A 115343-nucleotide genomic window follows, 5' to 3' on the forward strand; every position below is an offset into this window, starting at 1 on the left:
AAATTCCGTTAAAAAACTTTCATAGCCATGTTTTGTATTGACCAAACAATATATAGAGTTGGGAATCATATAGGCGAACGTTCGAATTTCATCCGTCGGATACATCGGATCGTGTGTAAACGCAAACGCCACCACTTTTGCAGATATCAGGCGGGAAGCTAGTTCAAAGCCTCCTCGACCACGGCCGATGTCATGCGTATTCATGGCACGGATTAAGGGGTAGAAGCTCTCCATGTCATTTCTGCTATTCCCAAAAGGAGATTCCATGTTCCCAATTTTAGTTGATTGTGGTGTCACCGCCATCGGGAAAAGAATATCCATACCCTCGGGATACATAATGCCCCATTCCAGTACACGCATGCCACCGAGCGAACCCCCGATGACCGCCCTTAATCGATTGACACCTAATACCGTCAGCGCTCTCCGTTCTGCATGCACCATATCTCGAATCGTTACTTCTGGAAATAAATTTCTATACAGCTCGCCTGTGTCCGGATTTACAGTTAACGGTCCTGTTGATCCGTCACTTCCGCCAAGTGCGTTAAAAGAGATAACGGATAATTCATTTGTATCGATACTTTTTCCTTTGCCGACAAGACCGCTCCACCAACCCGGATAGTCATCCGTTCCAACTGTCACGTGACTTCCTGTCAAGGCATGACAAACAAGTACATGGGGTGCATCCAACCTGCCCGTTCTTTCATAGGCAAGCTGTACATTTACCAAGACGACTCCTGATTCCAATACCAGATGCCCGATTTCCACTATCCCCGTCTCCACGATTGTCACGCCCTTTCTTGTCACCAAAAAATTATACTGTTACTGGTACCGCTAGTTCGATTGCTTGTGCAAGGTCTGCAATAATATCTTCCGCGGATTCAAGGCCCACCGATAGTCTAATCAATTCTTCAGTCACACCTGATTTTTTCAAGTCCTCAGGCCCAAGCTGCTGATGCGTCGTTGAAGCTGGATGGATAATTAGTGATTTTGCATCCCCAACATTCGCAACATGCGACCAGATTTTGACGTTATCAATCACGTTCCGGCCTGCATCCCGTCCACCTTTAATACCAAATACAATAATGGAACCGAAGCCGTTTTTCAAGTACTTTTTCGCAAGGTCATAAGATGGGTGATCTTCGTTGCCTGTATATGTTACCCATTCGACAGATGGATGTTTTTTCAAGAACTCCGCTACTTTAACGGCATTTTCATTATGTCTTGTCACACGCAAATGCAGTGTTTCAAGTCCTTGGAGGAAATTAAATGCACTATCTGGATCTAAGCAAGGTCCGAAGTCACGCAATAGTTGAACGCGTAGTTTAGTCGCAAATGCCGCCGCTGCTGTATCAATTCCGTAACGGAGACCATGATATGACGCATCAGGCTCTGTGAAGCCAGGAAACCTCCCTTGCGTCCAGTCAAATGTACCCGCATCAACAGCAACTCCACCGATCGTGGTACCGTGTCCGCCAATCCATTTTGTAGCGGAATGGATGACAACATCCGCACCAAATTCGATAGGATTCGAACCATATGGCGAAGCAAATGTACTATCAATAAGAAGCGGTAGACCGTTTTCATGCGCAATGTCCGCAACCGCTTCAATATCGAGTACATGAAGACTCGGGTTACCGATTGTTTCTGCGAATATTGCTTTTGTTTTATCTGTAATTGCTGCACGGAAGTTTTCAGGATCTGTTGCATCGACAAACTTTACATTGATACCGTAGCGCGGAAGTGTAGCGGCGAATAAATTATAAGTACCGCCATATAAGTTGCTTGCTGCGACAATTTCATCTCCAGCACCAGCTACGTTCAAGATAGAGAAAGCGATAGCTGCCATACCTGAGGAGAATGCAACTGCCGCCGTACCACCTTCAAGAAGCGCAATACGCTCTTCAAAAACTGCAACAGTTGGATTTGTAATTCGTGTATAGATGTTGCCTGCTTCTTGTAGTGCAAATAGTTTTTGAGCATGTTCTGTATCACGGAATACAAAAGATGAGGTTCTATGAATTGGAACTGCGCGTGAACCTGTTACAGGATCCGGTTTTTGTCCACCGTGCAGAAGAAGTGTTTCGGGTTGAAGTTTTGTCATCGTCATTACCTCCAGAGTTTTTTAGATGGATGTGATTGTAATGGGCGGAGACGTTAGGGGTATTTTTGGAATGAAAAATAACCCCCTTCGCTTAAGAAGAGGGTTACGCTTTCGCTTATTCCTCCCCTTATCTTTCAGACCGTTCGCACGAATCTGTAGGAAGTAGCACCTTTGCAAGTTAGTCACTTGCTGGTTGCCGGGCATCGCAGGGCCTATTCCCTCCGCCGCTCTTGATAAGAGTTTGTGATATTCAGTTTTCCATCTTGTGACATAGTATAGTAGATATCTCAATACTTTGTCAATAGTTTACCGAATAATATTTCTGAAACTTGTGTCTATGTGGAATGTTACACTTAGACTACCGTTATTTTAGGAGGAACTTGATATGTGGTTATGGACTGTAGGCGTGCTCTTATGGGGATATGCAGTTGGTTGCCTGCATGGATCAGTTGTTGCGCAGAAAATATCCGGCGTTAACTTGAAAGAAACCGGTGTGAAAAATGCCGGTGCCTCGAATGCGACCATTGTTCTCGGGAAGAAGTTCGGCGCATTAGTTGCAGTAATCGATATCAGTAAAGGTGCAGGAGCTGTCTTACTTGTGCACTATTTCGCAGAAAACGCAGGATTTTCAGAAGCCTTTGTGGCTTTACTTTTATTTCTTACAGCCGCCGCAGCCGTTATTGGGCATAACTTTCCATTTTATATGAACTTTAACGGCGGAAAAGGAACAGCGACAATAATTGGTGTACTGCTTGCAATCGACTGGCAGATCGGGCTCATTGGTTTTGCATTATTTGTCGTCGTAGCGCTAGTAACAGACTTTCTCGTGTTTGGTGTGCTGATGCTCTACGTCACGCTCATCGCGATGGCAGTATTGGCAGACGGATACTGGCCAGTCGTAATAGCAACTTTGTTATTTGCAATCGCCATTTGGAAACATCTCGAGAATTTTCAGCGTATGAAAGAGCGTAGCGAGAAGCGCGTTTCAATGGTCTTTAGAAAAAATAAAACCAAAAACTGAGGACCCCTATAATTGGAGGTTCTCCGTTTTTGGTTTAGCAAGATTAAAAATCTCATCCTAACTCATGCATTTTCATTGAACACTTTCTTCATAACCGCAATAATAAAGTCCACGTCTTCATCGGTACAAGACAGCGGTGGGCTTAGCGCTAGAATATTGTTATAGCCAGCAACTGTATCGCCGTTCCTTCCAATAATAAGTCCATTCGCCTTACATTCGCCAATGATTTTCGCAACACGGGCGTTTGCAGCAGGTTCTTTCGTTTCTTTGTTCTCTACAAGTTCAATGCCTAACAAGAATCCGAGCCCGCGAATATCGCCAACAAAAGGATGATCCAATAAGCAAGCCAACTCTTTTAGAAGGCGCTCGCCAAGCTCAGCCGACCGTTCAACAAGATTTTCTCTCTCAATGATTTCAAGATTCTTCAACGCGACTGCACAAGCCGCAGGATTCCCGCCAAATGTATTAACATGGCGGAAATGACTGTTATCTTCTCCTGTATCGAACTTTTCATAAATATCTTTTCGAATAGCCGTAACCGAAAGTGGCAAGTAAGCGCTCGTTAGTCCCTTTGCCATCGTAATAATGTCCGGTTTCAACTTAAAATGCTGATGACCAAAGTCTTTCCCAGTTCTGCCGAATCCACAAATGACTTCATCAACAATTAGCAGTACACCGTGGCGTGTACAGATTTCCTGAACCTTTTCCAAGTAGATTGGATGTGGGATGAGTATACCGCCTCCTGTAATAAGCGGTTCCATAATAATCCCAGCGATTGTTTCCTTCTGTTCCCAAATGATTTTCTCTTCAAACTCTTGGGCACGTTGTATGTTGTACTCCTCAATTGACTGTCCCGCAGGTCTGCGGTAATTGTCCGGAGGGGCGATGTGCAAGAACCCCGGTGCAAGTGCCTCATACTTGTATTTCCGCAGTGCTTGCCCTGTTGCTGCCAGTGCCCCCATGGAGCTCCCATGATACGCACGATAGCGGGAAATGAATTTGTAGCGTGACGGTTCCCCATTTTGCTGATGGTATTGACGCGCAAGTTTAAACGCTACTTCGTTCGCATCGGATCCGCTGTTTGAGTAAAATATTTTATAGTCACCACCAAGCATTTCATTCAACTTTTCTGCAAGCAGAATAGCAGGCTCATGACTTTGGGTCATCGGTGCATAGGCCATCTTTTTCATCTGATCATAGGCAGCTTGCGCTAGCTCCTCACGACCATAACCGACATTCACACACCATAGTCCAGACATTCCATCTAGATAACGATTGCCATTATGATCTGTAATCCAAGCACCTTCCCCACTCTCCACTACCATTGGTGGGTTCTTTTCATTATAGGAAGAAATATGGTGCCAAACGTTCTCCCGGTCCTTTTCAACTAATGACCCTGTAGTCTCTTTTGCTGTAGTCATCTTCTCTACCCCCTCCTAATTTCACGATTAATTTCTGGTATTAGTGACGCGCAGTCAACATTTTCTTACGTGTGTAAAACTCAATTCCGTCGCGACCATTCGCATGCAAGTCACCATAGAATGATTTTTTATAACCAGAAAACGGGAAGAACGCCATCGGAGCTGGAACACCAAGATTCACACCAAGCATCCCCGCATCAATTTCTTCTCTAAACTTCCGGATTGCACTTGCACTATCTGTAAATAAACAAGCCCCGTTTGCAAACTCTGATTTATTCGCAAGTTCGATTGCTTCATCCAATGTATCCACTCTTACAATAGATAGCACAGGAGCAAAAATCTCTTCTTTCCAAATTTTCATTTCCTGAGTGACATTATCAAAAATTGTCGGACCGACGAAATAACCGCCTTCGGAAGTAGACTTGTCTTCACGGCCATCCCGTAATAGTTTGGCGCCTTCCTCAATACCTGATTCGATGTAACTCAGTGTCTTGTCTTTATGGGAATTCCTAATAACAGGTCCAAGGAAAATCCCTTCTTCTAGACCATTACCAATCGTCAGTTTATTCGACTCGTCTACTAATCTCTCGACAAGTTCATCTGCAATATCACCAACTGCAACGACAACCGCACAAGCCATACATCTTTCTCCAGCGGATCCGAAAGCTGCGTTAATAATATTTGTGATCGTCAAATCCATATCCGCGTCCGGCATAACGATTGTATGGTTTTTCGCGCCCGCAAATGCTTGGACACGCTTACCATTTGAAGTTCCTGTTTTATACACATACTCAGCAACCGGCTGTGAACCTACGAACGACACGGCCGGAATATCTGGATGATTGAGAATGCCATTTACGACTTCATGCGCACCATGGACGATATTGAAAACACCGTCAGGCAGACCCGCTTCATGCAATAATTCTGCAAGACGGTTCGCCAAAAGTGGCGTACGCTCTGATGGTTTTAGGATGAATGTATTTCCACTAGCGATTGCAAGTGGGAACATCCAGCAAGGGACCATCATCGGAAAGTTGAACGGTGTAATTCCACCAATTACGCCTATTGGATAACGATACATACCCGATTCAATGTTCGTTGCGATATCAGGAAGCTGATACCCCATCATTAACGTCGGGGCTCCTGCAGCAAATTCAACACACTCAATCCCGCGCTGTACTTCGCCATACGCTTCAGCATAGTTTTTACCGTTTTCAATCGTAATGATTTTCGCTAGTGCTTCCCAGTTCTCTATTAACAATTGCTGGTATTTAAATAAGATCCTTGACCGTTGAGGAACAGCAACCTTCTTCCACTTCGCAAATGCTGTTTTCGCCGCCTCTACCGCTTTATTCAAATCTTCAAGTGTGGAGATAGGAACTTCGGCCAATATTTCTCCTGTCGCTGGATTTGGTACCTCTTCATATTTATCTGTCGTTGATTTTACCCATTGTCCATTGATGAAGTTTGTAAGCGTCTTCTTTTCTACCTGCGTTAAAATCATTTTCATTCCCCCGTTCTATTGTTCTTGCTACTTTACGCTATCTTCGCTAGACTTCATATTATACTTTACAAATAATTTAGATTACTTTCAATTTACACTTTGTCTAATCATTAGGCGATTATTTTAACGTTATGGAGGTCTACACCTATAATGAATACCTTAAAACTTACTGTCCGCGATGTTCTTTCACGAAGCTCATTCAAACACGCCAAAGTCGTTGCAGGAAAAGAAGGATTGGACCGTCAAGTAAAATGGTCTCATGTATTAGAGGTAAAAGAATTCGATGCCTTAATAAATGGAGGAGAGATGATTCTTACGACAGGCGTTGGCTTACAACTCGATCTTCCAAGCCAGCTAATGTATGTATCGAGGCTGATAGAAAAAGATGTGGCATGTATATGTATAGAAGTAGGACCTTACTTTAAGCTAATTCCACCTGAAATTATTGAACTCGCAGACAAACACGCATTTCCATTCATCGTCTTCGAAAAAACTGTGAAATTTGTCGATATAACTCAAGACCTTCATACATTTATCATTAATCAACATCATCAGATGCTTTCACAACTCGATATCTTATCAAGGAAATTCATTACACTTTCTCTTGCACCCAACGGTATTTTAAAAATCCTACAAGAACTAAATCAATTTTTCCGACATAATATCCTGTTCATTAGTGATGATACGAAGCCTTATTACTATCCGTCTGAGATCAAAGAGTTGGAAATAACCATCCGAGTCCATCTTGAAAGATCCCCATCGATCAATACAGGACAGAAATTCCTCATGCTGAAGGATCAGAAATTTGCACAAATGCCTGTTAGTGGGCTAGGACAAATTTGGGGGTATCTATTCCTCGAGGTGACAGAACAACTGTCGGATGAATTTCCATTTCTCATATTAGACCGCGCTGCACTTGCAATCGCTCAAATTTTGTTACGTAACCGAACAATAGAAGAGCGCAAACAGAATAACGAAGATGAATTCGTTCGGAATTTATTGAGCGGCAGATCCTTTGAACAGGAAGACCTTCATGCCTATTTGCCCTCCAAAAGCCGCAATACATACTTCAGAGTGTTCATCATACAAATGAAGACATTCGAAACGAATCTTGGTGAAGAAGAATGGGAAGAGATTAAACTGCAACGCTCGATGATGATACGGTCACTCTTTAAACGTAATGGGTTCTTCCCCGCAGTTGCATCCAGCAAAAGTGAGATTGTCATCATTGCATCCTTCATCGCTGCAGATCACTTGATAGATGAGACTAATCGTTTTTCTCAAATTATTGAACATATTGTTAACATAAAAGACAACACTTTCATTGACGGAACCAGATGTACATTTGGAGTAAGTACAGTCTACAAAGAAATTACGGAGGCAAAAAAAGGATACAAAGAAGCTGAAGATGTTTTAAAAATGCGCGAGTCTGGCATTACAAAATCATATTTCTATGAAGACTTAGGCATTTATAGGCTTCTTCTATTAGTGGAGAACAACGGTTACCTTGAAACATATGTCCAAGATTACTTATCAACAGTTTTCGACTACGATCTGAAGATGGAAAGCAACCTCTTTGAAACACTTTGTGTTTATCTCGAATGCGGTGGATCGAAAAAAGAGACTGCAGACCGTCTTTTCATAGTTAGACAAACACTGTACCACCGTCTTGAAAAGTTGGAATTACTTCTAGGCGAAGACTTTATGGAGCCATCTAAGCGTCTAGCGCTTGAGGGTGCTATCATGACCTCTCGATTGTTAGGTAATAAGTAAGTTAAACCGGTTGCGCTACTAAACGCAAACCGGTTTTCATGTTCAATGACCGGACCAAAATAGTGCAGCAAGTCCTTATTTTACACTCCGTAAAATTTAAATTCATTTCATCTTACAACTTGTCTACAAATTTTCAGATTTATTTCTGTATGATTGACTTAACAACTTAAAAGAATATTATAACAAATGATTGGAAACGCTTACATCTTAAAAAATTCACTATTTACACAAGGGGGAATGTATATGTCTAATCAACAGGGACAGTTAAATCCAGATTTAAAGATCCGACACATTAGTATGATTTCAATTGCAGGTGTTATCGGAGCAGGTTTGTTTATCGGAAGTGGAGCAGTTATTAATGCGTCTGGACCAGGTGCGATTCTATCCTACGCTTTTGCAGGAACAATTGTCGTCTTGGTTATGCGCATGCTTGGTGAAATGGCGGCCGCCCATCCGACAAGCGGATCCTTCTCTACATATGCAACCGAGTCGATTGGACCATGGGCAGGTTTTACAATCGGATGGTTATATTGGTTCTTCTGGGTTGTCGTTATAGCAATTGAAGCAATTGCCGGTGCTGCTATTATGCAATACTGGATTCCAGAATTCCCACTTTGGTTAATGGCATTAATCTTAACCATTTTGTTAACACTGACAAATCTTTTTTCAGTAAAATCTTTCGGGGAATTTGAATATTGGTTTTCACTCATAAAAGTTGTAAGTATTGGTTTATTCCTTGTCCTCGGTCTTTGCGTGATTTTCGGATGGTATCCAGGTGTTGTTGCACCTGGAACAGTAAACCTCTTAGGGACAGGTGGATTCATGCCAACAGGATTCGGTTCCGTCTTGTTAGGAATTACAGTAGTCATTTTCTCATTCATGGGTACCGAGATTGTTACGATTGCTGCTGGCGAATCAGATCATCCGGCGAAAGCGGTCCGAATTGCGACAAACAGTGTCATTTGGCGGATTCTTATCTTCTATATCGGTTCTATTGCGATCGTGGTCACTTTGTTGCCATGGAACTCTGCAAATCTGCTGGTCAGTCCATTTGTTGCCGTTCTCGATTATATCGGAATACCTGCCGCAGCCCAGATCATGAACTTTGTTGTATTAACGGCGGTTCTCTCTTGTTTAAATTCAGCATTATATGCCAACTCACGCATGTTATTTGGAATGGCACAGAAAGGCGAAGCGCCAAAAGCCTTTTTAAAATTGAGTAAGAAGGGCGTTCCTGTTCGAGCAATCTTATTCAGCACGGTTTTTTCCTATATAGCGGTCATATTCAGTTACGTATCACCCGATAAACTATTTTTATTTCTCATCAATTCATCAGGGGCTGTCGCACTTTTAGTGTATCTTGTCATCGCCTTCACACATCTAAGAATGCGCAGAAGATTAGAACGTGAAAACCCTGAAGCACTTCAAATTAGAATGTGGTTGTTCCCTTATCTAACGTATGCGACTATTTTCGTTATTACAGGAATCTTTATCGCAATGCTCGTCATTGAATCGTTACGTGTGCAGGCAGTACTTACCTTGCTCATTGCTGGGTTAACCATCGCTTGTTATTTCATCTTTGTTCGAAAGAAAGAAGGTATCAAGGAATTGAAGAAGGGAATTATACAAGCTTCTTCAAGAACGCTTCGCTAATAAATCTAAAAGCCCGGTATCGCCCATTCCATGAGCGATACCGGATGTTTTTATTCCGCTACATACCTATCCATTTCTTAATTGCTAAGCCAACGCATTCATCTTCATTTATTATTTATTAACGATTATATTTCTTCATCACTTCCATCAGTCGTTCATGATCAATAGCTTCAACTACTTTCCCGCTTGGTTTAAGAGCGGACATACTTTCCGCTGCAATCATAGCGTTAATAATCGCCTCATCAATCGCATGACAAGCTTGCTCATAAATCGGGTCAAACTGTTGATCATTTGTGACTTTCATAGTTAGGATTGGGTCTTCCTTTTGATGAATAGACATTTCATTTGCGGTTGAAAATGCAAGAAATATATCACCGGAATCATTTCCCCCCGGACTACCACTCCGTCCAATCCCAATGGATGCACGTTTCGCAAGTCTTTTTAGTTGATGAGGTAACATTGGAATATCAGTCCCGATAATTACAATGATTGAGCCCATTTCCTTTGTGTGTACTATATTCTCAGTCAAGTGTTCTCCAACTGGGACACCTGAAACTTTTAGCCATTCCCTTTTACCGTAGTTTGCTTGCACAAGTACTCCGATGTGGTATTCCTCTCCATCGATATCTAGTTTACGAGAAGAAGTACCAGTTCCCCCTTTAAACCCGTAACAAATCATCCCAGTTCCTCCGCCAACATTGCCCTCCTTCAATTCGCCTGATTGGGCAGATTGTATTGCAGCCAAAACATGCTCTTCTTTAACATGAAGCCCATTAATATCATTTAAAACACCGTCATATGTTTCAGCAACGACAGGCATAGCCCATAAATGTTCATTTAAGAATTGATCTTGATAATTATCTATCATCCATTTGACTACCGCCTGGTGGACAGTACCAACTGAATGCGTATTTGTAATACATATCGGGCTTAAAAAGTATCCGCCGTCGTTTATCCAATGTGTACCTGTCATTTCACCATTGCCATTAAACGAAAATGTTCCAGCCCAGATCGGCTTCATTTCATTTTGTTTACCACGTGGCAATATGGCAGTTACTCCGGTGCGAATTGGACCCTTTCCCACCTCTAATGGACCTTCCCCTTCAATGATTGTTGAATACCCAACGGTAACCCCTGGAACGTCAGTAATTGCGTTATGTAATCCCGTTTCTCCTTCAAATTTCAACCCTAAATCTCGTGCTCGCATCTAAGTCACCCCTTAAATTATATTATTTAAGCCCTTTTTAAAAAATATCGCTTTCACATTCACTATACTTCATTTTTTTCAATACTCATTAAACAAATGGTGCATGTAAAGACTTGAATCCCTTACATATTGTCCACCTTGTATCCAATTACAAATAAAATCCGTTATCGCCCACGTAATGAGTGATAACGGATTTTATTGCTTGCTAAAAGTCCAACCATATTTTAATAGCAGTTCCTAAAATAAGAAGTGCCAATAACCATTGAAGTACTTTCGTGTTCATTTTTTGACCAATTTTCGCCCCAATCGGTGCCGCTATAATACTTGCAACAATCATAACCGTCGCAGGACCGTACAGCACTTGATCCGTTGTGATCTTACCTATTGTCGAGCCGATTGAGGATATGAATGTAATCGCAAGGGAAGTTGCAATCGTCATTCGCGTTGGTATCTTCAAAACAACTAACATGATTGGTACAAGAATAAAGGCTCCTGCAGCCCCTACAATTCCTGCCGCAATCCCCACAATGAACGCGAATCCCGTTGCTAGCCACTTATTGAACGTGACTTGATCGACAGGAATATCATCCAAACCCTTTTTCGGAATGAACATCATAATTGCGGCGGTTGTCGCCAATATACCGTAGACCAGGTTGATGGCACCTTCAGATAACAGATTCGAGCCGTATCCGCCGATAAAACTACCGACTAAAATACTCGATCCCATGTAAATAACCAATGTTTTATTAATATAACCACTTTTACGGTACGCCCATACACCTGAAATTGTTGCGAAAAAGACTTGAATTGCACTTATTCCGGATACTTCGTGAGCGGTGAAGACTGCAACACCAAGTAGGGGCGGGATATACAACAACATCGGATATTTTATAATTGATCCGCCTATACCAACCATTCCTGAAATAAAGGAACCAACAAATCCAATTAAAAATATTGTCACAATAAACGCGAAATCCACCACATTTTCCTCCTTTCAATAGGAGAAAGGGTATCTACTTAACAGATACCCTTCCGTTTCAAATTAACCTTTTCGGATCCAAAATGTAAATACACCAGCCTCTTCAGTATGTTTCACTAAATCATGACCACCCGATTTCGACCACGCAGCTAAGTCTGCGACGGAACCTTTATCTGTTGCAAGAATTTCCAATACTTCCCCCACTTCCATTTCCTTCATCACTTTTCTTGCACGTACAACCGGCATTGGACAAGCCAACCCTTTAGCGTCTAATACTTTGTTTGATTCCATCACTAATCTCTCCTTAGTTTTCAATAAATTATCTAACCGCACAACGATTTGGTCCGATTTCCATTTCACGCTGGGTTTCTTCATCAGGTGATATTTTCCCCATATTTGTTTCACGTATTTGCTGGTAGGCATTCGGTTGTGGAGGTAAATTCCCAGTCACCATGTCCCTGAATTCCGCTTCGTCTTGAATATTCAAACCGTGATTTTCAGCAAACAATGTACCAAGTTTCTCAGATACACTACCGTCCCTATTCAATTCTTCAATAATCATGAAGTGCGCAGGAAGAACAATCAATTCCTCTGACAACTCTTTATATCGTTTGTACAACGACTCCCGTAAATCTCCAACCCAATCTTCAGCCAAACCAGCAAGGTCAGGGCGTCCGATTGAATCGATGAATAAGATGTCGCCTGAAAGTAAATACGTGTCATCTACTATGAATGATGTAGAACCAATCGTATGCCCAGGTGAGTACAAAGGTTGAATGGCAATCGTCGTATCACCGATTATAATCGTTCGCCCCTCTTCTAATGACTCATAGGCAAACGTTACTTCACTAGCGTCTTTTGGTGGCAACCAGTACGTTCCATTGACGGCTTCTGCAATTTTGCGTCCCCCGGAAATATGATCTGCATGGAGATGTGTATCTAAAATATGCGTAATTTTAACATCCAACGTTTTCGCGAAATCAAGAAATACATCAGTCATTCGTGTCGCATCGACAATTGCCGCTTCTCCATTTGAAACGATCATGTATGACAAACAACCTTTGCCAATTCGTACGAACTGATACAGCTCTCCGCCGTCTTTCAAGTCACCAATTTTCACTGGCTCCAAATGTTCACTCCAGGCCTTCATGCCACCTTGTAAGTAATGAACTGCACGCCCTTCTTCCGCAATCATTTCCGCAATCATAATGGAAGATCCTTCTTTCGCGCAGACAACGACGATATCTTGACCCGCAGGAAGCTGATGCAGGATTTCTTCAACCCCATCGAGTAAATCGAAATAAGGGATATTAAGATACTGAATGTTCTCTCCTTCAATTTTCCAATCCACAAATGCATCTTCATTACGAACGTCTAGAATGAAAAAGGGTTCTTGATTCACTACTTTTTTCGCTATTGTACTTGCAGTCATTAGTTGAACTGTCATTTGTATACCCCCCTAGTAATTTCATTTATTAATTACACAATCTTTTCTGTTGGTCCATTCCATTCACTCATACCAGGCACAACGTTTTTCACTTTTAAAAATCCGGCTTCAGCAAGTTTCTGAGAAGCTACATCACTACGGCTACCTGTACGGCATACGACGTAAATTTCCGCTTCTTTATCAAGATTCCCGAGTTCACTTTCAAGGTCCCCAAGCGGCAAAGACTTAGCCCCTGGAATATGATTGAATGCATATTCTGCCGATTCACGAACATCGAGCACAAGTACTTCACGGTTCTCCTCTAAAACAGCTTGTAGTTGTTCATTCAACACAATATGCGGATGTTTTTTCTCAACTTGTTCTTCTCCACTCGACTTACGTACATAATGCGTCAGAATTCCTGCATCTTCAGTCGTGCCTAAGTAGTCATGCCCGGAACCCTCAGCCCATGCTTTTAAATCCGCCGTAGATCCTTTATCAGTTGCCTGTACTTCCAACACATTTCCTGGTTCCATTTCTTTCATGATCTTTCTCGTTTTGACGATTGGCATTGGACAAGCCAGCCCCTTTGCATCGAGTACGAAATCCGTTTCTATCATGTCATCTTCTCCCTCTACCAATGCCCGTATGGGTATCTTTAAATGTAAAAAAATAATGTTATTCCACTGGACCTTCCCAGTCATTCATACCGCCAACCATGTTTACCACTTTAAAACCGTGCGCCTCAAGCAATTGCACCGCTCTTCCACTACGTCCACCTGAGCGGCATACCATTGTGTACTCAATATCTTTATCCAATTCATGCATACGGAATTCCAATAATCCGAGCGGAATATGAATTGCTTGTGCTATTTTCCTTTCTTTCACTTCATCTACTTCACGCACGTCAATTAGGTGAATCGTTTTGTTCATTTTTAACTTTTCTTGAATCTCTAATGGTGTAATTTCAATCATCTAAAACCCTCCCGCTTTTTGTATTGAATTAAATTTAAATAAACAAGTTTACATTGCCTTCCTGAGCATCTCCGAGATAAGCAGCAACTCCACCGTACTGAATACCATCCATCAATTCTTTCTGCTGCAAACCAAGAAGATCCATCGTCATCGTACAAGCAACAAGCTTTATATCTTGTTCTTCAGCTAGTTCAATCAGTTGCGGAAGTGTCATCGCATTGTGCTTTTTAATAACATGTTTAATCATTTTAGGACCCATTCCAGCAAAGTTCATTTTGGAAATACCCATCTTATCTGCACCTCGCGGCATCATTTTGCCAAATACTTTTTCTAGCAAGCCTTTTTTTACTGGGACTAGTTCTTCTTTTCGTAGTGCATTCAATCCCCAAAATGTATGGAAAATCGTTACTTGGTGATCATAAGCTGCAGCACCATTTGCAATGATGTATGCCGCCATTGCTTTATCATAATCTCCACTGAATAATACAATGGTAGTTCTTTTCGTCTCAGACAATCAAATCTTCCTTTCTAGTGGTACCCTGCGGGGTATGATATGCGTTAAAAAGAAAAGAGTCCACTGTTTCATCGACTCTTTACTAGTAGTTCTACTGCTTCTTTTACAATATCCTCTTGTGTTCTTGGATCGCTGTCATCCATTTGTTGTATACATTCAATTAGATTGGAGCTGACAATAACGCCAATCGTTCTATCTATAGCTGAACGTGAGGCTGACAATTGTGTAATTACTTCTTTACAGTCTTTATTGTCATCCATCATTTTTAAAATCCCTTTGATTTGACCCTCAATTCGTTTTAACCTGTTTTTTACTTTGTCATCGTATTCCATACCTATCACTTCCTTTTATTTAAGCTATACCCACACATTATACCCCTACAGGTATAATGTCAACCCCTTTGCTTTTATTAAGATAAAAGTTTCTGAACTTAAGCATAGCTATTAAAGTCTGCATTCCTGCAAATTTCGTTGAAATATGGTATACTAATAGTAGACAGCATGTGTGTTATCGTTTACGATTAGTTGTTTTCCATCTTCATCTACTTGTTGCTGCGGGTTTCCCCGAAGCACTCTTTAATTAGATGGCAAGATGAGAATGGATAATAGGGGGAATTCGAATGGCTTTTCCACGTAGGGAAAAAGAAGTGTCGGATTTTGTCGCAGCGCGCAAAATCGATGAAGAAATTTCATTTGTCCGTAATGAACATGAAGTAAATGGTACTATTTTTAAAATACTTGAGAATTCCGTCATCGTTGAAATCTCATCGAAGGACGCCGAACTTATTGGCGCCGCGTCAAATCTGACTGTTGTTTCACATAAGAATTACTCAATTGTTTAATAAATATAAGAAAAAGGCATCTGCTTCAATAGCGATGCCTTTTTTCTATGCCTCTATATTGTTTAAAATACAAAACGTGCATACATATAACCGACAAGTACAAGAATAACCGTTCCTCCTAGTCCTGCAACAAATGGCTTCATCCCCGCACTACGGAATGCCTCGAACTTCACATTCAGACCTAACCCAGCCATTGACATCGCCATTAATAGATAAGCGAGTGTGACAAATACTGATGCGACCGCTTCCGGTACAATCCCCGTGGTATACAGCGCACTCACTGCAAGGAAACCGAAAATGAACCATGGAATTGGAAGTGTCTTCAATTTGAATTTTTCTGCCGACTGTTTATTCTTCCGTGACATCCAGATTCCTACTCCTCCTGCAACAAAGACGAGTAACATGACACGAGTCAATTTCACGACAAGCGCAAAATCAAGTGCTTCAGTCCCCCCAACATCCCCTGCTGCAACAACATGTGCAATCTCATGAAGTGTCCCACCTGCAAACATGCCAAATGCCTCACTTGAAAGTTCTAACACTGGATATACTAAAGTATAGACAAATGTGAATAACGTTCCAAGAATAGCGATGATGGCAACACTAATTGCGGTCTGCTCGGGTTTTGCCTTTACTTGTGAAGCCACTGCAACAATGGCAGCTGCACCGCAGATCCCCGTTCCGCAAGCAGTTAGAAAACTGATTGTTTTATCAGCCCCAATTGCACGAGCTATACCGTATACAGCTCCAATACCGATTAGAACACTGCCCACTGCCCATAAAAATGCTGGCCATCCTGCAGATGCAATATTGCCCAGATTCAATCGCATGCCGAGAAGGATAATACCAGCACGCAATAATTTTTTTGACGCGAACTCAATACCACCTTCCCACTCTGCGCGAACAGGAAAAAACGTATTCCATAACATTCCGATTAGTATTGCAAAAACAAGTGGACCAATTAACGAAATATAAGGGAGTAGTGTTGCCAATTTTGCGATGACTGCGATGAAAAACGTCAGTCCAATTCCAAGCCAGAATCCTTTTTTCATAGCCATACCTTCTTCCATTTCTTTAAGTATAATCTCATCTTATCGATCAGTAAAATGAGGATATATGATAAAATCGATTAAGATTACTAATAGAAGGGAGCTTATCATCATGCTACTTGAAGAATTGAAAACGTTTGTTGCGGTAATTGAAAAAAAGAATTTCACCAGGGCCGGTGAATCACTAAACATATCTCAACCAACTGTCAGTCTCCATATCAAACATTTGGAAGACGAACTAAAAGCCTCATTGCTCGTACGTGCAAATAAAACATTTCACATTACACCCGCCGGAGTGGTTTTGTATGAACGTGCGATACAATTACTTCATCTCGCAGAGCAAACAAAAGAAGAAATTTTATGGCAACATAATGAGGTTAGCGGAATTCTTCGCATCGCTGCAAGTTACACAATTGGGGAGTCCGTATTGCCGGAGATACTAACGAGGCTACATTATAAATATCCTGATTTGCATGTAGAAGTTGCAATTGCAAATACCGAGGACGTCGAAATTGCGGTCCGCGAATTCCGGTCGGATATCGGTTGTATCGAAGGTAGTGTGCAAACAAAAGGGCTTATCATCCAGCCATTCATGGAAGACGAACTCATCCTTGTCGCAGCAAGCGGACATCCTTTGACAAATATTCGCCACCCTAAAGGAGCTGACCTCCAAACTTCTCACTGGGTCATGCGAGAAGTTGGTTCTGGTACACGGGAGTATACAGATTATTTACTTCAGTCAATCGGTAATGTCAAGCCCTCGAAAACAGTTATCAGTTCGAATGAAGGTGTGAAAAAAGCGATTCTATGTGGGCTCGGTATCGCGGCCGTTTCCATTCATACAGTGAAAGCTGAACTTGATAGTGGAAAGCTTGTACAATTGAAGGTCGATGTCCCTTTACAAAAGCGTATTTTCTCAACCTTGTACTCCCCCCTGATGGCTGCCAAAAAGCATGTCACCGTTTTTTTAGAAGAGCTTCGGTCCAAGTAAAAAAGGGTAAAGACGCTCGACCTAACCCAAAAACTGCATGACCGAAAAAGGGTTTCTCCTGTCATTCCTAGAAAAGTAGTAGAAAAGGGGGTTTTCCTTGTGGTTCGAAATCTAGTGCTCACTGCAATTATTGTAATGGGTATCGTTTATATTTTCTTTATCCCAGCGGATCCGGTCGGCTTCAAAATTTTAATGAAACTGATTCCGATGGCACTTATTATCCTATTTGCATTAATGACAAGACCTCTATTTTCCCGTACATACAAACGGATTATAATCGGTGGACTGTTCGTTTGCATGATTGCGGATGGCGTCATCTATTGGTTCTTACCCGGACTTATCACCTTCTTCATTGGTCATATTTTTTATATTTTTGCTTTTCGTCATGGCGCGAAGAAACCCATGCCAATCTGGGTTGCCGCCCCTCTCCTCCTTTACGGTGCAGGTATGGCTATTTGGGTTGCCGGTTCACAATTTTCTGCTGGCCAAACCGTGCTTGGTATCGCCATCATCGCCTACATCGGCGTTATTTTAACGATGGGCTGGATGGCTATTCGCACACGAATGACGCTCGCAATTATCGGCGCACTGCTGTTCATTTTCTCTGATTCAGTTCTTGCAATCGATCGATTCGTTCTGGAAATCCCATACCGGGATGCATTCGTTATGGTGACATATTATGCGGCGCAAGTTTTCATAGCAGCTAGCATTGGAAGTCGGGTTGTAAAGTATTCCGTAAACCGGAACAATCTGATAAGATAGATGAATCAGTACTTCATTATTAGGAGGAATTTTTAAAAATGAAAGAAAAATTAATCGAACGTCTTGTACGTTATGCAAAAATCGATACACAATCAGATGCAGGAAGCAATTTTACGCCGACTACACCAGGCCAATGGGACCTTCTGCACGAATTACAAAAAGAACTAGCGAATATCGGTCTAGAAGACATTACTCTCGACGATAACGGGTATTTATTTGCAACGCTTCCCGCCAATACGGACCGGGATGTGCCAATCATCGGCTTTCTTGCACACGTCGACACGACCACGGATTTTACCGGGAAAAACGTTAAGCCACAGCGTATCGACAACTATGATGGCAAAGACATACAACTGAACGACAGCATCGTCATGACAGTGAACGCTTTTCCCGAGCTGAAAAATTATGCCGGCCATACCCTTATTACGACTGACGGGACAACACTTCTTGGAGCGGACGATAAAGCGGGGATTGCTGAAATCGTAACAGCGATGGAGTATTTGATTGCGAATCCAGACTTAAAACATGGTAAACTGCGAATTGCCTTCACACCTGACGAAGAAATTGGGCGTGGACCACAAAAGTTTGATGTCGAAAAATTCGGAGCAAAATTTGCCTATACAATGGACGGTGGCCCTCTTGGGGAACTACAATATGAAAGCTTCAATGCCGCAAGTGCAAAAGTAACATTCCACGGGACTAGTGTTCACCCAGGTACCGCGAAAGGTAAAATGGTCAACTCAATTTTAATAGCCAACCAATTTCAGGCTAAAATGCCGGTAGATGAGATACCTGAGAAAACGGATGGTTACGGGGGATTTGTTCATCTCATGCAGTCCAACGGGTCCATTGAAGAATCAACTCTCGGCTATATTATCCGTTATTTCGACCGCGAAACATTCGAAGCAAGAAAACAGCTAATGATTGAAACAGCTGACAATCTAAGAAACGACTATGGCGAAAATGCGGTCACACTCGAAATCCAAGACCAATACTTCAATATGGGTGAAAAAATTGAACCCGTCATGGAAATAGTTGAGATCATGTCCGATGCATTTAAAAATCTCAATATCGAACCAAATATCGTACCTGTACGCGGCGGTACAGATGGGTCCCAATTGTCGTACATGGGCTTACCAACGCCTAACATTTTCACAGGTGGAGAAAATTATCACGGGAAATACGAGTATGTTTCAGTCGATAACATGGTAAAAGCGACTAAAGTCATCATCGAAGCAGTGAAACTTTTTGAAGAACGTGCATAAGTAAGAGGGAGGTAGCTTATGAAAGAAATTTGGATTGGTGTCCTTTCCTCCGTTTTTTTCGCAGTGACCTTCATTTTGAACAGATCTATGGAACTGTCGGGGGGAAGTTGGCTATGGAGTGCTTCCTTACGCTATTTATTTATGGTACCTTTTTTATTCGCTATCGTCGCTTACCGCAAAGGACTTGGTGACGTGAAGAAGGAATTCGTCCATAAACCCGCCCCGTTTTTCATTTGGAGCGTAACGGCCTTTGTCTTATTCTACGCACCACTTACATACGCGGCAGCTTACAGTCCGGGATGGCTTCTTGCCGGCACTTGGCAATTGACAATCGTGGCGGGCGTCCTGCTCGCCCCTTTCTTTACGTTGATTGTGAAAACCTCGGATGGCGAAAAAAAGATTCGACAAAAGATCCCGCTTGTTTCACTTGGAATTACACTTATTATTTTTGCCGGTGTCGTACTTATCCAAATTCCGCACGCACAAAGTGTTGAACCACGTACGTTGCTGCTCGGTATCATTCCAGTTGTTTTAGCAGCATTTGCCTACCCGCTTGGTAACCGCAAAATGATGGAGCTTCTTGGCGGCAGGCTTGATACGTTTCAACGTGTGCTCGGTATGACGCTTATGACAATTCCAGTCTGGATTGGGTTTTCCATCTATGCGTTATGGACGGTCGGTCCCCCTTCTATGAGCCAGTTAGGCCAGTCTTTCATCGTTGGTGTCAGTTCTGGCGTCATTGCTACAACTTTGTTTTTCATGGCCACTGACCGCGTAAGGGGAGATCAGGGAAAACTCGCCGCTGTAGAAGCAACACAGTCCACACAGCTTATTTTTGTTATGCTGGGCGAAATGCTGATTCTCGGCATTGCACTCCCTGGTGCCCTTTCACTCTTTGGGATCGCAGTAATTATTGTTGGTATGGGATTACATAGTTTCCAAACTGCACTTGGTAGAAAGAAACAATTAAAAGTACACTGATAATAAGTTAAGATGACCTCCATTTGGATTGGAGGTCATTTTTCTTTCATAAATAATCAAACTATTCTAATATCCAGTTGACTCTCGTTTCCCAAAGTGATATATTGGTTTACAAGTTCACTTTACTATGAAAAGGGAGGATTTTGAGTATGAACACAACTACACCTATTAAACAAGATTTCCAAGTCCATGACGTCACCGCATTGAATAAGGCAAAAAGTATCATTGAAAATAATACTTCCGCTCAAATACAACAAGAAGTTATAGACGCAGTGGAAAGAAATGCTGTTTGGCGGGGAGAGGAGTGCTTGAATTTATTAGCCCCCGAAGCTCCTACAAGTCAAACCGTACGTGATTTACTAGCGTCTGAAGTCGGTACCCGTGCAGCAGAAGGTCATATCGGACCCGAACAAAGATGGTTTGCCGGTACGAAGCATATTGACGAAATTGAAGCTCTTTGCGTAGAGTTATTGAAAAAAGTATTCAAATCGAATTATGCGGATCATCGTCTAGTTGCAAGTATGATTGGTAATATGGCCGTTTATGCAGCTCTGACCGAACCTGGGGATCAAATCATGACGATTGCACAGCCATTAGGCGGACATTCTAGCAACAGACATGATGGACCTGCCGGAATTCGTGGATTGAAGATCGCTGATATTCCTATGAATACAGAAGAACTCACCGTTAATTTAAAAGAATTCGAACGAGTTGCAAAGGAATTAAAACCAAAGCTTGTAACACTTGGAGCGTCAATGACACTATTCCCATTTCCGATTAAAGAAATGTCCGAAATCGTGAAAGAGTGGGGTGGGAAGATATTCTTTGACGGCGCCCACCAACTCGGATTAATCGGCGGAGGACAATTCCAAGATCCTTTAAAAGAAGGAGCAAGCGTGATGACTGGGTCAGCGGGGAAAACATTCAGCGGACCTCAAAGTGGAATTATCGTTTGGAATGATCCTGAACTGACAAAACCACTAACAGATGCTATATTCCCTACCCTTGCCGCGACTCATCAAGTGAATCGTGTAGCTGCTCTTGCTGCATCTGCAGCCGAGTTCTTGGAGTTTGGAGAAGCATACATGGAACAAATCGTTAAAAACGCAAAAGCGCTAGGTCAAGCATTCCACGACCGTGGAATCACTGTACTTGGTGCACATAAAGGATTCACTGAAACGCATCAAGTGATTCTGGATGTGAAAGAATTTGGTGGGGGTCTTCATGTTGGGCATGAACTTGCGAAGGCAAACATCATTACGAATAAGAACTTAATTCCAAGTGATCGTACTGAAGATTGGGATCGGCCGAGCGGACTCAGAATCGGAACAATCGAAGTGACACGATTAGGCATGAAAGAAAAGGACATGGCGACGATTGCAAATCTGATCGCCGATATTCTCATATCGAATAAAGACTTGGACGTTGCCAAGAAAGAAGCACTTGAAATGCGTAAATCATTCAAAAAACTTCATTACTGCTTCGAATGAATCAATATAAAAAAGCGTTACAACAATGCTTGAATTGTTGTAACGCCTTTTTTATATTATATAATTAACTTTCAACTTCGGAAAGTAGTCGACCAAGGGTAAGCCAATTATCTTCAACAAGATGTGCGGCTTTTTCTTTGTCGGCCTTTTTACAAGCAGTAATAATTTCTTCATGCTGATTGATTGAAGTCCAACTATCCACCGAATCAAACTTTTTTAACGTTAGCCGATGAATTTTCGGCACAATTCTTTCAAGAGCTTTGTCAATTTCAATATTGCCCGCAACCGCAAGAAAAACTTGGTGGAAATGCTCATCAGCATTAATTGCTCGGTTACTATCTTTACTGTCAAGCGCTTCGGCTAATGAGTGGTTAATTTCCTCCAACTTTGCAAAGTCTATATCCGTCATCTTCGGCACTGCCAATTTTGTAGCTAAAGCATGAAGCGCAGCTACAACGGTAAATGCGTGTTTTGCTTCCTCTTCAACCAATTCCGTCACACGCGTCGAAGAGCCCGGGAATGCTTCGACGAGTCCTTCATCTTCCAGTCGTTTCAATGCCTCTCTCACCGGAGTCCTACTTACTGCAAATTGTTCCGCAAGTTTATTGTCATTCAATCGCTGTCCTGGTTGCAATTCTAAATTGACAATTGCATTTTTGAGCGACTCGTATATTTGGTCTTTTAATGTCGGTCGAATAATTTGTTTTATATTATTTTTTTCCATAAAACCAGTATATCGCATTTTAAATTAACTGACAAACTAAGGTTGCGTTTACGCCCTCCCAAGCATCTATAAAAACCACATCGTTTCAAGACTTACATTCGTGAAAAAGAAATAGCCCGCAACCAATGAAGTTGTGAGCTATTCCATATTTGCTAACGATTCAGCAAACCTAATTACCGTACATATTCTCCAATCGTCTCGACCGCTTTTTCCGTTACCGAGGTATCTATCGCTTTATCAAAATCAATATCACCGCGGATAGCACCATTTGCTTTGTACGCATCATATTGCTTTTTAATATCATCGATGAACATCTTGCCATCAGGATCAAGGCCAGTGACGTTCACTTTCTCCCAAAGAGCCGGGTCTTTTAATGCTGTATGCTTCGTCATGATGTCGATAATTTCATCTTTTCCCTCATTTTTGATAAACGCATCGTTGTAATCGCGGACGCCTTTCAAATAAGCCGCCATGAAGCGTAACGAAACATCTTGTTCTTTATTCATGAAGTCTGGTGATCCAAGAACCAATGCAATTTGAGATTCCGGCGCATAATCAGTTGCATCCCCAAATCGGACGTGGAACCCTTTTTCAACACCTTGTGTGATAAGCGGTTCGATATTTACGGCAGCATCGATTGTTCCACTGCTAATTGCGCCAAGCATACTACCAAAATCACCCATAAGGACAAATTCAACGTCATCTTCGGTTAATCCAGCGTATTTAAGCATTTCATCGTAGATATACCAATCAATTGAGTTAAGTGATGACACTGCAATTTTCTTGCCTTTTAAATCTTTATAGTCTTTTATTACGTCAACCATATGATTACCTATGACGAGAGTAAAATACGACTTCCCTGGCACGTTATGTCCTTTATCTGCAATAATTTTCACGTCAATTCCCTGTGCAATCGCGTTGAAGAAAGATGCAGTCGAAACGCCTCCCGCAATATCCACCTCGCCAGCCGCTAATGCCGGAAGCATGTCATCACTGTTTGCAAACTGAGCAAATTCTACTTCGATATTATAGTCTTCAAAGTATCCTCTCTCTTTTGCAATATAAAAACCTGCACCAGAGGCCGCCCCATCTTCCGCTATGACAACTTTTTCACGTTTTTCAAGCGGTGCCAAATCACCAGAAGGATTAACTGTAGCTACTTCTTCAGGTTTTTCATCTTCTACTACCGGTTTCGCCGTCTCTTTAGGAGAACAGGCACCAACGATTAGCGCTATCGCGAATAACGACAACAACCATCCGTTTTTCATCCACTTTGCCATCGAACCTCTCCCTTTCTATCCATCTTCTCGTCTTGAACGCTGTACTTCTTCCTGCAAGTGCTTCCATATTTCCACGAATTGCCCTGCCATAACTGGGTTTTCTCGTATGTCTTCAATTTTGCGCGGACGTGGCATATCGACAATAATTTCTTGAATAATTTTACCCGGCTGCGAACTCATCAGTAAAATACGATCACTTAGCAATAACGCTTCATCAATACTATGGGTAATGAATAGAATCGTCTTCCCCGTTTCCGACCAAATCGACAGCAACTCTTCCTGCAAGATAAATTTATTTTGCTCATCAAGTGCACCAAACGGTTCATCCATCAACAGGATCTCCGGATCATTGGCAAATGCACGCGCAATACTCACCCGTTGTTTCATGCCCCCTGATAGCTCTTTCGGATAAAGGGTTGAAAATTTTTCTAGACCGGTCTTTTTCAAATAATACGTAGTACGCTCTTTTATAAGTTTTTTCGGCAAATGACGCATTTTGAGTCCGAACGCTACATTCTTCTCGACAGTGAGCCATGGAATGATACCCTTTTCCTGAAACACCATCGATTGCAATGGTCGATCCTCTCCATCCGTCGCGGTTGCAATCGTAAACTCACCAATACTCGGGGTTTCAAGCCCTGCCAAGATTCGAAGTAACGTTGATTTACCGCAACCACTCGGTCCAACAATACAAACGAATTCCCCATCATTGATTGTTACATTAATATCGTCTAGCGCCGTAACACTGCCTTGTTTTTTATAAAATGCCTTTGTTAAATTACGAATGATGATTTTTGCTTTCCTACTCATCTACTCACCTCCACGGTAACATCTTTTTCTGAATTCCTCGTAGCAATAGCGAGAACAGATAACCGAAAAACGAAATGAGGATGAGCCCAACGTACATTTCTTGCAGTAAGAACGCTTTGTACGAAACCCAGATTAGATAGCCAATCCCTGATGTAGCACCCATCATTTCCGCAGCGACAATTGTCAGAAGCGCAATCGCCTGCCCCATCTGAATCCCTTCCAACATAACCGGCATCGCACCGGGCAAAGCAATTTTCGTAAAAAAGTCTAGTTTACTAGCTCCATAATTTTTTGCCACATCCAAATAGATTGAATCGATATTAATGACTCCAGCTGCCGTATTAATGACAACAGGAAAAAAAACACTCCCAGCAATTGTTACAACTTTCGATAAATCACCAATTCCAAAAATAATAATAATGATTGGAAGCAAAGCAAGTGTAGGAATCGGCATGAGCGCCATGACAATTGGCGAAACAAAATGTCGAATTGGCGTATAAAGCCCCATTAACAAACCGATGATGATTCCGGGTATGACGCCTAGCAAAAATCCGACAAGAATCCTGTACAATGAAACGCCGATATGACCCGCCATTTCACCACTTGAAATCATTCCGAAAAATGTCCCCACAATTGCAGATGGAGGCGGAAAGAAGCGGATATCAATCATTCCCGTTCTCGACAAGAATTCCCACATAAAGAGCAGGAATAGGGGCGAGGCAATCGTCAACAGCTGTTTTAACCGTTCTTTCGTTTGTCTTTGTTTCCATTCACGCTGTTCGATTTCAAACGGATCGTATCGGACAGCCTTATCATCTCTCTTCAACGTCCACCACCTCTTCATTCAAATAGTATGTATCTGCCTAAAAATGTGTGTTGGGCATATGCTGATAAACGAGCATCTTTCCATAAGAAAAGCGCTGGAGTCAAGACGTAAATTCTCAACTTCACAACTTATCCTAAGTACGAGATTTTATAATTTCCTAGACAACAAAAAATCCATGGAGCAATAATCCCCCATGGATGATATCCAACCCTATTTATCCACGCCAAGCACTCATACCGCCTGTAACGTTAGAAACATCCTTGAAACTGGCTTTCTTCAAGATTTTCGCTGCTTGTCCACTCCTCATGCCACTTTGACAAATAACGACGATTTCTTTCGATTTGTCTAGGCTAGCCAACTGCGATTTCAATGTATTCAACGGGATATTTTTAAATTCTTTAATATGCCGTCCTTTATATTCCCCCGGTGTCCGTACATCAATGAACTGCACCGATTTATTTTTCAGCATCCCCATTAAGTCCTCCGTCGAAACGGAACGTACACCTTTAGCGGGCATCATTCGCCAGACAAAAAATCCAACGATTAGTAAAATAAAAAGCCATTCCATACGATTTTCCTCCTAGTCTTCCTATAACTTCAATTCCAAATATACTACCAGGGGTATTAATAAGGCAATAAATCCGCTTCGTCTACCCCTTGTAAGGTCCCTTCGCCCAATTAATATAGGTATTCATTTGTTCAACTTATATACAATAAAAAAACAGCGCTCCCTGTAAAGGACGCTGCTTCACTATTAATAAAGTATGCCGTTTTTCTTCGCCTCAAACACTAACTCTTCTCGGAACGCCGGGTGGGCAATGTCGATAAGCGCTTTTGCACGTTCAGATAACGATTTGCCATACAGACTAGCGATGCCGTATTCCGTGACGATGTTATCGACGTCATTTTTCGACGTCGTTACGACAGAACCTGGCGACAATTGCAGTTTAATGCGCGAAATGGTGTCGTTTTTCACTGTTGAATGCATGCAGATGAACCCTTTACCATGCTTTGCAAAACGTGCTCCGCGTGCAAAATCTGCTTGTCCACCGGTTGAAGAATAATAGCGTCCTCCAATTGTTTCGGAAGCACATTGTCCATAAAGGTCAACTTCCGTCGTCGCATTAATGGATACAATTCTTTCTTCTTTCGCAATCTCACGTGGATCATTCACCATACTCACAGGTAAAAATTCAACCGCAGGGTTTTCATGGAGGAAATCGTACAAACGCTGTGATCCGAATGCAAATGTCGCGACAATCTTCCCTTTATGAGTGAACTTCCGTGTCCCATCGATAGCTCCCGCTTGCACAAGGTTAACGATTCCGTCTGTCAGCATTTCAGTGTGGATACCAAGATGACGGTGGTCTTTCAACATGCTCATAACCGCATTCGGAATGGCTCCAATACCAATTTGGAGTGAATCCCCATTTTCAATAACATTCGTTACAAATTCAGCAATTTTAAGATCTTTCTCACCAATTAATGGAGAGCTTTCTTCTGATAAAGGCGCATCATTTTCAATGTATCCCGCAACTTGGCTAATATGAATTTGGTTTTCACCGTATGTACGTGGCATATGCTTATTCACTTCCAAGACAAACGGAACATGACCAATGAATTCGGAAATATAGTCTGCCTGTGTGCCCAATGAAAAATAACCGTGTTCATCCATTGGAGAAGCAACTGTGATTATCATCGACATGTTCGTAACTTTTTTCAACATGCGCGGGACTTCATGGAAAACGTTGGGAACTAATTCTATTTTGCCCTCTTGATAAGCCTTCCGTGTTGCACCACTTAAAAAGTAGGAGACATGTGAAAGATGACCTTTCATTTTACCTATTATATAATCCCGCTCCCGAAGAGCCAGCATTTGATGAATCTTAACGTTCTGTAATTCCGAATGGTTCTCTTCCAATATATCAAGTAGACGATGAGGTTCCCCATTGGCAATCGGGATAATAATATCAGCCTCTACGTCAATCAAATCAATAAACTGTTCTGCACTCAATCGTTTTTCCACGTCGTTTTTTCACTCCTATAAAAGTCCGCCTATTCAATTAGTATACAGCAGACTGAGCGCTTGCTCAACTTGATGATTGACTAGTAAGAACGCTATAATCGATCTATGACAAACTTAACCACGGACCAGCTCAGACAACTGAATATGTACAGCATTTATGTAGATTCGTCCGAACGGAATTTATTCACATTGAAAATGCTACTCGATAGTCAAAAAACGGAAGATATACTAAATGTCGTCCAAGCAGTGAGCGGAAGCCCCAACCGAACTGTAGCAGCATCGTATTTCATGCGCCGTTTCGGTATGTTTACCGCGATGCAATTTTATAACCTGGCGGCATACGATGAAGTATGGGATGGAAACAATGAACAACTTCATTTTGGTGCAAAAGAAGAATACGGAAAACTGGCTGTTAGTACGTTTGCATCCGCGAAGGATTGGCGATATGTAGAAGACGCGGAACGGCGAGATGTCATTAAGCGGATTCTGCAGGATGAATGCGGAGCTGTCATCCGACAAATCCGCACCGTCACATCTATTTCTCCATTGACGTTATGGGAAAATATCTTTGGTTTTCTCCTTTGGCAGTACCATGTTCTTTTGGCAAACCCAGGTACCTCCGTAGAAGCACGCGCGGACCTCAACATATTGAAAGACGACACGCTTTGGGAAGGAATCGCACCTCGTTCTTTATTTGCCACCTACTTAAAAGGATGCGAGCCGTCCGCACTTTTGAATACAGAAGTCCGTACCACATGTTGTTTCTCAAAGGATGTACCCGGTCTCATGCAGTGTGGATTTTGTCCATTGAAATAACATGATTCAGTTACTTTTTGCGATAGCTATTGTACCAGATCTTCATCGAATAAATAGTTCCACTGACCGCTCCACCATAGAAAAAACCCATGAAGATACCCGCGGGTAAGTTACCTGGATGACTGATGAAAATAGACAAGATAAGTCCAATAATTGTTGCCGCGGTTGAAAACCAACTTTCAGGGAGTTTAAATAAAAGTTTCAACAGGAATATTCCTAGAAGAATAGCGGGTATTGCCCAAAAAGCATCCCAGACGTTTGTATGGATAATCGGGAACTCATTCCACATGAAATCAATCCTTTTTCACATTAGCCTTCCCACAACACTTATAATTCAATACACTTTTTGAAGATGAAGGGCAGGAATTGAACATGCAAATCAAAGGCCATACAGTTCGAGGAAAAGTTCTTGATGAAGAAACTCGGTGTGCACATTATCATTCCGAAATCGACCGGATTGCGATAAAGTTTTATTGTTGTGGCACCTACTATCCCTGCTATGAATGTCATGAAGAAGACGGTTGTGGCAATCCTGACGTTTGGCCAACTGAGATGTTTGGTGAAAAAGCAGTTCTTTGTGGAGCATGTGGTTATGAACTAACTGTTTCGGAGTATTTGACCTGTGGATCGAAGTGCCTTACTTGTTCAGCACTGTTTAATCCCGGATGTAGTTTACATAAAAATCTTTATTTCCAAACTTAAAACAGGAAAAAAGCAGCATTTGCAACATGCTGCTTTTGTTATATTTGATAACCTATTTAGGTTTTTTCATTCTATTAACGCCAAAATAAATCCCTATACCTACGAGTAGTAGAAGTAGAAGTACTGGTAAGTTTCCGATGAAAAAGACAATCAGGCCCGAACCCGTCGCAAAGATAAAATTTGTACTTGTAGCAAGTTGTTTTTTAGTTTTATCCCACGTGTCTAAATTTTTACTGTCTAGTCCTGGAACAATAACACTATTTTCATACATTGTTATTTCAATAGTAGAAAATGACGTCTGATTTTCTAGATACTTCATCTTTCCTACAATTAATTCAATTTCCTCTTGGACTTTGGATAAATCAGACGATATTTTCAATAAATCCTCTGTTTTTTCTGCCTTCCCCATAAACTCGAGCAGCCTTTCCTCTACTGTTCGTTTTGATTTCACCCTGGACTCTAGATCAATATATTGTTCGGTTACATCTTCCCCCGTCACATTACGATTCAAAACTTCAGCCGCTTCCCCTTCGGCATCCGTTAAAAACTTTTGAAAGTGCTGCTCTGGGATTCGAACAGTGAGCCGAGCACTTATACTTTCCTCGCTTTCCCGATGCACATTCGATTCAACGATATAACCTCCATAGTCACTCACCTTTTTCTCTATTATAAGCTGAGTATTTTCAAGTTTTTTCAAATTGAGCTGTAATTCCGCCCTGTGGATGATTTTCCTATTCGTTGGGATCACTTTAGATTGTTCGTTGGCTAACTCTTCTGTTTCAGCTTTATTCTCTTGCTCTGTAGTTGCCATATCTTGCGATGTTAATGAGCTCTCCATCTGAATGTCTTTCTTTGATTCACTTGAACTGCAGGACGCCATAAATACAAGTAAGCCTGATAATAGTAGAGCCAAAACCACATTTCGCTTCATAGAATCCCCCCTATCTATTTAATCAATGAGACGGTGTAATCCAAAAAAGGTTACATCTTCCAATTAAACGGTATGAAAAAACGCTAGATTTTATCTAGCGTTTTTTTAGTCTTCTATTTCTTTTTTAAACAGTCTTCGTCGCAGCGCTTTTGATTTCCTTCCGCCTTGCATAAATATTCTTAACGATGGCTTTACCAACTGCATACGCCGGAACAGCAACGATGATACCGAGAAAACCTGCAATATTACCTGCTGCCAATATAACAGTAATGACTGTAAGTGGATGAATATCCAGTGATTTACCCATTACATTTGGTGTAATAAGATTACTTTCAACTTGCTGGGCGATCACCATTACGACTGCAGCTAAAATACCAATCTTCGGATCCTGTATAAAACCGATGATGATTGCAGGAACAGCTGAAATCCATGGGCCAATGAAAGGAATGAGGTTCATGAACAATCCAAAAATGGCTAATAACAGTGCATACTCCAGTCCAATAATCATATAACCTGCAAACAACAGAATTGCTAATAGAAAACTGATTAACAACTGCCCTTGGATATAAGAACGGAGTACAGTATCGATATCATGTAAGGTCTTTTTGATCCATTCCCGACGTTTTCCCGAAAAGAAATTGTATATGAACGGAGCAAACTTTTCATGATCTTTCAGGATGAAAATGAAGAAAAACGGGACTAATATAAGCAGGAACATTGCTTGAAAGAAGGATTGTAAAAATTGAACAACCCATTTCCCAAAATTAACCGCTATGGATTGAAGTGATTCAACCGCACTATCAATTGAATCTTCAAGTTTTGGTGGTAAATCACTTTTTTGTTGAAGTAATGTGTATGTCAAGTCATTTATTTCTTGGGCGATAGTAGGCGTATTTTCGACTAATTTATTAATTTGATTCGTTACTGGAGGAGCAATAATTGCTACGAATATCCAAACGACTGCTACGAGAATCGCTATAACCGAAAGAATGCTTCCCCACCTTGGTACTTTACGTTTTTCCAGAAAACGTTGAACCGGTTCCGTAATATAATATAGAACTCCGCCAAGTAATAATGGTATGAATATTGCCTTTGCTATGATTACTAAAGGCGAAAAAATCCCTTGAATCTCTATAAAGTATTTAATAATTAGCATAGCAAGCAGTATTCCAACACCTACTTGAAACCATAACTTTTTCGTCACATATCCCACTTCCTTTTCAATTATGTATTGTTATTTTAAGTATACGTTGTTATACGCTTGGCGTCGAAGAAAGTTTCAACTTTTCCTTACGAAATGATAAACATATGGTCCTTCAAAAAAAGTCCAAGCTTTTAAACCAGTACCGCCACTTATACTACCATACTACAATTTGGATACTATCTGTTTCACCTATACCCAAAGACCCACAAGTGAAAAAAGACTGCCCAATTCGGACAGCCCATTTACACACTGGTGATGGAAAAAATCACCCGACTCTAAGATTAATTTGAATACCGGAAGGATCCACCGTTACAAATCCACTACCATTCAATTCCACTTTTCCATCTAATGCTTCCACTTTCGTAATCGCTTCTTTCAATGTAGCCTCATTCGGATAAATAAGCGTGTAAGATTGAAGTCCGACACTTCCCACAGTTGGACGTGATACACCTTCGCCATTCCATGTATTCAAGCCAATATGATGATGATACTTCCCGTTAGACATGAATAATGCTTGCGGATAGTCCGTAACGACTTCGAAGCCGAGTGCATTGTAGAATGTTTCCGATTCAGGCAAATTGGCTACATGTAAATGTACATGGCCCATAACCGTTCCGACAGGAAGTCCATCCCACGTCTGCTCCCCACTTTCTGCAATAATACTTTCTCCGTCAAGCGCATCTGTACTCATTGCAACTTTTCCATTGTCCCAACTCCAAACAGCAGGATCACGATCTATATAAATTTCAATTCCGTTGCCATCCGGATCTGACAAATAGAGCGCCTCGCTCACAAGGTGATCCGCAGCCCCAATTCGTACATTCTGTTGGATGAAATGTTTAATAATTGCCCCTAAATCGGCTCTCTTCGGCAACAATAATGCAAAATGATACAATCCAGATTTATGCGCCTCTTTCGGCATAACATTTTCCGGTTGTTCAATAATCAGTAAAGGCGTCTTGCCATCTGCTGTCAGGACAACTTTAGCCGCGGCTTCTTCAAGTACTTTAAATCCAATTACCTCTTTATAAAATTGGACAGCTCTATTTATGTCCAAAACGTTGAGATGTACTTCCCCTGTATACGTATGCGGTACTGTATGAAAATTCATTTTTATTCCTCCCCCTAAATAACAGTAAGTTAATTACTTTATGTAACTAACTTTATATGTTATAATGACAGTTGTCAACACATTATGTTCGGCGAAAGGAGCTTCAATGATATGAATGAATTTGAACTTTGCCCGCGTTTCGAGAAGGCCGTATCTATTCTAAGCCAACGCTGGACCGCCCTTATTTTGTATCAATTAATGGCAGGACCACAGCGCTTTTGCACAATGACTGACAAACTTGGTGTCAGTGGAAAAACACTTTCAGAACGTTTAAAAGATCTTGATCAGCAAGGCTTTGTCATCCGCCACGTTTACCCTGAAACACCTGTGCGAATTGAGTATTCATTAACTGAAAAAGGAATGTCTCTTACGCCTATTATGAAAGAAATTGAGAATTGGTCACAGAAGTGGATTGAGCGTGAAGCAGTTTCTCCTAATGAAAAAGCATAAGAATTCACATGTTTTTCACACTCATCCGACTTTCGTATTCCTAAACCCCTCGATTATAGAAAGAGTAGTTTCAACTAAATGAAAATGTATACTCTATAAATAGATGTTCTATTGTACTAGAAGGAGTGGGAGTTATGAGGACGCTGCTAATCGACAACTACGATTCATATACATTCAATCTTTATCAACTCATTGCCTCTATAAACGAAGAACTACCCATAGTAGTTCGGAATGATCAATATTCATGGAACGAATTACAATCCATTTCGTTTGATAATGTGATTATTTCTCCAGGACCAGGAACACCAACGAAAGAAAAAGATTTTGGTGTTTGTCGAGATGTTTTACGCCTATCAGAAGTGCCAATTTTAGGGGTCTGCTTAGGTCATCAGGGATTCGCCCATACTTTTGGCGCAAAAGTTGTGAAAGCACCTACGCCAATGCATGGAAGAATAAGTAAAGTCTTTCATAACGATTCTGAGTTATTTAAGGGAGTACCCCAAGAATTCGAAGTAGTTCGCTATCATTCACTTATTGTCGAGGATGATTTACCTACTTGTTTACAAAAAACAGCATGGACTGCTGATGGAATTATAATGGGCTTGCAGCATACTGAAAAACCAATATGCGGTGTACAGTTCCACCCTGAATCCATTTGCACTGAGTTCGGACATCAAATACTAGAAAATTTTTCGTTAATGAATAAAAAAACTACTATTTATGGATAAATCAGTATTTCCAAGGAGATGTTCTTGTTGACAAATATCCCAGAGATTTCGATAGTCCCACGGGGCATGTCTCGTGAAATGTCTACTGCATTACCCACTGTAAAGGTTTTGAGTAGAAAACTATTAAATTTTGTAGAACCAGAAGAAGTTTTTCAGCATTTTTTTGCTGAAGAAGCATATGCTTTTTGGCTTGATAGTAGTCGTGTCGAATCTGACCTATCTCGTTTTTCTTTTATGGGAGCAACTAATGGACCATTAAGTAAAGTGATTAAGTACGACTCAAAAACACAGCTTGTTCAAATTAGTGACGCACAGGGACAAACTGAGCTTACAGAAGATATTTTCAACTATATTGATTCTGAGATCCATAAAATGCAACAACATTCTAATGAATTACCGTTTGATTTTAATGGCGGATTTGTAGGTTATTTTGGATATGAATTGAAAGCTGAATGCGGTGCCAATGAACACCATGTATCCTCAAATCCTGATGCCTTGTTTATTCTAGCCGACCGATTAATTGCCTTTGACCACAAAGAGCGCTGCATATATTTAGTTAGTATTGTTCCATATAATGCCCCTACATCCGCTTCTGAATGGTTTGACGCTACGGAACAGCAACTACAAAACGTTCCATCTATAGCACCCGTGGAAGTAACAAACAATGATACCCGCACACCACTTAACTTTGAATTAAGTCAATCGTACGCTCAGTATGTAAAAAAGATAGAAAAATGTAAAAAGTATATTACTGAAGGTGAAACTTATGAGGTTTGCTTAACGAATAGAATTAATATTAATGAACATTTCAATCCATTAGTTACATATCGTATTCTTAGAAATATTAATCCAGCTCCATACTCGTCCTTTCTTAAGTTCGGGGAATTGAGTGTTCTATGTTCTTCTCCTGAACGTTTCCTAAAAATTGATCAAGATCGAGTGGTCGAAGCTAAACCAATTAAAGGGACGATTGCTCGTGGGAAAAATATCGAGGACGATCTCAGATTGGCTGAAATATTGCGTACTAGTGAAAAGGATAGAGCAGAAAATTTGATGATTGTTGATCTTCTTCGAAATGACTTGGGTTTAGTTTGTGATATTGGAAGTGTTCACGTACCGAAATTGATGGCTATTGAATCTTATCAAACAGTGCATCAACTCGTTTCAACAATTAAAGGGACGTTAAGAGCGGAATTAACAGCAATTGATTGTATACGATCAGCATTTCCTGGAGGATCGATGACTGGAGCTCCCAAAATACGAACCATGGATTATATTGACGAATTAGAGACGAATGCTCGTGGCATTTACTCGGGAGCAATTGGATTTTTGAGCTTAAATGGTACTACAGATTTAAATATTGTCATTCGAACGATTATAATGACTCCCGAACAGGCTACTGTAGGTGTGGGTGGAGCAATCACAATTTTATCTGATCCTGAACGAGAATTTGAAGAAACTCTTTTGAAAGGTCGCGCTTTAGTCAAAGCACTTACGATTTCTCAGTTTGGAAAATTCGATAAAAAATTATATACATTTAATGATCCCCATATGGATAGTTTGTTTAATAAGCTATTATAGTGAAACAGTTCGTATACAAATTCCCAAAGTTTCTAACCTTAATCAATTTCATAACTCTGAGCTGTTTATAACACGAGGGTTTTTGAACATTAAGAAAAGCGCAGGCGCCCTCTAAGATGCGACAGACATAAGACGGGACAGTGGAGCGACGTTCCTTTGCCCCAGAAGGATACAGTTCATTCTTTCCTAGCTAGATCGACTTTTGACTCCGAGCGCCTGGCGCCCGGAGCTAGACATTGTTCCGGGTCGAAAACTTATACTTTCTTATTTGTTGTTTTACTTTTTTATATACGTTTTTAAAAACCCTTCAATCTGCGCAGGTGTTTTCAAATAATGTACGTTCTTCCCTTCACCTGCATAGCGTTGTATTCGCTCTAGCATTTTCCTTTTTCGTGCCCCATATGTTGTGAGGATGAATTTCAGAAACGCCTTATCAATCTTCTCTTTACAACCTTCACCAATATCATTCCTCGTTTTCCCATGGAATTGTACTCTTCGCTTTAATACACGGTACAAACAGACACGGAGAGGGAGCTCCAAATAAATAACGGTATCTGCATGCGGCTCTCGAATATCGAATGTCCCTGAATAATTCCCCTCTACTATCCATTGCTCATTTTGGACAACTTGTTGTTGAGCTGCTGAAAATACTTCAGGCGGGGCTTCCACCCAATTCGGTTTCCAATACAAACAATCTAAATGTGTTACTTCGATTCCAGTCAATTCGCCCAATCGACGTGCAAACGTTGATTTTCCAGCACCCGCTGACACCCCGATGACCATAATTTTATTCATTCCGTAACTCCTCCTCATTGTCTGGGACTTGGTGAATCCCCTCCTACATATAAACTTCCATCCCCATGACCAAATAACCCAAAATATGTATTTAAACCTCTCAAAATCATTATACAGTATATATAGCTGAACTATTCCAAATTTACATCAGCCCAAAAAAGACGAACAATTGGTATTGAATTTTACCTAATGATAGGATATATTCTAACTAACGCAATAAAATCATATAAAATATAATGAAATATTTATATTTATTCACAAAACCCGAACAATGAACTTGATTCACTTTGGTTATCATAACGATTTAATTATACTATTATTAAATTGTGTCCATATTTTGAATCATTTTATCCATTCCCATATTTCAAGATTTGCGACATCATCAGGGATTATCTTTGTTTTACTTATGGTAAACGACTACTCAAGAGGTTGAAATATTGATACTACCTACAAGTCGCACAATTGGCAATCATTTTAAAATAAAAAAACCACGTTTTTCTTCTTCACCCCGCCGCTTTACTATGCTAAAGTAGTAAAACATTAAATTTTGATAGACGAGATAAAACTCTCACGAAAGCTGCTTTCTATTTTGAGGAGGAAGATCATGACCACAAGCTATCAAGGTACGAATAAAATGATTACAGGAATCGTGTTTGGTGTCATAACGTTTTGGCTTTTCGCGCAATCCATGGTCAATGTTGTTCCCGCAATCCAATCGGATCTAGGAATTTCACTGGGTGTACTTAATATTGCAATCAGTTTGACCGCTTTATTCTCAGGTATTTTCGTCGTGGCAGCAGGCGGGCTTGCTGATAAATTTGGTCGCAAGAAAATGACCTATTTCGGACTCATATTAAGTATCATTGGCTCACTTTGCCTCGTATTTACGAATGGGGCCGCGCTGTTAATTATCGGACGGATCATCCAAGGATTATCGGCTGCTTGTATTATGCCAGCAACGATTGCATTGATGAGAACGTACTATGAAGGGGCTGAAAGGCAACGTGCACTTAGTTATTGGTCTATCGGGTCTTGGGGTGGTTCGGGTGTTTGTTCATTTGCAGGAGGAGCTATCGCAACTTCTATGGGTTGGAGATGGATCTTTGTTTTCTCAATTATTTTCGCCATCTTGGCTATGATTTTGATCAAAGATACCCCCGAAAGCAAAGTTGAACAGCAAGGCTCTTCCCGTTTCGACTTTACCGGCTTAGTTGTATTTGTTTTAACGATGATTGCATTAAACGTGGTTATTACGCGCGGTGCAGATTTCGGATGGACAAGCCCGCTCACATTAAGTTTAATTGTCGCTACGCTAGTTGGAATGCTATTCTTCATCAAAATAGAAATAGGTAAATTACATGCTTTGATTGATTTTAAATTATTTAAAAACAAACCGTATACGGGTGCTACCATCTCCAACTTCTTATTAAACGCGGTTGCTGGTACGCTCGTTGTAGCAAATACATATGTGCAAGTCGGAAGAGGCTTCACGGCGTTTCAATCAGGTATGCTATCAATTGGCTATTTAGTGGCAGTCCTTGTCATGATCCGTGTCGGTGAAAAAGTACTGCAACGAACCGGTGCTAGATTACCAATGATGGCAGGCTCTATCTTGGCGGCAATTGGCATCGGGTTAATGGCTTTGACATTTTTACCGGACACAGCTTATATCATCGTTGTCTTTTTCGGATTTATCCTGTTCGGTGTAGGACTTGGGCTGTATGCAACACCGTCCACTGACACAGCTGTATCAAGTGCCCCTGAAGATAAAGTCGGTTCAGCGTCAGGTATTTACAAAATGGCGAGTTCTCTCGGCAGCTCCTTTGGCGTTGCCATATCTGCCACCGTGTACGGTACAATGACGATGACGGGCAATATTGAAAAGGCAGCCTCTGCCGGAATTATTACCAACGTTATATTCGCAGTACTTGCGTTAATAGCAATCATGTTTTTGGTCCCTAAAGCGAGACAAGATGCTCCAAAACAAGTAGTCAGCAGACAAAATGAAAAATTTACAAATCCCGTTAATAATAGCGGTAGAATAGGATAGTATTTATATTAATACGCATAAAAACAGCCTTAAATCATAATCGATTTAAGGCTGTTTTATAAATTACTGTGTTTATTTCATAATTGTCTTGGTGACCGTCATCCACTAAAATTCAAACCTCCTGCTTTGCAGGTTTGTGCTGAATTGCCACTTGAAAGGTAGTCAGTTGTGAACTTATGATTGGATTATCCGCTGATTTTTGTTCATTTTTCTTATCATGCGTTTTTTGAGATGCTCTGCTACCCAACCATTCATCAAAAAACTTTCTTTCTTCCCATGTAGTGCAGATTTTCAACTCATCATATTCCGGACTATTTTCTTTTTTCAATACTTCCATTAAAACAAATCCCTCAAATGTATGAACAGATTTCGGTGTTTGAAAACGTGCAAGAACCTCTTCTACGTTTCCTTTTTTGATACGGATTGTATTTACTGCTTTCATCATAATTCAACTTCCTCCCTCAGTGTTAAAGACTCTAGATACTGATATACAGTCCGTGCAGGTTCTCCACCCATTTGCGCATGTCGAAGCAGTGCAATACCATGCGGACCTGGAGCCGCAATGACATTAGGCTGTATAGCAACAATTGCTTTCACGATACTTAGTTCGCCAAGCATCGCTGCCGCGAAGATATCCATTCGTGCACCACGTTCGAGTAGCCATTCTGCAATTTCACGATTACCTGTATGGGCTGCTGCCCCAAGCCCACTTTCCCAATCGTCACCTCCCCAGTTCGTAATGGAATGAAGAAGCGCTGGCTCTTGCTTTACTAATCTCTTTACCTCTTCAAAATCTCCATGTGCAGCAATAATAAACGCCCTTACCAACTCATTGCTAAGTGGCCCTTTTCTCATATAACTTCTTCCTTTCGTAACCTTATTGGTGTGAAAAATGGTTTTCCGTTGTCCTTATAGATATCTGCATCTATTTCAAAAATAGATTGAAACATTTCCCTACATAACACGCATTGCGGAATACCATCGTACTGAACCTTCCCATCCTTTAAAACGACAAGGCGATCACTATAACGTGCTGCTTGGTTGATGTCATGCAAGACCATTACAACAGTCATGCCAAACTTTGTATTTAACTCTTCGACAAGCTCCATCACTTCTAATTGGTGTGATATATCAAGAAATGTTGTTGGTTCATCTAACAGTAAAATCTTTGGGCGCTGGGCAACAGCCAGTGCAATCCACGCCCGTTGCCTTTCTCCACCAGAAAGTGATTGTAACGTCCGGTTTTTAAATCGAGTTAACCTGGTAACCTCCATCGCCCATTGAACGATTTCATCATCTTCTTTTGTCAACTTACCGTAAGCCCCCCGATGTGGATACCTTCCAAATTCGATGAGTTCGCCTACCGTCAAATCGAGTTGATGATCTTGCATTTGTGGTAGCATGGCAAGTTTTTTTGCGACATCCAGACTTTTCATTGAACCAATCATTTGTCCATCTAGGATTACTTCACCACTTTTCGGAGTTATAAGACGTGAAACAAGTCGGAGCAATGTCGATTTACCAGACCCATTTGGACCTATTAAGCTGACGATTTCACCTTCCTTTATGTGTAAGTCAATCGCTTGTAACTGAAAGGAAGGAGAATGTTCGAATGCGACATCTTTAGTTAGAAGCAAATGAGTCCCTCCTTCTCTGAATCATATATAAGAAAAATGGGCCACCTAAGAATGCCAACAAAATCCCAACTGGCAACTCGATTGGATTAAAAGCACTCCGTGCAACTGTATCAGCCAATACAACGAGCAACCCTCCGCCAAGTGCGGATGCAGGCAGTAAATAGCGATAATCTCCACCAATCATAATTCTTAATATATGTGGCACAACAAGCCCAACAAAGCCTATTAAACCGGCTACACTTACAGCTATTCCCGCAAGAAGTGTACTAAGAACAATTAGGAAAAAACGACTTTTTTCAACATTGTGGCCAAGCAGTTTTGCAACTTCATCACCAAGTCTTAAAATGCGAATATGCCTGATTGCAAACAAAGATAATACAAGCGCTCCAACCGCGTAATAAATAATCATTTCGAATTGAATCCACCCCACGCCCCCAATGCCACCGGCTAGCCATGGAAGAACTGATTGCACGCGGTCACTATATAACAGCATGAGTGCACTCATGAACGCACCAATTACGGCATTAATGGCTACACCGACTAATATAATACGTACAGGTGAAGTGCCACCTTTCCAAGAGAATGCATAAATAATGAGCGCAGTGATGAGAGCCCCTATAAAAGCCGCTAAAGGCAAGAATAGGATATACGCCGGAAAGATAATCATAATAGTCGTTGCGGCGAGACCAGCTCCAGACGACACCCCTATAATTCCCGGATCAGCTAGTGGATTTTTCATTACGCCTTGTAAAATAGCACCAGATACCGCGAGACACATTCCGACAATCATTCCGATTAAAACCCGTGGGAAACGTAACTCCCATATAATTCGTCTAGCCAATGAATCATCTGAGTGAAAAAGACCACTCCAAACTTCACTGAATGTAAATGAAACAGGCCCAATCATTAAACTTACCGTACACGCAAGTACAAGAAGGATACTAAAAGAGATAACTACAATTGTTCGTTTTTTTGCGAGTGGATGAACATTTTTAGATACTTGAACTTCTACCGCTTCCATTTTATTTAACCGCCGCTAGATTTTCCTTCATCACCTCAAGTGCTTCTACTACTTTTGTACCTGGGTTTGAACCAAATAAATGTGAAGGTAAAATAAATACATTGCCATCTTTTACTGCATCAAGATTTTTCCAAGCTGCATTCTTTTCCATTTCACTTTCAAAAGCCGCTTTTACCCCTTCTGGATCGCCATGTGTAATCAGCATCACAACTTTTGGATTTCTTTCGATAATCTTTTCAACACTTAAACTCGCATACTGCGGATAATTCTCTTCTTGTGGAAAATCGGATGCAATATTTTCTCCACCCGCTTTTTCCAATAAATCACCTGTAAGAGAGTTTGGAAGAGCCGCTAGATACGTACCTGGCGCACCATATACCAATAGTGTTTTCACTGGATCAGAATTGGTTTTTTCGCTATTTTCTACTTCTTCCGTAATCGTTTTATTCATACTTTCAGCTTCTGTTTCTTTTTGAAATAGTTGTCCATATAAACGAATCGTTTCTTGAATATCAGCGATTGAATTTGCTTTAGTGTAAATAACCTTCGTTCCTTGTCGTTCTATATTTTCAGCATGTTGCTTGAAACTCATTGCTGCGGCTAAAACAGTTGGATGAACTTCCGCTAATTTCTCAAAGTTTGGCTGATGTGGATTACCGATTTCCGTAATACTTTCTACTTCTTTTGAAACAGGTCCACTTGCCGTTGGACGGCCAGTCACATTAGCACCTAATGCTAGTAAAATATCTAAGTCTCCTGAATTTAAAACTGCAATAGATTCTGGAGCACTTTCAAACGTTATATTTTCACCCGATGCATCTGTCACTTCAATAGCTGACGTGACCTCTTCTTTTTTCTCCTTATCTTTTGGTTCCTCTTCTTTCACTGCTGCTTTACCATTCTCCGTACCACATGCTGCTAAAACGAGTAACAACAGTACAGATAATAAAAGTAATGATACCTTCTTCATTTTCCACACTCCCAATTAATAATGATAATCATTCTCAGTGGTTTCCATTCTACTGATAACAATTCTCACTGTCAATGAATTATTTGAAAATAAAAAAACCAATCTAAGAGTTTCCCCCTAAATTGGCTCATTCATCATATTGAGTTTGATGGTTCTTTTAATTTAACTTTAATATTAAATTTCCCATATTTATTTAGGTGAATTTCACGGCTTTGATTAAAGTGAATAAAAACAGCCTTAAATCAATAACCGATTTAAGACTGTTTTATTAATTTTTGAAACAATAATAATCATCGTACTTGTTACAAACAATTATCTTGATGACTGTCACCTATACAAGTGATCCGCCCTGTTTTAGGAACTTTTGAATTCCTTCTGCCGCTCTATATGATAGAGCGCCAAGTGTACCAGTTGGATTGAAAGAACTGTTATGAGGGAATGCAGAAGCACCCGCCACAAAAACGTTCTCGGCATCCCACATTTGCAAGTACGAGTTAACGGCTGAAGTTTCACGGTCAGCACCCATAATTACGCCGCCTGTATTATGCGTATTTGTATCTTTGTTTACATTGAATTCACCTTGTTCATCAGCGGTATCAATGATGTCAGCACCCATTGCTTCTGCTACTGAACGTGTAACTTTCGACATATATTTCACCAATTCGCGATCTTGTTCTGTGTAATCATATGTCATGCGAAGTAACGGCATACCGTATGCATCTTTATAATCAGGGTCAAGATCAAGGTAGTTATTTTGATGAGGCATACTCGCACCTTGTGAAGCAACCTTCAAGTAGCTGTTCGCATATTTGATCGATTGTTTCTTGAATTCAGGCCCCCAAGTAGGCGTGCCGCTTGGTACAACATTGTTTGCAATTGGACGTGCACCATATTGGAACATACGGATTCCAGCACCATGAATAAAGTTCTCGTTCGAATGGTCAAAGTTATCGCCAACAAATTCAGGAATCTCCATGCCTAATGCCCCTGCTCCTGCATACAGATTGAATTCTTTATCTTCAAAGAATGCCATTGAAGAACCAGTACTTACTTGATAGCAATAGTTTTTCCCGATTGAACCTTTTCCAGTTTTCGGATTATAAGGTTGTCCGAAACCAGAATTGAGCAAAAGTCGTGCATTGTTAAATACATAACTTGCAACAACTACAACATCTGCCGGTTGTTCAAACTCTTCCCCAGTAATCGTATCCACGTAAACAACGCCTGTTGCTTTTTTTCCATCTTTTAAAATACGTACTACATTTGAGTGTGTGCGTAGGTCAAGTTTTCCTGTCTCTCTTGCAACAGGAATAACCGTTACGGCTGGATCCGCTTTCGCACCATACTCACAACCGAAGTTCTCACAATAAGCACAATATTGACAGGCCGCACGTGAAATACCATCTGGATTTTCGTAGAACTCCGACAAATTCCCAGAAGGAACCATATAAGGTGTATAGCCTAACTTTTTCGTTGCCTCCTCGAAGACTTTTAAAACAGGAGTTTTCAACATTGGACCTGTCGGATATGGATTCGAACGTTTTCCGTAAGCTTCCACTGTTTCGCCGGAAATACCCGCCATTTTTTCAAATGTATCGTAATAAGGCTCTATTTCGTCATATGTTATACCCCAGTCTTGGATGGGCATATCCGATTTAATTTTCCCTTTACCGTACCTTTTCTCTGTTAAAGTTTTGATTTCAAAGTCATATGGAAGGAAACGATAAGTTTGACCATTCCAGTGACTTCCCGCTCCACCAACTCCATCACCAACGATGAATGATCCATAATAACGCATTGGAAGTGCACGCATCTCAAGATTATTACGATGTGTAATCGTTTCTTTCGATAAGTCTTGCATTAGCTCCGTCCGATGTTGATAACGCAGTTCATCATGCCCCATTAAGTAATCTGCAGTTGATCGATCTTTTCCACGTTCTAGTCCCACGACTTGAATTCCTGCTTTTGTTAGTTCGGCTGCAATAATACCGCCAGCCCAGCCCATACCTACGATAACGACAGGTACTTTAGGTAATTTTGTACTCATTGTTGTCATTCATTCCTTCCTATAATCAATGTCCCATGTGGCTGTTTAAGCCTTGCGGTTCTAGTACGACGAAGTTTTCACTTTGAATTTCTTGGAGGTAAGTCATCCGTGAGCCAGGATATTTCCTCATTTTCCAACCAAGCATCTCTTTGTTACCGCCATATAATGGATCGGCATACACACCTTCCATCGTTAATGAACGTAATAAGTTAAAGAACTCAGTGGAAGAAACACCTTTATAAACAGTCGTTTTCCCTTCACTAAAATCGGTTAATACAGCATCTTGTTCCGCTATTTCCAATTCAGTAAATTTCTTTTCAAATTGTTTAACACTGTAGGTATTCAATGCTAGTAAACCTGCCGGGAACAAGTCTTTACGAAGCATTTTTGTTTGTCCGCCTTGTGTTGGTTCCGGTGTATGGAATGCCCCTAAGCGATAATCCTTCACGTTTAGTCCCCATGGGCTCGCAAGTTGATGGTCAATATAGATGGCAGCATTTAATTCTTTTGCTCCTGGGCCATTTTCATCTTCTGGGAAAATCCGTTCGCTTGCTGCTTGTGTTAATTGATATTGTTCGGTTGTAAAGAATATTAATGCAACGTTCGGATTTGCAGTAGGAGTATGTGCTTGTTTTACCGGTGCAGGTGTTTTAGGTTCGTTCCCTAACAAACTCCCCAATGCGCCACCCAGTACTACACCACCTACCGTCAATCCTGAATTTTTTAAAAACGTACGCCTTGAAGAACGTTTATCTACAAATGAATTCTTTTCTTGCTTCGACATGATAAAACCTCCAAATTCTAACTGTATTAATATAATCTAATTATTTAGCTAGCTAAGTATCAGACAATAACAAAAACATTCTAGTTGTAAAGGCTAGAAAGAGCAGAATAGATAATTGCGCACATCAACAGGGATGTTATGAAAATTGCATACTTTTTTTCTGTCCATGAAACTATAATAATAGATAAGCCAATTGCGGCACCGATGAATGTATACCAAGGATAACCATCATTAAAAACGATAAGAAACGTAGCCAATCCACCGATTAACAAGATTGGTAAAAATACCTGGCTGATGATTTTAAACTCTTCAATGTAATACTGAGACACCTTCATTCTCCTTTCTTTCGATTCCGTGAATAAACGTCCTATTATTTAGTAAATCGATTTAGTAACGGATAGTATGTTGTGGTCCAAATCAATGCGTTCTTAATTCTACTACTTTTTTTCTTTATTGATATGGATTAGAAATATCTTTCCCTTCATCCGAGAAAGTTATTATTTTCCGAATTTACTCTTCTTAATTATTGAGCGTCGGTGATGAAATCTGCAAACTGGAGTACGTCTTTCTTGACTATAAGTAGTATCAACTAGTAATCACCTTACAATCTCGCCATATACATCCAAAATCACATTTCTCTCGATAATGTACACCCTAGCGCAGGCGCGGCAAAGGCATCCCCAAAGCGCCAAGCGTTCAACAATCCACACCCCGAAATAAAACTCTCTCCTTATTGAGCGCCACAGTAAATTCAATGAAATTCTTTAATTCAACATATATAGCCCGTATTATCAGTCCTAAATTACGATATTTCCCCTAATTTTATTAACAAATAAGATTGAATTCTCTATTTACAATTCATCCTAAGAGTGCTATTATCTATAAAAATCAAATGCGTCGAAGAGAAGAGTAGCTAACGTTCATTCTTTGCAGAAAGCTCCGGTTGCTGAAAAGGAGTAAGAATGCGTTATCGAAACAAGTCTCTGAGCATCACTCCGGAACCAGCAATGGGGATAGAGTGACAGGAGCTCCTGTTATAGAGCCAGGGTATACGCATCTATTTGCCGTACCTGATAAGGTTACGATGGAAACATCGTAATAAACTGGGGTGGCACCACGATTGATACAATCTCGTCCTCAAGACTTAAGGTCTTGGGGGTGGGATTTTTTTATTGTCAAAAAATGAATGATAGAGGAGGAAAATAAAATGAGGCTTGGGAACGTAGTTGAATCTTGGAAATATCCTTTAATGTTGTTAGCTGGAATTGGCATTTCTAATGTGGGCGCCTGGATTTATTTAATTGCGCTTAATTTGATTATCCTTGAGAAAACAGGTTCTCCGCTTGCAGTGGCTGTCCTTTATATCCTTAAACCTTTGGCTACGTTATGTACAAATTTTTGGTCAGGCAGCGTCATAGACCGGTTAAATAAACGTAATTTAATGGTCACTCTTAACCTGGTTAGTGCGGTATTTATCGCTACCTTATCTTTTCTTTCTTCTCTTTGGTCGATCTATCTAGTCGTTTTTTTAATCAATATAGCACGCTCTATATTCGACCCGACATCTATGACTTATATTACAAAACTAATTCCCCCTAAGGATAGAAAACGGTTTAATTCATTACGCAGTTTAATCGATTCTGGAGGCTTTCTAATTGGGCCAGCTATAGCGGGATTGTTATTTATCATCGGCACACCCATTTTTGCCATTTACATGAACGCAATCGCTTTATTATTATCAGGATTAGTCACTATGATGATCCCCAACCTCGAAAAACACATACAGTTTAATAGTACAAATGAAAAAATATCTTTTGAAGTAGTGAAGCAAGATTGGACTGTTGTGTTGAATTTTAGTCGTCGCTACGCCTATATCATGTTCATTTACTTTCTTTTTGGCTGTGTAATGGTCATGGCTACAGCTATTGACTCACTTGAAGTGGCATTTGCTAAAGAGGTCCTTTCTTTATCGGATAGTGAATATAGTTTTTTAGTCAGCATAGCGGGAGCGGGGATCGTAATGGGCGCAATTATTAATACGATGATTGCCACTAAATCATCGACTTCTTTGTTAATTGGTTTAGGCTCCCTATTCGTTTCTATCGGCTATATTGTTTACGCTTTTTCCACTATCTTTTTCATGGCAGCTATTGGGTTTTTCATTCTTTCCTTTTCTCTCGCCTTTGCGAATACAGGCTTCCATACCTTTTACCAAAACAATATCCCAGTCGATGTGATGGGGAGAGTCGGAAGTATTTACGGATTAATTGAAGCTGTTTTAATCATACTTGCAACGACCATAGCTGGCGTGGCAGCTCAACTCATTTCTATTCAGTATGTTGTCATTGTAGGGACATTTGTGATGTTGGTGATTTCCATTACACTGTTTCTTTTTAACATCCGTCCTTCAAAGGCAAAACTATACTCGACTGCCTCTGTAGATTAAATATTAGATCCTTTGTTACAACGCCACTGGACATTCCTATCTCATCATTTAAGATCGATTGCACAACCTTTCATTTCTTTACAAACTATTAACACAAATTTACATGTCCTTCATGTTAGATTAACAACTTCACTTTATAGTTAAATTTGATAGTAGATTAAATAGGAGGTTTTACATTGATGAAAAAGCAGTTCTTTAAAAAAGTTATCCCCATCGCAGTTCTTTCTACTGTTTTGGTCGCAAGTTGGAGTGGTGCAATCACTAATCCAAGCGCCCAGGCAAATGAAGCAGAACTAAACAACAATGCAGAAATCAAAAATGTGATTTTCCTCATTGGTGATGGAATGGGCGTATCCTATACTTCCGCTTATCGTTACTTGAAAGATGATCCTACTACACCTATTGTTGAGAAGACAGCGTTTGACAACTACCTCGTTGGTCAGCAAATGACTTACCCAGAAGATCCTGAACAAACAATAACAGATTCTGCTTCCGCTGCAACTGCAATGTCTGCAGGTGTAAAAACATATAACGCCGCAATTGCTGTGGATAACGACAAATCTAACGTAAAAACTGTTTTAGAGGCTGCAAAAGAAACAGGCAAATCGACTGGACTTATTGCTACCTCAGAAATTACTCATGCAACGCCTGCTGCATTCGGTGCTCACAATGAAAACCGTAAAAATATGGATGCAATTGCCGATGATTATTACAATGAATTAATCAATGGTGAGCATAAAATTGATGTCCTCCTAGGCGGTGGGAAATCAAATTTTGAGCGCTCAGATGTGAATCTTACAGAATCCTTTAAAAAAGATGGATTTAGCTATGTAACCACTAAAGATGAACTGTTAAAGGATACTAATAATCAAATTCTAGGGTTATTTGCTACTGGCGGTCTTCCCAAAATGATTGATCGTCCAGATGATATCCCTTCACTTGAAGAAATGACTACTACAGCAATCGATCGCTTAAGTAAAAATGACAATGGTTTCTTCCTTATGATAGAAGGTAGCCAAATTGACTGGGCTGGCCACGATAATGACATTGTTGGTGCAATGAGCGAAATGGAAGACTTTGAAAAAGCATTTAATGCAGCTATTGAATTTGCAAAAAAAGATAAGCATACGCTAGTCGTAGCAACTGCTGACCATTCTACAGGTGGATTTTCTATAGGTGCAGACGGTAATTATAACTGGCTCACTGATACAATCAAAGCCGCAAAACGGACACCGTCCTTCATGGCAGATGAAATTGCTAATGGTGCTGATGTCGAGAAAACCTTAAAAAGCTATATTGATCAAGAGTTATTACCACTGACAGAAGTTGAAATCGAATCTGTTAAAACTGCTGGTGAAAAAGCGAGTGATATCAATAACGCAATCAAATCAATTTTTGACAAGCGTTCTTATACAGGTTGGACAACAGGTGGACATACTGGTGAAGACGTACCTGTGTATGCTTTCGGTCCATCTAAAGATCGTTTTGCCGGGTTACTCGATAATACAGACCATGCACAAATCATATTCAACATTTTAGATACGGATAAAAGTCAGTAATACTAGTCAGAACCCGTTGCTTCCATTGAAGCAACGGGTTTATTTTTTCATACAAAAAAAGCCCGAGTGATCTATTCCCGAACCTTTCTTTAGTAAAATAAAATTACACCGTTTCCCCCCCTTTTTTATCCTCTCCTAAATTCCGCCCCAAAAAGTCTTACCGAATACGGATGTGTAAAATCGAATCTACCTTCCACTTTCACACTTTCATCTACAATCTCCCCGTTATTCATCACATATAGCCGGTCACACATATACGCAACGGCTTGCAAATCATGCGCTATGAAAAGTAAGGCCATACCAGTTTCACGGTTAAGTTCTATTAGTAAATCAATAATTTCTTTTTGAATCAATCGATCCAGACTGGAAATGATTTCATCACATACGAGTAGTTTAGGTTCAACGAGAATTGATCTGAGCAAGTTAACACGTTGCCTTTCTCCACCACTCAGTTCGGAAGGACGTCTATGTAAATGAGCTTCCGTTAACTTTACCTTGCCGAGCATGCGTCGAATATGAGCATCCCGGTCCCCTTTCTTATTACGAAGCGGTTCCATCAAGATTTCACGTACAGTCCATAATGGATTGAGGGCAGCCGATGCGTTTTGAAAGATGAGTTGGCACCCTTTGTAAAATGCTTTTCGGGACTGCCTCGTGACGAGCGAACCATTGAATAAAATTGTTCCGTCATCAGGCGCTTCAAGTTGCATAATTACACGTGTCAGCGTACTTTTCCCGCTTCCACTTTCCCCGACAAGCCCAACGATTTCACCTTCTCCAACTGTGAGACTGATTGCACGAAGGACTTCTTTCGCTTTAGTTCCACTACCATACCTTTTTGATACACTTTCCACCACTAACACCGTCACACCTCCATTCCTTTAAAACCTACTATCCAACAAAAGCTTCGTGTAAGGATGCTTAGGACAATCAAATACCTCCACCACACTGCCAGTTTCAATAACTTCACCATGACGCATAACAACCATGTCATGTGCCGCCTCTTCAACGATATCCAAGTCGTGCGTTATAAGAAGAATTGTTGTTCCATGCCGCTCGTTCAATCTCTTTAGCAGCCCAATGAATTCCTTTTGTAGCACCATATCGAGTGCAGAAGTGGGTTCATCTGCAATTAAAAGGGCCGGTTCCATATACAGTGCACACGCAATCATACATCGTTGCAACATACCGCCCGATAATTCGAATGGATACTGTTCCATGATTTCCGATGCAAGGCCAAGCTCATCCAAAATGCACTCCATCTTCACTCGAAATTCTTCAATTGTATCGCCCGTTTTTCTTCCTGAAAACTCAAAAAGTTGATGCCTCATCTTCACAGAGGGATTAAAGCTGTTCGCCGCATCTTGGAAAATTGTAAATAGGTGTTTTTTTCTAATTTCCATCATTTCTCTATCCGAAACCGTAATCAAGTTTTTATCGTTAAATATAGCCTGTCCAGTTACCTTCGCTCCTGTTGGTACTATTCCGAGCAGTGCGGAAACCGTCATACTTTTCCCACTGCCGCTTTCACCAATAATAGAAGTAATCTTTCCGAGTGGAACAGAAAACGAACTATTACGCACAATCGATTTACCATCGATATCAATCGACAATTGATGTACCCTAAGCATTTAAACGCCTCCGTTCCGGATCTTTCAACGCTTCACCGATAAAGTTAATCGCAAGTATTGTAATGAAAATCATTATGCCTGGGAACAATCCAATCCACCAAGCCCCAATTAGGATATCATTTTGCGCATAGTACAACATATTACCCCATGATGGAATCGCTGGTGGTACACCAATCCCCAGAAAACTAAGCGACACTTCAATGAATATAGCTCCTGCAAAGTTAAACAATGTAACAACGAATATAGCCGGAATACTATTGCGAAGCATATGACTAAAGATAATTTTCCACATCGGTGTTCCGAACATTATCGCCATTTTCACAAATTCCGCATCCTTCAATCGAATAAATTCAGAGCGAACGATACGTGCGGTAACCAACCAACCTGTAACGCCAATAATGAGAGCCATACTCCACATTCCGCCTTGCATGAATGCTTGAAACGCTAAAATAATAATAAGCGAAGGAATCGTAATGAGCGCTTCTAAAAACCGCATCATAACAGTATCGACGAATCCACCAATATAGCCGCTAATTCCGCCGTATAGAACACCCATAACAAGCGATACTAGTACAGAAATACTTGCAACAGTTAGCGTTACTTTACCGCCCTCTAAAAGACGTGAAAAGACATCGCGTCCAAGATGATCAGTTCCTAACAGATGACCTTCCCCAGGGGAGACGTATACTTTATCGAGATTCATGTCATTTGGTTCATACGATGAAAGGAAGCTTGCAAAAGTAGTTAGAATTATGATAACGCCGAGGACAACGCACCAAAAAATCAATGCTTTTTTTGATTTCATTTATCGCACATCCCCTTTCCGTAGCCTCGGATTCAATAAATACGTAATGAGGTCAATAACGAAAAGGCTTATGACAACGATTAAACCCGTTAGTAAAATACCACCCATCAACAATGGGAAATCTTTCGTAACCACCGCTTTTACGGTTAGTTGACCAAGTCCCGACCATGAAAAGAGCGATTCTACGATAATCGACCCGCCAACAAATGAAGGAATGGTCATCCCGATATAATTCAAATAGGGAATAGATGCATTGCGCAAAATCCCTTTTCGAATGACTTGCTCCGCGACACCATTGGCACGTGCTACCGTTACATAATAGTTACGGCTTTCTACTTTGATGCTTTCTTGGAGAAAGCGTGCATAAATTCCAACGTGAGTCAAAATGATAACAGTTGCAGGCATGAGTAGATAACGCAATTTATCCAAAAATCCACCTTCACCGCCGATATCTCCTGTTCCAGATGACGGAAGGATGCCGAGTTTGACTGCAAATAATGAAATAAATAAAATACCAAGCCAAAACGCTGGAATTGAAGAAGTCACAATACTGACTGTCGATAATCCTTTATCCCACACAGATCCAGCCTTCATGCCCGCTGTCGTTCCAAGCCAGATTGAACCTATACTAATAAAAAATAGCGTCACGCCGAAAAGAAGTAATGTATTTGGCAGCCGTTCCATAAGAATTGTCGATACGGGCCGCCCTTCTTTATACGAAACACCTAAATTCCCTTTCACTGTTTCCGCTAACCACGTACCATACTGCGCAATGACAGGTCGGTTAAGCGAAAAAACACGGCTGATTCGTTCTTTTTCAGCCGCGTTCAATGTTTGTGCATTCCCTCCGTAAAAAGCCGCTGCCGGATCACCGGGAGCTGCATGCATGATGAAAAAAGAGAGGAAGCTCACGATGAGGAGGACAATTATCCCCATCATCATTCGCTTCCCAATCCATTTAACGGTCATTCCACGTCCACTCCTCAACATTCCAGAGGAAACCAGATCCATGATGGCCAAGTATTCGTTCTTTCACACCGCTTAGATTTTTATTAATCCCGTAAACCGCGTCTTCGTACGCGATATAAGCAAATGCAGGGTCCTTCGCAAGCTCAGCTTGAAACTCCATATAAATTGCTTTGCGTTCTTCAGCATCTGTCGAAAAACGGCCTTTTTCAAGTAGCTCATCTACTTTTGCATTCGAATAGCTACCGTAGTTATAACCAGAGCTCGTCAAAACCGACTGATCCGTATGGAACAAAATATGTGTATGATGATCCGCATCGTACGGACTACCCCACCCGACCATGAATGCTTCTGCATCTTCGATTGTAATGGCACTCCAGTCAAGCGCATCTACTTTTACATCAGCGCCAATTTTCTTGAATCCTTCGGCAGCATAGTTCGCCATATTTACGCGTACTGTATCCGATACAGGTGCCGTAATCGTAAACGCCAATTTTTCATCATTTTTATAACGGAAACCATCTTTTTCTTCTTTCCAGCCTGCTCCGTCTAGAAGCTCTTTTGCTTTTTCAATGTCGTATGCATACTTCTCTACATTTTCATTGTTAAATGCATGTTTTTGAAGTGGTGAATACGCTTCTGTCCCGTATCCTTTCAAAATACCTTTGACGATTTGAGCGCGATCAATCGCATAGCTAAATGCGCGCCTCACGTCAACATCTTTCCACAAGTCAATGGTCGTATTGAAAAGGATACCGCGGTAATCCGCAGATTCAATATCGTAAATTTTAATATTCTTTTCTTTTTCCAACTCTTCAACTTGGACCGGGTCGAGTAGTGCAATATCGACTTCTCCAGACTTGAGTTGCAATGCACGGACATTACTATCCGGAATGAATTTAAAAATCACTTTTTCAATAGAAGGCTTTGTTCCATGAAAATTATTATAGGCTTTTAACGTTAAACTGTTGCCACGGTCCCACTTATCAAACATATATGGACCCGCGCCGATTGGATGACTATTGAATTCAGCTGTCCTCATCTCAACGCCTTCAAAAGCATGCTTGGGCAAAATTGGCGCCGTTAACTTATCAAGCATCGGCGTGAATGGGCGTTTAAGTTTCAATTCAAGTTTGTAGTCGTCAATTTTTGTCACCGAATCCACTTCCGTGAAATCCGACTTCAAAAACGAAGCATTATTATCGTCTAGTATGCTCTCAATTGTGAAAATCACATCGTCAGCAGTAAGTGGTTCGCCGTCGTGAAACGTAATGTCTTCTTTCAATTTAAACGTATACGTTAGCTTATCCGGTGATAGTTCATATGATTCAGCGATATCCATTGTTGGCTCATTGTTCTCATCGAACCGTATCAGACCGCGGAATAATAGCGCATCCAGGTTCGTTTCTTCCAGTAGCGGATTAAGCCCTTCAAATTCAGTTTCCGACGCATAGACAAGTCGGTTTTCTTTTGTTTTCGAAGTTTCTTTCTCCTTGTTTCCACAACCCGCAATAACGAGTAAAATAGCAATAAAAATAATATATGCATTTGTTTTCCTTCTAAACATAGTAACCTCCAAAAAAATGTAATTCTATACTTACTAATTATAAAGAGCAGGATGTTCAATGTCTAACCTAACGCAGTTTGGAACAATCTTCTTGCAGACTTTCCGACTAAAATCCTGTAACTCGGGCATATTATCATGAACAAAAAAATAAGGAGGGTGATTATATGATGAACAAGATGGCCGTGACAGCACTTGGACTTGGCGCAGCATATTTAATGAGAAATAAAGATGCTAGGAACAAGCTGATGAAACAGGTTGAATCGTTCACAGGTACACTTTCCAAGAAAAGCGAATCGCAAAGTAATTCGTAAAATTGTTTTATAAACGATTAAGCGAAAAAACTTTTGCACAAAAACGGCAACCCTTAAATAGGTTGCCGTTTTTGTTGTGAAAATGTCGAATATAGCATTAGTTTACAACAGCATTTCGACGCTCCGTATACAGGACAATAAAGATACTCGCTTCGTAAAGCAACGCCATTGGAATCAGTACAATGAGTTGGCTCACAAAATCCGGCGGTGTAATCAAAGCCGAAATTATAGCGATGGCAAGATACGACCATTTACGCACTTTTTTCATTGATTCCGCTGTAAGTAACCCGATTGCCGCCAAAAACATCGCAACAATTGGTAACTCGAATAATATCCCGATTGGCATAGTCGTCATTAGCAAGAAACTGATGTATTCTTGCGCCGACACCATTACATTAAAATTCACGGCTCCCAATGAGACAAGAAACTTATAGCTAAGCGGATTGACGATAAAATAACCAAATGATACACCTATAAGGAAAAGCAGTAACATTACAGGCGAATACATGCTTAGAAACCGGCTTTCCCGTTCGTTAAGTCCCGGTTTAACAAATTGCCAGAGAAAATGACAGAGAAAAGGGATTGATAAACCCAATGCAAGTGCTGTGGAAATCGACATGTAAAACTTCACAACTTCGAGTGGTCCAAGAATGATTAGCTCATGGCCGCGGGTAATATACGGGAACCATAAATTAATACTTGAAAACACTGCGATTAGAAAAAAAAGGAAAACAGCTGCACTTTTGACGAGCTGTTTTCTTAGGTCTGTGAGATGGTCAACAAGAGACGGAGCAGCTTCAAAATTGCTTTCTACGACCTTGTCATCCCGAGTAATGTCAGATTCTATTTCCGGTTTAACGGGTATACCAATCTTCGTCTTTTCGACTTGGACTTTATCAAGCGGACTTAAAATTTTACGACTGTGATCTCCGTATGGATCCATACTTTCACCTGCTTATAGTTGATCCGTTTTCTTTATTTCCTTTGGGGTTACTGGTTCTTCATCCTCCATAATATCTTTCGCTGACCTTTTAAATTCAGCAAGTGTTTTCCCTACCGCGGCTCCCACTTCGGGTAACTTTTTCGGTCCGAACAAGATGAGAACAATAACAAGAATGATGATTAAACCCGGTACGCCAATACTCGCTAAACTCATTGCCTAAGTCTCCCTTCATTTTCAAACAAGTGACCCACCAGCTTTACTGTATTTAACAATTCCTTCTGCTGCGCGATAAGCGAGCGCACCAACTGTCCCCGTAGGATTGTAGCCGCCGTTATGCGGGAAGTTTCCAGCTCCAAGAACAAATAGATTTTCTGCATCCCAGTGTTGTAATTGAGTATTGACGACACTATCATCCGGGCTTGCTCCCATAATTGTTCCGCCGGTATTATGCGTCGTCTGGTATGGCACAATATCATAGTTGGTAATTGGATTTCCAGCCATCACTGTCTTCGCACCCATCTCTTTCATTATGACGGCCGTCTTTTCAGTTAAGTACTTGTGCAAGTTCTTATCTTGTTCAGTAAAATTGTATGTCAATTGAAGCAATGGGACTCCATATGCATCCTTATAATTTGGGTCAAGTGACAAGAAATTCTCCTTATGCGGAAGTGAGGCACCCTGCCCGCCAATATTTAGCGTGCGCGTGTAATTATAAATCGATGATTTTTTGAAATCTTCACCCCACACAGGTGTATCTGGCGGAAGAGGATTGGTCGCAATCGGCCTCACACCCGTCTGTGTTATGGATAGGCTTGCCCCGTGAATGAAATCTAGATCCCCATGATCAAAATTGTCACCATTGAAATCATCAATTGACATCCCAAGCGACCCCGCCCCCATGAAGACATTCATTTGTTCATCAAAAAAGCCTGTTGCCCCCGGCAAAACCTGGTACGCATAGTTTTTACCAAGCGTTCCTTTTCCAGTATCCGGATCGTACATTTCTCCAATTCCCGATACCATAAGAAGCTTCGCATTATTCATCATATAGCTTGTAAGTACAACGACTTCGGCTGGTTGGATGAATTCTTCACCGGTTTGCGTATCGATATATCTAACTCCGGTCACTTTATTGCCTTTCTTCAACACTTCGACGACATTTGCATAGAAACGGACATCGTAGTTCCCCGTTTTTCTTGCAGTCGGAATGACAGTAATCTCCGGAGATGTTTTCGCACCGTATTCACAGCCAAACCGCTCGCAAAAACCGCAATATTGACACGCCATGATTGATTCTCCATCTGGATTTTCATACGACTCGGATAAATTTGCAGATGGTAACATGAAAGGACTATACCCAAGTTTGCTTGCTGCCTTTTCAAACTTTTTTAGAATCGGTGTCCGCTTCATAGGAGGCGTCGGAAACTCTGAGGAGCGTTTCCCCGCAAATGGATTTTTATTCTCTCCAGAGATGCCGGCTGTCTTTTCAAATTTATCGAAATAAGGCTCTAGCTCGTCATATGTAACGCCCCAATCTTGAATCAGATAGTCGCTTGAGAGTTTATCTTTTCCATATTTCTTATCCGTCATCGATTTAATCTCAAAATCATACGGAAGAAATCGCCAAGTATGCCCGTTCCAATGCGTCCCCGAACCGCCGAGACCTTCCGCAAGAAGAAACGATCCCATCTGCCTCATAGGAAGTGCCCGCATCTTCCGGGAATTCCTAAACGTAATCGTTTCCTTTGAGAGATCCTGCATTAAATCGTAACGAATCGCGTAGCGAAACTCATCATGTACTAATGAGTAGTCTTTTGTACTTCTTTCCTTACCACGCTCTAGTCCAAGTACTTTCAAACCAGCTTTTGCACACTCTGCGCCAATGATACCACCGGCCCATCCAACACCAACTGTAATAACATCTACTTTCTCCAACGTTGTTGCCATACGCTATTTCCCCCCTTAATGTTCCATACTCGTAAGTGATACTGGTTCGTACTTCACAAACTTTTCATTTTCAATTTCGGCGATATAGGTCATTTGATTGCCCGGAAATTCCTTCATACGCCAAGCATCCATGTTCACGTTGCCGTTATAAATTGGATCCGCGTAGACACCTTCTAATGTTGCTTGTCGAAGAAGCTTGAAGAAAAATTCTGACGATACGCCCTTCATATCAATTTCATTTTTTTGGAATGCAGTAATGATTTCATCCATTTGCGCACCCTCGAGGTCGACAAACCCTTGTTTGAACCGCTTGTTTGCTTGCTCATCCATTATTGCGATACCTTGTCTAAAGATTTCTGCACGTGTCAACTTACTTTGGTAGCCTTGAGTCGCTTCACCCGCAAAAAACGGTCCTTGCATATATTCCTTCACATTGCTTCCATAATTGCCTGCAAGCTGATTGTCGATGAAATACGGAGCACCAAGTGCAATTGCTCCAGGTCCTAGGTCATCTTCAGGGAATATCCGTTCAACTGCTTGAGACAATACATTGAATTCAGCCATATTTGTAAAGTACATTAAGCCCCGATTGCTAACAGCTGTCGGTTCGCCGCCAGCTCCTTTATGGTCACCCGTGCCGGCAACTTGACCTTCCTTGTTGACGTTGTAACCGACAAGTCCCCCTATGAGCCCCCCTCCCACGAGAGCCCCTGTTGCAATTCCCGTTGTCTTCAGAAAGTCTCGTCTCGATAAGCCTTTTTTTTCCACTGCCATCCTTTATCCTCCTCAGTATGACTGTCGTCTATATAATGATTCCTAGCACAAAGCATGGCAATCCTATCCAATGTTTATACAATACATGGATTTTTTTGATCAACTTAATTTTTACTCACACGCATAACGGGATATACTGAAAAAAACGAAATACGAAAGGAGTTTTCCAATGAAACGCCTTTTCCTCTTCTTTTTTCTATTTATACTAGCTGGGTGCACAGATCAAGCACGTCCTTCACCCCATGCGAATCCTGATCTCGCAGAAAAAGTTACGGTAAATCTCATCGCACCATGGTCCATTGATTTCGATGGAGAACATTTTTTCATCTCTGAGAAAGAAGGGTCAGTTGTTAAGGTATGGGGAAACGGTCAAACTTTACGCGAGGATGTCTTTCTTTCGGAGTCCTTAGCAAATGTAGCTGAATCTGGTCTGCTTGGTTTCGTGTTGAAAAAGGATTTTCTGAAATCGCATGAAGCATATGCCTACTACACATATGATTTAGAAGGTACTCCTGTAAATCGAATCGTAACATTACACTACGACGGAACTTCGTGGCATGAAAAAGACATACTCTTGGACGGAATCGTATCAGGTCCAGTCCATCATGGCGGGCGTCTTGCACTCTCTCCGAATGGTGTTTTATATGCAACAATTGGCGATGGGGCAAATCCTGATTCAGCACAAGACACTGATTTATTCAACGGGAAAATAATCCGGTTAACTGATGGCAACACATTTGAATTGGTGAGCATCGGACATCGAAATTCACAAGGGCTTGCGTGGGATGAAAGCGGAGTATTATATGCATCAGAACACGGTCAATCTGCAAATGATGAAATTAATAAAATTGAAGCCGGGAACAATTATGGATGGCCAATCATCGAGGGAACGGAATTAGCAGAAGGCATGGAAAAACCACTTCTCACCTCTGGTACTGGAGAAACATGGGCGCCATCAGGCATTACTTTTCACAAGGGATTGTTGTACGTTGCTGCACTCCGCGGTGAGGCGATTCTTGTCATTGACCCATTGGCTGGCAAACTCCTTGAGAAAATAGAAGGCTATGGCCGCATCCGTGACGTGTTTTCGGATGGCGAGTCATTATTTTTCATAACAAATAATACCGATGGTAGAGGGAACCCTGCCGAAGATGATGATGTGCTATATCGCTTGAAATAGGTGTTAGAAAAACCGACCAAAAGTGCCAGCGCCTGGTCAGAGGCGCTGGAGTCTAGAAGTGAAATAGCTTCTTTTGGAGGTTATCCACAGGACGAGATTTTATAGTTTCCTATGAAATGAAAAAAGGCTCCCCGACACAGGCAGCCTCATTCTATTTACTTCATAATCGCTTTCACCAATGCCTTACATCTTTCAAATCGCTCTTCATAATCCCCACTTACAATGACATATTCAACGCCAGCTTCATCAAACATTTTCTTTAACTTACGGTTATTTTCTTCTCGAATGGACTGATCTCCGTGAACACGTATACCATCGTTCACCCACGCCACATCGGGCTCCAAATAAATATGTAAATCATACTCTTGTAACTTTGCCACTTCAGTTAGGATATCTAGCCTTTTCCCGACATATAACTCCGAATAATACTGGGTAACAATCGCTTCAGTGTCGATAAAAAGCACTTTATTTGCCGTCCTTGTTTGCATACGTTCATGATATTTATGCTCAAACGCAATTTCATGGTAATCACTTTCTAGCGTAATCGACATAGAATCTTTGAATTTGTCATAATATGTACGACCGTATTCCTCAACATATGACGTATTATACACGCGTGCTAGATTTCGAACGAGCGTTGACTTCCCACTACTCTCCGTCCCAATGACAGCAACCTTTTTCACAAAATAGGGACGGACTTCTTGGGGAATCATATGCCAATGAACGTAAGGCCCTTCATCCCTAATCTTTGTTGCCGAAATGTCAAATAGCTCACGATCATTATCAAGCACGATATGTTCAGCGTCTGGATATAACTCATTAAAGTATTCATTATAACTACTCTCAGAACTGAAGACCGTATCGATTGTTTTCCCTATACACGCTTTAATCGCTTTCGCGCCTGCCGTCCAGTCTTCAAATTTCCCTGTTTGCTTTTCTTCAACACTATGTACAAATACATGATCCAAATCAGCCGTAATTTCGCTCCACCAACGAAGTCGTTGAACCGCTGAAATTGGTTTCATTCCTGTCCCTTCGAAGACTTCTTTCTCATATTCTTCATCATATGAAACAACGACATGTAATTCGTCGACGATTGTTGAAGCCATCACCATCGCATTCACATGCCCTAAATGTACCGGTAAAAATTTTCCACCGTACATCCCAATTCTACGTTTCGCTGTCATCTTTCCTGCCCCCCAGAATACTTTCATATGAGTCCAATACTACAAGGTCTTGCACTAATAAGAAAAGCGCAAGCCCCTTGGTAGCCCCGACACTTGCTGGCCTAGTTCGTGTGGGACCAGGGGCTATGCGTTCGAGTCTAGACACTGCTCCAGATGAAAAACTTATAGTTTTGTATCTTTAAAGAAAACCAACTAGAGATAGGCGGTATCTGAACAACTTCCGGTTCATTGTTCTTCCCATTCTCTTAAACGTTTTTTCACTTCAGCTTCCAGATCTTCAAGCTTCATTAAATGATTTTCCTGGTCAGGCTGCATTTGAAACCAGTTCACTTCCTCGTCTTTATAATGTCCTTGGTATTCTTTTCCGTCTAACGTCAACTCGAAATGTAACGTTTCGTATTGTGTATCTTCAAATATTTCTTTCCGCACATTAAAATTTTCGATCATAACATCGCCTCCATTTAGTTAATTCTTTTTACAGTTTGCCATTCCTATCATGCACATTTATCAGCGATTTCTTACTTGAATCATGAAATTCATTTCACATCGTAGCATTTGTCAGCTTTGCGATTGTCTTCGAAGATAACTTGACCCCTATCGAAACCTGTAGTCCGAAAATCGATAGCTAATAAAATGATACTTCTTACTAAACTTGCTATAACGTTTACTATATTCGTTGTCAGGTATATAGTTGTATAATTAACCAAATGGGGGTTTTATTATGAGCAACAGTTTTTCCGACAAATTCAAAGGCGCTGTAAACAAAGTAAAAGGCGAAGTGAAAGACAAATTCGATACGGCAATGGATAACGACAAGGTCGATAAGTTTAAAGGGCAAGCACAGGATAAATTTGGCGAAGTGAAAAACAAAATCGGTACCGCAATGGACAATGACAAGGTTGACAAATTTAAAGGGCAAGCGCAGGACAAATTTGGCGAAGTGAAAAACAAAATCGGTACCGCAATGGACAGCGATAAGGTCGACAAGTTTAAAGGGCAAGCACAAGATAAGTTCGGTGAACTGAAAGACAAGTTTACTAATAAAAAGTAACATTGGAAGATCCACACTAAAAGTACGTTATCTAACGCAAAAACTGATTCGTAAAAAGCAGTGCCTTTGTTCCCGTTACATGAAGTAAGGTACTTCTTTTTCGATCAATTTTTATCAGGTAAGAAAAGCCCTAGAGTCTAGACACTACTTCAATTGAAAAACGTATAATTTCTTATCTTTTCCCCAAAACCAGTAATCCTTCAGCCGTTAAAACCATAATAGGTAATCATGTGCACTGTCATTTCAGCGTACACGATTACCTTTTTATGTGTGCAAACCTTCAAAGCCACGTATCGGAATTCGATCTTCCTCTAATCGGATCTCGTCTAACGAAACTTCAATTATATATTCAAACTTCCCGTAAGCTTGCACGTCGACCTTCTCTTTGACAAAAGAATTATTTGTCACAAGCGCAACTTTACCAGTCTTTTCATTGTAACCTTCTAAAGAAAATCGATAGCCTGCGATCATTGCATACGGAACGATTTCATACGCATCCTCCAATTCCCTAATGGAAACTGGTTTAATGAAAACCTGTTTTTCCCCATTTTTCCTTACGAACCCATTCTCCATGTCTAAAGGATTTTCCGATTGTAAGTAGTATTGGCGTTGATAGGAAATTAGTTCAAACTCTTTGTTTCCCCATACAGCAAAACGTCCTTTTCTTATCACTTCATCTCCCCCACTAGTTATATTATATATCCATTATACATAATAGATTGAAAATTGTGTATACATTTTTCGTCATATTTCAACAAAAAAACCTGGTAGAATTACACATAAAAAAACTGGTTTTTCACTATATATGTTGAATTAAAGAATCCCATTGAATCTACTGTGGCGCTCAATAAGGAGAGAGTTTTAATTCACGGTGTGGATTGTAGAACGCTTGGCGCTTTGCGGTCGCGCCTGCGCTAGGGTGTTCATTATCGAGAGAAATGTGATTTTAAGATTTATATGCCGAGATTATACTGTGATTACTAGTTGATACTACTAATAGTCAAGAAAGACGCACTCTAGGTTGCAGATTCCATCACAGATAATGAAATGCGCTTTTTCAAATAAGACCATCCAGCGCAGGCGCGACTTCGTGGTAGCCGGAGCGATAAGACTAAGGAGGGATGCAGTTCAATCCCTCCCATGGGATCTTCTTTCTAGCTTATCGCGGGAGGCATCCACAAAGCGTCGAAGCGGTATTAGTGGGAATCCTAATTCATTCCAAGTACAACGGCTTTTTCAGTGGACTCCCAAAAGCCCTTGTAAAGCGCATACGCCGTATTCATTTGTTCAACATATATAGTTTTCCAGCGCACTGATTACTCCACTTTCATTCTAACGCTGTGAATTGGATTCGGAGTATCTATGAATGGCGCAATCCCTCCAACTTTTATCCCATCATAATAAACCCGTGATTACTGTTCTGAGAATGCCATACGAGTACAAGCAGCAGGAATCAGTTCTTCACCATTCAAAAATAACTTAAAATGAAAACATCAACAAAGAAACAACTGCCTATTACAGAAAACGCTATATCGAGCAAAGTAAATTCCCTCAATCCCTAAAAAAAGCAGTGTCCATTCACTTATTGTGAATGGGCACTGCTTTTTAATCTATTTTCATCAGATCCAGCGGTGTAATAATTCCAAGTAGTTTCTCTTCCGGTCTTCCACTTTCCGTAATGAGAAGTGCCTCAAGACGTTTTCCTTCAGCAACAGACTTTTTAAAATATTCCTCCGCTTCATAAACAGAAAGATCCATTCTTATAAATCGATACGTGTTTTTTTGTTTTTCATGGGAATAAATGTCGAGAAGCGTCGGCATTTCCCGGGAAATTATTTCATCTGTCATATTATCTGCAAGCCAATACGTAATGCCTGTCGCAGTAACAAGCCCAATGAATTTATTGCTCTGATAAATTGGTATCTGATTGAACTTTTTTTCCCGGATTAGTTTCAATCCGGAGGCAAGTGTATCAGTAGCTTGTAATATATGGACTTTTCGTAAAAACATATCACCGACTGTAACAGGTTTCGAAAGTTCTCGGTCAATGTATTCAATTAGTTCCACAATATCATCATGTGGTTCTGCAATTGCATATTGAATATCAGTCCGATTATGGACAATTGCATTGCGTAAATCACCACATTCCCGCAAATCCCGCTCAAATTTCCGAATAACCGCATTCAAATGCTTGGATTTATCAATCAATCGCTGGAAAGACATATAGCTGCTTAAGCCACTTATTTTTTCCAAAGATTTTTCAATACGGTTAAATGCGAATATGAAGCGATCTGAATTGCGTGTAGTCATCTAGAACCCCTCCCTTTCAGAATAATTCGTCTTTATACGAATTATACCACAAAGGGTTATTTACACTGTTGTTTTTGCCGCATTCCGTTTCGACATAAATACTCCGAATACGATTAAGATGACGATTAGTATCACTGTCAGACCCGAACTCATCCATAAATCCGACAGTTCAGAGTTCGAATCGAACCAATAGGATGCATACATCGACAATTTCCATGGTGATACTGTCCAATAGGTACCGATAAGCGAATCTATAATTTGGTAGACAAGTGTAATTAGAATCGCTAGGCCCGCCGCCCCACCTGTCGGAAGCCATGCGCTTAGCGCTAAAACAACAGTGACAACGAAGACGAGCCATAAACTATACGTCGCAACAAAAGCCAATATTGCCCCTGCATCTACATGGTTAAAAAGGATTTCAATATAATACCAGGCAGCCATAAAGCCGAGCCAGACGCTTCCAAGTACAATCCCATTAACGACCAGCCACTTACTTAAAAAGTAATTTCGAAATGACATTGGGCGAACATATAGTAATGTGGCCGTTCCATTTTTCCGCTCTCCTGAAATCGTCCCCATGAAAGCAAGAATTATAACGAGAATACCGATCATTTGATATTGCCCCAGCAATGACTGGAAGATATCCTCTCCTTTGAACTCTGGCCATAAGAATTCAGCTTCTTCTGGCATATTACCTACACTTCTCATAATTTCAGGCAAAAAATGATTCGTTACGGGCTCCAAAATACCGAATATAATAAAGACGAGAGGAATCCATAACATTTTGAAATTCCGTGTATGTTCACGCCATTCTTTCTGCAATAACACACTAAATCCATTCATTAGACCACCGCCACTTTCATGAAGATATCTTCAAGGCTCGCCGTCTGCAGTTCCACTTTTCTCACTAAGAACTTGCCTTCGGTTAACATGGATAGGACCGATGACATTTCAGCTTCTTCCAACCGAACGTCAATCGAAACAACCAACCCTTTTGATGTCACTTGCCATGCAGTTGCTTCCATAAAGCGCTGCAACTCTTGCATCCCTTCGAATTCAATGACGATTCGCGGTTCCGCATAGCGCGCACGTACTTCATCAAGTGAACCGTGTTCGACAAGTTTCCCATGCCGTAAGAACAGCAACTGGTCTGTCATTTCTTCAGCGTCATTTAAAATATGAGTTGAATATAAAATCGTCGTTTTTCTTTGCAAGTCTTTCAACAAATCCATCACTTGACGGCGCCCAACTGGATCAAGTGCAGATACCGGCTCATCGAGTAAAAGTAGTTTTGGTTTATGGACAATTGCCTGCGCAAGCCCCAGACGCTGTTTCATTCCTCCGGAAAAAGTGCCCGTCTTTTTGTTCATCGCTTCGCCTAGGCCTACAAATTCCAAGGTCTTTTTCGCTTCTATTCTTGCTTGTTTTGTTTCCACCCCACTTAGTCGTGCAGCCATTTCAGTAAATTCAAGTGCAGATAGCCAAGGAAAGAACTTTGGATATTGTGGAAGAAATCCGATAATCGAACGGATATCCTGCTTTGCAGCACCCTGGAACTGTATTGATCCGCTTGTTGGCGAGACTAACCCTGCAAGCATAGACAGTGTCGTAGTTTTTCCAGCTCCATTTGGCCCTATCAAAGCCGTTGCTGTATGTTCTTCAAGTTCGAACGAGACAGCATCCACTACATGATTATTGATATATTTCTTCGTCAAATTATCCACTTGAAGTAAATTTGTCATACTTGCCGCCTCCCAAAGATAAAGTACAGTATTGATCCAATCAAATTGCCAAGAACAATGATGAAAATCCACATGATAAATGGACCGTTCGTCCGTCTATGGCGAATAACATCAACGAGTGCAACAATCATCAAAATGAATTGAAGTACAATCAATGGCATAAGAAGATTCCAAGGAATACTCGCGAGCTCAGACATAAACTTCACACCCTTTCTAACTATTAATGGTAAATTCAGTATACCACGACTGTTATACGTTGTATATAACAGAAATACCGAAATAGTTATGATGCTAAAGAAGCTTATCAGTGCCACTCGAAACAACTCACTTGACGGTATATAAAAAAACTACCCAGTCACTAGGTAGTTTTCAATCAAATCTTGATTTAATTTAATCTTCTTTCCACTCTTTAATACGTTTTTTCACTTCAACTTCCAAATCTTCAAGCTTCATCTCATGATTTTCTTGATCAGGCTGCATTTGAAACCAGCTCACTTCATTCTCTTTATAATGACCTTGATATTCCTTACTGTCCAACGTCAATTCGAAGTGTAATGTTTCATTTGGCGTATCTTCAAATATTTCTTTCCTCACATTAAATTTACCAATCATCTCTTCATCTCCTCCATTTCGCTCATGTAGAACTTCTTCCTCCCCGCCCTAAGCGCTTTCAGGCTTATATTCCCTCAAAGAAAAGGGGGGATTTCATGCCACTGTATTTGTAGATGTTGATTGTTTTGCTACAGCTTTTCTGTTTGCTGGAGATAAAACACGTTCCAGCCATCCCATAAAGAGGTCCGCGATGACCGCCATTAATGCGGTTGGAATTGCTCCGGCCAAAATAATGGATGCTCCATCTGTCACATTCGTCCCTCGAATAATAATGGAGCCGAGTCCTCCACCACCGATAAAAGCTCCAATTGTTGCCACACCAATTGCAATAACAAGAGCGGTCCGCAAACCTGCCATGATAACTGATAACGATAGCGGAAGTTCTACCATGAATAGCATCTGCGTCCGTGTCATCCCCATTGCACGACCAGCTTCTAAAATAGGTTTTTCTACACTTTTTATACCTGTATACGTATTTTTTATAATAGGCAGCAAAGAGTACAAAAATAAACTCATAACAACTGTGTTCGGTCCAAGACCCATCGCAAGCATTAGAACAGCAAGCATTGCAAGGGCTGGAATAGTTTGAATAATATTCGTTACCGATAACACCCATCCACTCAATTTACCGTATCGGGCAATAAGAATACCCACTGGAATACCAACAAGCGCCGCGAACAGGACTCCGTATGCAGACATAAGGAAATGCCTGACAAACTGATCCCACACATACGTGCCATTCACTGTGTAGTATGACCAAAGTTCTTGTAACGTTTCCATTCATTCACCCCCGTAATTCAGTTGAAGTAATTGTTTTCTTCCAAAAATTCTTGCGCCACGATTGCAGGTTCTTTTTTATTAACATCCGCCTCGTAATTTAAACGTGTCATTGTTTCTCCGTCTATTTTACCTGCAAGTTTCTTCAGGATTATATCAATTTCTGGGTGCTGTTCGATTACATCTTTTCGCGTCACAGGTGAACATTCATAAGGCGGAAAAAACTTCTTGTCGTCTTCAAGCGTCTTCAAATTAAATGCTTTCAAACGTCCGTCAGTACTATAGGCCAAAACGACATCCATCTTACCACTATTCACCGCTTGGTAGACGAGCCCCAGAGACATGGGCAATGCTTCTCCGAATGTAAATCCATATGTATCAACGAATCCTTCATAGCCATCTCCTGCCCTGTTCAACCATGAGTTGTCTACACCCAGCGTTAAATCATCAGCTATCTTTTCTATATCCGAGACAGTTTCAAGTCCTTCTTTTTCAGCAAGGTCGGCTGTTACTGTGAGCGCATACGTATTTTGGAACCCGTATGAATCGTACCAAACCTGGTCAAATCGTTTATCAAACTCTTCCTGGACCAGCGTCATTGCCTCTTCTGGATCTGCTAGGGGCTCTACTTCTAAAATACTCGACATATCAGTACCCGTGTAGCGTGCAGCTGTAATATCTACTTGCCCGCTCGTCAACGCCTGGTGCTGGATGATTGAAGTTCCTAAATTTTCCACCATTTCAACATTCAAATCTGTTTCTTTTTCAATCATAAGTCGAATCATATGACCCAGTGTCGATGTTTCCGTACTTGTAAGTGTTGCAATTCGAATTGTGTCATTACCTCCTCCGAGGCCTGGAAGTGAACAACCCCCAATCAGCAGGCTGGTGGCCAATAATGGAAGTACTATTCTTTTCATACTTTTTCTGAACACTCTTTTTCCCTCCTTAAGAAACCACTTTTCTGCTTTCTTTAAGTCCTTTTGGCGTAGCGAAGGATTCAAAACGACCGAGCAGGAAATCGACTAGTAGCGCAAGCAACGTAACTGGTATCGCCCCACCAATAATCAAGTCTGTCCTAAATAGATTCAGACCATCAAAGATAAAGTCCCCAAGCCCACCTCCACCAATGAATGATGCAAGTGTTGCCCATCCAATAAGGTAGACTGCAGACAGCCTTACACCAGCCATAATAACAGGAATTGCCAGAGGAAGTTCAACGTTCATCGTACGTTCAAACGCCGTCATTCCCATTCCCCTACCTGCCTCCACGAGATCCTGATTGACCTCTTTCACACCGATAAACGTATTTCTAAGGATTGGCAACATCGAATAAAGGAATAAAGCAACAATTGCGGGTGTTTTCCCGATTCCCAGAAGTGGTATGAAGAACGCAAGAATCGCAAGACTAGGGAATGTCTGGATAACTCCAACTACTCCCAATACAAAACCAGCAATCTTCGGCACTTTTGTAAGCATTATTCCAATTGGTACTGCAACAAGGATTCCAAGAAAAAGTGCAATAAATGATATATACAGATGTTCCCAAGTCTTCGTTGCCAACTGGCTTCCATACTCAGAGAAAAAATCAATAAATCCGTTCATTCAAAAACCTCCTTTACACCTGACCAAGTGTCTGCTCTTCGCTTTCTCCCCAAATGGAATCATAGACGATATCCACAAGGTTCGTTCTTGTAATCAAGCCGACCAAACGCCGATCTTCATCGACAACAGCTACGTATTTTAATCCACGTATAAGAATATTTCGCGTTGCTTCACGAAGAAGCGTATCTTCCTGAACGACGGTCAATTCCGTAGACATGACTTCCTTGACCTGCGTTTCCATATTGCGGCCCCTGTCTATCATCTCGACATTGAGCAGACCTTTCAGTACATTGTTTTCATCAACGACAAGTAGCGAATCCACACGGCGCTCACGCATAAGCTGAACTGCTTGAGACAGTGTCCCTTCCGTTTTGAAGGAGACGGGGTTCGGGTTCATAATTTGTCCCACCGTCTGTATACGTTGTTGAGCTTGCAAAAGACGGTCTTTACCGATGAAATCCTCTACGAATTCATTGGCCGGATCTCTTAAAATTTCGTCTGGAGTTCCCATTTGAACAATTTTTCCGTCTTTCATAATTACAATGCGATCTGCGAGCTTAATTGCTTCATCCATATCGTGCGTGACAAAAATAATTGTTTTACCAAGTGTCCTTTGAAGATGTTTGAATTCCGCCTGTAACGAATCGCGGGTAATCGGATCTAGCGCACCAAAAGGCTCGTCCATAAGGATAAGGGGAGGATCAGCAGCTAATGCACGAAGTACACCGATACGCTGTTGCTGACCTCCACTTAGTTCATGGGGGTAGCGATCAAGGAATTCTTTAGGCATATTGACAAGTTCGATTAACTCATCAGCCTTATTGTTTCGCTCATCAACCGACTTCTTCATAAGCCGCGGGACAAGTGCAATATTTTCTCGAATGGTCATGTGGGGGAAGAGACCAATTTGTTGAATGACATAGCCAATTGAACGTCGCAATTGCACGATGTTCTTTTCCATAATATTTTCTCCATTGATCAATATTTTACCCTCTGTGGGTTTAACTAATCGATTGATCATCTTCATAGTTGTCGTCTTTCCACAACCACTCGGACCGATAAAGACGATAAATTCACCTGCATTGATATGTAAATCTAAGTTATCTACAGCTTTTTTACCTCCAGCATAAATCTTTGACACATTTTTAAATTCAAGCACACATTTCGCCCCCTATGATTAAACTGTTCAACCATCTTTATACTTTTTCTGAGCAGATACCTATTTCTATTGGCTACCCTTTTTCATCACTTTTCAAACATGATTATGACGGTTTGTTAATATCTCTCAATTATCACCGATATAACATTTAAAGAGGAGGTTGTGCCATGCTTGGAATATGGCAGGCGACAGGAATGAATGTCATCCGCAATATGACTATGCAAAACAATCAAGTAATGCGGTCGATGGAGCGATTGTCTTCAGGTATGCGCATAAACAGAGCTGCAGATGATCCAGCAGGCCTTGCAATTTCAGAGAAAATGCGTGCGCAAATCCGAGGTCTATCGATGGCGGGACGCAACATACAAGACGGTATTTCCCTATTCCAAACAGCTGAAGGTGCTTTAAATGAAACACACGCTATACTGCAACGGATGCGTGAACTAAGCGTACAGGCTGCCAATGGAACAGTGACAGATTCCGATCGTGAAGCCCTCTCTCTAGAATTTGTAGAACTAAAAAAGGAAATCACTCGTATTTCAAAAGATACAGAGTTCAATACATTGCCACTGTTAGACGGTTCACGCTCTTCCTTGAAGATTCAAGCTGGGGCGAATGCCGGCCAATCAATTGAATTTTTCATTGGTGATATGAGTGCAGAGACAATCGGTTTGTCTGACGCATCGATTTCAACCCAATCCAAGGCCAATGATGCAATTGGATTACTCGACAATGCAATTAAAAACGTATCCTCAGAACGCTCTAGAATAGGTGCCTATACAAACCGGCTTGAACATGCTTACAACAATACACTCGTCATGGAAGAAAACTTAATCGCAGCCGAATCCCGCATAAGAGATGTCGACATCGCAAAGGAAATGATGGCACTCACGAAAGCAAACATTCTACTTCAGGCCGGTCAATACGTACTCGCTATGCACATGCAACAAGCCCAGTCCGTACTACAGCTATTAAAACAATAAAAAGGCAATCGTGTTGTCTTATCGACATGCACAATTGCCTTTTTATGTGTATAAACCATCAAATCCAAGTATAGGAACCCGATCTTCCTCAATTACAATATCTTCAAGAAGTATTTCTATTATGTATTGAAATTCCCCATAAGGACGCACTTCGATCCGTTCTTTGACAAATGGATTGTTTGTTACCAATGCAACTTTCCCAGTCTTTTCATCATATCCTTCTACTGCAAAACGGTAGCCTTCAATCATCCCATATGGAATGACTTCATACGCATCCTCTAATTCCTCGACGGAAATAGTCTTAATATAAACATGGTTAGATCCATTCTTCACGAACCCGTTTTTCAAGTCTAAAGGATCCGCCGATTGCAAATAGTATTGTCGTTGATAAGAAGCCAGTTCAAATTCCCTTTTATCCCATAAAGCAAATCGACCTTTTCTAATCATCCCATCTCCTCCCACTATTTTGTATCTACCTATATTATATGTAATATATCGAAGGTTGGGTACATAAGTTTAGTCACCTTTTTATACAATAAATTAGACCTTTTGAACCTATTCTGAACAAATACCATTGAGTATTATTTTTTTCTCCCATGTTTAATGTTTTTTCATGCAGGGTATCTATTACCTAACAAGAATAAAAAGGAGGCTTTACAATGACAAACGGTAGTTTCTCAGACAAAGTCAAAGGGACAGTAAACAAAGTGAAAGGTGAAACAAAGGATCAGATAGGCAATGCCACAAATGATCCTTCACTACAAGCTGAAGGTAAGTTTGATAAGTTAAAAGGCGAAGCGCAAAAGAAAATCGGAGAACTAAAAGATAAAGTTTCCGATAATAACAATCGATAATCTTTAAAAAGTAAGTCATCTATCAAACAGTGATAGCTATAAGTCCATACCTGTTAAGAAATTGGAATAAGTGTATCAATATGCATCATTCTTTTGATTATATGACTGTATGTCCCCCTTTTTTAGACGGAGGGGGCTTTTTAATTTGTTGAGGTAGTGTGAAATTATTAAGGCGTGAATGTAAATTTTGCGAAACTAATAGGGTAACCGTAATAACAACTATTTAAGTTGAAATAAAGATCCCCTTGTAAGGCGCCTCCGCTTAGTTTATTTAGGTATTCATTTGTTCAACATATATATAAATAGTACGGCTGTTTGCAATGGGTAAACAGCCGTCTTCTGCCACTCATAAGTTTCTTGTATTGAGGCGTGGGACCGTACCGTCATTATCGATCATTTGTTGGTTTCCACCCTGACCATCCAATGGTTCTCCGCTCAGGCCACGTTCTGTACTACTATCCATCTCATCCAGTGCCTTACTTTTAACGAATAGAGCAACGCCACCATTTTTAACTTCATTGTAATAGCCCCTTGATTGCTGTTCTGAAAACCCCATGCGTGAAAAAGCATTCAGAATGGGTTCTTCACCGCCCAAAAACAGTTTAAAACGATCTAACCAATTATCATCTGCTGTACCGAGGAGTTCGGCATCGGTCTGTCCCCGAAGCATTGAAATATTATCTTCTTCATTGGTAACAACATACATATCACTTTCATCATAGCCTTGCACTTTCAATTCTGTAATTTTATATAAAACTGTATCAATGGAATGAAATGTACCGATATACTTCTTGTTTTCCATTTTACAAAATTCCTCCTTTTCGATGATATTGCCTTTGTTTCTTATTGTACCCGTCCAAACCATTAAGAAACGCACTGCTCCATCAAATCGGATGTTTAGTTTCTGTAAAAGAGTGAATAACATAAGGACAAGAGAATATTCCACGGCAAACTCGAAGATGAAAGGAGTCTGTTTTTGATGACTAACAAAAAAGTATTTACTGAACGTGACCGAAAGGATGCTGAAGGACCATACATGGATAATCCCGAAAACCTCCGAACTGATAAGGAAAGCATTTACGATATGCATGAAGATATGAAGACTGTCGACTCTATTCCTCTGGAAGATTTAAAATTGGAAGAACGGGAAGAGAAACATCATCACGATTCCAAAAGTAATTCATCCAGCGAAGAGAAATTCCGCGGCTCTGGACTTAAAAAACAGTAAAAAACTGTACCCCATTCATATAATGTGATTGGGGTACAGTTTTGGTTTATGGACAATCGCCTACGTAATAATAGCTGTTTCATTCCCCCGGAAAAAGTATCCGTCTTTTCGTTCATCGCTTCTCCTAGACCGACAAATTCCTATGTATTTTTTGCTTGCCTTATGACACCTGCTTAGCCACGCAACCATTTCTGTAAATTCAAATGCAGATAGCCGAGGAATACTTGAGAGTTCAACCGTTAATTTCACAATTTTTCTATTTGTTAATGGTAAATATAGTATAGCAATTTCACACGTGTGTTGATTAACCAGTAAAGTACTGCTTATTTTTGTGATGAAACACTAAGCACTCTATGTACAGGTGCTTTTGAATTACTTTGGATTGAAAGTTCAACGCAAAAAAACGGCAACAAAAATCGTTACCGTCAATGTACTTCAAAATTATTAATGTCCTAGATAAGCCTTTTTTATCGTATCATCTTGCAGCAGCTCTTTCGCGTTACCACTCGCGACCACTTTACCTGTCTCAAGCACATAGCCATAGTCCGCAACTTTTAAAGCCTGACGTGCATTTTGTTCAACCAGCAAAACAGTCGTTCCTGCTTCATTAATCTCTTTAATTATTTTAAAGATATCTGCAACGATTAATGGGGCCAGTCCCATCGATGGTTCATCAAGTAAAAGTAACTTGGGCTTAGACATAATTACTCGCGCAATCGCCAGCATTTGTTGTTGGCCGCCTGAAAGTGTACCTCCTAGCTGAGATTGTCTTTCCCTCAGTATTGGAAATCGATCCATCGCCTTTTCAAGATCAGCATTCACTTCAGCGTCATTTCGATGATACGCTCCCATTTCTAAGTTTTCTAAAACGGTCATGGAAGCTAAAATACCTCGTCCTTCTGGAACTAAAGCTAACCCTTTTCTTAAAAGCTGATCAGGTCGTTGTCCAGTTACATCCTTACCCAAATAATGAATACTACCTTCTTTCGGTTTCAATAAACCTGCAATCGTATTCATCATCGTTGTTTTCCCCGCACCGTTTGCACCGAGGATGGTTACTATCGTCCCCTCCTCAACCGTTACATCAACGCTTTTCAATGCCTGAATCTTATCGTAAAAAGTACTGACATTCTGTAGTTTAAGCAAGCTCATCTTCCTCCTCAACCCCGAGGTAGGCTTCAATTACTTCTTTATTGTTTTGAATACTGCTCGGTGTACCTTCCGCAATTTTCTTTCCAAAGTTCAATACCACAATACGGCTACAAATCCGCATAACAAGTGGCATATCATGTTCAATTAATAAAATAGTTATATTTAGCGCTTGAATTTTCTTGATCAAATCAAACAAATCATTTGTCTCTTTTTCATTCATTCCAGCAGCTGGCTCGTCAAGAAGCAATAATTTAGGTCGACTTGCCAAAGCTCTTGCAATTTCTAATCTACGTTGTTGACCGTAAGCAAGGTTTTTCGCAATCGTTTGACTGTATTCTGACAATCCAACAATTTCTAGAATCTCATCCGAGCTTTTCAGAACATTTTCCTCTTCTTGCTTTTGATATTTCGTCCGAAACACACTTTGCAAAACACCAGTAGTGAGACGACAGTGATTTCCTACCATTACATTTTCGCGAACAGTTAACTCTGAAAAGAGTCTGATGTTTTGGAATGTACGACAAATGCCCTGTTTCGTAATTTCATGCGGTTTCAAACCTGCAAGCGACTGTCCTGTAAATTCTATCTCACCAGAACTAGGAGGAAACATGGCGGTAATCATATTAAACATTGTTGTTTTCCCAGCACCATTTGGCCCTATCAAGCCAAGCACTTCTCCTTGTTCTATTGAAAAAGAAACATCTGTCAATGCTTGAATCCCACCAAAGTTTTTACTTATCTTTTTTATTTCCAGTACCATGTTTTCCCTCCTTCTTCTTTAATCTTGGACGTTTAATCCAATTGACGACATTCATATCAATGAGCCCCTGTGGCCGGAACGCCATCATCAATACAAGGAGTGCACCGTAAATCATGAAACGATACTCGCTGATAACACGCAAAAACTCCGGCATTGTTGAAAGGAAAATAGCACCGAATATCGGTCCCCAAATAACTTCACTTCCTCCAAATATAGCAAAGATCAGAATTTCAACAGCACGATGATAATCGAAATCTGATGGACTAATATAAGCAGTTAAATGTGCATATAATGCACCTGCAAATCCAGCAAGTAGCGCTCCTTGACCGAATGCTAGAATCTTATAGTATGTAATGTTAATACCCATTGCTTCCGATGCCTCTTCATCCATTTTAATAGAAGCAAATGCACGCCCAATTCTAGAATTGTTTTGTCTAATAAAGAACCAAATAACGCCAATGCTAATCATCAGTAATACAAGAAAAACTGCTAAACTTATAAATTGGTTATTTTTTAATCCAATCATTTCCGGACTAAAACCTAAACTGTTACTAAAACTCAAAATCTCTCGCCCAAGATGAGGGATACTACGAATCCCAATAGCACCGTTTGTTAAACCTTCCCAATTGATAAACAGTACTCGAATGACCTCCCCAAACCCAAGCGTCGCAATCGCAAGATATACGCCTTGTAACCTTAGGGCAGGAAAACCAATTAACACGCCGATAAAACCTGTAAACACAGCTGCAATAATAATACCGAGTATTAGAGGTACATTATAATTAAGCGTTAAAATAGCCGACGTGTATGCACCTATACTCATGAATCCTGCATGCCCCAGTGACAATTGTCCTGTTCCAAGTGTTATGTAAATACTAACACCAAGGATAATATTCAATAAAATAAAAGTTGCAACTTGCAAATAATATGGGTTTATTAATTCGCTTAACATATAATCACCCCCTTGATTTCGATGTTGCCGTACCGAAAAGTCCTTGTGGTCTCACAATTAAAATAATGATAATAGCTAAAAACGCTATCGCATCACGATAGCCTGAATTTCCATAAGCTACTAAAAACGTTTCAGAAAGCCCTAATATTAACCCGCCCGCCATCGCACCACGAACGTTTCCTAAACCACCAAGAATGATAATAGCTAAACCTTTTAATCCGAATGATAAACCCATTTGTGGATTAACTGAGTTGAATGCAATTCCAACTAGAATTCCGGCAATTCCACCCATTGCAGATGCAATAATAACTGTTTGTGTAATCATCCTTTTCGTATTAACACCTAGTAGGCTTGCAACAGCTAAATTTTCCGCACTTGCACGTAATGCCTTGCCCGCCTTTGTTTTCGATAGCCAAAATGTGAGTCCAAACATTAATAGAATCGCAATAATGAAGATAAGAATTTGGACATAATAGACGGTTGTTGAACCAATCGTAATGTTCAACTCTGAAAAACTTGTCCGAAATGGATGATTTCCAGCTCCAAAAAAGTGATGAGCAGCATTTTCAAGAAAAATAGATACCCCAATCGTACTGATAAGCGGAGCAAGATGGGACACGCCCTCTTTACCTCTCAGTGGTCTTAATGCAAAACGCTCAAGGAAATAACCTAATATACCTGTAACAATAATTGCGACCAAAAAGGCCACATATAATGGTAAACCTAAACTATTCGTTACAATAACGCCCATAAATGCACCAAACATAAAAATTTCCCCATGCCCCATATTGACAATGTTAAGGACACCAAACACCAACGTATAACCGAGGGCAACAACAACATAAATACTACCCAATGTAAGACCATTTATTAATTGTTCAATTAGCAATGTGCACCCTCCTTATCCATTCTCAGCTTTTTTAAATAGTTAAAATAGAAATGCAATCAGGCTGCAAACATCTCAACCTGATTGCCGATCATTTATTCGAACACTACATACTCGTTACCTTCAATAATTAATACAGTTGGTTCCATGACAATATCTCCGTCTTCATCAAATGACATTGTGCCTAATACACCTTTAAAGTCCTTGAGTGTTGCTAACGCATCGCGAATTTCATCGCGGTCAGCTACACCTGCATTTTTAACCGCTTCAGCCATTAGATACAATCCATCATAAGCTTGTGCAGCAAACTGATCTGGTTCAACTCCATATGCTTCTGTATAGTTTTTAACAAAGTTCTTTACTTTTTCGTCATCCTTTTGAGCAAACCACGGTGTCGCAACGATTAAACCATTGGATGCATCTCCAGCAATTTTGATAACTTCCGGTGAGTTGAATCCATTCCCACCCACAAATGGAACATCAAGCCCCATTTTTCTAGCTTGGTCTAAAATTACCGCACCTTCATTATACAAAGCAGATGCAAGAATCAAATCCGGGTTCAAGTTCTTTATTTTCGTCAATTGTGCTTTATAATCGGATTGACCTAACTGGAATGTTTCTGTCGTAACGACCTCCAGATTTAAGTCTTCCGCTACTTTTTTCATTACATCGTAACCCGCTTTTGTAAATACATCGTCATTGCCATATAAAATCGCTACTTTTTTAACATCATATTTTTCAATTGCTTTTTGTACTGACGCTGGAATCGCTAGTGTCTCAGGGATTGAGTTTCTAAATACATAATCCCCAAGTTGAGGAATCCCCTCAGCCGTATTTGAAGTCCCCATGATTGGAACACCATTTAAATCTGCTTCAGGTCCAACTACAAACATTTCTGTACTAAGCGTAGGCCCAATAATTGCATCGACATTATCTGAGTTCATCAATTTCTGTGCAGCTGATAATGCTTCTTCTTGTTTACCAGCTGAGTCTTCAATCTTTAATTCCAGGTCAACTTCCCCTGCTTCTTTAAGTTCTTTATTGGCCAGTTTCAAGCCATTCGTAATTGCTTCTCCATAACCAGCTCCTGGTCCAGTTAAATAAGAAATGACACCTATTTTAGCCTTTACCGGGCCATCTGCTCCTGTTTCTTTGTCGCCCGCATCCTTCGTATCGGTTCCACAAGCTGTCAGCACAACTAGCGTGAACATCATCAAGACTGAAAATAGCAGTTTTATTCTCTTATTCATTTAATCCCATCCCCTTTAATAGTTAAAAATAGTGATAATTCTAAATATACACCACTATTTAGTTAATTGGAATATCAAATAAAAAATCCTCCCTATAAAAAAGGGAGGATTCCATTATTCATCTATTTCTTCAAGCCGAGGCATTGCCGACAATGCGCCCGATTTTGTTGCACAGAGTGCACCGAGTTTATTGCCAAAGGAAATATAGTCAATCCACTCATCGCGGGTTTTTGGTTTCCCTTTCAATTGGATTTGGCGAAGAATTCCTGCAATGAATGCATCGCCTGCTCCCGTCGTATCGACAGCTATGATGGGTTCAACGCCTACATGTGTCATGCTGCCGTCAATGACAGCAAACGTACCGAGCTCACCCGCGGTGACGAGTATTACAGGAATCCGATAAGGTGCTAACTTGAGGATTCCATCTTTCAACGTATCTGTCTCCGTTAGGAAAAAAAGCTCCTCTTCGGTCAGTTTCAGCAGATTGGTGTTCTCAACAAATGACATGATTGTCTCACGGCAATGCGCTTCACTCTTCCACCTTAGCGGGCGGATATTTGCGTCTAATGACAAAGGCACTCCAAACTTATTAGCTAGACGTACCGCTTCCCGCGTCGTTTGTAGAGCTGTTAAATGAAACATTGTGCCCGAACAAATATGCAATACGGAAGCATCTTGAAATGCCTCTATAGACAAATCAGTAGTTTCTACCTGGATATCAGGCGTCTCATCTATATATGTATGAAAAATACGGTCGTTGTCATCCGTCAAATGGACATACACGCCACTCACCCGTTTGTCATTCTCCAGTTTAGCAAACGTCAAGTCGACGCCTTCTTTCCTCAATTCATTCCGAACAAATTCGGAAGTTTCGTCATCTCCTGTCACGGTGATGAATGCGGACGAAGCGCCAAGCCTAGAAATACCCGCTGCCACATTGACCGTTGCTCCGCCAAGAAACGTCGTGAATGTTGAATTGGACTGGTCTTCCGCTATATAATCGACGAATGCATCGCCGTAAATTAAAACATGTTTTTTATTCGCATCAATCATGAATGTACACCCTATCACTTTATTTTTCCCAATCGTATCATGGAACACGATTTACAGGAAGAGTACGGAAATATATCGCTTTAAAAGTTGAAATAAAGAATTTCTTCCAATCCCCTTCGGCGCTTTCGGAACACGCCTGTTGATTAACCAAAAGTAACTAGTGAATAACATGATCACCCACTGGGCGCTACGTATATAATTTACTTTGGATTGAATGACTTCTATACGATTACCGAGATGTCTGGATATGTAGGGATGCGACAGGCAACTATTCGCAATAGGATTACTGAAAAGAGTGTCGTGATAATTTCGCCGAAAGCGAACCGGAAATGATCCAGTGAAAACGGATTTTTCCAAGCCCTACTCACCAGTATTTTATACAAACAAATAGTTATTCAACAGACGTGACTTTATAATCGAATCATTACACCCCAAAATTTAAATTCTTGTTAGTTGTCTGACCTCTGACCTGTAATTCTTTCCCTAATCGTGGTATACTGTTTGGATGGAACGGGAGGATTTTCTTATGAAACAATGGATTTATCCACTACTTATCGTCTTTGCAGCAAGCTGTTATGGTATTCTTTCAACAATTATTAAACTCGCGATTCAAGATGGTTACACTGCTGCTGAAGCAGTAACGAGCCAATACTTTGTCGGTTTTTTCATAGCTCTACTTATCTTCGTCTTTGTACGACGTAAAGTCCCAAAGTTTGGCGGTGGTGTGACACTCCTTCTTGCAGGGTTATTTACTGCAACGACTGGTACGGTATACGGCCAAGCCATTGAATACATGCCTGCTTCTCTTGCTGTTGTTATGCTATTCCAATTCACTTGGGTAGGAATGCTGTTCGACTGTATCGCGAAACGACGCCTTCCAAAACGGATTGAAGTCATTTCACTTCTTTTCCTTTTCGGCGGTACAATTCTTGCAGCTGGTATTATCGATGCAGATCTTAGCGGAATTCCTTGGCAAGGTTGGGCATGGGGAATGGCTTCAGCTGTCAGCTTTGCATCATTCGTTATGATTAATTCACGACAAGTTGAAGGAATGGATACGGAAACGCGTCTACTGTTCACATCGTTTTTCGCAGCAATTGCAATCTTCTTTTTCCAATCGCCCGAAATCGTCTGGAACGGTACGTTGTTTAACGAAAATTTATGGGTATACGGTTTGATCCTAGGACTGTTCGGGATTGTCATTCCAATTTACCTCTTCTCAATTGCAGTGCCGAAAGTTGGGACTGCGATGACATCGATTTTAAGCGCAGCAGAACTTCCCGTTGCTGTCACCGCGTCCGTTATTTTACTGAGCGAAGCGCTGACAATTTTTCAAGTAATTGGTATTATTATTATCGTAATTGGTATGACGTTACCGACCATTGCGCAGAGAAGATTGAAATACAACTGATAGTTTCAACAGCCCACTGCACTTGCAGGTGGGTTGTTTTCTTTACAACAGGTAGTATTTGATATAATAGAGGATGTAGAAGGAGGTTTTTAATAATGGACATAACAATTCGACAAGCACAACCGACTGATGCCGAACAGGCTGCACCGCTTATTATCGACGCAATCGGTGATATCGCTAAAAGAATGACAGGCGAAACAGAATGGGACAAGGTAGAGCAGGAACTATGCGTACTTTTCAAGCGTGAGGATAACCGACACTCCCATCTCTATACATATATTGCCGAGCTGGATGGAAAAGTAGCAGGTATTATGGTGTTGTATGCAGGCGCAGATGCCCCTGAACTCGATCGAAATTTAAGTGAGTGGCTTGCTAAAAAAGGTGCTACTAACTCTGAAGTCGAAGCGGAATCTTTAGCTGACGAACTTTACATCGATACAGTTTGTATTGATCCTGCATTTCGCGGTAAAGGAATCGGTACGGAGTTGTTTGAGTACGCAGAAGAAGTCGCGAAACAAAAATACAGTGCAAAGCTTTCTTTAAACGTCGAAACACAAAAAGAACCAGCTATTCGTCTATACAAACGGCTGGGTTATGAAATCGTCTCACCCTGGACAATCATTGGTGAACCTTTTCATCATATGGTGAAAATTGTTTAACTAAGAACAGCGCTGGAGTCTAGACATCACTCCAGGTGAAAAACTTATATTTTCTTTTACAAGTGTTGATTAACCAAAAACAACCAGTAAATAACTAAATCCAACACTAGGCACTTCTTGTACAATTACTTTGGATCGCTTTGGATTGAACGACCCCTATACGATTAACGAGATGTCTTGATGTGTAGGAATACGACTTCGTCGCATCCCTACACATTTTTTCGGTAATCGTATGGTGCTTATTCATCCGTCGCGCTCCAAATGCATATATACACAAAGTGCTAAAACTTTTCGGGACGAAAGAATAGCGGGACTTCTTATCTGAATAGTAGCCGACAAAAATACAATTTTGGCGGCTGAAGCCTTCTCCATAGTCTTGTCTTTTTTAGTTAAGGAAGAGTCACTTTCTTATAGTCCATCGCATGATAAGGTGCATACTCTTTACTAATAGTAAGCAAGGAACACCTTGTACAAAGTACTAGAGTGCCCGAAATTGTATCTTCGGGCACTTACAACCTTTCTAAAGAGTCATCTACTCTTTTTTTCAAAAGTAGCTGTATTTTTCACTTAAACATTGTAGGAACGCGACAGGTAACTAATCGTAACAGAATTACTGAAAAGAGTGTGGCTAGGAATGACGAAGTCATTTCTAGCCACACTCTCCCCTCGGTAAAGTTGTCATGACTATTTCGCTGAAAGCGGACCGGAAATGATCAAGTGAAAATGGCGTTTTTCAAGCCTTTCTTACCTGCTCTTTATGCAAGAAAGTGGTTAATCAACAGACGTGACTTTCTTTCACTATACAAACCGCCCTTTCGTTTTCTATCCATTAGAAATCGAAAAGGCGGTTTTCTTTATTTACTTTCTTGCTCTTTTACGAAAGTAACAAACTTATCAACGACTAAATCCAAAAACTTGAGAGTGCCTTCATCTGTCAGATAACCATCTTGGAACTTTTGTCCGGCTGAGCCAATGAATATTTCATTTCCCGCAGGAGGCAGTGTAGTTGCTTGGATACTCCCTAATACTTGTCGTAAGTGCAATTGTGCTCTAACCGTCCCTAACACTCCTTGAGAAACTCCCATTGGCAATACCGGTTTACCTGCTATCGGCTTGTCCACTCTGGATAGCCATTCCAATGCATTTTTCAAAACGCCCGACATGGACCAGTTGAATTCAGGTGTGCTAATGAATACAGCATCCGCATCAGCAACCATTTTCTTGTAGTTTTGTACTTTCTCAGAAGGTGACTTTTCCTCATCCTCATTGTAGAACGGCAAATTTCCGATATCCGCAATTTCTATTTCGAAAAGGTGACTGTATCTCTTTTCAATCGTTTTTACTAACTGCATGTTGAATGAATCTTTTCGTAAACTCCCGACAATCGCTACAATTTTCATCAAGTTCTCTCCTCTTTTTTACATATTCCATTCTTTAACATGTATTCTACACGATACCTACGATTCACATCTATCATTCGACTCAACTTTGCAAATTAAATTTCTTCCCTGAAAACTTTTTAGTGTTTCTAAGGGTAAGTATAGTAAGAGCAACAAAATACCGTTGTTTTGGAAGGAGTGAAACCCGAGTGGAGATAGAAAAATTGATACGAAACATACAGACCGGTGACAAAGACTCGTTTCGCGAATTTTACGAAGCATATGCAGACTACGCAATTCGAACGGCTTCTGCTATTACGCGCAACCGTGAAATGGCCAAAGATGCGGTACAAGAAACGTTCATCCGCGTCTATCGGCAAATCGGTAGCTACAACCCTGAATTGCCCTTTGACCCGTGGTTTTACCGGATTTTAATGAATGAATGTCTTCGTTACCTAAAGAAAGAGTCCCCTCTTTCAAAATTTGAACATCCCGACTTGGAAAATGACCCATCTCTTGCCGAAGAATCTTTCAATCAGCTATCCGATTTATACGATACGATTCAATCGCTTGATGACATACATCGAATTCCAATCATATTAAAGTATGTGAAGGGCTTTACCGAAAAAGAAATTGCGGACATTCTAGGGTTAAATCACAATACAGTAAAGTCACGGTTGTTTAAAGGTAGAAAACGACTAAAAGAACAGTTAGACCCGACGAATAAGGAGGAGGGATCACAATGAGTAACTTCGACGAACGAGCAAAAGAGGCTCTCGATAAACGGACTGAGCAAGAAACGCTTGGTCTAAAAGATGAAATATGGAACGGTCTAGAAAAAGAACTATTCAGCGAAGAGAACGTTAACAGAGGAGATGTGAAGAAAATGAAAAAGAAAAATCGTGTAATTCCAATTATCATTACAACTGCCGCCGCCCTTGTCATCGCATTCAGTTTACAAACCGATACAGGAATGGCATTCATGAAAGGTATTAAAGACATGTTCGTCCCAGAAAAGGAAATTACTCAAAGCATTGAAGGACAGGACGAAAAAACCGATGTTAATTTAAATGAAGGTGGAAACTCCGAGTACATCATCTATGTCGATGAAACACGCTATAAAATGATCAATGGCGATAAAGCAGACGTCATTACAACAATTGAACCCCTTCCAGAAAAGTACCCGGAAGTGACAATGGAAATTAAACAAGTAGCTGATCAGAAACCCGAAGATCTCGTTAAAAAGTTTGAAGCCGAGTTAAAGAAAGACTTCCCGGAGCTAAGAGCAGTCGAAACAGTGACAGAACCAGTTGAAGGTTATTTATTACACGGATTGAACGGTAGCGATTGGGATGCTAAAGTTGTTCATGCCTATGTCATCAGCAACGGCAAAGACGGTAGCTACATCATTACAGAAAACTATTTCCTCGAAGCTGCGGAAGGCCACGGAGCAAGGTTCCACCATATGTTGGAGAGCTTTGAGATCGTAGAATAATAACTTTTTTTTGAGCGGGCCGTCAAGAGACGGTCTTTTTTTTTTGAACGCTTGCATATATTTCACCATACCGTTTTGGTGGTTGGCCCCCTCTGAATTCCTAAATAGATATTGCATCGATATATTTTTCATGCTAAGCTAATTATCAAATCGTAATGATTACGATTTGATAAAGGAATCTGCAATACAAAAACTAAAGGGAGACTATGCTTTGAAAAACAAAAAAAGTTATTCTATATTCCTACTCATACTAACTGTAATTTTACTCTCGGCTTGCTTCGATAAAAAGGACGGCAATGTCCCGACCTCCAAAGCTAAGTCTACTAATGACCTTGTCTTTGCAAGTACAAAAGATATTCGAGACATTAACCCGCATCTCTATGCAGGTGAAATGCCAGCCCAAAACATTGTATTTGAATCTCTGGTAATTAATACGGATGAAGGGATAAAACCTGCCTTAGCTGAAAACTGGGATATTTCGGAGGATGGTTTAACATATACTTTCTATCTAAGGCAAGGAGTTGTCTTTACAGATGGTGAGCCATTTAATGCGGAAGTTGTAAAGATGAATGTAGATGCTGTAGTAGAAAATATTGAAAAAAATGCATGGCTGAATCTTGTGGCTGAAATCCAAGAAACAAAAGCTGTGGATAGGTATACATTCCAGTTAACACTGAAGAATCCTTATTATCCTACGCTAGAAGAACTCGGCCTGACTCGCCCCTTTCGGTTTATTTCACCCAAAAGTTTTATCGCCGGAACAACAGCTAATGGAGTTAGTAGCTATGCAGGTACAGGTCCTTATGTGTTGACAGAGCATAAAAAAAATCAATATGCCGTATTTACGGAGAATGACAACTACTGGGGCGATAAGCCGAAAATAAAATCCATTAAATGGAAAGTGATGCCCGATCACCAAACCATACTTCTAGCCTTGGAAAAAGGTGAAATCGACCTACTATTTGGTTCCGATGGAGATATGGTAGATAACGATTCTTTCAAGGCGCTTTCTGAGCAAGACAAATACAGCACCGCTGTTAGCCGTCCAGTCGGTTCTCGAGCAATTGTCTTAAATTCACAAAAACCGATTACAAAAGATCCAATAGTTCGCGAAGCATTCCAATCTGCGATTAACAAACAAATGATTGCAGAGGGAATTCTAAATGGGGCTGAGCAAGTAGCCGATACCCTTCTTGCACCATCTGTCCCCTATGCAGATGTGAACTTAATAAAACAAGAATATAGTGAAGACAGAGCAAATGAATTGCTAACAAAAGCCGGCTGGAAAATAGGTAAAGATGGGTATCGATATAAAGATGGAAATAAACTTGAGATTACAATTTACTATAACTCCGATAACGCTCAGGAACGTACAATCAGTGAATCAATGCAGAATGATTTAAAACAAGTTGGTGCCAGTCTTAAAATCATTGGAGAAGAGAAACAAGCCTATTTTGACCGACAAAAAACAGGAGATTTCGATTTAATGTATTCTCTATCATGGGGACTGCCTTATGATCCACAAACTTATGTATCGTCTTGGCGAGTGCCTTCTCATGCCGATTATCAAGCACAAGTAGGGCTTGAGAAAAAGGAATGGCTGGATCAAGTCATCACTGATCTTATGAGTGAACAAAGCGAAGATAATCGTAAGCAAATGTATAAGGATATCTTAACGTATATTCACTCCGAGAATATTTATATACCATTAACCTATTCTGTAACAAAGGCCGTTCATACTAAGGCGCTAAAAGGAGTTGATTTTAATGTCTCACAGTACGAAATTCCTTTTGAAAAAATGTACTTCGAAGAATAAAATCAAACGATCCTTTGATAGATAAATGTATTGAAATAAAGTATCCCATTTAAGGCGCTACAGCGCTCTGGGATGCCTCCCGCCCTAAGCCAAGCACTTTCGCTCAGTTTATATAGATATAGAATTCTCACCGATTATGCTTTTATAGACAGAGAATTGGCCGGGGATTTTACTTGATAAAATATCTTGTTAGGAGAAATATCCTTGAAAATATATCTATTAAAACGTGTGCTAGTTATCATTCCAATTATCCTTGGCATTTCGTTTTTAGCATTTGTACTGATCAACTTACGAACTAGCGATCCGGCAGAAATTGCAATGCGAGTAAACCAAGTTACACCGACAGAAGACATGATAGAGGCAATGAGAATTGAACTGGGTCTTGATAAACCCTATTTAGTCCGGTATTTTTTATGGCTCGGAAATAACCTTCAAGGGGACTTTGGTAACAGTTATGTAACGCATGAGCCTGTTGCTGATCAACTGGCAACTGCACTGCCGGCAACTCTCCAGCTCGCGTTCATTGCGTTAGTTATTATTCTTTCCTTCAGTATTATAATCGGCATGCTGTGCGCCATTTACGAAGGAAGCATCGGTGATAAAGTGATGCGCGCATTGATTTTCATCTCCACAGCCATGCCAAGTTTTTGGATAGGAATTCTTCTTATCTGGCTCTTTTCTGTCAAGCTGAATTGGTTCGACACTAGCGGTATGGAAAGGCCAAGTTCTGTTATTCTCCCTGCTGTCACGCTGTCTTTAGGATTTATTTCAACTTATGTCCGCCTTATTCGAAACAATATGATTAAAAACAAAAGTGAAAACTTTGTACTTTATGCTAGGGTTCGTGGCTTAAAGGAAAGCACAATCACCAGAAAAGTCTTTAAAAACTCTCTTCAAATTTCCATGACCGCCATAGGAATGTCGATTCCTAAGCTGATTGCTGGAACGGTTATTGTCGAAAATGTTTTTGCTTGGCCAGGTATTGGACGATTATGCGTTACTGCAATCTTTAATTCGGATTTCCCAATTATCCAAGCTTACATATTAATTATGGGCGTGCTGTTCGTTATATGTAATCTTCTAGTTGATATTCTTAATACAATGCTTGATCCACGCATGAGAAAGGAATTATAGTATGAATGTTTGGAGACGTTTAAAGACTGATAAATTGGCCATTCTTTGCTTATCATTGTTACTTTTGGTTATTACTGCCGGTATTTTCGCTCCCATTCTTGCACCTCATAATCCGTTAGTAATGAATATCCTTCAGAAATATGCAGGAGTCAGCCAAACCTACCCATTAGGAACAGACCAATTAGGACGATGCATTTTATCCAGACTTTTATTTGGAATTCGTACAACCGTCTTTTTCGCTTTGGTTACAATGTGCATTACGATTACGATTGGAACATTGCTTGGAATTATTTCAGGGTTCTTCCGTGGGAAAGTAGACGAAATTATTATGAGATTTTGTGATATTATGCTGTCTTTTCCATCAGAAGTCATGATTTTAGCGATTGTAGGGGTCCTTGGACCAGGCTTGTTAAATGTGGTAATTGCCAACATCCTTGCCAAATGGGCTTGGTATACACGTATGATCCGATCCGTGGTTATTCAATATATAGACAAAGATTATATACGCTTCGCTAAGGTATCCGGTTGTAGCACAGGACATATTATGAGAAAACATTTACTTCCTGGTGTATCAGGCGAAGTAGCGGTATTTGCAACCCTTGATACGGGATGGGTTGTTTTAAATATCTCTGCACTCTCCTTCCTAGGTTTAGGAGTACAGGCTCCGACACCAGAATGGGGCATGATGTTAAATGAAGCGAGAAACGTAATGATTACCCATCCAGCACATATGCTTGCTCCAGGACTTGCAATTGTAATTGTCGTTGCTGCGTTCAACTTCCTTGGCGACAGCTTACATTCAGCCATAAATCCTAAACACTTTCAGATGAAAAAGAAAAGGAGTCGCTTGAATGTCTTTACTAGAAGTAAAAAAGCTATCCGTTATTGACACGAGAAGTGGGCAGCAGATTGTACAAGATTTAAATTTCACTCTTAAAGAGAACAGCTGCCTCGGAATTGTAGGTGAAAGCGGAAGTGGAAAATCAATAACCGCAAGAGCAATCCTCGGTTTAACTTCCCCATGGTTGGATGTTACGGGTGAAGCCATTTTTAATGGAATGAACTTAATCGGACAATCAAACGGGGTGATGAGAAAAATCCGGGGACAACAAGTCTGTATGATTCTTCAAGATGCAATGACAGCTTTTAATCCACTCAATACTATCGGCAGACAAATGAGTGAGACATTTCGCGAAAACTTAGGGGTTAAAAAGAAGCTCGCTATAGACATGGCAAAAGTTGCGTTGCATCGTGTACATATCCATCATCCCGAGCAAGTTTTGAAGATGTATCCACATCAACTGTCGGGAGGGATGCTACAGAGAGTAATGATTTCTATTGTGATTATGATGGAGCCGGATATCATAATAGCCGATGAGCCCACAACAGCAATCGACTCCATAAATCAACGTGATATTGTAGAGCAATTCAAGTTGCTACGCGAACTCACAGGCACTTCGATTATCTTCATTTCCCACGATTTAGGGGTTGTTCAATATTTGTCAGATGAATTGCTGGTCATGCAAAATGGAAAATGTCTAGAATACGGAAAGACTAACGAAGTCTTTTCCTCCCCGAAGCATGGTTTCACGAAGTATTTAATCAATACCCGATTGAGCCTAACAGAGCCGTTTCAGCAATCTATGACGTCGGGAGTATTATCATGTTTGTAAACGTTGAGAACGTATCAAAAAGCTATAATAAAGATGGTGTTTTTTTTATAAAGTCTAAAACCGAGGTTTTGAGCGATATTAGCCTTCAGATTAAAAAAGGCGAATGTCTAGGGTTAATTGGTGAAAGTGGAAGCGGTAAGAGCACGCTGAGCAAAATCATTCTTGGTCTAGAGAAACCAGGTCGGGGCAGAGTAATGATTGAGGGAGAACCTTTTTCTATATGGATTAAGAAGAATAAAGGGAAAATGAGTGTAGTATTTCAAGATTACACCTCGTCTGTAAATCCACAATTCACAACCCGAAGTATAATTGCAGAACCACTAATTGCTCTAGGAGTTAATAAAAATCTAGATGAACGGATCGCTGAGCTCCTATCTAGAGTCGGGCTCCCACTTACAATGATCCATAAATATCCGCATGAGTTGAGCGGAGGACAACTTCAGCGTGTTTGTATTGCACGTGCCATTGCAACTAAGCCTAAATTTATTGTTCTTGATGAGGCCATCAGTTCCCTGGATGTTTCGAGTCAGGCGGAAATTCTTCAACTACTACGCGATATCAAGGATGACATGAATATGACTTACCTCTTTATAACTCATGATCTTCAGGTCGTCGCTAATATTTGCGATAGAATTCTTTTTCTATATCAAGGAGAAATTGTTGAGGAATTAGAAAGCTCCAATCTACTACTTGCAAAAAATGATTATGCGAAGAGGTTACTAAATTCAGTAATGCTATTTAATGTTCCGTGATCGCATCGCTTAAAAAGCCTGGGGTAATAGAATAACGACAGCGTAACGGGGATGGGTGATACACCATCCTCTTTTTTATGTTCATTGCAAAGAAATAGCATGTTTCGATGCATAATCGCAGGGTTCAAAGGGTATAGTTTAACTATATAGCCTTTTCTAAGAGGGTCATTCTATAGGTGGTTTTGATAAGGGGGTTGAAACGAGATGGACTTATTCTTAGTCGTAATAGACGTACTCGTCGTTATGTCCTATATCTTACTTATTGCTTTAATTTCCCCGACTATGATGCGATTTATCAAGAAACGAAACTACGACATATTTTTTCAATTGTTACCTGTTGTATCAATAGTTTTTGCGAGTAGCGTTGTCATTTGCATTGGTTATGGTGGTTTTAAAGAAACTCTTTTTTTCCAGTTAACAAGTATCATCTCTTTTTTATTTTTGTTATCTCTGCTGTTCTTGACGTTGATAATGAAAAAACTATGGAAAGAGAACTATGAAAGATTAATAACTTGGTTAGTCTCTATTCGTATAAAAGAGATACGTTTTCTGAAAGCCAAGTAAGGCAAAGGAGTAAGTAGTCTATTATCGCTTTCGAATTGTAATCAGATAAAATAAGTATACGTTTGTCTACAATCTTAGATACGACTATTAATTAGTCGTATCTTTTTTTATATTTTTGTCTCTTACTATATTCATTCTCAAATGTATGATTCACAAAATCTTTTCTGCAAAAAATATTGCTTAAACCCTTTTGGATGATCTTCAATTACACCGAAAACTTCATAGCCATTTTTCTGATAAAATTCAGGAGCTTGAAAGCTGAATGTATCTAAGTGAATAAGCCTACATCCTTTAGCTTTTGCGAGACTTTCAATCTTTTCCAATAAAATACTCCCATAACCTTCTTCCCTAACACTTTCATCGACCCATAAAAAGTCAATATGCATATGACGCCAAAATATATCTCCTGTAATTCCACCCATTACTTCTCCTTTGTCATCCTTTATAACAAAGCTAATACTTTCCCTTGAGGTTTTAAGTTCGTTCGGGAGCTGTTCCATATTATATTCTATGACCTTACTTCTTATATAGTCGCTATCGTCTTGATTCCATTGTTCAATTATCTTCATACTATTCCCTCCTAGTTCCATTCCTTTTATTCGAAAAACAAACACCGAAACTCAACCGTTCACTTATAAGATAAATAATCTACTAATAACTCCCGTGCTTTTTCATGATTCATATACTCAGCGTAAAACGTTGGATAATTTATCATGCTTTCTTGTAAAAAATAATATTGATGAAAAATATCATAAAAAGTCAATTGAAGCCAATCTATTTGACCTTGAGGAATCGCTTCCGATTTTCCTCTTTCAATGTACCCAAGACTTCCGGCAATATTCGCCCAGTAGGCGCTCAAATCAGCTGTTAAGATATCATTTGGGTTTATTTCTTTTATAAAATCCTCCTGTATTTTATAAATATCACTATAAGGAAAGGGGATATGTAGGCTATCTTTTATAACTTGCAGTTCTTTATAAATAAGTTCTTTTTCTATTTTCAACACCGCCACTTTAATTTTTTTCTTAAACTTCTGCTAACCTTTACTTACTGCATGCAAATACTAAAAATAATGGGATTCTCATTCTTCTTCTATACTCTTCCTCACTTTTGAAGTTTTCAAGACGCGGGCGACATTCATTTATTTCCTCTAGTTTAAATCCTGCACGTTTCAATTCCTTAAAATATTCTTCTATATGTACGATGATATTTAACGACTTCTTTTTCAATCCAAGGCCCTACACCTTTTCCAGTATGGAAATAATCATCTACCTTCCAATCTGTAGGTGCCGATTTTGTTGCACTTTGTACTGAAGAAGTTTAAAACTGGATGTTGAACACTAAAAACAAATTGCCCATCTACTTTTTCTAGATAATGCAGTGCTAGTCGAGAAACAACCAGGTCATATTGTTCTTGTGGAAAATCCCAGGTTTCCATTGACGAGTGTTGAATTTTACTAGCAGTATAATCTAAGACGCTTACTGCCTTTTGGACCATGTTGAGTGAACCTTCCACACCTTCATAAAAAGAACAGCCCTGTTTCATTAGCTCTAATCCAAACTCTGCGTCGCCACAGCCTAAATCCGACACTTTTTTCCACTAACATCTCCAATTAGCTCCATTAACACCGGCTTTTCGATAATATTATTTGGACTTTCTGCTCTATGTCTTCTTGTTAAATAATTTCCAAAGAATTCATCATCGTCATAAACTGCAGCGTCTTTATATTCCAAATGAATTCCCTTATCTGTGAAATGAAAATTGCTAATCAGCTTCCCCATTTATTATTTTAATCAATTATATATCCTACTTTTTGCAAGATTTTTAAAGTTGTATAGTTCAAACTTGGTAATGAATTTAAAGGAAAATACGATAGCTCTATACTCTCCTCGTCTTTTGTTAGTGTTCCAGTAACTTCTGTTGCTTTGTAAACAGCAGTTGCATTATATATCTCGTCACCATGTGGAAATTTAAAATATAATTCTTTGCCAGAAACCACTCCCAAAAGTTCTAGTTGATTTGCTACAAGACCAGTTTCTTCAAATAACTCCCTTTTAGCGGTCTCTTCAAATGTATCCCCCATCTCCATCCCACCACCAGGAATACCCCAATCTTTTGTATCTGAACGTAATTGTAGTAATAATTCATTTTCCATATTCATTATGATTATTGCTGATCCCGGGGCAATAATAGGTTTTGTTCCTATGAATCCCCTTAAATACTTTATGTAATTCATGACATTCTCCCTTTCCCATAAATTTCGGATCTATATATGTGAAATAAAGAACCCCATCCAATTCGCTAGGGCGCCTTCACACTGTTTAAATAGAATTTCATTTGTTCAACATATCTAAGTCAATTTCATGTTTATTTATATTTAATTAGAATGATCAATCTTCAAAAAAATCACCCCACATCATATACTTATTTCATTCAACCATATAATCAAACCCTGCAACATATCTGAAGTAAACTGGTGATCGACGCCCTTGTATATTAATAGCTCCACATCTTTTCTTCCTTCATTTTCAGTAAGGTAGTTAAAGTAATCTTTTTGACCATCTAAAGAAACAGTTTTATCTGAGTCACCATGTATAAGAAGCACAGGTGAATCACAATTCTTCTGTCCAATGGGATCAAACTTTTCAAGGATCATTTCCAGTTCCAGTGGTATATCTGGTCGATTATCCATCTCCCTGAAGATCTTTTCTGACAATAAAAATGACCCTGATCCGTTAATATTTGCTAAACCGCCTACGTTTTCTTGTGAGGCAAAAATACCATTAGCTATAAAACCACCCATAGAACTGCCCGCAAGTACTGTCTTTTGCTTAGAAATTTTTAATTCATTAAAAAAGTCATTAAACTCAGCAATACTTTCGATAATTGTTTTCCAAAAATAGTTTTGAAGAGTATCTTTCTCAAAATGTTTTTTCAATGGATTTCTAGTATCATGGTAAAGGATTTCTGGCATTATTACGGTATGTCCTTCTTTGGTAATCTCTTCAGCAAGACTTTGAAAACTGTCAACATCAGTCCCCCAGCCATGGTAAAAGATTACCGTTAATGCACTTTTATTAATGACAATTGGTTCAAATATATTGTATTTAAAGTGTTTAATTTTTATCTTTTCCACTGAAATATCCTCCCCCGATTCCCACCCTACTAACTATTAGAAAGTAAACTATATAATGGTATCGACTTATCTTCTTAAGATAGAGTTAGTATCCTATCATTTTTGAATTAACACCAAATAATAGTATTTTGCATCATTTAATGAATGATTCAATTCGAGAGTTGTTTGAAAAGCGACGTAGAATGCAATTCCCCCAAGAGCACCAATAATCAGTAGGAGTAGAGCTTCCTTAAGCATTTCTTTTTTCTTTTTCTGTGCAATGACTACTGTTATTACTATAAGTAGCAAGTAACACACGGAGAGTATCAGCCTTAACTTTTGCGCACTGATGTCTCCAACTACATTCATGAACCTATGTAAGTCCGCCTGATTTTGTTCACTTTCTTTAATCACAGATACATTGCCTTTGTAACCAATCTCCCACGTGAATGTTTCGTGTTCCATTATTACCGTATATTGATAGCTACCCGCCTCATCCTCTCTGATGATTTGAGAACTTGCAATAGCTTTATGTTGCGAATTTAGGATTAGGAAGAGCCCTGTAAACACCAGCATCATAAGTAATAATTTACTTTTCAACTGCGTCGCCTCCTTCGATAATAATAAGTACTTTTTCATTCAAAAGTCGGCAAAAATGTTTCGCTTAATTCTCTCCGAACACGCGTAATATGCTCTTCCATTAGTTTCTTCGCTTCCTGAGCATTGCCCGATGCGATTGCTATATAAATCTCCTTATGTTCCTCGAATGTATCCTCATAGCGATCATCATCTAAAAACCGGTGTTTCCGTGTCGCACGAATTGTATCCTCCATTCGTTCAGTCAGCGTTTGGACCAAATTAATAAGTAATTTATTATGAGTAGCATAGACAATTTGCAAATGAAAATGCAGATCAGCCTGTACCCCCGCTTCTGCATCTTGCCCCGATACAGCCATTTGTTCTAGTGACTGACGAATCTTTTCCAAGTCTGCTGAAGTTGCTCGTTGTGCGGCAAGAGATACCGATTCAACTTCCAACGCACGGCGCAGCTCCAACATTTCATAGACCAAATTGTTTTCGGCTTGAATAATTGTAGTTGAAAGTGCATCACTTACTAACTGAACTTCAGACGTTTTGATGAAACTCCCCCCGCCTTGTCTGATTTCAATAGCGCCGCTAATCTCTAATGCCTGAAGTGCCTCTCTCACAGACGTCCTACTCACACCAAACCGACTTGCCAATTCTCTTTCCGGCGGCAATTTATCACCCGATTTTAGTTTTCCATTTAAAAAGAACTTTTCTATCTTTTCAACAATAACTTCGTAGGTCTTTTTCTTCTGCAGATTCAACGTTTTCCCCCCTTACATCGAACCTCTTTCGTGACTTTAACGATATCAATTAAATTTGGAATAATCAATATCCCGAAATAATCGTTGCACTGTTCAGATTATTAGGTATAATGAAAAGTGGTTGGACCAAAATTTAAAATTTCGAATTACATAAAATATTGGTATGACAAATTAGTTGATTAAGGAGAGAAAATTTAATGAAAATTTCTACAGTAAATATAGTTGAAGCGTTAACAAAAATACTTAAGAACGAGCAGGTAACCATCAATGAAACCGTAAGAGAGCTTCATGGCAGGGATGAATCGTATCACGCGGCAAGACTTCCGGACATTGTTGTTTTTCCAGAATCAACTGAAGACGTAAGTAAAGTAATGATAGTATCAAAAGAATACCAAGTTCCGGTCATTCCATTCGGTCTCGGTTCAAGCCTGGAAGGACATGTAATCCCTTCAAAAGGAGGAATCACGATTGACTTCTCGCTGATGAACAAGATTATTGAAGTTCGAGAGAATGACTTTCTCGTTAAAGTACAGCCTGGTGTAACCCGTACACAGTTAAATAAAGAACTGAAAAAGCACGGGCTGTTTTTCACTGTCGATCCGGGAGCGGATGCAACACTTGGTGGAATGGCGGCAACAAATGCAAGTGGAACAACGACCGTCAAATACGGCGTCATGCGTGATCAAGTCCGTGATTTGGAAGTTGTGATGGCCGATGGAACAATCATTCATACTGGGAATATGGCCGCGAAGTCTGCATCTGGCATTCATCTGAACGGTCTGTTCGTAGGATCTGAGGGCACGCTTGGTTGCTTTACGGAATTAACACTACGCGTATACGGAATTCCAGAACACGTCACGGCGGCCCGAGCTTCCTTTGCTACTGTCAATGACGCGGTCGAAGCTGTTGTGTCCATTCTACAGGCTGGTATTCCGATCGCACGGGTTGAGTTAGTCGATGAACCATCTATAAAACAGGCGAATCTTTACAGTGAAACCAACTACAAAGAAAAACCAACACTATTCTTAGAATTTCATGGGAATGAAGCAGGATTAAAACAAGACGTTGACTTCACAAAAGAAATTGTTAAAGACCATCATTGTGAAGACATCGAATTTGAAACGGACAACGCGGGACGCAACAGACTATGGGAGGCGCGGCATAATTTAGCCTATGCCTTCATCCACGGCTATCCGGGGAAAAAGATGATGGTAACGGATGTTTGTCTCCCGATTTCAGAGTTAGCAGGTGCCGTTGAACATGCACGTGAAACGGTCGAGTCACTTGATTTGACTGGCGGAATTGTCGGTCACGTAGGCGATGGTAACTTCCATGTACTGCTGATGATGAACATGAACGATGCAGAAGAAGTTGCGAAAGCCGATGAGTTGAATGAACGAATCGTCATGTATGCGCTTGAGCGTGGTGGCACTTGTACTGGAGAACACGGGGTTGGGATTGGTAAACAGAAATACCAGGAACGAGAGCACGGTGCTGCACTCCTCGTTATGGAAAAAATAAAAAAAGCACTTGATCCAGACAATTTATTGAATCCAAATAAAAACGTGAAGATGGACTAGGGAGGATATCTACTATGAAAATACTTGAAACCCTTAGCACAATTGCAGGGAAATATTTTGCCTTTTGGGTTATCGCGATTGCCGTAATTGCCTTTATGGTCCCAACACCCTTTTTAGGGTTGGGCGGCTATATTACAATTTTACTAGGTGTCGTCATGTTCGGAATGGGACTGACGTTAAAGCCCGTTGATTTCAAAATTGTCCTGACAAAACCGCTACCTGTAATTGTCGGTGTCGGTGCCCAGTTCATCATCATGCCCCTAGTTGCATTCGCATTAGCTCACTTGCTCAAGTTGCCCCCTGAATTGGCGGCGGGCTTAGTGCTTCTCGGGTGTGTTCCAGGCGGTACGGCCTCCAATGTTATGGTCTATCTTGCGAAAGGAAATCTTGCGTTGTCAGTAGCAATGACTTCCCTTTCCACTTTATTGGCTCCAGTCGTCACACCACTTTTGTTGCTTTTACTTGCGGGACAATGGCTACCCGTTGATCCAGTTTCGATGTTCAAGTCAATCGTCCAAGTGATTATCATCCCAATTATATTAGGGTTTGCCGTCCAAAAGCTTTTCCCGAAAGCTGTCGAAAAAAGCATTTCGATTGTACCACTCATTTCAGTAGCGGCGATTTTAATCATCGTATCAGCCGTCACTGCCGCCAATGCGGATAATGTTGCAAGTTCAGGACTCGTTGTTTTCATCGCCGTTTTCCTTCATAACGGATTCGGTCTACTACTTGGCTATTTGACAGCGGTAATGCTCGGCCTGAACGAAAATGATCGACGAGCCATTTCAATTGAAGTTGGCATGCAAAACTCTGGATTAGGCGTGGCTTTGGCGACTGCTCACTTTAGCCCGCTTGCAGCACTGCCGAGCGTTTGGGGCGCGATCTGGCATAATATTTCGGGCCCAATCCTCGCCACGATCTGGTCAAAGAAACCGATTGTTGAAGAGAAAGATGAACCCGATGATGCACCGGAAGTTACGGTTTTAACTCCTTCCGAGAAATTGTAAGAATGAACATAGGACTTGTTTTGACTTAGTATCTTTATTATAAATTTGTTATCACCGCTATAGGATAAGTTATCACCGCCTTGGAGCAGTTTATCACCGTCACGAGCGGGTTTATCACCGCCATAGTCAAAAAACACTGCAAGAAGAGGGGGGTTCTCAAAAGTCGAGTTTTCGACCAACGAGAAACCCCCTTCTTTTCTGTATAATGTTAATATATACAAAACAAAGAGTGGGAGTCGATTGTCTATGTTAAAAGAACGTGTGTATTATGCAGATCCATATTGTAAATCGTTTACGGCTCAGTTTATAAAAGCGGCACAAGATGCAGAAGGAAATCACTATGTCGTGTTAGACAATACAGCGTTTTATCCGACAGGCGGCGGCCAACCGCATGACATGGGGACATTGAATGGGATTCAAGTACTCAATGTAGAGGAAGTAGAAGATGAAATTCGCCATACTTTGGCTGAAAGTCTCGGTTCTGCAACCGAAGTAGAGGGCGCTATCGACTGGCAGCGGCGCTTTGATCATATGCAACAACATGCAGGACAGCATATTTTATCAGCCGCGTTTGTTGAACTGTTCGAGTTTCCAACAGTAAGCTTCCACTTAGGTAAAGAAATTGTATCAATCGATTTGGATATAGAGGATGTATCTCCAGAGCAATTGGACGCGGTGGAAAAATTAGCGAATGACATTATTTCAGAAAATAGACAGATTGAAATAAAATGGATTACTGAGGATGAACTGCATCACTATCCTCTTCGCAAACAGCTGGCAGTGACAGACGAAATTCGACTTGTCATTATCCCTGATTTTGACTATAACGGTTGTGGTGGTACACATCCAAGTACAACGGGACAAGTAAGCGCACTGAAGATTTTATCGACAGAGAAGCATCGAGGTAAAGTACGCGTGCATTTCGTTTGCGGTGGACGTGTGTTACAGCAATTGCAACGAAAAAATCAGGTGTTAGCGGAAACATCCAGACTATTAAGTGCCCCGGACGTTGGTGTTGCGGATGCAGTACAAAAGTTATTAGAAATGAATCATTCACTCGAGAAATCGTTGGCGGATACGCAAGAAGCACTGTTAGCATTTGAAGCGCAAGCATTATTAAGGCAACAGGAAAATGGCGTTGTGAAAGCACTCTTTACAGATAGAACTGTCCAGCAATTACAGAAACTTGCCCGACTTCTTGTGACTGAAGCAGATGAAGTAATTGTACTTCTCGTTGCTGAAAGTGATAATCGATTACAGTTTGTCGCGGCTCGAGGAGCTTCTGTAGAAACAAGCATGAAACAAGTCGCATCTGCTACACTTCCCCTGATTAACGGAAAAGGCGGCGGGAATGATGCGTTTGTCCAAGGTGGCGGTGAACGATTGGTATCCGCAGAGGAGTTACTGACTGTGATGGAAGACTCATGTGACGAAAACTAAGGTATATGAAACTTTGGTTAAATTGAAACGTAAATAGAGAAAGGGGTGATTATTTTGAAAAAGTATCTGATCTTTATCATTAGTTTTGCAGCGTTGTATACGCTATTCCAACTTTCATCAGGAGCAATTCTTACCGCTCTCTATAAGCCGGATATATTTTTAATGCAATCTACATCGAATCAAGAAGCCATATATGGAGGGAGTTCTACTATTCCCTTATTATTCATCCTCCTATCATCAACAATTGCCTACTTCCTTTCGCAGAAACTAGGTAGAACTTCAAAAGCATCTGATGAACTTGCGAATCCTTGAGTTCGTACCAACCTACAATGAACCATTCTTGATTCTTTTTAGTACAAGCACTAAACTATGAAAGCATCGCTATTAATAAACAATTCCATAGAAATAACAGGAGGTACTATTAATGCATAAAACAGAAGAAATTTTAGAAGCTAAAAATTACATTCTTAGTAAAACAAAAGAAGTTCCCGAAATCGGAATTATCCTAGGTTCTGGATTGGGCGGCCTTGCCGATGAGATAGAAAACGGAGTTGTCATTCCATACGAGGATATTCCTTTTTTCTCGAAATCAGCTGCAGTTGGTCACGCAAATGAATTAGTTATCGGGCGTTTAGAAGGTAAAACAGTCGTGGCTATGAAAGGACGTTATCACTTCTACGAAGGATATTCTTTAGACGAAGTTACCTTCCCTGTCAGAGTGATGAAAGCATTAGGTATAGAAAAACTAATTATCACGAATGCGTGTGGAGCGGTAAATACTGACTTTAATCCGGGCGAGTTAATGCTAATTACAGATCATCTTAATTTAGTTGGCATAAATCCATTGATTGGTAAAAACAACGATGATTTAGGAACGCGCTTCCCAGACGTTTCTGAGGTTTATAATCGCGAAATGAGAGAAATAGCGTTAAAAGTAGCGCGTGAGAATGACATTACATTAAGAGAAGGCGTCTATGGTTGGTGGAGTGGCCCTATTTACGAAACACCTGCTGAAATCCGTATGATTCGCATTTTAGGTGGAGATGCAATTGGCATGTCAACAGTGCCTGAAGCAGTTGTTGCGATTCATTCAGGGCTGAAGGTATTAGGAATATCTTGCTTAACGAATATGGCGTGTGGGATTCTAGATGAACCATTAAGTCATGAGGATGTCATAAAAGTTGCTGCTCAATCTCGAAGTGCATTTGTACATTTAATTAAAAACGTCTTGCAAGAGATTTAAAGAAATTAATAAATACGAAAAGCCTTCTGAGAAACACTCCCAGAGGGCTTTTCACATGCTTATTAATAGACTTCAAAGTTCTGACCAGTTTGTAGGCCAAAGACACTTTTTTCAAAAGCAAGAACTACACGCCTTACAGGTACTGCATCAAACCCTTGGAAAAGGGTGCCGAATTTGTGTATCGACTCTTGTAACACATTTGGACTTACGCTATTAATGCGAATTCCTCTTGGCATTTCAATAGCCGCAGCTTTAACGAATGCCCTGACGCCGCCGTTTGCCAGAGCCGCTGATGCTCCTTTCGCGATTGGGTCATCCATCATAACCCCCGTCGTTAACGTGTAACTCCCACCATCGTTCATATTATTAAAACCTAAAAGCACTAGATTGACTTGCCCTTTCAGTTTGCTATCAATCCCGATGTCATTCAACTCGGGTGTCATATCCGTAACTGCGTCGAAATGAGCACGACCTGCTGCATTAATCACCGCGTCAACTTTGCCAACCTTTTCATACATCTTTTTAATGCTCTCTACTGACGTAATATCAACAGATACATCGGCACCATTTCGTCCGGCACGAATGACCTCGTGATTTTTCTCCAGTTCTTTAGTAACCGCATTACCAATCGTTCCACTTGCACCTACGACAAGTATTTTAATATGTAGCCCCCCTTTTTAAAGTATCTAGCTTCAATTAGTTATTGTTCCATCATACTTATCAAATGCACTACTTATGAAAAATACCCCAAATGAATTTTCTTTGTTCTTAAAAGTACCTCATCCAAAATACTTCACACCAATCTGTATAATCAGGAGCACGGTTACGATACGTAGTAGTGGTTTAACATGCTCTGTTTTCAATTTACGTGCGAGACGAACACCAAGTTGTGCACCACTTATCGAACCAAGCATTAATGCAATTGTGAGTGGCCATATTATTTTCCCCGTCGAAATATAACTGATTGAGGCGCCGAAACAGCTTGAAAAAATCATGATACGAGACAAGCCGACTGCCCTCAAGTAAGAAACTTTCAATCGAGCAAATAAATATAACGCTAACGTTCCGCTACCCGGTCCAAAAACGCCGTCGTAAATACCAATTCCATACAATGAAGTGGCACTTTTTTTAGTTGCACGAAAGGATTTATTACCGTCAAAATCCGCTTTTCCAAGAAATGATGAGATGAATGCGAACGTTAATAGTATAATCGCGATAACAATCATCCATTCTTCTTTCAAAAAGGAAGCGATTACTCCGCCCGTTACTCCTCCAGCAAGACTGATCGGAACAACCGTAAGTGCTTCTTTGACCGTTACTTCTTTATTTTTATAAATCACAAGAAAACTTGAAAATGAGCTCACTGTGTTTGATACTTTATTGGCCCCAATTGCCGAGTGGACCGGCAATCCCATCAGCAGCATGGCCGGCAAACTGATAAGTCCCCCACCCCCTGCTAATGTACCAAGCGTTGTTGCAGCAAACCCGATGAAATAAAGCAAGATGTATTCCATATAGCATCCTTCTTTCAGTGAAAACCTCTATATGACTAGCATATTCAACCTTAGTCCATAAGTAAATTCAATTGTATGAATGAAAGTACATTCGAAAAACGAATGAGCTAATCTGTATATAGTACTCAAAATACACGCTGCGGCTGTTGCTCCGTAACAACAATGAATGTACATGGAATGAAAAATGCTCCTTCCGATTTATTCGGGGGAGCATTTTTCATTCCAGTTAGTTAATCAATAAGCGCGACTGAACCACACAGTATATTTTGCTGCTGTTCCACAATTGATGCATGTTGACTTTGTAGCGGGTGGATTGAATGGGATATTACGCGTCGTAAATTTTGTTTTTTCTTTCACTTGTTTTTCACAGGCGTCATCTCCACACCAGCCCGCAAGGATCCAACCTGGGATTTCTCCATTTTCTGTCGAGTCAGCAATATGTTGCGTTAATTGCTCGAGTGAATCGACATGCGTATGGGAATGCTTTTCACGGAATGCACGTGCTTTGTCCAATAAGCGAGTTTGCATCGTGTTAAGCGCGCCTTCGATGCAGTCAGCTATAGTTGGAAGATCAACAGAAATTTTTTCTTCTTCATCGCGAGCTTTTATTATTGCTTGGTTATTCTCCAAGTCACGTGGCCCTAATTCAACTCGAACCGGCACACCTTTCAGTTCCCATTCATTGAATTTATAACCCGGTGATTGATCAGAATCATCCAAGCGCACGCGAATTCCTTTTGCCTTTAATTCCGCATAAATCTTATCAAGTCTTTCCATAATTTCAGGATTCTTCTTCCAAGGTCCTACTGGAATTAATACAACCTGCGTCGGTGCGACACGTGGCGGCAATACAAGCCCTTGTTCATCGCCATGCACCATAATAACAGAACCTATCAATCGGGTAGAAGTCCCCCAAGATGTCGTATGGACAAATTCATGCTTATTTTCTTTATTTAAATACTTAATATCAAATGCTTGCGCGAATTTTGTTCCTAAATAATGTGAAGTTCCTGCTTGAACTGCTTTTCCATCCTTCATCATTGCTTCAATGGAGTACGTATCTACAGCACCTGCGAAACGCTCGGAAGGTGTCTTTTGACCATCATATACTGGAATCGCCAGCAACTCTTCGACAACTTCTTTATAAATGTTGAGCATTTGCATCGTTTCAGCACGTGCTTCTTCTTCATCCACGTGAGCTGTATGCCCTTCTTGCCATAAAAACTCAGACGTCCGAATGAACGGCAATGTTTTCTTTTCCCAACGGAAGACGTTCGCCCATTGGTTAATTAACACAGGAAGATCTCGATAGCTTTTAATCCAATCCGAATAAAGATGCCCAACCATCGTTTCAGACGTTGGTCGAAGCGCTAAACGCTCTTCTAGCTTTTCACCTGCAGCTTCGGTAACCCAAGGGAGTTCTGGTGAGAACCCTTCGATATGATCCTTCTCTTTTTCAAAAAACGACTCTGGAATAAGCATTGGAAAATAGGCATTTCGATGCCCCGTTTCTTTAAAACGTCTATCCATCTCGGCTTGGATATGCTCCCAAATTTCATAGCCATCCGGTTTGAATGCAATGCACCCGCGAACTGGCGTGTAATCCATTAAATCCGCCTTTTGAATCGTGTCGATATACCAGCTTGTAAAATCATTTTTCTGTTGATTGGTCATTAATTTCCCCTCCTAAAATAATAAAGAAATCCTTCGGTTGCCTGAAGTCTAGACATCAAAAAAGCACAAAGTTGTCCTTATAATAAGGACGTCTTTGTGCTGAATGGACGTGGTACCACCTTAGTTTAGCCTAAATCAATTGCACCCCGGTGTAATTGCGTCCAGATTTCGAATTGCATGTGCGCAATTCAAAATCTGTGACATCCGCCGGAGGCTTTAACTTAATTCAGCTGAATTAAGTTAAATTCAAGCCCTCTAAAACGTTTGATAACGAAAACGACTCGGTTATGTTGTCATAACATCTCAGTGGTAGGTTTCGACAAGAAGCGGTGATATAGCTCTCAGTAAGTCGCTATACTTTCTGGTTCACAATTCTTGTCTACTTGGTCACATCAAAGATTTCATATTACTTTTAATATATCAAATACTCGCGGTTCATACAACTTCAATGAATGTCGACAGGCACTGGAAAATTATTTGGGCAAATACGGTCGTAATTTTTGCATATGATTCCCATCGAAGTTGCCTCTTACGATGTAGATGAAGTCTGTTCTAATTTAAGATTAGATTTATTGAGCTATTATTACTTGTCATGCTATACTAAATGGGCATTTAATTGAGAATGATTTTCATTTGAAGTTCAAAAACTTCATATACTATCTAAACATAAAGGGGATTATCAGATGAGTCAGCAAGAAGGGAAAAATGTGGTTGAACAAAACATTATAGACCGAAGAACAATCAAATCTTTTAAAAAAGATCCGATTAGTGCTGAAGTAATCATCGAGCTGCTAAATGTCGCGAAATGGGCACCGAACCACAAGTTGACGGAACCGTGGCGCTTTCAGTTGTACGTGGGTGAAGGAAAAGAACAATTTGTTCAGGCCTACATTGACTCGCAGCCGAAAGTAGATGGCGAAGTTTCAGAAAAAGTGAATAGAAAAGCACAATACTTCCGAGATATACCCGTTCATCTTGTAGTCATTATGCCTGAAGATCCCCGTCAAAGAAGATGGGATGAGGATTACGGGGCAATTTCCTCTCTAATTCAAAACTTCCAACTTGCGGCATGGGAAAGGGAAATTGGAATGATTTGGCGTACTAACGATTGGGTATACGACCCGGCATTCAGGGAGGCCATCGATGTCCTACCTGGCGAAAAAGTCGTAGCGACGTTAATGATCGGCTATCCTAAACATATACCAGAAGCTCAACCACGCACGGATATTCGCGAACTTGTTACGATCATTAATAAGTAGTTTTTCGAATTAGAGACTATATATGTTGAATTAAAGAATCCCATTGAATCGCTACGGCGCTAGGGGATGCCTCCCGCCATAAGCCAAGCAGCTTCGCCGCCAGTCTTATGGCTTCGGCTACCCCTGCTAAGGCGCCTTCGCTCAGTATATATACCGGATTCAACATATATAATTATATTCAAGAAATGCGCTTTCTCACACAGACCATCCAGCGAAGGCGCGACTTCGTGGTAGCCGGAGCGATAAGACTGAAAGCGGTCTTCTTTCTGGCTTATCGCGGGAGGCATCCACAAAGTGCCGAAGCGGTATTGGTAGGAGTTCTAATTTGCTCTAAGTAATGGTGCCTTTTCAGTGGCCTCCCAAATTCCCTTGTAAAGCGCATACGCCATATTCATTTGTTCAACATTTAATAAGTAGAACTTGTGAGCGGTTATCCGATTTAATTTATACATCTACTCATGAACTCCTATCATTAGCCATATAGTTAGGCTATATAAGTTGATATATGGAGGAGGATATCATGCAGACGAAAGAAGTACGCTTACGTCGAATCCAGCAACTAGCTCATGAAATCATGCATGAAATGAATAGAGGGAATGAGCCAAGACAGTTTGAGACGCTAAATCTCGCGGTTGATAATCTATCTCGGGCACTTGGAGACTTAGCAGATCCATCCGGTAACTATTCACTCGACTATATAGAAGAAAAATTAGGAAAAGCACATTATCTATTATTTAAAAACGAAAAAAAGATAAAGCTTCATTCTTAATAAGTGACAGTCACTACTAGCCAAAATCCCCACAATCTCGTCGTAAACTTCTACGAGATTGTGGGGATTTTTGTAACGCCTTTATTTTCACTTTAAGCAGTACCACCTTTTTTCTTTCTAAGTACCCGTCGCACAATGTGGACTACTGCTATGAACTAGTTAAAAACCATATTCCTCATCTTTCACTTTTCGAATCCCTGCATAAGCATCGACAAGAAGCACGGTATCTTCCACTAAGCGCTCCAGACGGAAGAGAACATCATCATTAACGATTTCTTTGCGATGGAAATCCTTTTCTTCTATAAACACATAAGTAGGTACAATATGTGCCTTCATATACGCTAAAATTGGCTTTAACTGTTGTTCCGCCATCAAATAATGCTTGGATGTACCTGCTGTTACGAGCATACTCACTACTTTATCCCGGAACGCATTGACTGGTAATAAATCAAATATATTTTTGAGCGTAGCCGGAATAGAAGCTTGGAACGTTGGCGATCCAATAATGATTGCATCTGCGGCCATAAGCGTTTCTGTAACATACTTGGTGTCACCCTCGTAGTCCCAATAATTACGCCCGTCACTAAAAACCACTTCAAATTCAGCCAGATCCAGTAATGTAATCTCTGCATCCGGGTATTTTTCATGCGCTATTTTGACCGTATAATCCATCGCTGTTCTTGTTTTAGACCCTACATTGGAGCCCGATAGTAAGACGATTTTCATGCTAGCATCTCCTTATTTTCCAGCAGTATATTTCTTAACTGCTGGTAGTATTTCTGTCGCAATTAATTCGATATTTTTCATAACTTTATCAAACGGTACGCCACCAAAGTCAATTTGTGCCATGAATCGCTGTTGACCAAATAGCTCATATTGGTAGAGCATTTTTTCAATAATTTGCTGTGGACTACCAATCATTAATGCATCGCGCGTATCCGTTGATTGTGCAAATTGTTGTTTCGGATAGCCGCCGCCTCTTAACGCCTGCATACCTGCATTGGCATGTGGATAATATTCACGAAGCGCATCCTGTGAAGTTTCTGCTGTATAGAATAGGCTCGTTGTTGCAATTGGCAACGCCGCTGGATCAAAACCACTACGCTGCGCCGCCTCACGATAGGCATCCACCGACGCCTTAAAGTTAATCGCTGGTCCACCAAGAGTTGTCAGCATCATCGGGACTCCTGCATACCCCGCCTTAATCGCACTCGCGGGTGGTCCTCCTACTGCACGCCATATTGGCAGATGACCATTCTGCGGTTGTGGTAAAATCGTTGCATTTTCCAATGGTGCCCGAAATTGCCCCTGCCATGTCACCGTTTCTTCATTATTTATCTTCAACAGAAGTTCTAACTTTTCTTCAAATAACTCTTCGTAATCATGTACGTCAAACCCAAGTAAACTATAGGCCCCAATCCGTGAACCACGCCCTGCAACAATTTCAGCTCGACCTTTTGAAATTAAATCAATCGTGGCAAAATCCTCATAGATACGCACAGGATCAGATACACTTAACACCGTTGCAGAACTTGCAATTTTAATATTTTTTGTTGCCTGTGCGATAGCGCCTAAAATGACCGTATGCGCTTGTGTTGTAAAATGCGTTTGATGACTCTCCCCTACTGCAAAAACATCTAGTCCCGCCTCATCAGCCAACTTACTTGCTTCAATCAATTCGTGAATACGCTGCTCTGCGCTAATACGACTTCCTGTTAACGGATTTAGTAAATGATCCCCAATCGAATATAAACCAAATTCAAGTCCTTTAGTTGTGTCAATACGGTATTTCTCCATTTTCATCGTCTCCTTTTTCTATGCCCATACTTTGTATCGTTTCTATTAATCAATCGGTTGTAGTTTCGCTTCAATTTCTGCACGTTTTGATTCTAAAAATGGTGGTAAATCTAATTCTTTTCCTAAATCTTTAACCGCTGAATCAACTGTAAATCCAGGTCCATCTGTGGCAATTTCGAATAGAATGCCATTTGAATCACGGAAGTATAAGCTTTGGAAATAAAAACGATCGATAACACCAGATGAATCGAAGCCACGTTCTTTCACGACTCCGTCCCAATAGCGCAGCTCTTCCTCGTTCTTCACACGAATCGCTAAATGATGAATACTGCCTCGGCCCGGTTTTTCACTCGGTCCCTCCAACTGCTTCAAAACAATTTCACCAAATGCTTGCCCAGCAACCGACTGATAAATAGCTTCTTTCTCAGAATGAGCTACTTCCACATAGCCAAACATCTCTTGCAACATTTTAGCCGTCCGTTCCAAATAACGTACTGTTATTTCCGTAGTTCCCATTCCTAAAATACGATGCTCTTGCTCCACAACTGAATCTTCCCAAGGCGACCAAAATTCAGGTATCGCTTCGCCATTATTATTTAGCAAGATCATTCGTAACCCCTCTGTATCCTCAAATGGCAGCGCTGCTCGACCTGCATACGTTGTAATGTCTCCGTGCTCTACACCCAATTGCTCAAAGCGCTTTTTCCAATACGTTAAACTTTCAAGTGATGGCACGAGTAAGCCGATTTGTGTTATGGCATTTGTTCCACGGACGGTTTTTCCAGCGTTCGTCATTTCAAAAAAGGATAACTCCGTTCCTGCACTTCCCGTTAAATCCCCATAAAACAAGTGATACATGGATGGGCTATCTTGGTTAACCGTCTTTTTCACACGGCGCAAGCCTAATACATCTCGGTAAAAGTGATTAGTCGCTTGAGCGCTTTTTGTAATCATTGAAATGTGGTGATATCCTGGTATTTTATACATGCTAGTTCCTCCTTGGTTTTTAAATTGATTAGTCAAGTGATAGTGCAAAAAAAATCACTCCAGCGGCAATTCTTTTTTTTGACTATGTTTATGGATGCGTGTCATTAATTTGTAAAGTGTTTTCTCTTCTTCCTCGTTTAATACATCAGCAAAAAATGACGTTTGAAACGCCAGTTGAGCTGGCATCGCCTCTTCTAAAATCGCTTCAGCCTTGTCAGTTAAGCTAATCATTTTCGTTTTCCAGTCTTGCTTACGTACAATATAGTCTTCTTTTTCAAGTCGTGCGAGCATGCGGGAAATACCGCCTTGCGTAACGGTCACTTTTTCAGCTAATTCACTTTGTGTAAGTGGCTGGTATATCTGAATTTGAACAAGTACATCAAATTGGGCAGTTGTTAAATCAAAACGCTTTAAAAACTCATTCGACAGTTGGTTACTTTGGTTTGTAAAACGCATTAAACGTAACCAAATCAACGAGCCAATCGTATTATTACGCATCTTGTTTCGCCTCCTCATCACTAACCTTAATATCACTTTACCACGCAAGTGATGGAGAATCAAGTTATAAACCTTGAATTCGAGATTTAATATTTAAACTTTTACTTTCTAATAAGCAACTGGTAACCAGAATAAAAACTTCCTACCTCGCACATTGATTATTACTATATAGTCCGCACTTAACGAATGGAATGTTCCCCTAACACCGCTTTGTCGCTTGGTGATGGCCTCACGCAGTAAGCCCGCCAGAAGATCACTTGGGAGGGATTGAACTGCATCCCTCCTTGGTCTTATTGCTCCGGCTCACACTTGTCGCTCATTCGCTAGTTTTGTTCGTTATACTGGTTAGCTATACCACCTAGTTAACTCTAAATAAGTAGTGCCGAGTATATAGTAGTTTGTTCATTTTTACTTATTCCACTATTAATAAATACGGACGTTATACGAATCGCTTAAGTACCGGTTAAAATGACAAAGGGAACAACCCCATTAAGAGTTGTTCCCTTTGTTGTGCTTATTTTAGGAGTTCAATAGTAAAACTAGATGTTTTAAACAACTTAGGCACTTTATCTTCAGATGCGGAGGCCTGATTACCAGCAACCCCACTTAAAATTACTACAAGTAAAAGAATAGATAAAAGTTTCTTCATTATAAATCCTCCCATTTTTTTATTTTTCTGAAAATGTTTTCATACTTATTTGCTTCTTGATAACAAATAGATGATAGCTTGTATTTCCGATTACTAAAATGCCATTCGGCAAGTGCTAAATAGTATTTGTGAACATATCGGTAATCTTGTACTTTTTTAAAGTATTCAATTGCTTCTTCAGTAATACTTTCGGATAAACCTCGTTCACTATGGAGGGATTCGAAAATATTAAAATGATGATAATACGATGTTAAGCTTTTATCTTTTAATTTTAAAAACAATGAGGTTCCCTCATCACACCATACTTTAACTAACGCTTTATTGTTCATCTTAGAGTATTCAATCACTAAACAAAGTATTGAAATAATTGGATCATTTTCATCAGTTTTATATGCAATGCTTTGTTTATAGTAAGCAATTGCTTCCTCTTTATTGCCCATTATACTAGATAAGGATCCTAAGTTATGATAGACAATTCCTTTTTCTCGGCGTAAATTGAATTCATCACAAATTTGCATCGCTTTTAGGTAGGATTCCAAGGCTTCTTGAAATTGTTCACTTTTCTTACGAGTGATTCCAATAAGTATGTAACACTCTAAAACTCTCTTCATTAAAAAGTTTTCCCTGAAATATTCAAGAGCTCTTCTTGTATATTCAATTGAGGTAAAGATTCGACTATCTGCGGTGTAAACTACCCCTATCATATAATTCAATTCTGCTTTTTCCCAAGCTTCTAATGCAATGTCATCGACTAATAATAACACATCTTCTAAATATTCAATCGATTTATTGCGATTTTCTGTTGAATAATTATAAATTGCTTTATTTACTTTATATAGATAGGTTTGCCGTGGGTTAAATTCTTTGCTTAACTCTTCAAGATCTTTAATTCCCTTTTTTATTTCATCCAAATTCCCGCCTGAAATAATGCGGAACCTTAATACAATCAGCAGATAAGTGTAGTAGAGCGTTCGATTTTCAAATAAGGGACTGTGTTGTTCTAAATACTCCAGTTTTTGTTTAGTAAAACTTTCATCTCGATTTGTGATTACTTCCTTGTAAGTAGCTTCTATCATTTTTTCAAAATCAATTTCAGTTTGCTGATTATTTTTCTGTAACTTCGATGAATCTATTCCTAAACGATTAAATAATAACGTGACTATGTCTTCGCTTGGGAAAATTAAATTCCGTTCGATTTTAGATAAGTAAGATGGCGTACAGATTCCTTTTGCTAATACTAATTGCTTCATTTCTTGTCTAATTCGTTCTGCCCTTATTAAATGACCAACTTTCATTAGCGAATCCCTCTCTTTTACAGCATAGTACATACTTAACATTAATCATACCATTTTAATGTGAGAAATTTATTACCGAAAGGCTTAAATAATGCATAATTCTAAATAAAATGTCCCAACCTAATTGGATGTTACTTTAGTCTTGTGGGTGGTATGTTTAACTTAGCAAGAAACAAGGGGTAGTACGCATGCGAATCGAAGACATTTATTCCCATAAAATCGTTAAGGTAATTAAAATAGATAAAGGCCATAGTCAATGTATAGATAATAATGGATCGGTTCCGGATTCTAAAGCAATTTCCAATATGTTAAATCTAGTGGATAAATTCATACCATTCTTTCGAAGGGAGTGAGATTATGCCTACAGAAACGACAAACGAGCAATTTGATGGTGAATATAAAGATCTGCAATTATATCAAATGAAAATTGAACTGATTGAGTTTTTGGATAAGATGAAGTCTAATGGATTCTTAGAATCAGTAGAATTTCGCGATATTTCAAATGAAATCAAGCAGATTTAACTCAAGGAGTTATTCATTCAATTCTATCATTGAAAAGTTTTTCAGTTTAATTTTGGTGAAACAAAACATGTGCTAATGCAGTTCTGAGTGAGTTAGTTTGATAGTTGGAAATCACTAAACCACTAGAGGGTAGTAAACAATACCAAAATACAGCCTACGCTAATACCAATAAAATCGTATACAACAAAAAACTCAGTCTAATTGTAATGACTGAGTTTTTTTATGCAATTGTAGTTCGCTGGCATAGATAGAAATCATTTGCTCCAAACCACTAACACAAAACAATAACTTTATTGGGTGTAGTTTGGGCTGGGATACTTCTAGTAGTAGCACCATAGGTAACAATTAGATTTCGATTTGCAATACTTCTGGTAAAGGCTTGCCCGTTTTCCAATAAGATTTGAGTATGCGAAGATATATTTAATCTTAATGCGCCGTCACTACTCTCTAATTGGCTGTTAAAAAAGGATACTTTCACATTTTGATAGGGAGTGTCTTTGGCAATTACAAGCGCACGAAATTGTGGTGGGTATATGAGAGGGACTAGCGCGTTCGCATCATAAAACCCAGTTATCTTATCTCCTACGGCCACCATTACATGATCTACAAAGTAAGTTGTGGGTGCCACTACGAAATTGACTAACGTCCCGTTCCCATTTTCCACGGCTATTAATTTATAGCAACCGGCTTCGTTATTTTGCCCTATCGAAAAATCATCAATCGTCGTTACCGTCCCATTAAAAGCTTTAAAGTTTATCATCCCGTTACCTCCGTTGCTAATCGAACTTATATCTATATAGATTATGCTATCTTAATATCGATTGTTCGCTAGACACGGAAGTTTGTGTAGGCAAATGTAAAGCTAGAAATATTATAGATCTCTGGCTTTAGTGCTTCTATTGAAAGCTGATGCACTATTAATGAAAAAACTGTTACCATGTATAAAAAAACATCTTTATCTACTAGATCTCATTGTAGACAAAGATGTTTTTTACTATTTATATGATGTGCCCTCTAACAGAAGTAACCGATTAGTTACTCATCTCTCAAAGTAGCTCATTAAAATTACCCAAAAAGATTTTCTATTTTTCTTTTTCATGCTCATACAGCGACGTGCTAATTCATGAGCTCTTGCTTCTTTCTGTAATTCACGCATCCGTTCACGGACGTATTCTATATCATGTTCAAACATTCTATTACTCCCTTAGGAGCACTTCCAAGTTTATTGTAAAGGTATGGAAAACACTATTCTTGTTATATATTTACCACCTAAATATACTGTTGGTGACTCCAATTTATTTTCTCCGTATCGCTTATTCAATCTGTTATTCACAATTTTGTTGATCATCTTTTATTCTCCTCCTCAATCTTATTTGTAATTAATTCTTAAAGTATTAAAATCTTTCACTATCCGCTCTCTGTAGATTCCTTCCTCAATACTTTTCTTTGCTGAATTACGTAAAACATAGTCAACACTCCTTTTCTACTTATTTATGCAACACGCAATGCGTGGAAACACCAATTTGTATTTAAATTGAACTCAAAAAGGCACACGCCTATTAAAATAAGCGTGTGCTCATTATAAAGAACGGCAGAATATATGCCATTCCGATACTAATTAGTTAAAAGAAAGATTGTATAAGCACGGAATGACTATAAAGTTATAGGTAGAATATACACGTTTAATCATTTTTTCCGCGCCTCCCTCTTTTTGTAAATCCAACTACTTTAGGATACCATTTCCATTTTATAATTGTCAATAGATTTAGATAATAAAGTTTTTTTGCACTCTACTATAACTGACTTCAAAAAACGGATGCTGCTATTATCGCCTGCGACATCGTTTAATCTCCTTAAAAAAACCCTAAAAAAGTACCTGTTTCTGAAAAAATTCAGAACTAGGTACCTTTTTTCATATCTATTCATTAATACTAGATTTCATGCCTTTACAATTATCCGACCAAACACCTTTACATTGACAATGATTTTCGTCGACCAATGGGCCAGGACATATAAAATAATAAATACAACGACAAGTGGCTTAAATAAAATCCAGGCCACAATCCAAATTAGGAATGCATATATCGGTTTTACTCTTGTTAACAGTTTAGACGGCACCAAGAACAATCGGTACACTTTATATTGCTTTTGTAAAATTTCCAAGTACTCTTCTCTTAATTGGCGATTATCAGGTTTTATTCGGACTGCATTTTCCAAGTAATGCAATGACTTTAAATGATCTCCCCTTTGATCAGCTGCCCAAGCTAAATACATAAAGACAGTTGAATTTTCTGGCTCTAGTTCCAATGCTTGTTCTTCCGCTTGAAGAGCAAGATCTTGATTCCCCAAAATACTTTCAACATAACTGTAATTTGCAAGATAGAGTGCATTAGAAGTCTCAAATTTTAAAGCAACGAGAAAGCTTTCTTTCGCTTTCTTATAATTACCGCGCTGATTATAAATATTCCCTTTCAAAAAATAATAATGGCCTTCTTCGGGGTAAATCGTTAAAGCCTCTTTAATCGCGGTCATCGCTTCATCATATTTACCTTCTGTGTAAAGCGTCGATACCCTAACCTCCCACGCGACTTCATTTTCCGGTTCTTTCTTTAATGCTTCTTGTGACCAATGCCAAGATTTTTCAAAGTCATCTAACATTAAATAGACTTTACTGAGAAGCGCATAACCATCCGCATCTTCGGGGTATTGTTGAATGTAGTTTTCCGTCTCTTTAATGGCGTCTTTAAAACGACTCCACTCACACAATTGTTCAATCCGCATGAGTTGTGCATATTGTTTTTCTTCGTCCATCGCAACTCACAACCTATCTAATTCTATTCTCTTTTATATAATCAAGCACATGTTGATAATCCTTATTCACATCACTGAAGGTGGCGTAATTTTTAGCCGTGGAAAACCACTCCAAAGTCGTCGGCTTCCTTTGCTTCAATGCTCCACTTAAATCATCATTCGTTAACGGTTGTAGTTCACCCGTTTCCAACGAACGGTGTAATGCAGACTCGATTGCATCCCCGACAAGTTGGCCAAGATCAGCCCCAGAGAAATGTTCTGTTTTACTAGCAATTTTTTTATGATTTAGCGAAGATTGAGGTTTGTCTTTCAGTTTTAACTGTAGGATGACTTCTCTTTCCGTTTCACTTGGCGGGGGTATGAACAGCAACTGATTGAAACGGCCAGGTCTCCGTAATGCAGAATCCAAATACCACGGCGTATTCGTTGCGCCAATAACATAGATACCATGATTATGAGAATTTAGACCATCCAACTCAAGGAGCAACTGATTGACAAGCATTCTCTCATGATGTTGTCTCATGTTTTGCCGATTTCCACCAATTGCATCCAACTCATCAATAAATAAGACGCATGGTTTATTTTCTCGCGCTGCTTCAAATACATCATGGAGATTATGCTCGCTTTCCCCTACGTACATCGACAAAATTGCTTGTAATTCCAAATGTAGAAAACTGGCATTTATTTCACCCGCAATCGCTTTTGCCAAAAACGTTTTTCCACAACCTGGTGGTCCGTATAGCAGTAAACTTCCCCCGGCTTCTTTGCCATATGCTTTAAAAAACTCTGGATTTTTAAGTGGAAGGATGAAGTTCATCTGAATTTTCTTTTTAACATCCTCCAAACCGCCAACATCAGCAAATGTCTCCTTAGGCTCTGTCTTTTCAATAAGCGTATTTTTCGCCTTGTCAAATTGAATTACTTTTAGTTGTTTTCGTTTTCCTTCATAGTCATTCGTCATAATAGGCCCCTTTGCACAAATTCATCCTAGTTTCTGAAATGCAAATACTCAAATATTTCCATATGTTAATTTTAGAATAAAGCTTAAAAAACGTCTATGAGTACAAAGCACAAGGGTATAAAGTTTTGTTACAGTGAAAATTGCCTGGCAATCAAATTCCAAACTAGAATCCAGAAAACACGACTCGATTTGTACCAAACGTAAATACAGACAGCTGGGATGAATGTCTTTGTAATTCTTTATTTAGCGGCTTCCTCTTCACCCTACTGATGTGCACAACCGATAAAACAGCAGCCTCCTCCAATTTATCATTCTTATAAAGTTATAAGTTGCGAGGTTTTATTGGGGATTCTTTTGCAATCCGGTGTTAAACTTCAAACGAGTTTGCTATTTCTCTCTATGATAAAGTCAATAAAATATCTACTTGCTTGCGGAACAGCACTTTCGCAACGAGTCCTAGGACAATCGGAATGAGAATAATTTTTATGACCGACAAAAACATATCTCCTACTGAAACCGCTAGCCATTTTCTGGCAAGCAATAGGATCAATGCAGGTGCCACAAAAGGTGCCTACAAAGTAGTACAAGATGTGATTCCTCGAGGCGAAGTCTTTTTCAATTCGTTTTAAAAAATCACTTTTCATTTTCTACGATAAAGTTTATCGTATTTCTTGAAATAACACATATCGTTGCTACTATTGTAACAATCTGGATGGGGTCATCGCCTAGACTTTCCTGAATAACAGAGGATTGTGGCAAAGAAGGAGAACTGATTTATCTCCCGGGACCCGCCTCCTCTTTTCGAATAAAGAGTGAACGAAACAGCAAATATCCAGTAGAAATGCTAAAATAGCTAGAACTCAAGTAAAGTTTTTTTGTATTCGTGCTATCATTCAATTGGCGATAAGTAGATGCACAAACAAGAACGTTCCCAAAGTAAGTGAACAGCTTTATTTGAGAGTAAATGCATTCTATTTATTGAAAAAGGATATGAAAATGCGAAGGCAAAGAAGATTACATCGCATGGTATTTCTACCGGACGTCACCATTCAATTGCAAGAGAGAAGCTAAAGTAAAAGCCAACTATAGAACATCTTAGTCAAAGTGAGCGTAAAGAAAAGAGGAATTTATTTTGAAACTGACAAATGAACTAGACTATAGCCGATTGAATCATCTAAAAAAAGAAATGACGAGATTCATGCTGGCCTATAAATTTGCGTTAGACGAAGTGAGCACCAAAATCAATATCTTGGAAGAAGAATTTCAATTAATACATGAATACAACCCCATCGAACATATTAATACCCGCTTGAAAACACCAGAAAGCATTATTAAAAAGGCACATCGTAAAAATGTTGAACTGTCCCTGTCTTCCATAAAGGAAAATATGCGGGATATCGCAGGCATTCGTATTAACTGCTCCTTTAACTCCGACATTTATAAACTAAGTGAAATGATTCAAAAGCAAAGGGATATTGAAGTGATTGAGTACAAAGATTACATACAAAATCCCAAACCCAATGGTTATCGGAGTCTTCATTTGATATTAAAAATTCCTGTGTTTATGACAGATCGGGTAGAGCACGTCTTTGTGGAAATGCAAATCAGGACAATTGCTATGGATTTTTGGGCAAGTCTGGAACATAAAATCTTTTATAAATTCAACAAATCTGTCCCGGAAAAAATTACGAAAGAGTTGAAAGAGGCCGCGGAATCTGCCAACGAATTGGATCAAAAGATGGAGAATCTTCAAAAAGAAGTCAATGAAATTAAACGAATGGATGAAGAGTTTACTACACCTCTTTTTAATGAAAAGAATGACTTCAATATCCCGCTTAAATTCTTAGAAATGA

The 115343-nt window shown here is 40.2% G+C and carries 122 protein-coding genes, 2 pseudogenes, 1 riboswitch and 1 other annotated feature (2 of these 126 cut by a window edge); of the genes and pseudogenes, 41 read left to right on the plus strand and 83 right to left on the minus strand.

Features of this window, described 5'->3' with window-relative positions; genetic code table 11:
* Both ACP8HG_RS15420 and ACP8HG_RS15425 read right to left on the minus strand, forming a co-directional pair.
* Positions 1-804, minus strand: the 5' portion of a protein-coding gene (locus tag ACP8HG_RS15420; RefSeq protein ID WP_438298668.1) for a hypothetical protein. 87 nt of this gene lie to the left of the window's left edge; only the first 804 of its 891 coding nucleotides appear in the window; the start codon lies at positions 802-804; the stop codon falls past the left edge of the window.
* A 7-nt stretch (positions 805-811) separates the two neighbouring features.
* Positions 812-2101, minus strand: coding sequence for an O-acetylhomoserine aminocarboxypropyltransferase/cysteine synthase family protein (locus ACP8HG_RS15425; protein WP_187046140.1), 1290 nt, complete (start codon positions 2099-2101; stop codon positions 812-814).
* Between the two features lie 124 nt (positions 2102-2225).
* Positions 2226-2341, minus strand: a riboswitch (SAM riboswitch).
* 145 nt (positions 2342-2486) lie between these two features.
* Between ACP8HG_RS15425 and ACP8HG_RS15430 the strand changes: the two genes are divergently transcribed.
* Positions 2487-3122, plus strand: coding sequence for a glycerol-3-phosphate acyltransferase (locus tag ACP8HG_RS15430; RefSeq protein WP_438297103.1), 636 nt, complete (start codon positions 2487-2489; stop codon positions 3120-3122).
* A 62-nt stretch (positions 3123-3184) separates the two neighbouring features.
* Here ACP8HG_RS15430 and ACP8HG_RS15435 read toward each other — a convergent pair whose 3' ends face one another.
* Both ACP8HG_RS15435 and ACP8HG_RS15440 read right to left on the minus strand, forming a co-directional pair.
* Complete coding sequence (locus tag ACP8HG_RS15435) at positions 3185-4543, minus strand: aspartate aminotransferase family protein (protein WP_067213577.1); 1359 nt, start codon at positions 4541-4543, stop codon at positions 3185-3187.
* 40 nt (positions 4544-4583) lie between these two features.
* On the minus strand, positions 4584-6047 hold the full coding sequence (locus ACP8HG_RS15440) for a CoA-acylating methylmalonate-semialdehyde dehydrogenase (protein ID WP_438297106.1): 1464 nt from the start codon (positions 6045-6047) through the stop codon (positions 4584-4586).
* A 150-nt stretch (positions 6048-6197) separates the two neighbouring features.
* Here ACP8HG_RS15440 and ACP8HG_RS15445 point away from each other — a divergent pair, with 150 nt between their 5' ends.
* Both ACP8HG_RS15445 and ACP8HG_RS15450 read left to right on the plus strand, forming a co-directional pair.
* Positions 6198-7820 (plus strand): PucR family transcriptional regulator, encoded by a 1623-nt coding sequence (locus ACP8HG_RS15445; protein WP_438297108.1) that lies wholly within the window; start codon positions 6198-6200, stop codon positions 7818-7820.
* Between the two features lie 243 nt (positions 7821-8063).
* Positions 8064-9473, plus strand: a complete 1410-nt coding sequence (locus ACP8HG_RS15450; RefSeq protein ID WP_338654718.1) for an amino acid permease — start codon at positions 8064-8066, stop codon at positions 9471-9473.
* 118 nt (positions 9474-9591) lie between these two features.
* On the opposite strand, the gene ACP8HG_RS15455 is transcribed toward ACP8HG_RS15450, so the two are convergent.
* The 8 genes from ACP8HG_RS15455 to ACP8HG_RS15490 all read right to left on the minus strand — a co-directional run bounded on the left by ACP8HG_RS15455 (position 9592) and on the right by ACP8HG_RS15490 (position 14906).
* The gene (locus ACP8HG_RS15455) at positions 9592-10680 is read right to left on the minus strand and encodes a DmpA family aminopeptidase (protein ID WP_187046145.1); all 1089 of its coding nucleotides are present in this window, start codon (positions 10678-10680) and stop codon (positions 9592-9594) included.
* 205 nt (positions 10681-10885) lie between these two features.
* Positions 10886-11659, minus strand: coding sequence for a sulfite exporter TauE/SafE family protein (locus ACP8HG_RS15460; RefSeq protein ID WP_438297110.1), 774 nt, complete (start codon positions 11657-11659; stop codon positions 10886-10888).
* 63 nt (positions 11660-11722) lie between these two features.
* Positions 11723-11950: a sulfurtransferase TusA family protein gene (locus ACP8HG_RS15465; RefSeq protein WP_438297112.1), complete on the minus strand. Its 228-nt coding sequence runs from the start codon at positions 11948-11950 to the stop codon at positions 11723-11725.
* Positions 11951-11978: 28 nt separating this feature from the next.
* Positions 11979-13106, minus strand: a complete 1128-nt coding sequence (locus ACP8HG_RS15470) for an MBL fold metallo-hydrolase (protein ID WP_438297114.1) — start codon at positions 13104-13106, stop codon at positions 11979-11981.
* A gap of 32 nt (positions 13107-13138) precedes the next feature.
* A complete protein-coding gene (locus tag ACP8HG_RS15475; RefSeq protein ID WP_067213585.1) occupies positions 13139-13705 on the minus strand; it encodes a sulfurtransferase TusA family protein in 567 nt (188 codons plus the stop codon).
* Between the two features lie 58 nt (positions 13706-13763).
* Positions 13764-14060 (minus strand): rhodanese-like domain-containing protein, encoded by a 297-nt coding sequence (locus ACP8HG_RS15480; RefSeq protein WP_187046147.1) that lies wholly within the window; start codon positions 14058-14060, stop codon positions 13764-13766.
* Between the two features lie 34 nt (positions 14061-14094).
* On the minus strand, positions 14095-14574 hold the full coding sequence (locus ACP8HG_RS15485; protein ID WP_187046148.1) for a DsrE/DsrF/DrsH-like family protein: 480 nt from the start codon (positions 14572-14574) through the stop codon (positions 14095-14097).
* A 68-nt stretch (positions 14575-14642) separates the two neighbouring features.
* A complete protein-coding gene (locus ACP8HG_RS15490; RefSeq protein WP_067213588.1) occupies positions 14643-14906 on the minus strand; it encodes a metal-sensitive transcriptional regulator in 264 nt (87 codons plus the stop codon).
* Between the two features lie 287 nt (positions 14907-15193).
* Between ACP8HG_RS15490 and ACP8HG_RS15495 the strand changes: the two genes are divergently transcribed.
* Positions 15194-15415 carry a DUF2187 family protein gene (locus ACP8HG_RS15495; protein ID WP_067213589.1) on the plus strand — a complete coding sequence of 74 codons (222 nt, stop codon included), beginning with the start codon at positions 15194-15196 and terminating at the stop codon, positions 15413-15415.
* A 62-nt stretch (positions 15416-15477) separates the two neighbouring features.
* Here ACP8HG_RS15495 and ACP8HG_RS15500 read toward each other — a convergent pair whose 3' ends face one another.
* Complete coding sequence (locus ACP8HG_RS15500; RefSeq protein ID WP_438297118.1) at positions 15478-16485, minus strand: YeiH family protein; 1008 nt, start codon at positions 16483-16485, stop codon at positions 15478-15480.
* 91 nt (positions 16486-16576) lie between these two features.
* Here ACP8HG_RS15500 and ACP8HG_RS15505 point away from each other — a divergent pair, with 91 nt between their 5' ends.
* From ACP8HG_RS15505 to glyA, 5 genes are all read left to right on the plus strand, one after another.
* Positions 16577-17455 carry a LysR substrate-binding domain-containing protein gene (locus ACP8HG_RS15505; RefSeq protein WP_438297120.1) on the plus strand — a complete coding sequence of 293 codons (879 nt, stop codon included), beginning with the start codon at positions 16577-16579 and terminating at the stop codon, positions 17453-17455.
* Positions 17456-17554: 99 nt separating this feature from the next.
* A complete protein-coding gene (locus ACP8HG_RS15510) occupies positions 17555-18217 on the plus strand; it encodes a lysoplasmalogenase (protein ID WP_067213592.1) in 663 nt (220 codons plus the stop codon).
* A gap of 38 nt (positions 18218-18255) precedes the next feature.
* Positions 18256-19482 (plus strand): peptidase T, encoded by a 1227-nt coding sequence (gene pepT / locus ACP8HG_RS15515; RefSeq protein WP_438297122.1) that lies wholly within the window; start codon positions 18256-18258, stop codon positions 19480-19482.
* Positions 19483-19500: 18 nt separating this feature from the next.
* Entirely contained in the window at positions 19501-20463 is a 963-nt protein-coding gene (locus ACP8HG_RS15520; RefSeq protein WP_067213594.1) for a DMT family transporter, read from the plus strand.
* A 149-nt stretch (positions 20464-20612) separates the two neighbouring features.
* Positions 20613-21953, plus strand: a complete 1341-nt coding sequence (glyA, locus tag ACP8HG_RS15525; RefSeq protein ID WP_438297124.1) for a serine hydroxymethyltransferase — start codon at positions 20613-20615, stop codon at positions 21951-21953.
* Positions 21954-22017: 64 nt separating this feature from the next.
* On the opposite strand, the gene ACP8HG_RS15530 is transcribed toward glyA, so the two are convergent.
* The 6 genes from ACP8HG_RS15530 to ACP8HG_RS15555 form a co-directional block, all read right to left on the minus strand.
* The gene (locus ACP8HG_RS15530) at positions 22018-22677 is read right to left on the minus strand and encodes a GntR family transcriptional regulator (RefSeq protein ID WP_338654691.1); all 660 of its coding nucleotides are present in this window, start codon (positions 22675-22677) and stop codon (positions 22018-22020) included.
* A gap of 173 nt (positions 22678-22850) precedes the next feature.
* The gene (locus ACP8HG_RS15535) at positions 22851-23945 is read right to left on the minus strand and encodes an ABC transporter substrate-binding protein (protein WP_067214099.1); all 1095 of its coding nucleotides are present in this window, start codon (positions 23943-23945) and stop codon (positions 22851-22853) included.
* Between the two features lie 27 nt (positions 23946-23972).
* A complete protein-coding gene (locus tag ACP8HG_RS15540; protein WP_187046149.1) occupies positions 23973-24767 on the minus strand; it encodes an ABC transporter ATP-binding protein in 795 nt (264 codons plus the stop codon).
* Between the two features lie 4 nt (positions 24768-24771).
* Positions 24772-25593, minus strand: coding sequence for an ABC transporter permease (locus ACP8HG_RS15545; protein WP_231885740.1), 822 nt, complete (start codon positions 25591-25593; stop codon positions 24772-24774).
* A gap of 214 nt (positions 25594-25807) precedes the next feature.
* Positions 25808-26161, minus strand: a complete 354-nt coding sequence (locus ACP8HG_RS15550; RefSeq protein ID WP_342539271.1) for a rhodanese-like domain-containing protein — start codon at positions 26159-26161, stop codon at positions 25808-25810.
* Positions 26162-26347: 186 nt separating this feature from the next.
* Positions 26348-27619, minus strand: a complete 1272-nt coding sequence (locus ACP8HG_RS15555) for an acetyl-CoA hydrolase/transferase family protein (protein WP_421101866.1) — start codon at positions 27617-27619, stop codon at positions 26348-26350.
* 105 nt (positions 27620-27724) lie between these two features.
* On the opposite strand from ACP8HG_RS15555, the gene ACP8HG_RS15560 reads away from it, so the two are divergent.
* Positions 27725-28435 carry a hypothetical protein gene (locus ACP8HG_RS15560; RefSeq protein WP_067213600.1) on the plus strand — a complete coding sequence of 237 codons (711 nt, stop codon included), beginning with the start codon at positions 27725-27727 and terminating at the stop codon, positions 28433-28435.
* Positions 28436-28445: 10 nt separating this feature from the next.
* Here ACP8HG_RS15560 and ACP8HG_RS15565 read toward each other — a convergent pair whose 3' ends face one another.
* Entirely contained in the window at positions 28446-28724 is a 279-nt protein-coding gene (locus ACP8HG_RS15565) for a hypothetical protein (RefSeq protein ID WP_067213601.1), read from the minus strand.
* A gap of 83 nt (positions 28725-28807) precedes the next feature.
* Between ACP8HG_RS15565 and ACP8HG_RS15570 the strand changes: the two genes are divergently transcribed.
* Positions 28808-29137 carry a CHY zinc finger protein gene (locus ACP8HG_RS15570; RefSeq protein WP_082786858.1) on the plus strand — a complete coding sequence of 110 codons (330 nt, stop codon included), beginning with the start codon at positions 28808-28810 and terminating at the stop codon, positions 29135-29137.
* Positions 29138-29189: 52 nt separating this feature from the next.
* On the opposite strand, the gene ACP8HG_RS15575 is transcribed toward ACP8HG_RS15570, so the two are convergent.
* The 3 genes from ACP8HG_RS15575 to ACP8HG_RS15585 form a co-directional block, all read right to left on the minus strand.
* Entirely contained in the window at positions 29190-30068 is an 879-nt protein-coding gene (locus ACP8HG_RS15575; protein ID WP_438297125.1) for a DUF4349 domain-containing protein, read from the minus strand.
* Positions 30069-30192: 124 nt separating this feature from the next.
* Entirely contained in the window at positions 30193-31272 is a 1080-nt protein-coding gene (locus tag ACP8HG_RS15580) for an AI-2E family transporter (protein ID WP_067213603.1), read from the minus strand.
* Positions 31273-31537: 265 nt separating this feature from the next.
* The gene (locus ACP8HG_RS15585) at positions 31538-32383 is read right to left on the minus strand and encodes a VOC family protein (RefSeq protein ID WP_338654676.1); all 846 of its coding nucleotides are present in this window, start codon (positions 32381-32383) and stop codon (positions 31538-31540) included.
* 111 nt (positions 32384-32494) lie between these two features.
* Here ACP8HG_RS15585 and ACP8HG_RS15590 point away from each other — a divergent pair, with 111 nt between their 5' ends.
* The 3 genes from ACP8HG_RS15590 (at position 32495) to pabB (ending at position 35142) form a co-directional block, all read left to right on the plus strand.
* Positions 32495-32833 carry a winged helix-turn-helix transcriptional regulator gene (locus ACP8HG_RS15590; RefSeq protein ID WP_067213605.1) on the plus strand — a complete coding sequence of 113 codons (339 nt, stop codon included), beginning with the start codon at positions 32495-32497 and terminating at the stop codon, positions 32831-32833.
* Between the two features lie 134 nt (positions 32834-32967).
* Complete coding sequence (locus ACP8HG_RS15595) at positions 32968-33561, plus strand: anthranilate synthase component II (protein WP_067213606.1); 594 nt, start codon at positions 32968-32970, stop codon at positions 33559-33561.
* A 27-nt stretch (positions 33562-33588) separates the two neighbouring features.
* Entirely contained in the window at positions 33589-35142 is a 1554-nt protein-coding gene (pabB, locus tag ACP8HG_RS15600; RefSeq protein ID WP_438297126.1) for an aminodeoxychorismate synthase component I, read from the plus strand.
* A 276-nt stretch (positions 35143-35418) separates the two neighbouring features.
* Here pabB and ACP8HG_RS15605 read toward each other — a convergent pair whose 3' ends face one another.
* Positions 35419-35937 (minus strand): topology modulation protein, encoded by a 519-nt coding sequence (locus ACP8HG_RS15605; RefSeq protein WP_338654669.1) that lies wholly within the window; start codon positions 35935-35937, stop codon positions 35419-35421.
* Positions 35938-36541: 604 nt separating this feature from the next.
* On the opposite strand from ACP8HG_RS15605, the gene ACP8HG_RS15610 reads away from it, so the two are divergent.
* The gene (locus ACP8HG_RS15610; RefSeq protein WP_399629673.1) at positions 36542-37987 is read left to right on the plus strand and encodes an MFS transporter; all 1446 of its coding nucleotides are present in this window, start codon (positions 36542-36544) and stop codon (positions 37985-37987) included.
* A gap of 112 nt (positions 37988-38099) precedes the next feature.
* On the opposite strand, the gene ACP8HG_RS15615 is transcribed toward ACP8HG_RS15610, so the two are convergent.
* The 8 genes from ACP8HG_RS15615 to ACP8HG_RS15650 all read right to left on the minus strand — a co-directional run bounded on the left by ACP8HG_RS15615 (position 38100) and on the right by ACP8HG_RS15650 (position 44775).
* A complete protein-coding gene (locus ACP8HG_RS15615) occupies positions 38100-38432 on the minus strand; it encodes an antibiotic biosynthesis monooxygenase (protein ID WP_067213608.1) in 333 nt (110 codons plus the stop codon).
* Positions 38429-38842, minus strand: a complete 414-nt coding sequence (locus ACP8HG_RS15620) for a hypothetical protein (RefSeq protein WP_067213609.1) — start codon at positions 38840-38842, stop codon at positions 38429-38431. Before ACP8HG_RS15620 ends, ACP8HG_RS15615 begins: the two co-directional genes overlap by 4 nt.
* A complete protein-coding gene (locus tag ACP8HG_RS15625) occupies positions 38839-39624 on the minus strand; it encodes an ABC transporter ATP-binding protein (RefSeq protein WP_067213610.1) in 786 nt (261 codons plus the stop codon). The genes ACP8HG_RS15620 and ACP8HG_RS15625 overlap by 4 nt, the downstream gene beginning before the upstream one ends.
* Positions 39611-40645 carry a FecCD family ABC transporter permease gene (locus ACP8HG_RS15630; protein WP_338654662.1) on the minus strand — a complete coding sequence of 345 codons (1035 nt, stop codon included), beginning with the start codon at positions 40643-40645 and terminating at the stop codon, positions 39611-39613. The genes ACP8HG_RS15625 and ACP8HG_RS15630 overlap by 14 nt, the downstream gene beginning before the upstream one ends.
* A gap of 1 nt (position 40646) precedes the next feature.
* Positions 40647-41615: an ABC transporter substrate-binding protein gene (locus ACP8HG_RS15635; protein WP_438297127.1), complete on the minus strand. Its 969-nt coding sequence runs from the start codon at positions 41613-41615 to the stop codon at positions 40647-40649.
* 331 nt (positions 41616-41946) lie between these two features.
* Positions 41947-43662: a GMC family oxidoreductase gene (locus ACP8HG_RS15640; protein ID WP_438298669.1), complete on the minus strand. Its 1716-nt coding sequence runs from the start codon at positions 43660-43662 to the stop codon at positions 41947-41949.
* Between the two features lie 25 nt (positions 43663-43687).
* Positions 43688-44446, minus strand: a complete 759-nt coding sequence (locus ACP8HG_RS15645) for a gluconate 2-dehydrogenase subunit 3 family protein (RefSeq protein ID WP_067213613.1) — start codon at positions 44444-44446, stop codon at positions 43688-43690.
* 80 nt (positions 44447-44526) lie between these two features.
* Positions 44527-44775 carry a hypothetical protein gene (locus tag ACP8HG_RS15650; RefSeq protein WP_067213614.1) on the minus strand — a complete coding sequence of 83 codons (249 nt, stop codon included), beginning with the start codon at positions 44773-44775 and terminating at the stop codon, positions 44527-44529.
* A gap of 559 nt (positions 44776-45334) precedes the next feature.
* Positions 45335-45588 (plus strand) — a binding site (T-box leader).
* A 65-nt stretch (positions 45589-45653) separates the two neighbouring features.
* Here ACP8HG_RS15650 and ACP8HG_RS15655 point away from each other — a divergent pair.
* The gene (locus tag ACP8HG_RS15655) at positions 45654-46892 is read left to right on the plus strand and encodes an MFS transporter (RefSeq protein WP_438297128.1); all 1239 of its coding nucleotides are present in this window, start codon (positions 45654-45656) and stop codon (positions 46890-46892) included.
* Positions 46893-47071: 179 nt separating this feature from the next.
* A complete protein-coding gene (locus tag ACP8HG_RS15660; RefSeq protein ID WP_187048024.1) occupies positions 47072-48451 on the plus strand; it encodes an alkaline phosphatase in 1380 nt (459 codons plus the stop codon).
* Positions 48452-48576: 125 nt separating this feature from the next.
* Here the strand turns inward: ACP8HG_RS15660 and ACP8HG_RS15665 are convergent, their stop codons facing one another.
* From ACP8HG_RS15665 to ACP8HG_RS15685, 5 genes are read right to left on the minus strand one after another with little or no spacing between them, the layout of a single operon-like run.
* A complete protein-coding gene (locus ACP8HG_RS15665) occupies positions 48577-49314 on the minus strand; it encodes an ABC transporter ATP-binding protein (RefSeq protein ID WP_438297129.1) in 738 nt (245 codons plus the stop codon).
* Positions 49315-49332: 18 nt separating this feature from the next.
* Positions 49333-50082, minus strand: a complete 750-nt coding sequence (locus tag ACP8HG_RS15670; protein WP_438297130.1) for an ATP-binding cassette domain-containing protein — start codon at positions 50080-50082, stop codon at positions 49333-49335.
* The gene (locus tag ACP8HG_RS15675; RefSeq protein WP_067213621.1) at positions 50075-50887 is read right to left on the minus strand and encodes an ABC transporter permease; all 813 of its coding nucleotides are present in this window, start codon (positions 50885-50887) and stop codon (positions 50075-50077) included. The genes ACP8HG_RS15670 and ACP8HG_RS15675 overlap by 8 nt, the downstream gene beginning before the upstream one ends.
* Entirely contained in the window at positions 50888-51856 is a 969-nt protein-coding gene (locus ACP8HG_RS15680) for an ABC transporter permease (RefSeq protein WP_438297131.1), read from the minus strand.
* Positions 51846-53420 (minus strand): ABC transporter substrate-binding protein, encoded by a 1575-nt coding sequence (locus ACP8HG_RS15685; RefSeq protein ID WP_067213623.1) that lies wholly within the window; start codon positions 53418-53420, stop codon positions 51846-51848. Before ACP8HG_RS15685 ends, ACP8HG_RS15680 begins: the two co-directional genes overlap by 11 nt.
* Before the next feature lie 164 nt (positions 53421-53584).
* Between ACP8HG_RS15685 and ACP8HG_RS15690 the strand changes: the two genes are divergently transcribed.
* Complete coding sequence (locus tag ACP8HG_RS15690; RefSeq protein ID WP_187046168.1) at positions 53585-53731, plus strand: hypothetical protein; 147 nt, start codon at positions 53585-53587, stop codon at positions 53729-53731.
* Between the two features lie 97 nt (positions 53732-53828).
* Here ACP8HG_RS15690 and tatC read toward each other — a convergent pair whose 3' ends face one another.
* Genes tatC through ACP8HG_RS15710 form a run of 4 tightly spaced genes read right to left on the minus strand, consistent with a single transcriptional unit; the run spans position 53829 to position 57395 of the window.
* Positions 53829-54674: a twin-arginine translocase subunit TatC gene (gene tatC / locus ACP8HG_RS15695; protein ID WP_067213624.1), complete on the minus strand. Its 846-nt coding sequence runs from the start codon at positions 54672-54674 to the stop codon at positions 53829-53831.
* A gap of 12 nt (positions 54675-54686) precedes the next feature.
* A complete protein-coding gene (gene tatA / locus ACP8HG_RS15700) occupies positions 54687-54887 on the minus strand; it encodes a twin-arginine translocase TatA/TatE family subunit (protein WP_187046170.1) in 201 nt (66 codons plus the stop codon).
* Positions 54888-54908: 21 nt separating this feature from the next.
* Positions 54909-56621, minus strand: coding sequence for a GMC family oxidoreductase (locus ACP8HG_RS15705; RefSeq protein ID WP_340766731.1), 1713 nt, complete (start codon positions 56619-56621; stop codon positions 54909-54911).
* A gap of 15 nt (positions 56622-56636) precedes the next feature.
* Positions 56637-57395, minus strand: a complete 759-nt coding sequence (locus ACP8HG_RS15710) for a gluconate 2-dehydrogenase subunit 3 family protein (RefSeq protein WP_067213627.1) — start codon at positions 57393-57395, stop codon at positions 56637-56639.
* Positions 57396-57564: 169 nt separating this feature from the next.
* Between ACP8HG_RS15710 and ACP8HG_RS15715 the strand changes: the two genes are divergently transcribed.
* Complete coding sequence (locus tag ACP8HG_RS15715) at positions 57565-58575, plus strand: PQQ-dependent sugar dehydrogenase (RefSeq protein WP_438297132.1); 1011 nt, start codon at positions 57565-57567, stop codon at positions 58573-58575.
* A gap of 155 nt (positions 58576-58730) precedes the next feature.
* On the opposite strand, the gene nadR is transcribed toward ACP8HG_RS15715, so the two are convergent.
* Together nadR and ACP8HG_RS15725 are read right to left on the minus strand one after the other, a co-directional pair.
* Positions 58731-59762 carry a multifunctional transcriptional regulator/nicotinamide-nucleotide adenylyltransferase/ribosylnicotinamide kinase NadR gene (gene nadR / locus ACP8HG_RS15720; RefSeq protein WP_438297133.1) on the minus strand — a complete coding sequence of 344 codons (1032 nt, stop codon included), beginning with the start codon at positions 59760-59762 and terminating at the stop codon, positions 58731-58733.
* Between the two features lie 225 nt (positions 59763-59987).
* A complete protein-coding gene (locus tag ACP8HG_RS15725; protein WP_067213630.1) occupies positions 59988-60209 on the minus strand; it encodes a hypothetical protein in 222 nt (73 codons plus the stop codon).
* 274 nt (positions 60210-60483) lie between these two features.
* Here ACP8HG_RS15725 and ACP8HG_RS15730 point away from each other — a divergent pair, with 274 nt between their 5' ends.
* The gene (locus ACP8HG_RS15730) at positions 60484-60813 is read left to right on the plus strand and encodes a hypothetical protein (RefSeq protein ID WP_067213631.1); all 330 of its coding nucleotides are present in this window, start codon (positions 60484-60486) and stop codon (positions 60811-60813) included.
* Between the two features lie 264 nt (positions 60814-61077).
* Here ACP8HG_RS15730 and ACP8HG_RS15735 read toward each other — a convergent pair whose 3' ends face one another.
* The 10 genes from ACP8HG_RS15735 to ACP8HG_RS15780 all read right to left on the minus strand — a co-directional run bounded on the left by ACP8HG_RS15735 (position 61078) and on the right by ACP8HG_RS15780 (position 69018).
* A complete protein-coding gene (locus tag ACP8HG_RS15735; RefSeq protein ID WP_438297134.1) occupies positions 61078-61485 on the minus strand; it encodes a hypothetical protein in 408 nt (135 codons plus the stop codon).
* 933 nt (positions 61486-62418) lie between these two features.
* Positions 62419-63123 (minus strand): CBS domain-containing protein, encoded by a 705-nt coding sequence (locus tag ACP8HG_RS15740; protein ID WP_067213633.1) that lies wholly within the window; start codon positions 63121-63123, stop codon positions 62419-62421.
* Positions 63124-63183: 60 nt separating this feature from the next.
* Complete coding sequence (locus ACP8HG_RS15745) at positions 63184-63966, minus strand: ABC transporter permease (protein ID WP_438297135.1); 783 nt, start codon at positions 63964-63966, stop codon at positions 63184-63186.
* Positions 63966-64865 (minus strand): ABC transporter ATP-binding protein, encoded by a 900-nt coding sequence (locus ACP8HG_RS15750; RefSeq protein WP_187046177.1) that lies wholly within the window; start codon positions 64863-64865, stop codon positions 63966-63968. Before ACP8HG_RS15750 ends, ACP8HG_RS15745 begins: the two co-directional genes overlap by 1 nt.
* A complete protein-coding gene (locus ACP8HG_RS15755; RefSeq protein WP_067213636.1) occupies positions 64862-65062 on the minus strand; it encodes a PLDc N-terminal domain-containing protein in 201 nt (66 codons plus the stop codon). Before ACP8HG_RS15755 ends, ACP8HG_RS15750 begins: the two co-directional genes overlap by 4 nt.
* A gap of 193 nt (positions 65063-65255) precedes the next feature.
* Complete coding sequence (locus ACP8HG_RS15760; protein ID WP_067213637.1) at positions 65256-65477, minus strand: hypothetical protein; 222 nt, start codon at positions 65475-65477, stop codon at positions 65256-65258.
* A gap of 93 nt (positions 65478-65570) precedes the next feature.
* Positions 65571-66257 (minus strand): ABC transporter permease, encoded by a 687-nt coding sequence (locus ACP8HG_RS15765; protein ID WP_067213638.1) that lies wholly within the window; start codon positions 66255-66257, stop codon positions 65571-65573.
* A 17-nt stretch (positions 66258-66274) separates the two neighbouring features.
* Positions 66275-67174 carry an osmoprotectant ABC transporter substrate-binding protein gene (locus ACP8HG_RS15770; RefSeq protein ID WP_187048026.1) on the minus strand — a complete coding sequence of 300 codons (900 nt, stop codon included), beginning with the start codon at positions 67172-67174 and terminating at the stop codon, positions 66275-66277.
* 28 nt (positions 67175-67202) lie between these two features.
* Positions 67203-67859, minus strand: a complete 657-nt coding sequence (locus ACP8HG_RS15775) for an ABC transporter permease (RefSeq protein ID WP_067213639.1) — start codon at positions 67857-67859, stop codon at positions 67203-67205.
* 13 nt (positions 67860-67872) lie between these two features.
* On the minus strand, positions 67873-69018 hold the full coding sequence (locus ACP8HG_RS15780; protein WP_067213640.1) for a betaine/proline/choline family ABC transporter ATP-binding protein: 1146 nt from the start codon (positions 69016-69018) through the stop codon (positions 67873-67875).
* A gap of 167 nt (positions 69019-69185) precedes the next feature.
* Between ACP8HG_RS15780 and ACP8HG_RS15785 the strand changes: the two genes are divergently transcribed.
* Positions 69186-70001 carry a flagellin gene (locus ACP8HG_RS15785; protein ID WP_067213641.1) on the plus strand — a complete coding sequence of 272 codons (816 nt, stop codon included), beginning with the start codon at positions 69186-69188 and terminating at the stop codon, positions 69999-70001.
* A gap of 42 nt (positions 70002-70043) precedes the next feature.
* On the opposite strand, the gene ACP8HG_RS15790 is transcribed toward ACP8HG_RS15785, so the two are convergent.
* Complete coding sequence (locus tag ACP8HG_RS15790) at positions 70044-70448, minus strand: hypothetical protein (RefSeq protein ID WP_067213642.1); 405 nt, start codon at positions 70446-70448, stop codon at positions 70044-70046.
* A gap of 212 nt (positions 70449-70660) precedes the next feature.
* Here ACP8HG_RS15790 and ACP8HG_RS15795 point away from each other — a divergent pair, with 212 nt between their 5' ends.
* Positions 70661-70855, plus strand: coding sequence for a CsbD family protein (locus tag ACP8HG_RS15795; RefSeq protein WP_067213643.1), 195 nt, complete (start codon positions 70661-70663; stop codon positions 70853-70855).
* A gap of 346 nt (positions 70856-71201) precedes the next feature.
* Here the strand turns inward: ACP8HG_RS15795 and ACP8HG_RS15800 are convergent, their stop codons facing one another.
* Positions 71202-71657: a general stress protein gene (locus tag ACP8HG_RS15800; RefSeq protein WP_067213644.1), complete on the minus strand. Its 456-nt coding sequence runs from the start codon at positions 71655-71657 to the stop codon at positions 71202-71204.
* A gap of 177 nt (positions 71658-71834) precedes the next feature.
* Between ACP8HG_RS15800 and ACP8HG_RS15805 the strand changes: the two genes are divergently transcribed.
* On the plus strand, positions 71835-72083 hold the full coding sequence (locus ACP8HG_RS15805; protein ID WP_067213645.1) for a hypothetical protein: 249 nt from the start codon (positions 71835-71837) through the stop codon (positions 72081-72083).
* Positions 72084-72527: 444 nt separating this feature from the next.
* Here the strand turns inward: ACP8HG_RS15805 and ACP8HG_RS15810 are convergent, their stop codons facing one another.
* From ACP8HG_RS15810 to ACP8HG_RS15835, 6 genes are all read right to left on the minus strand, one after another.
* The gene (locus ACP8HG_RS15810; protein WP_338654628.1) at positions 72528-73229 is read right to left on the minus strand and encodes an ABC transporter ATP-binding protein; all 702 of its coding nucleotides are present in this window, start codon (positions 73227-73229) and stop codon (positions 72528-72530) included.
* The gene (locus ACP8HG_RS15815) at positions 73222-73995 is read right to left on the minus strand and encodes an ABC transporter ATP-binding protein (protein WP_067213647.1); all 774 of its coding nucleotides are present in this window, start codon (positions 73993-73995) and stop codon (positions 73222-73224) included. Before ACP8HG_RS15815 ends, ACP8HG_RS15810 begins: the two co-directional genes overlap by 8 nt.
* The gene (locus ACP8HG_RS15820) at positions 73967-74947 is read right to left on the minus strand and encodes a branched-chain amino acid ABC transporter permease (RefSeq protein ID WP_342539287.1); all 981 of its coding nucleotides are present in this window, start codon (positions 74945-74947) and stop codon (positions 73967-73969) included. The genes ACP8HG_RS15815 and ACP8HG_RS15820 overlap by 29 nt, the downstream gene beginning before the upstream one ends.
* A gap of 4 nt (positions 74948-74951) precedes the next feature.
* Positions 74952-75836 carry a branched-chain amino acid ABC transporter permease gene (locus ACP8HG_RS15825; RefSeq protein ID WP_067213649.1) on the minus strand — a complete coding sequence of 295 codons (885 nt, stop codon included), beginning with the start codon at positions 75834-75836 and terminating at the stop codon, positions 74952-74954.
* A gap of 92 nt (positions 75837-75928) precedes the next feature.
* Positions 75929-77083 carry an ABC transporter substrate-binding protein gene (locus tag ACP8HG_RS15830; RefSeq protein ID WP_067213650.1) on the minus strand — a complete coding sequence of 385 codons (1155 nt, stop codon included), beginning with the start codon at positions 77081-77083 and terminating at the stop codon, positions 75929-75931.
* Positions 77084-77197: 114 nt separating this feature from the next.
* Positions 77198-78136, minus strand: coding sequence for a carbohydrate kinase family protein (locus ACP8HG_RS15835; protein WP_340766714.1), 939 nt, complete (start codon positions 78134-78136; stop codon positions 77198-77200).
* A gap of 526 nt (positions 78137-78662) precedes the next feature.
* Between ACP8HG_RS15835 and ACP8HG_RS15840 the strand changes: the two genes are divergently transcribed.
* Positions 78663-79547 (plus strand): EamA family transporter, encoded by an 885-nt coding sequence (locus ACP8HG_RS15840; protein ID WP_067213652.1) that lies wholly within the window; start codon positions 78663-78665, stop codon positions 79545-79547.
* A 95-nt stretch (positions 79548-79642) separates the two neighbouring features.
* A complete protein-coding gene (locus ACP8HG_RS15845) occupies positions 79643-80206 on the plus strand; it encodes a GNAT family N-acetyltransferase (protein ID WP_338654613.1) in 564 nt (187 codons plus the stop codon).
* An 854-nt stretch (positions 80207-81060) separates the two neighbouring features.
* On the opposite strand, the gene ACP8HG_RS15850 is transcribed toward ACP8HG_RS15845, so the two are convergent.
* Positions 81061-81606, minus strand: a complete 546-nt coding sequence (locus ACP8HG_RS15850) for an NADPH-dependent FMN reductase (protein ID WP_340742556.1) — start codon at positions 81604-81606, stop codon at positions 81061-81063.
* A gap of 188 nt (positions 81607-81794) precedes the next feature.
* Here ACP8HG_RS15850 and ACP8HG_RS15855 point away from each other — a divergent pair, with 188 nt between their 5' ends.
* The 7 genes from ACP8HG_RS15855 (at position 81795) to ACP8HG_RS15885 (ending at position 88455) form a co-directional block, all read left to right on the plus strand.
* Positions 81795-82331, plus strand: coding sequence for an RNA polymerase sigma factor (locus ACP8HG_RS15855; RefSeq protein WP_231885741.1), 537 nt, complete (start codon positions 81795-81797; stop codon positions 82329-82331).
* Positions 82328-83080, plus strand: a complete 753-nt coding sequence (locus ACP8HG_RS15860) for a hypothetical protein (RefSeq protein ID WP_067213655.1) — start codon at positions 82328-82330, stop codon at positions 83078-83080. The genes ACP8HG_RS15855 and ACP8HG_RS15860 overlap by 4 nt, the downstream gene beginning before the upstream one ends.
* Positions 83081-83291: 211 nt before the next feature.
* Entirely contained in the window at positions 83292-84896 is a 1605-nt protein-coding gene (nikA, locus tag ACP8HG_RS15865) for a nickel ABC transporter substrate-binding protein (RefSeq protein ID WP_338654609.1), read from the plus strand.
* 204 nt (positions 84897-85100) lie between these two features.
* Positions 85101-86030, plus strand: a complete 930-nt coding sequence (opp1B, locus tag ACP8HG_RS15870) for a nickel/cobalt ABC transporter permease (protein WP_438297142.1) — start codon at positions 85101-85103, stop codon at positions 86028-86030.
* Between the two features lies 1 nt (position 86031).
* Entirely contained in the window at positions 86032-86919 is an 888-nt protein-coding gene (gene opp1C, locus ACP8HG_RS15875; RefSeq protein ID WP_438297144.1) for a nickel/cobalt ABC transporter permease, read from the plus strand.
* Positions 86882-87703 (plus strand): ABC transporter ATP-binding protein, encoded by an 822-nt coding sequence (locus tag ACP8HG_RS15880; protein ID WP_187046187.1) that lies wholly within the window; start codon positions 86882-86884, stop codon positions 87701-87703. The genes opp1C and ACP8HG_RS15880 overlap by 38 nt, the downstream gene beginning before the upstream one ends.
* Positions 87694-88455 (plus strand): ABC transporter ATP-binding protein, encoded by a 762-nt coding sequence (locus ACP8HG_RS15885; protein ID WP_342539290.1) that lies wholly within the window; start codon positions 87694-87696, stop codon positions 88453-88455. The genes ACP8HG_RS15880 and ACP8HG_RS15885 overlap by 10 nt, the downstream gene beginning before the upstream one ends.
* A gap of 701 nt (positions 88456-89156) precedes the next feature.
* On the opposite strand, the gene ACP8HG_RS15890 is transcribed toward ACP8HG_RS15885, so the two are convergent.
* The 7 genes and pseudogenes from ACP8HG_RS15890 to ACP8HG_RS15920 form a co-directional block, all read right to left on the minus strand.
* Positions 89157-89588, minus strand: a complete 432-nt coding sequence (locus tag ACP8HG_RS15890) for a GNAT family N-acetyltransferase (protein WP_067213661.1) — start codon at positions 89586-89588, stop codon at positions 89157-89159.
* 59 nt (positions 89589-89647) lie between these two features.
* A complete protein-coding gene (locus tag ACP8HG_RS15895; RefSeq protein ID WP_187046191.1) occupies positions 89648-90022 on the minus strand; it encodes a YxiJ family protein in 375 nt (124 codons plus the stop codon).
* Positions 90023-90062: 40 nt separating this feature from the next.
* Positions 90063-90753, minus strand: a pseudogene (locus tag ACP8HG_RS15900) (class I SAM-dependent methyltransferase).
* Positions 90754-90809: 56 nt separating this feature from the next.
* Positions 90810-91256, minus strand: coding sequence for an NUDIX hydrolase (locus ACP8HG_RS15905; RefSeq protein WP_338654591.1), 447 nt, complete (start codon positions 91254-91256; stop codon positions 90810-90812).
* 180 nt (positions 91257-91436) lie between these two features.
* Positions 91437-92156, minus strand: a complete 720-nt coding sequence (locus ACP8HG_RS15910) for an alpha/beta hydrolase (RefSeq protein ID WP_438297149.1) — start codon at positions 92154-92156, stop codon at positions 91437-91439.
* A 96-nt stretch (positions 92157-92252) separates the two neighbouring features.
* Positions 92253-92735 carry a hypothetical protein gene (locus ACP8HG_RS15915; RefSeq protein WP_067213665.1) on the minus strand — a complete coding sequence of 161 codons (483 nt, stop codon included), beginning with the start codon at positions 92733-92735 and terminating at the stop codon, positions 92253-92255.
* A 35-nt stretch (positions 92736-92770) separates the two neighbouring features.
* Complete coding sequence (locus tag ACP8HG_RS15920) at positions 92771-93484, minus strand: FadR/GntR family transcriptional regulator (protein WP_399629759.1); 714 nt, start codon at positions 93482-93484, stop codon at positions 92771-92773.
* Positions 93485-93681: 197 nt separating this feature from the next.
* Here ACP8HG_RS15920 and ACP8HG_RS15925 point away from each other — a divergent pair, with 197 nt between their 5' ends.
* The 5 genes from ACP8HG_RS15925 (at position 93682) to ACP8HG_RS15945 (ending at position 98754) form a co-directional block, all read left to right on the plus strand.
* Positions 93682-95064, plus strand: coding sequence for an FAD-binding oxidoreductase (locus ACP8HG_RS15925; RefSeq protein WP_438297152.1), 1383 nt, complete (start codon positions 93682-93684; stop codon positions 95062-95064).
* Positions 95065-95078: 14 nt separating this feature from the next.
* The gene (locus ACP8HG_RS15930; RefSeq protein ID WP_399629764.1) at positions 95079-96071 is read left to right on the plus strand and encodes a bile acid:sodium symporter family protein; all 993 of its coding nucleotides are present in this window, start codon (positions 95079-95081) and stop codon (positions 96069-96071) included.
* Positions 96072-96317: 246 nt separating this feature from the next.
* The gene (locus tag ACP8HG_RS15935; RefSeq protein ID WP_438297154.1) at positions 96318-97511 is read left to right on the plus strand and encodes an alanyl-tRNA editing protein; all 1194 of its coding nucleotides are present in this window, start codon (positions 96318-96320) and stop codon (positions 97509-97511) included.
* Positions 97512-97565: 54 nt separating this feature from the next.
* Positions 97566-97823 carry a hypothetical protein gene (locus ACP8HG_RS15940; protein WP_340741087.1) on the plus strand — a complete coding sequence of 86 codons (258 nt, stop codon included), beginning with the start codon at positions 97566-97568 and terminating at the stop codon, positions 97821-97823.
* A gap of 112 nt (positions 97824-97935) precedes the next feature.
* Entirely contained in the window at positions 97936-98754 is an 819-nt protein-coding gene (locus ACP8HG_RS15945; RefSeq protein WP_067213671.1) for a purine-nucleoside phosphorylase, read from the plus strand.
* A 62-nt stretch (positions 98755-98816) separates the two neighbouring features.
* Here the strand turns inward: ACP8HG_RS15945 and ACP8HG_RS15950 are convergent, their stop codons facing one another.
* From ACP8HG_RS15950 to proS, 3 genes are all read right to left on the minus strand, one after another.
* Entirely contained in the window at positions 98817-99416 is a 600-nt protein-coding gene (locus ACP8HG_RS15950; RefSeq protein WP_342539717.1) for a short chain dehydrogenase, read from the minus strand.
* 117 nt (positions 99417-99533) lie between these two features.
* Complete coding sequence (locus ACP8HG_RS15955) at positions 99534-100268, minus strand: sulfite exporter TauE/SafE family protein (protein ID WP_342539297.1); 735 nt, start codon at positions 100266-100268, stop codon at positions 99534-99536.
* Between the two features lie 234 nt (positions 100269-100502).
* Positions 100503-101942: a proline--tRNA ligase gene (proS, locus tag ACP8HG_RS15960; protein WP_438297157.1), complete on the minus strand. Its 1440-nt coding sequence runs from the start codon at positions 101940-101942 to the stop codon at positions 100503-100505.
* 683 nt (positions 101943-102625) lie between these two features.
* Here proS and ACP8HG_RS15965 point away from each other — a divergent pair.
* Together ACP8HG_RS15965 and ACP8HG_RS15970 are read left to right on the plus strand one after the other, a co-directional pair.
* Positions 102626-103201, plus strand: coding sequence for a nitroreductase family protein (locus ACP8HG_RS15965; protein WP_187046197.1), 576 nt, complete (start codon positions 102626-102628; stop codon positions 103199-103201).
* A 520-nt stretch (positions 103202-103721) separates the two neighbouring features.
* Entirely contained in the window at positions 103722-103970 is a 249-nt protein-coding gene (locus ACP8HG_RS15970; RefSeq protein ID WP_187046198.1) for a hypothetical protein, read from the plus strand.
* Positions 103971-104129: 159 nt separating this feature from the next.
* Here ACP8HG_RS15970 and ACP8HG_RS15975 read toward each other — a convergent pair whose 3' ends face one another.
* From ACP8HG_RS15975 to ACP8HG_RS16000, 6 genes are all read right to left on the minus strand, one after another.
* On the minus strand, positions 104130-104696 hold the full coding sequence (locus ACP8HG_RS15975; RefSeq protein WP_438297159.1) for an NADPH-dependent FMN reductase: 567 nt from the start codon (positions 104694-104696) through the stop codon (positions 104130-104132).
* A 12-nt stretch (positions 104697-104708) separates the two neighbouring features.
* A complete protein-coding gene (locus ACP8HG_RS15980) occupies positions 104709-105767 on the minus strand; it encodes an LLM class flavin-dependent oxidoreductase (protein WP_187046200.1) in 1059 nt (352 codons plus the stop codon).
* A gap of 45 nt (positions 105768-105812) precedes the next feature.
* Entirely contained in the window at positions 105813-106754 is a 942-nt protein-coding gene (locus ACP8HG_RS15985) for a ring-cleaving dioxygenase (protein WP_438297162.1), read from the minus strand.
* 54 nt (positions 106755-106808) lie between these two features.
* Positions 106809-107252 carry a MarR family winged helix-turn-helix transcriptional regulator gene (locus tag ACP8HG_RS15990; RefSeq protein WP_067213680.1) on the minus strand — a complete coding sequence of 148 codons (444 nt, stop codon included), beginning with the start codon at positions 107250-107252 and terminating at the stop codon, positions 106809-106811.
* Positions 107253-107766: 514 nt separating this feature from the next.
* A complete protein-coding gene (locus ACP8HG_RS15995; protein WP_255428532.1) occupies positions 107767-107901 on the minus strand; it encodes a hypothetical protein in 135 nt (44 codons plus the stop codon).
* Positions 107901-109196, minus strand: a complete 1296-nt coding sequence (locus ACP8HG_RS16000) for a tetratricopeptide repeat protein (RefSeq protein ID WP_187046202.1) — start codon at positions 109194-109196, stop codon at positions 107901-107903. Before ACP8HG_RS16000 ends, ACP8HG_RS15995 begins: the two co-directional genes overlap by 1 nt.
* 357 nt (positions 109197-109553) lie before the next feature.
* Here ACP8HG_RS16000 and ACP8HG_RS16005 point away from each other — a divergent pair, with 357 nt between their 5' ends.
* Complete coding sequence (locus tag ACP8HG_RS16005; protein WP_156476125.1) at positions 109554-109718, plus strand: hypothetical protein; 165 nt, start codon at positions 109554-109556, stop codon at positions 109716-109718.
* Between the two features lie 271 nt (positions 109719-109989).
* Here the strand turns inward: ACP8HG_RS16005 and ACP8HG_RS16010 are convergent, their stop codons facing one another.
* The 5 genes and pseudogenes from ACP8HG_RS16010 to ACP8HG_RS16030 form a co-directional block, all read right to left on the minus strand.
* Complete coding sequence (locus ACP8HG_RS16010) at positions 109990-110478, minus strand: hypothetical protein (RefSeq protein WP_421101901.1); 489 nt, start codon at positions 110476-110478, stop codon at positions 109990-109992.
* Between the two features lie 279 nt (positions 110479-110757).
* Positions 110758-110910: a hypothetical protein gene (locus ACP8HG_RS16015; RefSeq protein ID WP_338654559.1), complete on the minus strand. Its 153-nt coding sequence runs from the start codon at positions 110908-110910 to the stop codon at positions 110758-110760.
* Positions 110911-111656: 746 nt separating this feature from the next.
* Positions 111657-112529 carry a tetratricopeptide repeat protein gene (locus tag ACP8HG_RS16020; protein WP_187046205.1) on the minus strand — a complete coding sequence of 291 codons (873 nt, stop codon included), beginning with the start codon at positions 112527-112529 and terminating at the stop codon, positions 111657-111659.
* A gap of 13 nt (positions 112530-112542) precedes the next feature.
* A complete protein-coding gene (locus ACP8HG_RS16025) occupies positions 112543-113490 on the minus strand; it encodes an ATP-binding protein (protein ID WP_399629801.1) in 948 nt (315 codons plus the stop codon).
* Positions 113491-113911: 421 nt separating this feature from the next.
* Positions 113912-114061: pseudogene (locus ACP8HG_RS16030) on the minus strand (bile acid:sodium symporter family protein); the annotation flags it as partial.
* Positions 114062-114622: 561 nt separating this feature from the next.
* On the opposite strand from ACP8HG_RS16030, the gene ACP8HG_RS16035 reads away from it, so the two are divergent.
* Positions 114623-115343, plus strand: partial view of a GTP pyrophosphokinase gene (locus ACP8HG_RS16035; protein ID WP_067213688.1) — the 5' portion only. 38 nt of this gene lie beyond the right edge of the window; only the first 721 of its 759 coding nucleotides appear in the window; it begins with the start codon at positions 114623-114625; the stop codon falls past the right edge of the window.

This window comes from Sporosarcina sp. FA15 (genome assembly GCF_051550195.1).
Taxonomy (GTDB): Bacteria; Bacillota; Bacilli; order Bacillales_A; family Planococcaceae; genus Sporosarcina; species Sporosarcina psychrophila.

What these genes read in the sequence shown, in the direction of transcription:
- ACP8HG_RS15425 (WP_187046140.1), bottom strand. Translation starts at nt 2,101, where the DNA reads ATGACAAAACTTCAACCCGAAACACTTCTTCTGCACGGTGGACAAAAA.
- ACP8HG_RS15430 (WP_438297103.1), top strand. Translation starts at nt 2,487, where the DNA reads ATGTGGTTATGGACTGTAGGCGTGCTCTTATGGGGATATGCAGTTGGT.
- ACP8HG_RS15435 (WP_067213577.1), bottom strand. Translation starts at nt 4,543, where the DNA reads ATGACTACAGCAAAAGAGACTACAGGGTCATTAGTTGAAAAGGACCGG.
- ACP8HG_RS15440 (WP_438297106.1), bottom strand. Translation starts at nt 6,047, where the DNA reads ATGATTTTAACGCAGGTAGAAAAGAAGACGCTTACAAACTTCATCAAT.
- ACP8HG_RS15445 (WP_438297108.1), top strand. Translation starts at nt 6,198, where the DNA reads ATGAATACCTTAAAACTTACTGTCCGCGATGTTCTTTCACGAAGCTCA.
- ACP8HG_RS15450 (WP_338654718.1), top strand. Translation starts at nt 8,064, where the DNA reads ATGTCTAATCAACAGGGACAGTTAAATCCAGATTTAAAGATCCGACAC.
- ACP8HG_RS15455 (WP_187046145.1), bottom strand. Translation starts at nt 10,680, where the DNA reads ATGCGAGCACGAGATTTAGGGTTGAAATTTGAAGGAGAAACGGGATTA.
- ACP8HG_RS15465 (WP_438297112.1), bottom strand. Translation starts at nt 11,950, where the DNA reads ATGGAATCAAACAAAGTATTAGACGCTAAAGGGTTGGCTTGTCCAATG.
- ACP8HG_RS15470 (WP_438297114.1), bottom strand. Translation starts at nt 13,106, where the DNA reads ATGACAGTTCAACTAATGACTGCAAGTACAATAGCGAAAAAAGTAGTG.
- ACP8HG_RS15475 (WP_067213585.1), bottom strand. Translation starts at nt 13,705, where the DNA reads ATGATAGAAACGGATTTCGTACTCGATGCAAAGGGGCTGGCTTGTCCA.
- ACP8HG_RS15480 (WP_187046147.1), bottom strand. Translation starts at nt 14,060, where the DNA reads ATGATTGAAATTACACCATTAGAGATTCAAGAAAAGTTAAAAATGAAC.
- ACP8HG_RS15490 (WP_067213588.1), bottom strand. Translation starts at nt 14,906, where the DNA reads ATGGAATACGATGACAAAGTAAAAAACAGGTTAAAACGAATTGAGGGT.
- ACP8HG_RS15495 (WP_067213589.1), top strand. Translation starts at nt 15,194, where the DNA reads ATGGCTTTTCCACGTAGGGAAAAAGAAGTGTCGGATTTTGTCGCAGCG.
- ACP8HG_RS15500 (WP_438297118.1), bottom strand. Translation starts at nt 16,485, where the DNA reads ATGGAAGAAGGTATGGCTATGAAAAAAGGATTCTGGCTTGGAATTGGA.
- ACP8HG_RS15505 (WP_438297120.1), top strand. Translation starts at nt 16,577, where the DNA reads ATGCTACTTGAAGAATTGAAAACGTTTGTTGCGGTAATTGAAAAAAAG.
- pepT (WP_438297122.1), top strand. Translation starts at nt 18,256, where the DNA reads ATGAAAGAAAAATTAATCGAACGTCTTGTACGTTATGCAAAAATCGAT.
- ACP8HG_RS15520 (WP_067213594.1), top strand. Translation starts at nt 19,501, where the DNA reads ATGAAAGAAATTTGGATTGGTGTCCTTTCCTCCGTTTTTTTCGCAGTG.
- glyA (WP_438297124.1), top strand. Translation starts at nt 20,613, where the DNA reads ATGAACACAACTACACCTATTAAACAAGATTTCCAAGTCCATGACGTC.
- ACP8HG_RS15530 (WP_338654691.1), bottom strand. Translation starts at nt 22,677, where the DNA reads ATGGAAAAAAATAATATAAAACAAATTATTCGACCGACATTAAAAGAC.
- ACP8HG_RS15535 (WP_067214099.1), bottom strand. Translation starts at nt 23,945, where the DNA reads ATGAAAAACGGATGGTTGTTGTCGTTATTCGCGATAGCGCTAATCGTT.
- ACP8HG_RS15540 (WP_187046149.1), bottom strand. Translation starts at nt 24,767, where the DNA reads ATGAGTAGGAAAGCAAAAATCATCATTCGTAATTTAACAAAGGCATTT.
- ACP8HG_RS15550 (WP_342539271.1), bottom strand. Translation starts at nt 26,161, where the DNA reads ATGGAATGGCTTTTTATTTTACTAATCGTTGGATTTTTTGTCTGGCGA.
- ACP8HG_RS15560 (WP_067213600.1), top strand. Translation starts at nt 27,725, where the DNA reads ATGACAAACTTAACCACGGACCAGCTCAGACAACTGAATATGTACAGC.
- ACP8HG_RS15565 (WP_067213601.1), bottom strand. Translation starts at nt 28,724, where the DNA reads ATGTGGAATGAGTTCCCGATTATCCATACAAACGTCTGGGATGCTTTT.
- ACP8HG_RS15570 (WP_082786858.1), top strand. Translation starts at nt 28,808, where the DNA reads ATGCAAATCAAAGGCCATACAGTTCGAGGAAAAGTTCTTGATGAAGAA.
- ACP8HG_RS15575 (WP_438297125.1), bottom strand. Translation starts at nt 30,068, where the DNA reads ATGAAGCGAAATGTGGTTTTGGCTCTACTATTATCAGGCTTACTTGTA.
- ACP8HG_RS15585 (WP_338654676.1), bottom strand. Translation starts at nt 32,383, where the DNA reads ATGAATTTTCATACAGTACCGCATACGTATACAGGGGAAGTACATCTC.
- ACP8HG_RS15590 (WP_067213605.1), top strand. Translation starts at nt 32,495, where the DNA reads ATGAATGAATTTGAACTTTGCCCGCGTTTCGAGAAGGCCGTATCTATT.
- ACP8HG_RS15595 (WP_067213606.1), top strand. Translation starts at nt 32,968, where the DNA reads ATGAGGACGCTGCTAATCGACAACTACGATTCATATACATTCAATCTT.
- ACP8HG_RS15605 (WP_338654669.1), bottom strand. Translation starts at nt 35,937, where the DNA reads ATGAATAAAATTATGGTCATCGGGGTGTCAGCGGGTGCTGGAAAATCA.
- ACP8HG_RS15610 (WP_399629673.1), top strand. Translation starts at nt 36,542, where the DNA reads ATGACCACAAGCTATCAAGGTACGAATAAAATGATTACAGGAATCGTG.
- ACP8HG_RS15615 (WP_067213608.1), bottom strand. Translation starts at nt 38,432, where the DNA reads ATGATGAAAGCAGTAAATACAATCCGTATCAAAAAAGGAAACGTAGAA.
- ACP8HG_RS15620 (WP_067213609.1), bottom strand. Translation starts at nt 38,842, where the DNA reads ATGAGAAAAGGGCCACTTAGCAATGAGTTGGTAAGGGCGTTTATTATT.
- ACP8HG_RS15630 (WP_338654662.1), bottom strand. Translation starts at nt 40,645, where the DNA reads ATGGAAGCGGTAGAAGTTCAAGTATCTAAAAATGTTCATCCACTCGCA.
- ACP8HG_RS15635 (WP_438297127.1), bottom strand. Translation starts at nt 41,615, where the DNA reads ATGAAGAAGGTATCATTACTTTTATTATCTGTACTGTTGTTACTCGTT.
- ACP8HG_RS15640 (WP_438298669.1), bottom strand. Translation starts at nt 43,662, where the DNA reads ATGAGTACAAAATTACCTAAAGTACCTGTCGTTATCGTAGGTATGGGC.
- ACP8HG_RS15645 (WP_067213613.1), bottom strand. Translation starts at nt 44,446, where the DNA reads ATGTCGAAGCAAGAAAAGAATTCATTTGTAGATAAACGTTCTTCAAGG.
- ACP8HG_RS15655 (WP_438297128.1), top strand. Translation starts at nt 45,654, where the DNA reads ATGAGGCTTGGGAACGTAGTTGAATCTTGGAAATATCCTTTAATGTTG.
- ACP8HG_RS15660 (WP_187048024.1), top strand. Translation starts at nt 47,072, where the DNA reads ATGAAAAAGCAGTTCTTTAAAAAAGTTATCCCCATCGCAGTTCTTTCT.
- ACP8HG_RS15670 (WP_438297130.1), bottom strand. Translation starts at nt 50,082, where the DNA reads ATGCTTAGGGTACATCAATTGTCGATTGATATCGATGGTAAATCGATT.
- ACP8HG_RS15675 (WP_067213621.1), bottom strand. Translation starts at nt 50,887, where the DNA reads ATGAAATCAAAAAAAGCATTGATTTTTTGGTGCGTTGTCCTCGGCGTT.
- ACP8HG_RS15680 (WP_438297131.1), bottom strand. Translation starts at nt 51,856, where the DNA reads ATGACCGTTAAATGGATTGGGAAGCGAATGATGATGGGGATAATTGTC.
- ACP8HG_RS15685 (WP_067213623.1), bottom strand. Translation starts at nt 53,420, where the DNA reads ATGTTTAGAAGGAAAACAAATGCATATATTATTTTTATTGCTATTTTA.
- ACP8HG_RS15690 (WP_187046168.1), top strand. Translation starts at nt 53,585, where the DNA reads ATGATGAACAAGATGGCCGTGACAGCACTTGGACTTGGCGCAGCATAT.
- tatC (WP_067213624.1), bottom strand. Translation starts at nt 54,674, where the DNA reads ATGGATCCATACGGAGATCACAGTCGTAAAATTTTAAGTCCGCTTGAT.
- tatA (WP_187046170.1), bottom strand. Translation starts at nt 54,887, where the DNA reads ATGAGTTTAGCGAGTATTGGCGTACCGGGTTTAATCATCATTCTTGTT.
- ACP8HG_RS15705 (WP_340766731.1), bottom strand. Translation starts at nt 56,621, where the DNA reads ATGGCAACAACGTTGGAGAAAGTAGATGTTATTACAGTTGGTGTTGGA.
- ACP8HG_RS15710 (WP_067213627.1), bottom strand. Translation starts at nt 57,395, where the DNA reads ATGGCAGTGGAAAAAAAAGGCTTATCGAGACGAGACTTTCTGAAGACA.
- ACP8HG_RS15715 (WP_438297132.1), top strand. Translation starts at nt 57,565, where the DNA reads ATGAAACGCCTTTTCCTCTTCTTTTTTCTATTTATACTAGCTGGGTGC.
- nadR (WP_438297133.1), bottom strand. Translation starts at nt 59,762, where the DNA reads ATGACAGCGAAACGTAGAATTGGGATGTACGGTGGAAAATTTTTACCG.
- ACP8HG_RS15725 (WP_067213630.1), bottom strand. Translation starts at nt 60,209, where the DNA reads ATGATCGAAAATTTTAATGTGCGGAAAGAAATATTTGAAGATACACAA.
- ACP8HG_RS15730 (WP_067213631.1), top strand. Translation starts at nt 60,484, where the DNA reads ATGAGCAACAGTTTTTCCGACAAATTCAAAGGCGCTGTAAACAAAGTA.
- ACP8HG_RS15740 (WP_067213633.1), bottom strand. Translation starts at nt 63,123, where the DNA reads ATGACTACACGCAATTCAGATCGCTTCATATTCGCATTTAACCGTATT.
- ACP8HG_RS15745 (WP_438297135.1), bottom strand. Translation starts at nt 63,966, where the DNA reads ATGAATGGATTTAGTGTGTTATTGCAGAAAGAATGGCGTGAACATACA.
- ACP8HG_RS15750 (WP_187046177.1), bottom strand. Translation starts at nt 64,865, where the DNA reads ATGACAAATTTACTTCAAGTGGATAATTTGACGAAGAAATATATCAAT.
- ACP8HG_RS15755 (WP_067213636.1), bottom strand. Translation starts at nt 65,062, where the DNA reads ATGTCTGAGCTCGCGAGTATTCCTTGGAATCTTCTTATGCCATTGATT.
- ACP8HG_RS15760 (WP_067213637.1), bottom strand. Translation starts at nt 65,477, where the DNA reads ATGATTGGTAAATTTAATGTGAGGAAAGAAATATTTGAAGATACGCCA.
- ACP8HG_RS15765 (WP_067213638.1), bottom strand. Translation starts at nt 66,257, where the DNA reads ATGGAAACGTTACAAGAACTTTGGTCATACTACACAGTGAATGGCACG.
- ACP8HG_RS15770 (WP_187048026.1), bottom strand. Translation starts at nt 67,174, where the DNA reads ATGAAAAGAATAGTACTTCCATTATTGGCCACCAGCCTGCTGATTGGG.
- ACP8HG_RS15775 (WP_067213639.1), bottom strand. Translation starts at nt 67,859, where the DNA reads ATGAACGGATTTATTGATTTTTTCTCTGAGTATGGAAGCCAGTTGGCA.
- ACP8HG_RS15785 (WP_067213641.1), top strand. Translation starts at nt 69,186, where the DNA reads ATGCTTGGAATATGGCAGGCGACAGGAATGAATGTCATCCGCAATATG.
- ACP8HG_RS15790 (WP_067213642.1), bottom strand. Translation starts at nt 70,448, where the DNA reads ATGATTAGAAAAGGTCGATTTGCTTTATGGGATAAAAGGGAATTTGAA.
- ACP8HG_RS15795 (WP_067213643.1), top strand. Translation starts at nt 70,661, where the DNA reads ATGACAAACGGTAGTTTCTCAGACAAAGTCAAAGGGACAGTAAACAAA.
- ACP8HG_RS15800 (WP_067213644.1), bottom strand. Translation starts at nt 71,657, where the DNA reads ATGGAAAACAAGAAGTATATCGGTACATTTCATTCCATTGATACAGTT.
- ACP8HG_RS15805 (WP_067213645.1), top strand. Translation starts at nt 71,835, where the DNA reads ATGACTAACAAAAAAGTATTTACTGAACGTGACCGAAAGGATGCTGAA.
- ACP8HG_RS15815 (WP_067213647.1), bottom strand. Translation starts at nt 73,995, where the DNA reads ATGGTACTGGAAATAAAAAAGATAAGTAAAAACTTTGGTGGGATTCAA.
- ACP8HG_RS15820 (WP_342539287.1), bottom strand. Translation starts at nt 74,947, where the DNA reads ATGTTAAGCGAATTAATAAACCCATATTATTTGCAAGTTGCAACTTTT.
- ACP8HG_RS15830 (WP_067213650.1), bottom strand. Translation starts at nt 77,083, where the DNA reads ATGAATAAGAGAATAAAACTGCTATTTTCAGTCTTGATGATGTTCACG.
- ACP8HG_RS15835 (WP_340766714.1), bottom strand. Translation starts at nt 78,136, where the DNA reads ATGATTGATGCGAATAAAAAACATGTTTTAATTTACGGCGATGCATTC.
- ACP8HG_RS15840 (WP_067213652.1), top strand. Translation starts at nt 78,663, where the DNA reads ATGAAACAATGGATTTATCCACTACTTATCGTCTTTGCAGCAAGCTGT.
- ACP8HG_RS15845 (WP_338654613.1), top strand. Translation starts at nt 79,643, where the DNA reads ATGGACATAACAATTCGACAAGCACAACCGACTGATGCCGAACAGGCT.
- ACP8HG_RS15850 (WP_340742556.1), bottom strand. Translation starts at nt 81,606, where the DNA reads ATGAAAATTGTAGCGATTGTCGGGAGTTTACGAAAAGATTCATTCAAC.
- ACP8HG_RS15860 (WP_067213655.1), top strand. Translation starts at nt 82,328, where the DNA reads ATGAGTAACTTCGACGAACGAGCAAAAGAGGCTCTCGATAAACGGACT.
- opp1C (WP_438297144.1), top strand. Translation starts at nt 86,032, where the DNA reads ATGAATGTTTGGAGACGTTTAAAGACTGATAAATTGGCCATTCTTTGC.
- ACP8HG_RS15880 (WP_187046187.1), top strand. Translation starts at nt 86,882, where the DNA reads ATGTCTTTACTAGAAGTAAAAAAGCTATCCGTTATTGACACGAGAAGT.
- ACP8HG_RS15885 (WP_342539290.1), top strand. Translation starts at nt 87,694, where the DNA reads ATGTTTGTAAACGTTGAGAACGTATCAAAAAGCTATAATAAAGATGGT.
- ACP8HG_RS15890 (WP_067213661.1), bottom strand. Translation starts at nt 89,588, where the DNA reads ATGAAGATAATTGAACAATGGAATCAAGACGATAGCGACTATATAAGA.
- ACP8HG_RS15905 (WP_338654591.1), bottom strand. Translation starts at nt 91,256, where the DNA reads ATGAATTACATAAAGTATTTAAGGGGATTCATAGGAACAAAACCTATT.
- ACP8HG_RS15925 (WP_438297152.1), top strand. Translation starts at nt 93,682, where the DNA reads ATGAAAATTTCTACAGTAAATATAGTTGAAGCGTTAACAAAAATACTT.
- ACP8HG_RS15930 (WP_399629764.1), top strand. Translation starts at nt 95,079, where the DNA reads ATGAAAATACTTGAAACCCTTAGCACAATTGCAGGGAAATATTTTGCC.
- ACP8HG_RS15935 (WP_438297154.1), top strand. Translation starts at nt 96,318, where the DNA reads ATGTTAAAAGAACGTGTGTATTATGCAGATCCATATTGTAAATCGTTT.
- ACP8HG_RS15945 (WP_067213671.1), top strand. Translation starts at nt 97,936, where the DNA reads ATGCATAAAACAGAAGAAATTTTAGAAGCTAAAAATTACATTCTTAGT.
- ACP8HG_RS15955 (WP_342539297.1), bottom strand. Translation starts at nt 100,268, where the DNA reads ATGGAATACATCTTGCTTTATTTCATCGGGTTTGCTGCAACAACGCTT.
- proS (WP_438297157.1), bottom strand. Translation starts at nt 101,942, where the DNA reads ATGACCAATCAACAGAAAAATGATTTTACAAGCTGGTATATCGACACG.
- ACP8HG_RS15965 (WP_187046197.1), top strand. Translation starts at nt 102,626, where the DNA reads ATGAGTCAGCAAGAAGGGAAAAATGTGGTTGAACAAAACATTATAGAC.
- ACP8HG_RS15970 (WP_187046198.1), top strand. Translation starts at nt 103,722, where the DNA reads ATGCAGACGAAAGAAGTACGCTTACGTCGAATCCAGCAACTAGCTCAT.
- ACP8HG_RS15975 (WP_438297159.1), bottom strand. Translation starts at nt 104,696, where the DNA reads ATGAAAATCGTCTTACTATCGGGCTCCAATGTAGGGTCTAAAACAAGA.
- ACP8HG_RS15980 (WP_187046200.1), bottom strand. Translation starts at nt 105,767, where the DNA reads ATGGAGAAATACCGTATTGACACAACTAAAGGACTTGAATTTGGTTTA.
- ACP8HG_RS15985 (WP_438297162.1), bottom strand. Translation starts at nt 106,754, where the DNA reads ATGTATAAAATACCAGGATATCACCACATTTCAATGATTACAAAAAGC.
- ACP8HG_RS15990 (WP_067213680.1), bottom strand. Translation starts at nt 107,252, where the DNA reads ATGCGTAATAATACGATTGGCTCGTTGATTTGGTTACGTTTAATGCGT.
- ACP8HG_RS15995 (WP_255428532.1), bottom strand. Translation starts at nt 107,901, where the DNA reads ATGAAGAAACTTTTATCTATTCTTTTACTTGTAGTAATTTTAAGTGGG.
- ACP8HG_RS16000 (WP_187046202.1), bottom strand. Translation starts at nt 109,196, where the DNA reads ATGAAAGTTGGTCATTTAATAAGGGCAGAACGAATTAGACAAGAAATG.
- ACP8HG_RS16005 (WP_156476125.1), top strand. Translation starts at nt 109,554, where the DNA reads ATGCCTACAGAAACGACAAACGAGCAATTTGATGGTGAATATAAAGAT.
- ACP8HG_RS16010 (WP_421101901.1), bottom strand. Translation starts at nt 110,478, where the DNA reads ATGATAAACTTTAAAGCTTTTAATGGGACGGTAACGACGATTGATGAT.
- ACP8HG_RS16015 (WP_338654559.1), bottom strand. Translation starts at nt 110,910, where the DNA reads ATGTTTGAACATGATATAGAATACGTCCGTGAACGGATGCGTGAATTA.
- ACP8HG_RS16020 (WP_187046205.1), bottom strand. Translation starts at nt 112,529, where the DNA reads ATGGACGAAGAAAAACAATATGCACAACTCATGCGGATTGAACAATTG.
- ACP8HG_RS16025 (WP_399629801.1), bottom strand. Translation starts at nt 113,490, where the DNA reads ATGACGAATGACTATGAAGGAAAACGAAAACAACTAAAAGTAATTCAA.